This window comes from Facklamia sp. P13064 (assembly GCF_050409425.1).
GTDB lineage: Bacteria > Bacillota > Bacilli > Lactobacillales > Aerococcaceae > Facklamia.
In genome coordinates this window covers 1-115343 of record NZ_JBNUPM010000001.1, presented here as the reverse complement: position 1 = coordinate 115343, position 115343 = coordinate 1, and the positions used below count along the sequence as shown (strand labels likewise).

Here is a 115343-nt window from a genome sequence, read left to right as displayed (position 1 = left end):
GGTGGCTTTGTGGTCTATCAAGCGCAAACCAAGGTAGATTTGTTATCGGTTGATCCTATGATAATTGAAGAATATTCAGTCTATAGTGAGCAATGCGCTTGTGCTATGGCCGAACAATGCTTAAAATTAAGTGGCAGTGACCTCGCTCTGGCTTTAAGCGGAGTAGCAGGTCCGGGCTCTGATCAAGGACATCCAGCTGGAGAAGTCTATCTGGCTTGTGCAAGTAAAAATCGTCCGACCGAATGGCAGAAACTCATGCTTCCCAATCGAGGGCGCGACTATGTACGGGACTTGGCCACTAATTATGGTTATGAATTAATTAAGAGAGTAGTCGAACAAAAGTTCGCAAAAAACTTGAGTTTGGACTAAGAAATTGTTAAGATAAGATTACCTTGATGAACGGAGGAAATAATATGGTAGATGCCAACAGACAAAAAGCCTTAGATCAAGCGCTAAAAAATATAGAAAAAAGTTATGGAAAAGGTGCAATCATGCGTTTGGGTGATCGAACAAGCGTTGAAATTGATACAGTTCCTTCAGGCTCCCTCGCCCTAGATGTGGCCCTTGGAATTGGCGGTTATCCACGAGGACGGGTCATTGAATGTTATGGACCGGAATCTTCTGGTAAGACTACTGTTGCCCTACATGCCATTGCATCTGTCCAAAAGAAGGGGGGCTTGGCTGCCTTTATCGATGCTGAGCATGCTTTAGATCCTGTTTACGCTGAGAAATTAGGAGTTGATATTAACGAATTATTGCTCTCTCAACCAGATACAGGAGAACAAGCTTTAGAAATAGCAGATGCCTTGGTCTCATCAGGAGCAGTCGATATTGTAGTGGTTGACTCTGTAGCAGCCTTAGTACCACGAGCTGAGATTGAAGGAGAGATGGGAGATTCGCACATTGGTTTGCAAGCGCGTTTGATGTCGCAAGCCATGCGTAAATTGTCCGGCTCAATTAATAAAACCAATACGATTGCTTTCTTTATTAACCAGATTCGTGAAAAGGTAGGTGTAATGTTTGGTAACCCAGAAGTAACCCCTGGTGGTCGTGCCTTGAAGTTTTATTCTTCTATTCGTCTTGAAGTCAGAAGAACTGAAAGCCTTAAGCAAGGCGGTGATGTGTATGGTAACCGGACACGAATTAAAGTCGTTAAAAATAAACTGGCACCACCGTTTAAAGAAGCCATGGTCGACATTGTTTATGGTTACGGTATTTCGCAAATTGGAGAGCTTGTAGACATGGCATCTGATTTGGATATTATTAACAAGGCAGGTTCTTGGTATTCATATAAAGAAGAAAGAATTGGTCAAGGACGCGAAAGTGCTAAACAATTCTTAGAAGATAACCCACACATCTTTGAAGAGATTGATCAACAAGTTAGACAGCATTATCAAATTGGTGGACATTCGGCAGTAACTTCTGAAGAAGCCGATGAAGAAGCACTAGAAAAAATTAAAGAAATTAAAAAATAATTTTTTGAGATATTTTTTTAAAACTAGCAAAACGCAAATTATAAAGCTTAAAAAGGCCCCTCAATCCAATGAGGGTCTTCTTTTTTATAAAAAAGCGTCAGAAAATATGAGGCTAAATAGTCATAATGATCCTTTGAATTATTTGACTATGGCTGCGATTAAAAGTATTATAAAAGTTGTGGAAAGCCACGATTAATTTTTACACCATATTAATTAATGAAAAAACTAAATAGATACGGAGGTGACTCTTATGGAAATTTTGATTCCACTCGCCTTCGCTATCGTTGCTTTAATTGCTGGTTTTGTTATTGGTTATATCGTTAAACAAAAATCAGATGAAAAAAATATTGCGGGTGCAAAAGCAAATGCCGAAGCAATTATTGATGATGCGATAAATCAAGCCCAAACTTTAAAACGCGAAGCGCTTTTTGAAGCGAAGGAAGAAAATATCAAATACCGTAATGAGATTGAAAACGAGCTGAAAGATCGTCGCCAAGAAGCGACAAAATTTGAAAATCGTTTAATTCAAAAAGAAGAAAACCTGGATAAGAAAAGCAATACTTTAGATAATCGAGAATCTCTATTAGAAAATAAAGAAGCAGATTATTTAAAACGTAAAGATGAATTGGTTGAAAAGGAAAGTGAAATTGAACAACTTATCTTAAAAGGCCAAGAAGAATTAGAAAGAATTGCTATGATGTCAAGAGATGATGCAAAAGAAATCATTCTTAAAGAGACAGAAGAGACACTTTCTAACGAAATGGCTGTCATGATACGTGATGCTGATCAAAAAGCTAAAGAAGAAGCGGACCGTAATGCGAAAGAAATCATTCTTCAAGCTATTCAACGTTCGGCAACAGACCTAGTCACAGATAATTCTGTATCGGTTGTGCACTTGCCAAATGATGATATGAAGGGTCGGATTATTGGTCGAGAAGGACGGAATATTCGCACCTTAGAAAGTCTAACAGGTATCGATTTAATTGTAGATGATACACCTGAAACAGTCGTTTTAAGTGGCTTTGATCCAATTCGTCGAGAAATTGCTAAGCTCGCTCTTGAACATTTAATTCAAGATGGCCGAATTCATCCTGCTAGGATTGAAGAAATGGTTGAGCGGGCACGTAAGGAAATGGATGAGCGCATCCGCGAAGTCGGTGAAGAAGCTGTCTTTGATGTTGGTATTCACGCTATTCATCCTGATCTAATTAAAATTATCGGTCGTTTAGCTTACCGGACTTCCTATGGTCAAAATGTCTTAAAACACTCTGTTGAAGTTGCAAAGTTAGCAGGGGTAATGGCCGGTGAATTGAATGAAGATGTAGTCTTAGCCAAAAGAGCGGGCTTACTTCATGATATTGGTAAAGCATTAGACCAAGAAATTGAAGGTTCTCACGTTGAAATTGGTGCAGAAATTGCTAATCGTTATAAAGAAAATGAGGTAGTTATTAATGCAATTGCTTCTCACCATGGCGATACTAAAGCAACTTCTGTTATTTCAGAACTAGTCGCAGCGGCTGATGCCTTATCTGCTGCAAGACCAGGTGCACGAAGTGAATCCTTAGAAAACTACATTCGTCGCTTGAAACAATTGGAAGAAATCGCCAATGAAAATGAAGGCGTTACTCAATCCTATGCTATCCAAGCAGGTCGAGAAGTACGTGTGATTGTCGCTCCAGACAAGATCAATGATGCTAAAGCGGCTGCTTTAGCAAGAAGTGTGAAACAACGCATTGAAAATGAAATGAAATATCCAGGAAATATTAAAGTAACGGTGATACGCGAAATACGAGCCGTAGAGTATGCGAAATAAAGACAAGGCACAACCCCTTTTGGAGTTGTGCTTTTTATATCATGATAATGATGAGAGCTTTTGCTAAAATAGAACTAGTCAAAACCTTTACTTCTAAGAGAACCTTTGCTTAAATCTCAAATTGTTATTAATTAATTATTAACAAGCAAGTAGAAAGAAAGCTTATTTGGCTTATGTCATTATTATGATATCAATTCAAAACCAATCAACGATTAAATGAACTAGAGGATGAGTAGCCATGTCAAGTAAAGAAACCCCTATGATGCAACAATATCTATCCATTAAAGCCAAGCATCAAGATTCCATCTTGTTTTTTCGTTTAGGCGATTTTTATGAAATGTTTTATGAAGATGCTATTACTGCTGCAAGAGTATTAGAAATCACGCTGACTTCCCGTAATAAAAAAGCCCAAGATCCAGTGCCCATGTGTGGGGTTCCTTATCATTCAGCCACCGAATATATCCGTCGTTTAATCCAAGAAGGCTATAAAGTGGCTATTTGTGAACAATTAGAAGATCCACGACTTACCAAAGGGATGGTCAAAAGAGATGTTGTTCAAATCATTACACCAGGAACCATTTTGGTCGACCAAGCACTCAAACACAAAGAAAATAATTACCTAGCCGCTTTTTTAAAAGCAAAAAACACTTACCATTTGGTTTATGTTGATATTTCAACGGGTCAAAGTCGGATGACTCAAACAGAAGATTGGAATCAATTTGTCAGTGAAATTCAAACGGTTAAACCCAGTGAGTGGATTATCGATGAGGAAGGAAGATCAGGTTTTAGCCAAGAAGAACTGAGCCTACTGCAAGAAAGGATTACGGCGTTTAAATCAACCTTTACACCTGCCGCTTTAACAGAAAATTTCTTTAAGCTAAAAGAGGCAAGCCCTGTTCAAACAGAACTTTTAAAATACTTATCAGCTTATCTCCAATCGATACAACCCCATGCTTTTGATTATTTAAAAGAGGTAGAAGAATACACCCTATCTGCCTATTTACAGATGAATCAATACACTAAGGTGCAATTAGAATTAACCGAATCTTTAAGAACTCAAAAGCGAAAAGGGTCTTTATTGTGGCTGATAGACCGCACGCAAACGGCCATGGGAGGAAGACTATTACATCAGTGGTTGGATAAACCCTTATTACAAAAACAAGCTTTAATTAGCCGCCATCAAAAGGTAGCCGGTTTAATTAATCATTACTTTCTTCGCCTTGAATTAATCAATATTTTAAAAAATATCTATGACCTTGAACGCTTGGTAACAAAACTATCTTTACAGACTGCCAATGCTAGAGAAGTTGATCAATTGCGCCAGTCTTTAAAACAAATACCTCTTCTTAATCAGTATCTCCAACAATTGAACGAAAGCATGGATTCAGTGGATCAATTTCAAGCCTTGCCTGAATTTAATGAGCTTTTGGCTATTATTAATGAAGCTTTGGTCGACAATCCACCGATTTCATTAACAGAAGGTAGAATCATTAAAGACCGTTATCATAAGCAGTTGGATGGTTATCGTGATGCTTTAGATAATGGTGAAAGTTGGCTAATTGATTATCAAGAGCGTGAACGTCAAAGAACCGGCCTAAAAACCCTGAAAGTAGGCTATAATAAAGTCTTTGGCTATTACTTAGAGATGAGCCGTCTGCAAGCACAAGACTTTGACGATCCGACTTATGTCCGCAAGCAAACGTTAGCTAACAATGAACGCTATATTACAGACGAACTTAAACAAATAGAAAGTACCATTCTGGGGGCCCAGGAAAAGGCTGAAAAGTTAGAGTACCATCTCTTTATTGAATTACGCAATCGTTTAAATACCTATTCTAGCCAACTGCAAGAATTGGCACAAGCGGTAGCCACTCTAGATGTTTTATGTTCTTTTGCTGAATTAAGTGAGGAAGAAAACTTCACCCAAGCTCATCTGTCTGATCAAAGAAAAGATTTTGAAATAAAAGAAAGTCGTCATCCCGTTTTGGAGAAGTTAATCGGACGCGCTAAGTTTATCGCCAATGACTTTGACTTAGACCAAGCTCAATTTGTTCTACTATTAACCGGACCTAATATGTCGGGCAAGTCGACTTATATGCGTCAAATCGCCTACAGTGTGATTCTTAATCAAATCGGTTGTTTTGTCCCTGCTAAAGAGGCGAGACTGCCCTTAGTCGATCAAATCTTTACTCGGATTGGATCTTCTGATGATTTAACCAGTGGGCAATCCACCTTTATGGTAGAAATGATAGAGACCAATTATGCCTTACAAAACGCCACAGACCGCAGTCTTATCCTCTTTGATGAGATTGGTAGAGGAACCGCCACCTTCGACGGTATTGCCCTAGCGGAAGCGATTCTTTACCATATTGCTCAAAAAGTGGGGGCTGCTACCATCTTCTCTACCCATTATCATGAATTAACGGACCTTGACCAAACACTTTCTCAAATAAAAAACATTCATGTTGGAGCAGTGGAAGAAGCCGGTCATTTAGTCTTTCTCTATAAGATCTTAGCTGGACCAGCGGATAAGTCCTACGGCATTCATGTAGGACGCTTAGCAGGCCTGCCGGAATCAGTCTTGCGACAAAGTCAAGTGGTGTTGGATGAGTTAGAAGCTAATGCCAAGCATTTACGCAACCATCAAGTTGATCCAATAGATCTCTTGCCAATCCCTGAAGAAGAGCAAACTAAAGAAAGCTCTTCGAAGATTGAAACGGCTCTTGAAGCAGTAGATGTTAATCAAATGACCCCCCTAGATGCTTTAAATTTCTTAGCCCAATTAAAACAAGAATTGAAATAAAGAAAGGAGGCCACAATGGGAATTATTAAACAAATGGATATCGCTCTAGCCAATCAGATTGCAGCCGGAGAAGTGGTTGAAAGACCGGCCTCAGTCGTTAAAGAATTGTGTGAAAACGCCATTGATGCCAAAGCAGATCAGATTCAAGTGGAAGTAAAAGAAGCGGGTATTCAACAAATTATAGTGATTGATAATGGTCAAGGAATGGTGGAAGAAGATCTTCACCGATCCGTTTTAGCTCATGCGACCAGTAAAATATATTCCTTACCAGACCTTTTTCAGATTACTTCTTTAGGATTTAGAGGAGAGGCCCTAGCTTCTATAGCTTCAGTAGCCAAAATCAGGATTGAGTCGACTTGGAATGAAGCAAACCAAGCCAGTCAAAGTGGTCATTTTATTGAAGTTGAAAATTCAAAAATAATCAATCAAGGTTCTTGCCCGCCCCGTAATGGGACTACCGTGCAAGTGGATTCAATTTTTTATAATACACCAGCCCGACTCAAGCATTTAGCCAGTCTGCAAACTGAAATGCGTCATATTCTTAAGGTAATCCAGAATTTAGCTATAGCCTATCCAAGTATTTCTTTTACTTTAATTTCAGATGGAGATCGTTTGCTACAAACGGTCGGTAAGGGGGATTTGAAGCAAACCATTGCTCAACTGTACTCACCCCAGCAAGCAAGAGAAATGCTAGCCTTCAAGCAATCGGACATAGAGTTTGACCTAGAAGGATTGATTTCACCACCCACCTTGACTCGAACTAGTCGCAATTATATTCACTGGATGGTCAATGGTCGAACAGTCAAGAGTCCTTTTCTTAATAATGTGTTGATCAAGGCTTATGGCAAGCAGTTAATGATCGGTCGTTTTCCTTTGAGTTTTATTCAAATAACAACGGATCCTCGCTTGGTAGATGTCAATGTGCATCCTACCAAACAGACTATTCGCTTAAGTAAGGAAGCGGAACTGGCTAAACTATTAACTCAAGCCGTTCAAGCAAGCTTATTACAAAACCGCGCCATTCCTGAAGCAGGAGACAGCCTATTTAGACCTACTCGTTTCTACCAACAAAATAAGGGGCAATTAGACTGGATCAGCCAAACATCCCATCTAGCAGAAGATAAGCAAGCTATAGAGCTGTCTCGTCCTGATTCTAACCAGATAAAAATGGATGAGTACACAAAAGTCAGTGACTTCCCAACTGAAAAGACTCAAGGGATGATGGAAGCATTAAGCTCTCAAGCAGTAGAAAAAGAGGCATTGAATCAACAAGAAAAACCAAAGATGATTGATTTTAGTCAGCTACGCTATGTAGGTCAGATTCATGGCACCTATTTAATTGCTGAAGGTCCTTCTTCTTTCTACTTAATTGATCAACACGCTGCCCAAGAGAGAGTCCGTTATGAAAAATTAATGGCTGACCAAGTGGATGTTGACCAGCAGCAGGATTTTTTGATGCCCAAGCTATTTAGTTTTGATTTAAAAACGGCGCAAATGGCAGAAGAATATAGCGACCGTTTGGCCGAAATAGGGATTCACTTACAAGCTTTTGGTCCTAAATCCTATCAAATGCAAAGTCACCCCACCTGGTTAGAAGCCGATGAATTGGACCAGATAGTGCCAGACTTATTAGACCGTTTGAGCCGGCAAGAAGATCTTTCAGTTAATCAATTGAAAGAAGCGAGCATTATCATGCAGTCTTGTCGTGGTGCTATTAAGGCCAACCATCGCCTAGCAGACAGTGAGGCCATTCATCTACTTGCTGAAATGAACGATTTGCAAGATCCATTGCATTGTCCCCATGGTCGTCCAGTATTTATCGAATTCGATCCGACCACTATTGAAAAACTGTTTAAACGTATTCAAGATCATCATTTAGGAGGAAGAGAAAATGACTAAAAAAGATTATCAAGATAAAATTAAAAATTTAGACCCCATTCAATACCATGTGACACAAGAAGCAGGTACTGAAAGGCCTTTTAGCGGTAAATATGACCAGTTTGACCAAAAAGGCATTTACGTTGATATTGTGTCAGGAGAGCCCTTATTTTCGAGTAAGGATAAGTTTGATGCTGGCTGTGGCTGGCCATCCTTTACTCAACCAGTTAAGGGAACTGAATTGCAAGAATTAGAAGACCATAAATTATCCAGACCTCGAACAGAAGTTCGCTCCAAGCAAGCGGATTCTCATTTGGGCCATGTCTTTAATGATGGGCCAAAGGATAAAGGAGGCTTGAGATACTGTATTAACTCAGCCGCTTTACGCTTTATTCCTTATGAGGAGATGGACCAAGCAGGTTATAGCGATTATAAGAAATGGGTGGAATAGTTAATGTATCAATACATTCAAGGACAAGTTAAGCAGATTCAACCCACTTACTTAGTTCTAGAAGCTAATGGTATAGGTTACCAAATCTGGTGTGCTAATCCTTTCCGTTGGCAAGAAAAGATGCAAGAAAGCATCACACTCTTTATCGAATTAGTAGTCAGAGAAGATGCAATGCTCCTATATGGTTTTATGGACGAGGCTGAAAAGAACCTCTTTTTACAATTGAATAAGGTTTCCGGTATTGGCCCCAAGTCGGCTCTATCCATTCTAGCGTTAGATGATCAAGTGGGCTTGGTGCAAGCTATTGAATCGGCTGATGCCAAGTATTTAATGAAGTTCCCAGGGGTGGGTAAAAAAACAGCCCAGCAAATGATTTTAGACTTACAAGGTAAGCTTGATTTGAGTCAAATGAAAGAAAGTGAAGACTTACCAACAGCTAAAAATAGTTATTTAGAAGAAGTAAAACAAGCCTTAGATGGTTTAGGCTATTCTAAGCGTGAGATTGAGCGCATCATGCCAAAAATAGAAAAAGAAGCCATCCAATCAACCCAAGAAGGTTTGAGTTTAGCCTTTAAGCTCTTAATAAAATAAGCAAGAGAAAGGAATCAATATGGATCAAGAAAGATTTGTATCAAGTGAAAGCTTGAGTGAAGATGATCAACAGCTTACCACTTTGAGACCCCAATTATTAAAAGATTATATCGGTCAATCGAAGGTTAAAAACGAATTGAATGTCTATATTCAAGCAGCCTTGAAGCGATCAGAAGCGCTCGATCATGTCTTACTCTATGGGCCTCCTGGCTTAGGTAAAACCACTCTTGCCATGGTGATTGCCAATGAGTTAGACGTTAAAATTCAAACAACTTCAGGCCCAGCTATTGAGCGACCGGGTGATTTATTAGCCATTCTTAATGAACTGGATGCTGGCGATATTCTTTTTATTGATGAAATTCACCGCTTACCTCGCATTGTTGAAGAAGTACTTTACTCAGCCATGGAAGATTATTATGTCGATATTGTTATTGGACAAGGAGCTAGTTCCCAGCCCATTCATTTTGAATTGCCACCCTTTACTTTAATAGGAGCAACCACACGGGCGGGGATGCTTACTCAACCCCTGCGTGATCGCTTTGGCATTATGGCCCACATGCAGTACTATGAGGTCAAAGATTTAGAAAAAATCGTTAAACGGTCTGCCAGAGTCTTTCAAATCGACATCGATGATCAAGCCAGTAAAGAATTGGCCGTAAGAAGTCGTGGCACGCCAAGAATAGTTAACCGTATGTTAAGACGGGTGCGTGATTTTGCACAAGTTCATGGCGATGGCAATATTCATATCAAGGATACCAAAGAAGCTTTAAAAGTCTTACAAATTGATGCTTTAGGCTTAGACCCGCTTGATCGTAAACTTTTAAAGACGATGATTGAATTTTATGGTGGAGGACCGGTTGGAATTGCCACCCTTGCTGCCAATATTGGAGAAGATATCGTGACCCTGGAAGATATGTATGAACCTTATCTTGTCCAACAAGGCTTTATTAAGCGTACGCCTCGAGGACGGATGGTTACCGAATTAACATATCGCCATTTAAATTATCCCCTGAAAGAAAAATAGAAAGAAGAAAACGATGACTTATACAACTAAAGATTTTGATTATCATTTACCAGAAGAATTGATTGCTCAAACTCCCTTAAAGGACCGCTCATCATCGCGTATGTTGGTCTTAGACCGTCAAAGTCAGCAAACAATCGATACAGACTTTAAACATATGCTTGATTATTTAAAGCCTGGGGATGGCTTAGTAATTAATGAAACCAGAGTTATTCCCGCGCGTTTATTTGGTGTTAAACCGGATACCGGGGGACATATTGAGGTCCTTTTATTAAAAAACACCCAAGGTGACCAATGGGAATGTCTAGTTAAACCAGGTAAAAGAGCTCGTTTAGGGACCGTCTTACATTTTGGCGACCAAGCCCAATTAGTGGGAACAATTATCGAACATAAGGAAGACGGAGGAAGAGTTATTGAGTTTTCTTATCAAGGTGTTTTCCTAGAAGTGTTAGAATCCCTAGGTCAAATGCCTTTACCTCCTTATATAAAGGAAAAATTGGATGATCCAGATCGCTATCAAACGGTCTATGCCAAGCAAAATGGTTCGGCCGCTGCTCCAACAGCTGGCTTGCACTTTACTCAAGAACTAATGCAAGAGGCAATAAATAAAGGCATTGAGATTATTCCGATTGTGCTGCATGTTGGCTTGGGAACCTTCCGACCTGTTTTTGTAGAAAAGATTGACCAACACCAAATGCACGCTGAATATTATCAAATCAGCCCAGAATCGGCTGAAAAAATTCAAAACATTCGTAAAAGAGGTGGCAAGATCACAGCAGTCGGTACAACCTCTGTGCGCACCTTGGAAACAATTGCACGTGACCATCAAGGGCAAATTGTGCCAGCTTCTGGTTGGACGGATATTTTTATCACGCCAGGTTTTAAATTTCAAGCAGTTGACCATTTAATTACTAATTTCCACTTACCACAATCAACCTTAGTTATGTTGGTTTCAGCCTTTTATGATCGCGATAAAATTTTACAAGCCTATCAACACGCAGTGGATCATAAATATCGTTTCTTTAGTTTTGGAGATGCGATGTTCATTCTCTAAATAAACACAGTGGAAGGTGAGAAAAGCAAATGCTATTCAATGTTCGTAGCTCTTATTCTTTATTGCAATCCACCCTTGATTTAAATCAATATGTAGCTAAAGCTAAGTCCCTAGGCTACACGCATCTTGGCTTAGCCGATCAAGGAGTCTTACATGCTAGTCTTAAGTTTTACCTAGCCTGCCAAAAAGCAGACCTTCATGCCATGATAGGGCTTAGCTTGAACTTGCCGGGACGCCTGGACCAAAGTCAAAGCTATCCTATAATTCTTTATGCCCTGAATTACCAGGGCTATTTAGCTTTGATTCAACTTTCTAAATTAATCAACCAAAGCCATCCAGATTATCAGCAAATCGATCATCTGATGAAAGAAGCTAGCCAATCATTGGTTATCATTACTGCCGGCAAGAAGGGAGAATTAGAACAAGCCCTTCTACATGAGAATTTTGAAGCAGGACAAGCGATTCTTCAGTCTTGGCTTCATATTTTTCCGCAAGACAATTTTTATCTAGGACTTTCGATTTATCCCTTCAATGAATTAGAAGTTTCATGGCTATCTCAATTTGCTCGTAACCACCAATTAAAGATGGTTTGTAACCAAGCAGTCGAAAGTCTCACCAGTGAAGAAGGTTTTGCTATAAGGATTTTACAAGCGATTGATCGCGGTGAAAGCTTGGATCCTTCAATTATGACCTATCGGACGTCTCATTATTTATACGGCCGTAATGAATTAGAAGACTTGTATTTACAAAAGGGACTGGAGCAGGTAGTTACCAATAGTCATGCTTTGGAAGAACGTATGCAAGTGCAGCTGCCCATTAATCAGTCGCTCCTACCTAAATTTAAAACACCAAATAATATAGCTGCTAAAGACTATTTAAAACACCTATGTCAAAACAAGCTAGCAGAGTTAAAAGTTGATCAAGTGCCCATTTATCAAGAACGCTTAGACCATGAATTAACTACCATCGATCAAATGGGTTTCAATGATTATTTCTTAATTGTTTGGGAAATTATGGCCTTTTGTTATGAATATAATATCCGAACGGGTCCAGGGCGAGGGTCTGCTGCTGGCTCTTTAGTAGCCTATCTATTAGGAATTACTAAGATAGACCCGATAGAATATGATTTACTCTTTGAACGCTTCTTAAATCCTGAACGCTACAATATGCCCGATATTGATATCGATATTCCAGATGATAAAAGAGACCAAGTGCTTCGTTATGTCGCCCAAAAATATGGCAGCCAGCAGGTAGCTCAATTGGTGACTTTCGGTAGTTTTGGGGCCAAGCAATCACTACGCGACACCCTCAGAGTCTTGTCCTATCCTAAAATGGTGCAAGATCGCTGGTCCAAGACCATACCAACTGAAGTGTCCATCCGCTTGCAGGATGCTTATCAAAAGTCTAGCGCTTTAAGACAGTTAATTGCTGAAGATTCTTTAAATGAACAAATTTTTAAAACTGCTCTCACCATTGAGGGCTTGCCACGACATACTTCTACCCATGCTTCAGGAGTTGTGATTGCCGATCAAGATTTGAGTCGCTGGGTGCCCGTTACAACAAGAGAAGGCCAAATACAGCTTACGCAATTTGATATGGAAGATGTCGAACGAGTAGGTTTGTTAAAAATGGACTTTCTGGGCTTGAAAAACTTACAAATCCTAGATACTATTTTGAATTTAATTAAGCAAAATCAAGGCTTAGCCATTGACATCGATGCCATTGATCGTGAGGATTCAGCCACTTTAAGACTTTTCCAAGAAGCTAACACCCAAGGAGTCTTCCAGTTTGAATCTGAAGGAATTCGCCAAGTTTTAAGAAGATTAAAACCGGAAAGTTTTGAAGATATTATCGCAGTCAATGCTTTATACCGACCGGGGCCTATGCAACAAATTTCTCATTTTATCAACCGCAAGCATGGTAAGGAAAAAATTGATTATATCCATCCACTTTTAGAAGGAATTTTACAAAAAACCTACGGAATTATCGTTTATCAAGAGCAAGTTATGCAAATCTGCCAAAAGTTGGCTGGTTTTAGTTTAGGGCAAGCCGACCTCTTGAGAAGAGCCATGGGTAAAAAAGAGATGGACCTAATGAAAGACCAACAAGTTGCTTTTCTAAAGGGTTGTCAAGAGCGTGGACTGGATAGTCAAACCAGTCAGCAAGTTTTCCATTATATTTATCAATTTGCCAATTATGGTTTTAATCGGGCGCACGCTGCTGTTTATTCGACTTTGGCCTACCAACTAGCTTATTTAAAGGTTCACTATCCATTAGAGTTCTTTACAGCCCTCTTAAACCATGGGCGATCAATTCATCAAAGTTTGGATGAATACCTATTAGATGCCAAACGTACGGTAGGACCCTTTTTAATGGTGGATATCAATCGCTCACATACTAATTTTAAAATTGAAAAAGGGGCTATTCGAATTGGTTTAATGGCTATCAATGGACTCAGACATGATTTTTGTCAAGTCATTTTAGATGAGCGCAATTTAGCTGGGCCTTTTACCGATTTCCAAAACTTTCTATCACGGATGCCCCTTAAATTTCTAAAGACCAATTTAATTCAAGCGCTAATAGATGCCGGTGCACTCGACACCTTTGGCTACACACGAGCGACCTTGACCGAGAACTTAGAACATTTTATTCAATTTCGCAAGATTTCAGGCAATCATATTAACTTATTAAAAGAGATTGAACCTAAAATTAATTTGGTCAGAGAGTGGCCTAAAGCCCATTTACTCAAGCGTCAACGTGAAGTACTAGGCTTGCAATTAGCTGGCCATCCTATTGATGAGTTTTTAAAACTGATTGAAGGAGATCAAAGCTTTCTATCTATTGGAGCTTTAAAATCCTTAAAAATGCCTAAAGGTAAAAAAGTAAAAGTTCTAGCCTATATCGAGCACATGAAAGTCATTGAAACTAAGAAAAAAGACCAGATGGCTTTTTACCGTCTCAATGATGGCAGTCAAAATATTTCTCTGGTTAGTTTCCCTGAAAGTTATCAACGATTTGGCCACCAGCTCAAAGAGGGTCAAGTGGTGGCTTTGCAAGGCCAACTAAGCCTAGATCGACAAGGTCAGCCACAAATTGTTTTGGATAAATTACTGCCCTTACCAGAAGATGAAAAGCAATCCCATTCATCACCAATTCGTCAAGTATTTATTAAATTACTAGCCGGGGCTTCTAGTCAGCAATTAGTGGAAAAATTAAAAGCTTTAGCGGTAGAAAACCCAGGTCCTTTAGAAATAATCATGGTCGATGCCAACCGCAATGCTTGGAAATTAGAGTCTCTATATAATATTTCTATGGCAGATCGGGTGGTGGATGAGTTAAAAGCTCTTTTTGGAGAAAATAATGTCTATTTTAAATAATGAATCTGACTGATAATCATATCAACGGACAGGCTTTTTAATTCATGTTAAAATATTATTAAGAGAGTTAATGAATAAGAAGAGGTGACTTATGAGACGTTTAGCAGTGCTAACAAGTGGAGGTGACGCTCCCGGAATGAACGCCGCTATTCGAGCTGTTGTTGAACAGGGCCTCCATCATCAAATTGAGGTAGTAGGTGTTCAACACGGTTTTAAAGGTTTAGTGGAAGGTGAATATAGGAAAATAGGGATCAACGACCTCACTCATGCCATTCGTAGAGGAGGAACCATCCTTTATTCAGCCAGGTACCCTGAATTTAAACAGTTAGAAGTACAAAAAAAAGCCATTCAACAAATGGAATCCCTAGGAATTGAAGGCTTAATTGTTATTGGAGGAGATGGCTCCTTCCAAGGAGCTCTAGCTCTTACTAAATTAGGTTTTCCAGCTATTGGTATTCCAGGAACCATTGATAATGATATTCCAGGGACCGAATATACGATAGGGTTTGACTCTGCCATGTCGGCAGCGATTGAAGCCATCGATAAAATTTCTGACACAGCGGCCTCACATAACCGTACCTTTGTAGTCGAAGTGATGGGACGTAACGCGGGGGATATTGCTATATGGGCCGGAGTGGCTGTGGGAGCCGATGCCATTGTTATTCCTGAAGAAGATTTCTTTATCGGTGACATTGCTCGCAGAGTCAATACGGCTCTTAGTCATGGGAAAGACCATGCTTTAATCGTATTAGCCGAAGGTGTCATGGGCGTGGAAGAATTTATCAAAGAATACAAAAAAGAAGCCCCTGATCAAAGTGTTCGTGGGGTTAACCTCTCCCACATTCAAAGAGGGGGTAATCCAACAGGTCGTGATCGTGTTTTTGCTACATTAATGGGTGCTAAGGCAGTGGATTTAATTCTTCACGGACAATCGGGTATTTTCGTCGGCATTACCAATGAAGAATTATCCGTTTGTGACATCGTTGAAACCTTAACCAAATCCAAGCACAAAGTAAGAGATGATTTGTACGAAATTAATCGTAGCTTAACGGATCGCTATTGAGCATGAAAAGGAGTTAATATGAAGAAAACAAAGATCGTTGGCACAATGGGGCCGGCAACTCAATCAAAGAAAGTAATGGTCGATCTGCTTCACGCAGGAATGAATGTAGCCCGTTTTAATTTTTCTCACGGTGATCAAGCATCGCAATTAAACCATATCAACTTATTTAAAGAGGCCCGTCAAGAAGCCGGTGTTATAGCTGGTATCTTATTAGATACCAAGGGACCTGAAATAAGAACGCATAAGATGGAACATAATGGCATTCTATTAGAAAAAGGTCATAAAATCCGGATAGCGATGACTGAGGTTTTAGGTAGTGCTGATAAGTTTTCTATCACCTATGAAGGCTTAATTGATGATGTGACTATCGGTTCGCTTATTCTAATTGATGACGGTTTAATTGAATTGGAAGTTGAAGCCATTGATGATCAAGCCAAGGAAATTGCTTGTGTGGTAGTCAATTCAGGTGTCTTAAAATCACAAAAGGGTATTAATGTACCAGGTATTTCTTTAAATATTGCGGGTATCACTGAAAAAGACAAGCAAGATATTCGTTTTGGCGCGCGTCAAGATGTTGACTTTATAGCGGCCTCCTTTGTGCGCCGTCAAAATGATGTGATGGAAATACGTGCTATTCTAGAAGAAGAAAACAAGACCAATATTAAGATTATCTCTAAAATTGAAAACCGGCAGGGTGTCGATAATATTGATGAAATTATAGAAGTATCGGATGGGATTATGGTTGCCCGCGGAGATTTAGGGGTCGAAGTGCCAACAGAAGACGTGCCCCTTATTCAAAAAATGATTATTAAGAAATGTAATCGAGCAGGTATTCCAGTCGTGACAGCTACACAAATGTTAGATTCTATGCAAAGAAACCCTAGACCTACACGAGCCGAAGCAGGAGACGTGGCCAATGCTATTTTTGACGGAACGGATGCTGTCATGCTTTCTGGGGAAACAGCGGCAGGGGATTATCCTTTAGAAGCTGTGAAAATGATGGCTAAGATATGTGAACGGACTGAATCACAATTATTAGGTCAGGATGCCTTTACCTTGAAGAAATTCAATCAGTCAGACTTGACTGAAGCTATTGGTCAAGCGGTGGGACATACTGCTCGTAATCTGGGGATTCAAACCATCGTGGCAGCAACCTCTTCTGGCTATACGGCACGCATGATTGCTAAATACCGGCCGTCTTCTAATATCTTAGCAGCTACCTTTGAGGAAGAAGCACAACGTTCACTCACACTGGTGTGGGGGGTTCAACCTTTCGTTATTGGTAAGCCTGATTCAACCGATGAGATGTTAGATTCTGCTTCAGCCATGGCAGTAAGGCAAGGTTTTGCTAAAGAAGGCGACTTGATTATCATTACTGCGGGCGTTCCAGTTGGTGAAAAAGGCACGACCAACATTATGAAGATTCAATTAATTGGAACCAAGTTAGCTGAAGGACAAGGTGTTGGCAGTGGTAACTTCATTGGTAAGGCAGTGATTGCTCATACCGCTGAAGAGGCTAATGCTTATGTCAAAGAAGATACTGTATTAGTCACTAGCCAGACCGACCGTGATTACACTCCAGCCTTAGAAAGGGTGGGCGCTATTATCTGTGAAAGCGGAGGTATTACTTCCCATGCCGCTATTCTTGGCTTAGAAAGAGGCATACCGGTAGTAGTAGCAGTAGAAGGTGCTATGGAAGCTATTAAACAAAATGAACTGATTACTGTGGATGCTCGTCGTGGAATTATCTATCGCGGAGCAACGGTATCCATCTAGTATAGCAGAGTTCTATCTAAGACACTTATTTTAAGACATTTCTTGGCTTATTTATTGATGGGCTGAAGAAATGTCTTTTTGCGTGCCATCTTTTCTCTTTGTTTACCGAATGTGTTAAAATTGTTAATAGAAGACTAAGCGACTAGAATTAATTGTCTTTTGCTTAGGATAGAGTCGGTCTTTACTTTAGGATAGCTCAATCAGCTTGAAGAGAGTTTGATCAGATAGGAGAATGAAAGATGAAATTAGGAAGAATTACCGAATGTAAGATAAGTGACGAGAATGAAAACAGTTATTTTGCGCAAGTGGAAGGGACAACCTTTCGCTTAGACAAGGATCAAATCCAAGGTCAAAGTTATCACTTAGGCGACCAAATTAAAGGGCTTATTTATGAGGATATGAATCGTGAGGCCCGTATTCAATTAGACATCCCTAAGGCAGCTAGTGGTCACTATGATTGGGGCACAGTAACTCAAGTGCGTAAAGACTTGGGTGTGTTTGTGGATATTGGTCTTTATCAAAAGGACCTAGTAGTTTCTTTGGATAATTTACCAGATGATAAAAGTCAATGGCCTCAAAAAGGGGACCAGCTCTACTTGACAATGACTGTGGATAATAAGAACCGTTTTTGGGGCGAATTAGCAAGTTTTGACCAGATGGAAGAATTGTTTATCAAGGCAGCTGACCGTTTGATGAATCAAGATTTAGAAGTAACCATTTTTCAATTGAAATTAGTAGGAGCTTTGGCAATTTCTAAAGAGAACTTCCGCAGCTTTATACATGAGAGCGAATGGATGTTACCCCCGCGTTTGGGTCAAAAAATCAAGGGACGGGTAGTCAAGGTACAAAGTGATGGGTCTTTAAACTTGTCCTTAAAACCAAGAGCCCATGAAGCCATTAGCGATGATGCGACTATGTTAATACGTCTATTAGAAAAGACGCCCAATCATTTCTTACCTTATCACGACAAGTCTGATCCTGAAGCTATTAAGCGAGAATTTGGTATTTCTAAGGGACAATTTAAGCGCGCGGTCGGTTCCTTAATGAAGAATAAGCAAATTCGTCAAGAGGCTAATCAGGGGATTTACTTGGTGACGTCAGAAAATGAATAAGGCGGTCAATCAACAGTTACAAAATTATTTAGCGGATTTTAAGCGCTATTTACAAATTGATCAAGTCAAATCAAAAAATACAATCCAAGCCTATGTAAGAGATTTAAAAAAATTTATAAACTACCATCAAGACCATGCTACACAAAGCTTAGACCAAATCGATTATAGCTACATGCAAGGGTTTTTAGCCCATTTACACCAGCAAAATTATGCCACATCTTCTACTTCACGGCTTTTATCAGCTATGAAACAGTTTTTTCATTATTTGTTAAAAGAAGGGGTTATCCAGCAAAACCCCTTGCAATTAGTTCAAGGACCCAAGCAAGCCAAAAGCCTACCTAAAGTTCTATCAATGGAAGAAGTGGAAGCCATTATTCAAGCACCGAATATAGCCACTTTAACCGGTTTAAGAGACCGAGCCATCTTAGAAGTCCTTTATGCTTGTGGCCTACGTGTGAGTGAATTAACTCAGCTTCAGTTAGCTGACTTACACTTAGACTTGGGTTTTGTTCAAACTTTAGGTAAGGGCAATAAGGAAAGAATCATTCCCTTAGGGGATGAAGCCATCTATTGGGTTGATCAATACTTACAAGATGCCCGAGGTGTTTTTGCTAGTAAAAAGACTGCTCAAGCAGGCCAGATTCTCTTCTTAACAGAAAGAGGAAAGGCCTTCACCCGCCAAGGCATCTGGAAAAATCTTAATAAGTATGTTCAACAAGCAGGAGTCAATCAAAGAGTTTCACCACACATGTTGAGGCACTCTTTTGCCACTCATTTGTTAGAAAATGGTGCCGATTTACGCATGGTTCAAGAACTGTTGGGTCATGCAGACATATCGACCACTCAAATTTATACACATATTTCACATCACCGCTTACAGGAAGTTTACCGTAAGAACTTTCCACGCGCTTGATGCGATTAAAGGAGGAAATAAAATGTTTAAAAGAATACACTTAATCGTTATGGACTCTGTCGGAATTGGACAAGCACCCGATGCAGAAGAATTTGGAGACTCTAACGTTCACACCTTAGGCCACATTGCCGAAAACTTTGATTTAAACTTAAAAAATATGGCTCAAATGGGTCTGGGTAAAATTGACACCATCAAAGGGGTAGAAGCCGTCGATCAAACTTCCGCCTACTGGACTAAATTACAAGAACGTTCAGCTGGTAAAGACACCATGACTGGCCACTGGGAAATGATGGGTCTTTATATCGACCAGCCCTTTAGAGTCTTTCCAGCTGGTTTCCCACAAGAGTTGATTGAAAAATTAGAAAAATTTGCTAAGCGTAAGGTAATTGGGAATAAGGTGGCTTCTGGAACCGAAATTATTAAAGAATTAGGACCCGAGCAATTAGAAACGGGGGCATTAATTGTATATACATCAGCCGATTCTGTTTTACAGATTGCTGCCCACGAAGAAGTCATTCCTTTAGAAGAACTTTACAAGGTCTGTGAATATGCCCGTGAGATTACTTTGGAAGATCCTTACATGATTGGTCGGATTATTGCCCGACCTTATGTCGGTCAAATAGGTAATTTCGAAAGAACCAGCAATCGTCATGACTATGCCTTGGATCCCTTTGGCAAAACGACCCTTGATTTCTTAAAAGATGACGGCAAATCGGTCATTGCAGTGGGCAAAATTAATGACATCTTTAATGGAGCGGGTATTACTCAAGCGATTCGCACTAAGTCCAATATGGACGGTGTCGATCAATTACTCAAGGTCATGGGGGAAGATTTTGAAGGCCTATCTTTCACTAACTTAGTGGACTTCGATGCCAAATATGGTCACCGTCGTGACCCTCAAGGCTATGGTCAAGCCTTAGAAGACTTCGACGCCCGCATTCCTGAACTAATTCAAGCCATGAATGAAGAGGACTTGTTATTAATCACAGCCGACCATGGTAATGATCCGACTTATAAGGGAACCGATCATACCCGTGAATATGTGCCTTTATTGGCCTATTCTAAAAAGTTTAAAGCGGCAAGTGAACTACAAGCGCAGCACTTTGCTGATATCGCGGCCACTATTTCTGATAACTTTGGTGTTAAACAGACAGATCAAGGACAGTCGTTTTTAGCACAATTAAAATAGGAGAAGATTATGTATCAAAAAACCTTAGAATATTTAAAAGACCACGGTATGGTAGCCCCTCGAATTGGTTTAATTCTAGGCTCTGGTTTAGGAGATTTGGCAGATGAAATTAAAAATCCGGTTAAAATCCCTTATGAAGCTATCCCAAGTTTTCCAGTATCAACTGTTGAGGGTCATGCTGGTCAATTGGTCTATGGCAGCCTAGCTGGACAAAAAGTAATAGCATTACAAGGACGTTTTCACTATTACGAAGGTTATGACCTTGAAACAATCACCTTTCCGATTCGGATTTTTAAAGAATTAGGGGTCGAAAGTTTGATTCTTACAAATGCAGCCGGTGGGGTTAATAATAGTTTTAAACCTGGAGATCTAATGGTCATCAAGGATCAACTTAATTTTACAGGCGAAAATCCTTTGATTGGTAAAAACAATCCACAAGGTCCGCGCTTTGTTGATATGAGTCAAACTTATAGTAAAAGAGGCATTCAATTGCTACATCAAACAGCTAAAAGTTTAGGTTTTAGTTTACAAGAGGGAGTTTATGCATGGATGACCGGTCCTTCTTATGAGACCCCAGCTGAAATTAGAGCCATTCGTTTGATGGGGGGCGATGCAGTGGGAATGTCTACTGTTCCCGAAGCTATTGTAGCAAGACATGCTGGGCTGGAAGTCTTGGGAGTGTCTTGTATTACCAACTATGCAGCCGGTATGCAGGAGACACTTAACCACCAAGAAGTGATGGCTGTTTCTAGAGAAGTGAAACCACGATTTAAGCAATTAATTTATCAAGTGATTGAACAAATATAGGACTTTGTAAAGCTTTAAGTTGAAATTTCAGTCTTTGCATGGTAATATCTCAAGGAAATCTAATTAGAGATAGGAGGTCGCAAAAAATGCTAGTTCATTCAACGCATAAGAATGAAAAAGTTGTCTTAGGACTCTTAAGTTTAACTTGCGAAGGTGAAGATCAAATGGCTCAAGCAGGCGAAATTTTAACTAAATATCGCGACCAAGAAGGTTTCGACCTTTACTTATATAAAGATCCTGAAACAAGCAACTTCGTTGGTTTAATCGGTATTGAGCAACGTAAAGTTGAAACGGATCCCCAAGAAAATCTTTCGACAATAATCGTTCACCTTATATCGGTTATTCCTTCCTTTGAAGGAGAGTCCGTGGATTATCAATTGTTCAAAGAACTTAAAGATATGTTTCCACAAATTCAAATCTCAGGTTCCATTCAATCAGAAACCCAAGATATGATTGCCCAGTTTGCTGAGAAATATCGTCAGCAGATAAAAGCAAATAGTGAAGGGGAAGCCAATTAATGCAAGAGGATCGAACCAATCAAGACTTAACCCTTAAATTAACGGCCTTTCAAGGGCCGTTTGATTTGCTTTTACACCTAATTAAAGAGTTAGAAGTCGATATTAACGATATACCCATGACGGAAATTACTGACCAATATTTGGCTTATATTGACCAGATGCAGGAATTAGACCTCGATAAGGTCGGAGAATATTTAGTGATGGCGGCCACTCTATTAGAGATCAAGAGTCGTCTCTTAATTCCCATTGAACCGGATGAATTGGATGGTGATTTAGAAGACCAAGATCCGCGGAGTGGTCTGGTTCAGCAACTGCTCATTTATCAACAATTTCAGCTAGTAGCGGACACCTTAGAAGATATGCAAGTGGATCGTAGTAAGCACTATTCAAGACCAGCGGCAGATCTTTCAAACTTTATAGCTTTTATTCCCTTAGAAGAAGGTGAGCTTTCGCTAGAGCAATTACAAACCAGTTTGAAGAGCGTCTTGCAAGCGCAAGAACAAAGACAACCTAAAGAAAAAGAAATTCATCATGATCAAGTTTCAGTGACGGACAAAATGCAATTCATTCGGCAACAATTTCAATCCATTAAGCCTAATCAATCCATTGCTTTTTCGTCTCTTTTATCGAATGGCTCTCGACCAGAAATTATTGCCACATTTATTGCTGTTTTAGAAATGGTCCGTAAGCAAGTTCTGGTTTTTCAACAAGAAAGCTATCTAGATAGCATTGAACTGCGTTTGAGGGAGGAAGGCTATGCTTAGAAAAATAGCAGGCATTATTTTTGTTGCCGGGGAAGAAGGCGTGACCTTGAATGAGTTAGCCGCTCTTTTAAATCTCTCACCAACAGAAATTAAGCCTATGATTGAAGAAGTCCAGCAAACTTTAAAAGACCATCCACTATCGCCAATTGATTTGGTCCAATTTGGCGAACGCTTCTTGTATGTAACCCAAGCAGACTTAGACCCCTTGATTGAAAATTTTGCTCAATCGCCACTGCAACAAAAGTTAAGTCGACCGGCTATTGAGACCTTGGCTATCGTAGCTTACCGTCAACCGATTACACGCATGACCATTGATGAAATTCGGGGCGTTTCTTCCCAAGCCATGTTACAAAAATTAGTCAGCCGAGACCTCATTAAGGAGGTAGGTAAGTTAGAAGCGCCTGGTAGACCCATACTTTATGGAGTCACCGATTACTTTCTCAATTACTTTGCGCTATCTTCCTTAGAGGATCTACCACCTATTGAAGATTTAGCCCTCAACAGTCAAACCGCTTCAGAAGAACTTTTTTCATTAAAAAGATGGGAAATTAATTTATTTGATCAAGAAGAATAAGGAGGAACTATGGAAAGACTACAAAAAGTTATGGCTCACGCAGGGGTTGCCAGTCGACGCAAATGTGAAGACATGATTAAAGAAGGTCGCGTCAAAGTAAATGGACAAGTGGTTCGTGAATTAGGAACCAAAGTCACCAGCAATGACCGTATTGAAGTAGACGAGGTGCCTATTTATAAGGAAGAACCGCGCTATATCTTACTTTACAAGCCAAAAAACTATATTTCAGCTGTGGCTGATGACAAGGGCCGTCCGGTGGTTACCGATTTAATCCATGGTATTGAAGAACGTATCTATCCGATTGGCAGATTAGACTTTGATACGACAGGCTTACTCTTATTAACCAATGATGGTGACTTTGCCAATCAGATGATGCATCCTAAGCATCAGATTGATAAGACATATATTGCGAAATTGGGTGGCATTCCTACAGCTAAGGAATTAAGACAATTAGAAAAGGGCGTAATGATTGATGGTCAAAAGACCTCCAAAGCTAGAGCTCGTCTCATTTCTAGCAATCAAGATAATCGTACAGCCGTTGTCCAATTAACCATCCATGAAGGCTGGAACCATCAAGTTAAGAAAATGTTTGAAGCCATTGGATATCCCGTCTTCAAATTGAAGCGCGAATCTTTTGCTTTTCTTGGCTTAGATAATTTGAAACCGGGTATGTGGCGAGAGCTAACTGCCTTTGAAGTGGATAAATTAAGTAAGATGGCTTTAGATAGTGAATAAGAGCTTGCTTAAATCCGAGATAAATGCTATAATTCATTTAAATTAAATAACGTCTTCGGGGCAGGGTGAAATTCCCGACCGGCGGTAGAGTCCGCGAACTTAGCTGTGGCTAGGTTGAACTGGTGTAATTCCAGTACCGACAGTAAAGTCTGGATGGTAGAAGATAAGATATTGATAAGTTTATGCTTATTTAGGCTACCATCCTCTCAGTTTGAGTGGATGGTTTTTTTTATCAATGGACCCTCCTAAAGACGTAAAAAAAAAGGAGAATCGTTATGAAGAATCGAAAAGTTCAGAAAGTCACACTTTTAGCCATTTTAGGAGCTTGGGCAGTCGTTCTACGTTTTTTTGACTTCCCAATCTTGCCATTTGCACCTTTTCTTAAGGTTGATTTTTCGGATCTTATGGCCTTAATTGGTATGTTAATTTACGGACCACAAGGCCTAGTTGCCGTGGCCTTCATTCGTGATTTGGTTAATTATATCCTTAAGGGAGGGGAAGCTGGTATTCCGATTGGGATGTTAATGAGTATGACAGCGACCTTAGCCATGTTTTTACCAAGCCACTTCATTTTGAAGTATTTAAAAGAAAAAGGGCAAGCTATTAAATTTTCTTTAATCTCTCTTAGTCTTGTCTTTAGTTTAACTCTCTCCATGGCTTGCTTTAATTACTATCTGGCTTTACCTATTTATGTCAAAGTCATGAACTTTCCCATTGATGATTATATGACTTATATCCTATCTGTCATTGTGCCATTCAATTTAATCAAGGGCTTAATCATGGTTGTCGGTCAAATTTTTGTCATTAAATCAATGAAGACCATATTGGGTCGCCGCATTAACTTCTATGATGGTTACATAGGAAAAGGTTACCGTTCTGCTACTAGAATATTACAACAGCAATAAGTAATTTACTTTTTTAGGTCAATTGTGTTTGCATCAAGTTTAGAGTTTGCTATAATATAAGAAATTGGACTCATATGCTAACCTAGCCTTTTTAGGTTTGTTGCTATGAATAGATATCTTAATATCGATTAGTGTAGGAGGAAGCTTGATGGCAAAGGATAACGAACGCTTTGATCAACCTGAAGATAAGGATCAAGGTTTAAATGAAAAAGCAAAAACCAAAAAATTTACTGCCCCATGGAACAATAAGTTTGGTGAGGATGAAAATTTCAAGAATCGTCAATTTTCACGCTCGGCTAGAAATCAACCGAAGCAGGAAGCAACCGTTTTATCAAACGCTTTGCTATTCTTCTTAATTTTCACTTTGATTTTCCCGTTTGCATTGTATGCTTATATCGACTCACAAAAGAGTGATAAGCCTTTAGAAAGTAAAACGGCTGAACAGGTTGTTCTAAGTAAGAGCACAACTGAAGAAGCAACGACAACCAAAGAAGAGAAGACAACAACTACTGAAGCTGTTACGCGTGAAATCGAAGCAACAACTACGACTCAAGCGCCTGTACCGACTCAACCAGCAGTTGAGACTTCTGCTCAACCACAAGCAGCATCAACTTACCATACCGTAAGTGCGGGTGAATCATGGTGGTCAATCTCTCAAGCTTATGGTGTTGATGTTTATGACTTAGCTGCTGCCAACGGAACTACAATTGACGGTACTTTGATGCCAGGCTCACAAATCGTCATTCCATAAAAGAATAAGAAGGTTAAGGCTGAGTTAATTCTCAGCCTTTTTATGAGAAAGGAATTAACCAATGTTTTCAATTGCAATCGATGGCCCAGCGGCTTCTGGTAAGTCAACCGTCGCTAAACTTATCGCAAAAAAATACCAACTGACATATATCGATACTGGCGCTATGTATCGCGCAATCACTCTAGCTTGTTTGCTAAATAAAATAAATATTAATGATCCCCATCGTTTAGGAGAAATTTTACAAGCAGTCAAAATTTCTTTTGAAATGGATGGTGACCAACAAAAAGTTTTAATCAATGGGCATGATGTCAGTCAAGAAATTCGTTCGATGGAAGTGACACAAAATGTTTCTAAGGTTTCTGCTAATCTAAGTGTCAGACAAGCCTTAGTCAAGCAGCAACAAGCTATAGCTAGTGAAGAAGCAGTGGTGATGGACGGACGAGATATTGGCACGGTAGTTCTACCAGATGCCAGTCTTAAGTTTTATCTTGTAGCTTCCAGTCTAGTAAGAGCTCAAAGACGCTATGAAGAAAATCTAACTAAGGGCATGGAGACCCAATCCCTAGAAGAGATTGAAGCTGAGATTATTAAACGCGACCACTACGATAGCAATCGTCAACACAGTCCTTTGCAAAAAGCAGAAGATGCTATTGAAATGGATACTTCAGACTTATCCATTGATCAAGTGGTTGAAAAATTAAGTGACTATATCGATTCTATAAAATAATTTTAAAAAGGAGGCTGATGAGCCTTTTTTTATTTTGATGAAACTAGATAATCAGATCTCGTTTAAATGAATAAAAGTCAGTAATAATAAATTTATTGATAATATCGGCCTTATTCGCAATATTCGCTAGACGATATCCCTTTCTTTTGTTATAATGTTTCTTAGAGTGCTTGCATAGTGTCTATTAGTAGACTCTATGTAAGTAACAATTTTTATAGGTAACGCTTAGGAGGAACGGGTAGAATGTCAGAGTTTGTTGAGAATAATGAAGTAAATGAAGAAGTAGAAGCAACGGAAGAGGTTGAGACTACTCAAGTAGAAGAAAGCAATGGTTCAGAAACTATTGAAACAATGGAAGATGCTTTAGATAGTGTCTTAGATATTAAAAGTGGCGATACCGTTTACGGTGATGTTTTAGCTTTTGATGAAAATAATCAAGTACGTGTAGCAATTAAAAACAGTGGTGGATTAGAAGGGGTTATCCCAGCTAACGAACTAGCTGCAACACGCGTTGAAGATCCTACTGAAGTTGTAGCAATTGGTGATGAAATCGAATTAGTAGTTATCAAGCCAATCCAAGATAAAGAAAATGGTAACTTCTTATTATCTAAAAAACGTGTCGATGCTAAAAAAGTGTGGGCAGAATTAAAAGAAAAATCAGAAAATGGCGAAACAATTGAAGCACCTGTTAAAGATGTTGTTAAGGGTGGTTTAGTAGTTGACGCTGGCGTTAGAGGATTTGTACCAGCTTCAATGGTAGAAGATTTCTTTGTGGATGACTTCTCACCTTATAAGGGTCAAACATTAGAGTTCAAGATTATTGAAATTGATGAAAACGACAACCGTTTAATCTTATCTCATAAAGAAATTGCACGTGAAAAACGTGAAGCTGAACGTGCTCAACGCATGGAAGAATTAGAAGAAAATACAATTGTAGAAGGTAAAGTAGCTCGTCTAACTAACTTCGGTGCTTTCATCGATTTAGGTGGCGTTGATGGATTGGTTCACATCAGCCGTATCGCTCACGAACACGTTAAACATCCAAGTGATAAATTAACTGTTGGTGAAACAATTGAAGTTAAAATCTTGTCAATCGACAAGGAAGAAGGACGTATTTCACTTTCAATCAAGGATACCTTAGAAGGACCTTGGGAAAATATTGAAGAAAAAGCACCAGAAGGTTCTGTACATACAGGAACTGTTAAACGTTTAACTAACTTTGGTGCCTTTGTGGAAGTATTCCCTGGTGTTGAAGGTTTAGTACATATTTCTCAAATTGCTCATGAGCATATTGAAACTCCTCAAGATCGTTTAACTGAAGGCCAAGAAGTTGAAGTGAAAGTTCTTTCAACAGATGCAGAAGCTCAAAGATTATCCCTTTCCATTAAAGCTTTATTAGACAAGCCTGAAGGTTACGAAGAGCCAGTTCGTCGCGAACGTCAAGAATCAAATGATTCAGATCGTCCACGTCGTCCAAGAAGAAACCGTAATACAAATAATCAAACAGCTAACCGTTCTAACCAAGCCCGTCAAAACACTAACTCAATTAATGATGCAGCCAATGAAGGAAGCTTCACATTGGGTGACATGTTAGGCGATGCATTCAAGTCTTTACAAGACGATGCTGAGTAATCGATTCTAATAACATTACTTACTCCAATTGTTTCTTCCATTTTGCTGATTAGCTTAATGGAAGAAACAATTGGTTTTTAATTTATGGAGGTGAAAGTATGGAAATACCAGTAGTGGCTATTGTGGGCCGACCGAATGTCGGTAAGTCCACCTTATTTAATCGCTTAATTGGCGATCGTCTTTCGATTGTAGCCGATTATGAAGGGGTGACGCGTGATCGAATTTATGCAACAGGATCATGGTTAGGTCGTGAATTTCGACTGATTGATACCGGGGGTATTGATATGAGTGATGAACCCCTCATGCATAAAATTAAATATCAAGCTGAAATTGCAATGGAAGAAGCTGACGTTATTATTTTTATGACCTCAAGTCGTGAAGGCGTCACCGATGCGGATGAAGCCATAGCCCATTATTTACACCGCACCAATAAACCGGTGGTTTTAGCAGTCAATAAGGCGGACAATCCAGAACAAAGGCAGCAAGTCTATGAATTTTATGCTTTAGGTCATGGCGATCCCTATCCCATATCGTCTTCGCACGGAACCGGAACAGGGGATTTATTAGATCAATTAGTATCTCACTTTCCAGCCGATAGTCCGGATGCAGATGATCGCGAACGCATTCGTTTTTCTTTTATTGGACGGCCAAATGTCGGCAAGTCTAGCCTGGTTAATGCCTTATTACAAGAAGAACGTGTGATTGTATCCAATATTGAGGGAACAACCCGTGAAGCAGTCGATACCGATTTTGTTAGTCAATCTGGACGCCATTTTACAGCAATCGACACAGCAGGTATTCGTAAGCGAGGCAAGGTTTATGAAAATACCGAAAAATATTCTGTCATGCGAGCCTTATCAGCCATTGACCGTTCAGACATTGTCTGTCTAGTAATCGATGCAGAGACTGGCATTCGTGAACAGGATAAGAGGGTAGCAGGATACGCTTTTGAAGCCAATAAGGGCATGGTTATTTTAGTCAATAAATGGGATGCAGTCGATAAGACCGACAAATTATTTGAGAAATTTACCGATGATATCCGGAATGAATTCCAATACTTATCTTTTGCGCCCATTCTTTTCGTTTCTGCCAAGACGGGCCAACGCTTAGAGAAACTACCGGCTATTTTGGAAGAAATCTATGAAAACCGCTATCGTCGCATTCAATCTTCGGTCTTGAATGACGTTTTGATGGATGCGATTGCCATGAACCCTACACCCACTGATAAGGGACGTCGGCTTAAGATTTATTATATGACTCAAGTGGCTGTCAATCCACCAACCTTTGTCGTCTTTGTTAATGATACAGAATTAATGCACTTCTCTTATGTAAGATTCTTAGAGAACAGGATGCGTGATTCCTTTTATTTTGACGGTACACCGCTCAATCTAATTATTCGTAATCGAAATTAAGAGATAGGAAGATTTTGTTGTAAAATCAAGGTCAATTCGTTGTCTTAACCTTGATGTTATGTTATTCTATACAAGAAATAATCAACAGATGATTATTTTCCAATCTATAGAAATAAAGGAGGAGATTTATTAATGGCAAATAAAGCAGAATTAGTAGAACGTGTAGCTGGAAAAACTAACTTAACAAAGAAAGATGTAACAGCCACTGTTGAAGCATTATTCGAATCAGTTCAAGAATTTTTATCTGAAGGTGAAAAAGTTCAGATTATTGGTTTCGGAACTTTCGAAGTTCGCGATCGTGCAGCTCGTAAAGGACGCAACCCACAAACTGGTGAAGAAATTGAGATTGCAGCCACTAAAGTTCCTGGCTTCAAAGCTGGTAAAGCTTTAAAAGAGGCAGTTAAATAATTAAGCATTAGATTGGTGATGAAAGTTTCTGGCTTTCATCACTTTTTTATTTAGCAGTCTTTATCCTCTAATAGTAATATGAAAATAGATTCAAAGGGATGATCTATTTGGTTGTCTTTGTCTAGCATGGTATAATAGGCTAGACATGGAGGGAACCAAAATGGATAATTTTCTCAGCTTAATGGAGTCTACTAATCAGATTGAGGAGCAATATAAGCTCTTTAAACGCCATTTAAAAAGAATGGATGGAATGGATGAAGCTTTTTTAGCGCAAATATTAGACCGAATGGCTTTTTGGGGTCAATCAGGCTACCGACATCTGCAGATTCAAGCTTATGAAGCTCTTTATCAAAAATTTCCGTCCTCAGTGTTAGCTTTTCTTTTAGGGTATAGTTATTCCGCAGTTAGTCAATATGACAGGGCTTATCAATGGTTGGATAAAGTCGATAAGCAAGACTTGGACCTAGAAGGTCGCTTATTGCTAGCGGATGTCAATCTTAAGCTAGGACACTTAAATGAAGCGCGCAAAGAATTACAAGCTATCATTAACGACCATCCAAGAGATTATCGAGCTTATCATCAAATGAGTGAATTCTATCGCATGCAGGCTATTAATGAAAAAGCAATCTACTATCTTGAGACCTTAATGGAATATTTTATCTCAGAGGCTGATTCTTTAAGGCGCCAATGGCGAACAGATCTCTTAGCCCTTTATTTAAGTAGTGAGAGAATCGACACTGAAAAAATCAGTGCATTATTTGATCAAGATAATGAAGATTTGACGATTGAAACAGCTGATGAATGTTATTTATTGGCGCATTTTTATGCCCAAATTAATGATTTCAATCGATCAAATCATTTCTGCGAGTTAGGCCTTCAAATCGATCCCGACCATTTTGAATTAAGACTCTTACAATTAGAAAATTTAACCTATCTACAAGAAACTAGCCGATTTGCCAATCAGTTAGATCAACTATTAAAAAGCCTACCTCCATATGATGGAGTGGTTATGGATTGCCTGCGTTTGGCTGATCGAATGGGAGTCTTTACAGCCAAGCTCATTCAATTATTGGAGGATTACTACCCTTTATTGGATAATGCTGAGGATCAATTCTTAGTTCTCTCGGCCTATGTGGCTTATTATCTTGATCAAAAAGACTATCAACAGGCAAACTTGTTTATGGAAAAATTTGATTTACAAGCCATTGACGAGTCACTCTTGGCCTATTTAAAAGGCAAAATCTTATTTCATCAAGGACAAAAAGAGCAAGCTAAGGCTTATTTAGATCTAGCATGGGATCAACAAGTTCTTGCTAAAGATTTACCTGACATGATCCAGCAATTGTCCAATCTCTAGTCAATCTTAAAAACTCATGAGGGAGGTAAGACCATGGAAAATATTCAAGATAAACACTTATTTTTAAATTGGATGATTCTCAACCATCCTCATCCCAATCGCGAGATAATGATTTTTTTAGCCTATTTACAAATGAGGCCTAGTGAGCTGCAATGGGTTGAGTTTTCGCATGATGTCATCTATGCTCCAAGAGGAATAAAGATATCCTATCCCCCCTTGCAAGAGCCCCCCTTGGTCTATTATAAAGAAGATTATATCTACCATCAGATTGATCAAGCCTTTCACGATTTCCGGTTGAACTCACTTAAAAAGGGTCAAAGCTTTTACATAGAGTTTGATTTAGCCGATTATCAACTAGAGGCGATGCAAAGAGGCCTTTTAAAAGAAAATCCATTTGTCCCCATCCAAATGAAGGCTTTAGATCAAGTCAATCAAAGCTTACATCAAATTAGTCGCCAAGCTTATAAACAAATGATCATGGAAAAGATTGACGGTGCGTTAGAAACAAATAATTACGATCAAATTGAGCAATGGCTTGATCAATTTCAATCCGGTTTGGAGTGATAGCATGCAAATATCTTTAGAGGATTCGCTTTTTCAAGCGTCTATTCCTGTATTAAAAAAAATTGAGTCTCATGGCTATGAGGCTTATTTTGTTGGAGGGGCCATTCGCGATGTGCTATTAGAAAAATCAATAGGGGATATTGACATTGCGACTTCCGCCTTTCCTCAAGAAATTCAAACCATCTTTCCCAAACACTTTGATGTAGGCATCCAACATGGCACCATTGTGGTTTTATATCAAGGAAACTCTTATGAAATAACTACTTTCCGTACCGAATCGACTTATTCGGATTATCGAAGGCCCGACCATGTAGAATTTGTCAGAAATCTTGAGTTAGATACTTTGAGACGAGATTTCACGATCAACGCCATGGCAGTAGACGCCAAGGGCAATTTATATGATTTTCATGGGGGCTATCAAGATTTGAAAGATAAGTTGCTGAGGGCTGTCGGCGAGCCATTGGAACGTTTTCAAGAAGATGCCTTAAGAATCATGCGTGGCATTCGTTTTGCCTCTCAGTTAGGCTTTCAATTAGAAGAAAAAACTTTCCAAGCCATGTGCCAATTAGCTAGCAATCTGTCTAAAATTTCCATTGAACGCATCCGCATTGAATTAGAAAAGATGATGGCAGGGTCTTATTTAACACAAACCATTTCATCCTTTAAAAAGGCTAAGCTAGACCAAGCTTTCCCTCAAGCCAATCAATTTGATTATGTAGAAGGTTTGACTTACTTGGTAAATCAAACAACAGGACAAGCAGGCCTTAGTCCACTTATCACTTGGTCCTTGCTATTAAAGGGAATGGAAATTAATGATGAAAAGACTCAAAGACACTTGATGAAGCAGTGGACCTTATCTAATCGTTTAATGGATCAAGTAGTCGCTTTTTTAAAGCTTGACCATGAAATTAGCCAGCAGACCTTCACCATCGAAACCGTCTATGGCTATGCTCAAGAAGTGATTGATCAAATGAATACTTATTTAGAAATCACTGATCAAATGGTTACCAAAAAAGAAATAGAAGCTTTAATAAGTAATTTACCTATTAGAAAGCGGCAAGAACTAGCCATTAATGGTATGCAAATTATGCAAGCACTTAAAATGGCAAAAGGTGGGCCGGTGATTGGACAATTGCTCGATCAAATCGAAGCAAAGGTTATTAGAGGAGAATTAACTAACCAAACCGCTGCCATTATTGACTGGCTCAAAGACCAATAAATATATTAAAAGAGAGGAGGGACTTCATGAAATATGCCATCGTCGACCTCGAATCAACCGGACCACGTCTAGACAGTGGAGACCGAATTATTCAAATTGGGGCGGTTCTTATTGATCAAGGTCAAATCATTGGTCAATATGAAATGCTGATTAATCCTGAACGTGAGGTCCCACAAAACATCCAACAATTAACCGGTATCTCACAAGAAGAGGTTGATCAAGCACCTCTTTTTGAATCAGTTGCAAACTTATGGTTCAAGCGTTTAGAAGGTTGTCTTTTTGTAGCGCATAATCTCAACCATGACTTGACCTTTATGCAACACCATTTCCAAGCGTGTGGCTATGATTTTAACCCTTTGGCCATCGATTCCGTCAAGTTAGCTAAAATTATCTTCCCTCAGGCCACAGGATTCAATTTAACAGATTTAAGCTTCTATTTAGACATTCCCTTTAACCAGGCACATCAAGCTTTAGCAGATGCCAAAATAACCGCAAAAATATTAAATGCGATGGCTAGCAAGTGGATGCAACTGCCTAGTAAAACACAAACCCTCTTATTGGATTTAGCTCAGGCTTTAGATAAGCAGGAAATTATTTTCTTTCAACAACCGCAGCAATTCATACTCAATCAAGCAGCAGACACTCAATTAGATAAAAAACCACCATTTGATCAAGAAAATCTTCTAAGTACGAAAGCAAAAGCTCAAATTAATTGGTTGTTAGAAAAAATGCAGACTACAAATCGATTAGTAGTAGAAGGACAATGGCGGCCAATTGATCCACTAGTGGTAAAATATTGGTTGCTTGAAGTTTTAGCTAAAAATAAGTCTTCGCTGGTATTAGCTGTTTCTAGTCAATCGGCTCTCGAAGAATGGGCTACTTTCTTCAAGCAAGAAGAAATCCCTTTTTCTTACTTATTGAGACCGAGTCAATATTTACATTTAGATCATTTTAAACGCTACCTTGATCAAGTGGTGATTTCTCAATTAAATCAGCAAGAAATTTTAGTGATTGCTTCAACCTTAGTCTGGCTAGAAGAGACCCAAACAGGCTTACTGATGGAAATGAACCAAGAATTGAAGATTAGCGATCAAATTAATCGCTTTAATCATGGGCTTTATCCCAATTATCGAGCCTCCTATTTTTACCAAAAAGCTTTATCCAATCATGATAAACAAGCAGTCGTACTGACTCAAACCAGCTATTTGATGGAAGAAGCGAGTCAAGAGGGCAGTTTTAGTAAACAGCAGCTCCTAGTGTGTGATAATCTCAGTCTATTAAGCAGACAATTGTCCTTTTTCCACCAAATTCAGTTGGCTTATAGTCAACTCTTAATTTTGTGCCAACAAGTCTTGGATATCTTATATCATCAGGATCGAACGCATGCTGCTATTCAAGCTTCAATCTTAAGAATGGATCATTTAATTAATCTAATCCGGCAAGTATTGAATCTTTTAGAAAGTGAAATTCAAAATCACCACTTCCGAGCGGTTGAGCGGGAGTCCAGCAGAGAAGTCAAGGTGTCCTTGTCAACTACTCGAGCTATCTTAAGCATTCAACAGCAAATGCATAAGGCTTTAAAAACACTGCTTCAAGAACAAGCATTAAAAGATCTTTTAGCAAGCAAGCCACATCATCTTAAGATAAAAATGCTGCACCTACAGGCCTTTTTAAATAATTTAGACAACTTTCAAGCTAAAATTAGTCAATCCGAAGGTTATTTAACTATTCGTGTCAGCCAAATAGAAGATCGTTATTATCAATTCCAACTGACATGGAAACCCATTCGTTTAGTTCAAGAATATCAACATGCCTTTGAAAGCTTTCAACAAGTCTTACTCTTTAGTCCAGGGGATCTGCATTTTCGCTTAAATAGCGGGAGTTATTATCAGTTAGGACTCGATCTATATAACTACTTGCAATTACCACAACCAATGGAAAAGTTAGTCATTGACGTACCATTCGATTGGATTGCTAAAAAAAGTCAAGATTCTCAAAGAAATCAAGAGCAAGGTCGCTTAATCGGTGAAAACTTGCTTGAAAGCATTGAAGCTGATCAGCTGCCACCCTTAAGTCTGATTATTGTAAACAATCGCCAGCAAGCTATTGATGTTTATCGCCAAATAAAAGGCAAGTTAAAAGATCAAGAACAAGTTCGATTGTTGGGTCAACATGTATCTGGATCCTTAAATAAAATCAGACGGTTGGCTATGGATGATTGTGATACCATTTTAGTCATTCAATGGCAGTCGCTCTTAAATGAAAACTGGCTGTTAGATAAGCGACCTTGCCATATATTCTGGCTGCGCTTACCTTTTAGATCGTTAGAAGATGCTTATATTTTAGCATTAGCAGATCACTTGAATCTGCCGTTCGAACTAATCTTTGATCACTTATTAATCGATCGAATGCTAGTCGATTTTGCCATTGCTTTCGACTATTTAGACCGCCACTTTAACTGTCAAAATTTCTGTTTGTTAGACGATCGTGTCTTTACCAAATATTATTCTAAAGAAATCAGACAGAAGCTTGAACATCTGGTAGAATTTAATTTACAATAAGGAATAGAATATTTTAGAGGGGAAGCATAGAAACTTATGAGTAAACGGACAGTTTCAATCTTGACATTCATCACCTTGTCAATCATGATAGCCTTATTAGCTGTTTTTATGAAAAGTCAGACAGCTTATAACTTGGCTCAAGAAGAAGCAATCGCTTTAGTGACATATGATTATGCGGTAGAAAAGGTTAATAATTTTTATTGGACCACCATTGATCAAGCAACCTTTGCTCTTGATTTTTTTGACGAGAATAATCAGCAACACTATGCTATTATTGAACGAGAAGGTGGAGACATTCATTACTATTCAGTGAACGAATTATTTACTGAAGAAGAAGCAAAATCCGTGACAGCTAGCCAAATTGAAGAGCCAAAGATTATGCAAGCTCGCTTAGGTCTTTATCAATCGGAACCTGTCTGGGAAATGACTTTAAAGAATGACAACAACACCATCACTTATTTTCTACTCTCTGCCAAGACCGGCAAGTGGATTCAAACCATATCAAACATATAAGTAGGAGGAAAATAAATGGAAACTATCACAATGAACCAAGCGGCATCACACTTAAACCAAAAAGTACAAATTAACGCTTGGTTAACAAACAAACGCTCTTCCGGTAAAATTGCCTTTTTACAACTACGTGACGGCAAGACTTACTTCCAAGGAATCGTCTTAAAAGCTGAAGTGGGAGATGAAGTATTCGATACTGTTAAGAGCTTGGGGCAGGAATCAAGTCTAAAACTAATCGGAACTGTTCAAGCTGACGACCGTTCTGCTTTGGGCTATGAACTTTTAGTTCATTCAGTGGAAGTGATCGGCGAAAGTCATGACTATCCAATTACACCTAAAGAACACGGGACAGACTTTTTAATGGACCACCGTCATTTATGGTTGCGTTCTAGTCGCCAGCATGCCATTATGCAAATTCGTAACGAAATTATCCGTGCAACTTATGAATTCTATAATGACCGTGGCTTCATTAAGATTGACCCACCCGTTCTAACTGGGTCAGCACCGGAAGGAACCACTGAACTGTTCCACACTAAGTATTTTGAAGAAGATGCTTATCTTTCTCAATCTGGTCAATTATATATGGAAGCAGCCGCTATGTCCTTTGGTAAAGTCTTCTCATTCGGACCAACTTTTAGAGCGGAAAAATCTAAAACTCGCCGTCACCTGATTGAGTTCTGGATGATGGAGCCTGAAATGGCCTTTACCGACCACGAACAAAGCTTAAAAGTCCAAGAAGAATATGTGGCTTACTTGGTACGTAATACGATTGACAACTGCAGCATGGCCTTGGAAACACTAGGGCGTGATATTGATGTGCTTGAAAAGTATACTCAAGTTCCTTATCCACGTATTGAATACACTGAGGCCGTTCAATTATTAAAAGATAATGGTTTTGATGATATTGAGTGGGGCGATGATTTCGGTTCACCACACGAGACTTTTATTGCTAACCAACATGAACAACCAGTCTTCATTGTCAACTGGCCACGCTCTATCAAACCTTTCTATATGAAAGTCAACCCTGACAACCCAGAAACCGTTTTATGTGCCGATATGATAGCGCCAGAAGGTTATGGCGAGATTATTGGTGGTTCACAAAGGATCGACGATTATGAGACTTTAGCAGAGAATATTAAGGCCTTTAATTTAGATCCAGCCGTTTATGCCTGGTATCTCGATCTAAGAAAATATGGTAATGTGCCCTGTTCTGGTTTTGGTTTAGGTCTTGAAAGAGCTGTTGCTTGGATTTCTGGTATTGAACATATCCGTGAAACATCACCATTCCCACGTTTGTTAAACCGTCTCTACCCATAAAATGTAAGGAGTTGGACCAATGGCAAACTCAGTTTATGATTGGATGAAAACGGGTTACACCATGGTACCGAATCTTTTGATTGATCACTTTGGTCAACTAGGCCTTAATTCAAATGAATTTTTATTTATTACTTATCTCTTGAAGCAAATTAATCAGTCCCAATCTGCAGATACTATTATAAACTTATCCAATCAATTTGCTTGGGAGAGTGACCTTCTCTACGAAACACTCAATTCCTTGTTAGATAAGAACTATCTTAATATTGAATTAGTACCAGATGAAGAGGGTAAACAAACGGACCATTATACCTTGCGTCCCTTGTTTGATAAGTTAGATCAATTAGTGGCTGACCAAAAAACAAGTCAGACAGAAGCTCTGTCCAATAAACAAGTTCAAGCTGACCAGAAAGTTAAGGCCGGACAATTGATTCAAGTCTTTGAAGAAGCATTCGGCCGTTCACTTTCAAGTGTAGAATTAGAAACGCTCTACCAATGGATTCAAAAGGATGGTTATCAGCCAGATCTAGTCTATCAAGCACTTAAAGAAGCGGCTATTCGTCAAGTCTTTAATCTAAAGTATATTGACCGCATACTGCTGAATTGGCAAGAACAAAACATTCATACTGTAGATGAGGCTATAGTGGCAAGCAAGCAATACAACCACCGTAATCAAAGTATTCAATCAGAAAAACCCAATCAAACATCCAAATTTAAAATACCCATTTTAAAATGGCATAACAAGGACTAAAGAACCCGCCTAGCTGATCGGTGAGATTTATCGAACAGCTAGGCTTTATTTTGTACAAATAAAAGCTTCATCTTCCTATATAGGGAGGATGAAGCTTTTGAATAGGAGCCTAAATTTCTAAGGTCCGCCAATACTTTCGACAGTATTCAGTTTGTCTTCTGAATCAGATGGATTAGGATCTGGAGCCAGAGTCGTTTCGCTAATTTCTAAGGTAGTTTCTTCACTAGTAGTCGTTTCTTCGACAGATAAATCAAAGGTAATAATTAATTGATCAGAGGCAGAATGGCCATCGACAATGCGTAAGCCTAATTCATAATAGCCAGGAGCAGGTGCTGGAACTTTAAATTCAGTATCTGTTCCTGAATAGACGATTTCACCATTCAGTCTTAACTCAAAGCTAGCTTGAATGGTTAATGGTTCCCACTTGGCTTCAATTTCTTCAGTCTCTTCATTGTATTCCGCATCGAAACCACTTGGTGAAGCTAATACTTTATAAACAGGTGAAATCTGGGTCGGTTGACTACCTTTTACAAAGAGTTCATTTGACCGCATATTGGCAGGTGTTTGGGGACTTGGTTTTTGCAGTGGCTGGGTATATTTTTCAATTTCAGCTACTTCGACCGAGTCTGGTTTTTGCCAATCAGCTATCGGGACTTCTTGCATCAGATATTGAATCATCTGGCTGTAAATCAGCTGTGGAATAAGTGAATCCTGATAGCTCAATTGATTACCAGCCTTATAAGGATCATCATAGCCCACCCAAGTGGCAATGGCATATTGCGGAGTAAAACCAGCATACCAAGCATCGGGTGCAGCAAAACTTTGTGGATCAATGCCAATTTCCGTTCTTTGTTGGTCGGAATAGTTGGTTGTTCCGGTCTTACCAGCATGGTAGAGACCATTGACGCCCGCTTTTTCAGCAAAGGTTCCAGGAACACCCTTTAAGATATCCACTAACATATAAGCAGTAGAGTCTTTCATAGCTTGACGACTTTCCGCTTGAAATTCTTGAATGGTTCCTGCTTGAGTAACGACTTTGTTAACGGTATAGGGTTTATGATAGTTACCATAATTAGCAATAGTCGCATAGGCAGCCGATAATTGAATGGGCGTCATTTCACCCCCAATGGCATTGGATTCGACTAATTCGCGTTGGTTATTGTTCTTAATATTTATATCCATCTTTTGTAGGAAGGAATAAGACTTGTCTAAGCCCACTTCTTGTAAGAGTTTCAAGGCCGGAATATTACGTGAACCTACTAAGGCTTCTCTAAGTGTTTGTTTTCCCTTGTAGTCTCTATCATAATTATAAATTTCATCCCCCGAGGTATAAGTGTAAGGTTCATCAACGACCGTTTGGCCAGTTGAATAATTGAGGTATTCAATCGCTGGTCCATAATCGGCTAACGGTTTCATAGTGGAACCGATACTGCGGTTAAGGGTGGCTGTGCGGTTAAGTCCCATAGCCACTTCTTGGTTACGTCCACCGGATAGGGCGGTGAGCTGTCCATTATCGACATTGATGATAGAAACAGCTGTTTGCATTTCATCATTAGGGAAGAGATTGCCATTAGCATCTTGAACCGTTTGATAGAGATATTTTTGAGCGTCTATATCGAGATTGGTGTAAATTTCTAGACCATCCGTATAGACATTTAAGTTCATTTTATCTTGAACTTCTTGAGCGACGACATCGATATAGGCATCGACTATTAAGTCCATTTCACTAAGGGTGTCATCATTTAAAGGAGACAGCATGGAAGTCACTGGAATAGCCACAGCTTCATCATATTGAGCCTGACTAATCATTTGACGTTTGAGCATGACCTGTAAGACGGTATCCCGACGCTCTTGGGCGACTTCAGGATAAAGATAGGGATCATACTGCGTAGGGGCTTGCGGTAATCCAGCCAAAAGAGCAGCTTCTGCTAGAGTCAGATCTTTTAAGTCTTTATCAAAGAAAGACCGAGCAGCTGTTTTAGCCCCATAAACATTGTTAGAATAAAACAATTTATTGAGATAGAGAGAGAGGATTTCTTCTTTGGAATATTCTTGCTCCAACTTCAAGGACAACCATGCTTCTTGGGCCTTTCTTTCTAAGGTTTGATCTTCAAATTTAGTGGAAAAAACCGATAATTTGACCAACTGTTGAGTAATGGTAGAACCACCTTGGCGAATGTCACCCGCTCTAAGGTTGGCTATGGCCGCCCCTACAATTCGGATAGGGTCAACTCCTTTGTGTTCCATAAAGCGCGCATCTTCAATGGCTAAGACCGCTTGTTTTAAGACTTCAGGGACTTGATCGGCTGTCATTAGATCGCGGTTCTTACCACCTAGGGTTTTGACCAAATTACCTCTATTATCAAAGACTTTAGAAGAGACTTGACCAGTTAAATCGTCTTGGTCAATCTCAGGGGCTGACATGGCATAATAAGTAAAGAGACCAGCACCAGCTATTAAAGTAAGTAGACCTAAAGACAGGCCTATTATGACAATGCGCTTGAACCAGGTCATGAAATTTGTTTTTGATCTCTTAGGGGGATGTTGTTGATGATATTTTTTTCTTTCTACGCGACTTCCTGTCACCATATTTATTCCTCGTTTCTATTAGAGACTTTTTATTTGACTTCTTCTAAGTAGGCATCCAAGGCACTTAAATAATCGACTGAAATAGGAAATTTGCCTTGGGGACAAGCATAAGCATGGGCTTGAATAAAACTATAAGGGATGCTTTGCTTTTGGTTTTTTTGCAAGAAATTTTCAAGCAGGGGATAGGGAATCAGATAGATTGCATCGTGTACCCTAAAGTAGATCAACAAAAAGACGATGCCTCCTTGCTGGAAGCAAAGCTTCATATGTTCGATTTGATGGTCATGTAAATTGGATAAAGGGAAAGAGGTCTTGTTACGCGTTTCCTTAGTCTCAAAGTCAATATACCTGCCCAGATAGACACCATTATAGTCAGTGGTAGAGGCCTGACGAAAATAGGCTTCAGTAATACGGGCGGCTGATCGTTTGGGGTAATCGACTTTGACAATCTGCACTGGTGTTGGCTTTTTATGAATGACCGCCAGTTGCCGGTTTAAATAATAAGCATTACTCTGATTGATCATTTCTTCAAAGGACATCCCTCGACTACCGTATTGTGTTTTTTGTTTGGATGTTATTTCTTTCCTTTTAAATTTAAAACGCGGACCTTGTCCTGCAGGATAATTAAACATGGACTCACTCCTCAATAAGTCTTATTATAGCGAATTTTTAGTCAGATACCTAGTTTCAATTCAGACTTATTCTAAGACCTAGTCTAACAACAAAAAATGAATTTTATTAGACTTTATTGGTAATATTGATTTGGTGTTTACAAAAGCAGGGAATTTCGTTAAAATGTATGGGTATGTAAATTATATACTAGTCTTGGAGGAAGAATAATTATGACAACTAAATTTGAAAAAAGCTCTATCAATGAAGGAGTTTTAACATTTGAAATTCCAGTAGAAGATATCAACAAAGGCTTAGATAAAGCTTACAATAAAGTACGTAAAAATATCTCTGTACCTGGATTTCGTAAAGGGAAAGTACCACGTCAAATCTTCAACAATGTTTATGGTGAAGCTTCATTATATGAAGAAGTATTAAACCAATTAATCCCAGGCGCCTATCAACAAGCTGTGGAAGAAGCAGAGATTGAAGCGGTTACTCAACCTGAAATTGATATTGAATCAATGGAAAAAGGGAAGCCATGGGTTATTACTGCCAAAGTTACCTTAAAACCAGAAGTTAAATTAGGTGAATACAAGGGCTTAACAGTAGAAAAACAAGACCGCCAGGTAAGCGATGAAGATGTAGAAAAGCGCTTAGAAGAAAAGCGTCAACAATTAGCAGAATTAGTTGTTAAAGAGGATGCAGCGGTTGAAGGCGATACTGTCGTAATCGACTATGAAGGTTTCCGCGACGGGGAACCATTCGAAGGGGGTAAAGGTGAAAACCATTCCTTAGAATTAGGTTCCAATTCATTCATTCCTGGCTTTGAAGATCAACTAGTAGGTGCTAAACCTGGTGATGATGTAGAAGTTAAAGTTACTTTTCCTGAAGAATACCATGCGGAGGAACTGGCTGGTCAAGACGCTATGTTCAAAGTGCGTGTTCACGAGGTAAAAGCAAAAGAATTACCAGAATTCGATGATGAATTTGCTAAAGATGCAGATGACGAAGTAGAAAGCTTGGACGAATTGCGTAATAAAGTACGTGTTCAATTAGAAGAAGAAAAAGAAAAGCAAGCTAAAGAGGTCATTGAAGATTTAGCATTACGTCAAGCGGTTGAAAATGCTGAAATCGTCGAAATGCCTGAAGCAATGGTTCACGAAGAAATCCACCGTCAAATGGATCACTTCTTAAACAACTTGAAGCGTCAAGGAATTAACGAAGATCTATATTACCAAATTTCTGGTAGCACTCGTGAAGATCTCCATGAACAGTTTGCAGAAGAAGCAGACCTAAGAACTAAAACGAACTTAGTCTTAGAAGCAATCGTTGCAAAAGAAAAGATTGATGTCAATGAAGAAGAAGTTAATAAGGAAATTGAATTATTAGCCAGTCAATACGGAATGCCAACTGATCAAGTGAAACAATATGTGACTGAAGATATGTTGAAGTCTGATATTCGCTTGAAGAAAGCCATGAGCTTAATTGTTGACTCTGTTGAAGAAAAATAGGATACTAAAATAGAAGAAATAACAAAAGAGGGATCGCAACAGTCTGATTTTAAAGTGACTTTTGCGTCCCTTTTTAGTCTTATTTAAGTAAGTAAGACCAAAAAGGAGGAAACATGGGAAAGACTACAAATATCAATGATTATTACTGCTCGTTTTGTGGTAAATCACAAGATGAAGTCGATAAGATTATTGCTGGACCAGATGTTTTCATCTGTAACGAATGTGTTGATTTATGCCAATCAATCATTCAAGAAGAGATGCGCTTTGAAAAAGAGCAAGAACCAGTTAAAGTGTTAAAACCGCAAGAGATTGTTGATCAACTAAACCAATATGTGATTGGCCAAGATCAAGCTAAGAAATCTTTAGCCGTGGCAGTTTATAATCATTATAAGCGCATCAACTTTAAAGCCCTTGATGACGATGATGTCGAATTGCAAAAGTCTAATATCTGTATTATCGGTCCGACCGGTTCGGGTAAAACCTACTTAGCCCAGAGCTTGGCTCGCATTATAAATGTTCCTTTTGCCATAGCGGACGCTACCACCCTAACCGAAGCAGGCTATGTGGGGGAAGACGTTGAAAATATCTTACTGAAATTAGTACAAGCTGCTGATTATGATATTGAACGTGCTCAAAAAGGGATTATTTATGTGGATGAAATCGATAAGATTGCACGAAAATCTGAAAACACCTCGATTACCCGTGATGTTTCAGGTGAAGGTGTCCAACAAGCTCTACTTAAAATTTTAGAAGGAACGGTAGCCAATATCCCACCTAAGGGAGGGCGTAAGCACCCTAACCAAGATTATATTCAAATCGACACCTCGCAAATTCTCTTTATTGTAGGTGGAGCCTTTGCTGGCATTGAAACTACGATTAAAGAACGTTTAGGCTCTAAAGTAATTGGTTTTGGTACGGATACTCATCGACAACATAGTGATGAGAATATCATGCAATTAGCCAGTTCAGAAGACTTGCTTAAATTCGGCTTAATTCCCGAATTCATTGGACGATTGCCCATCTTAACGGTCTTGGATCAATTATCACAAGAAGATTTAGTCAGTATCTTAACCCAACCTAAGAACGCTTTGGTTAAACAATACCAACGTCTTTTAGAAATGGAAGATGTCAAACTAGAGTTTGAAGAAGCGGCCTTGGAAGAAATTGCTCACCAGGCTATTATTCGCGACACTGGAGCGCGTGGTTTAAGGTCAATCTTAGAAAACACTATGTTAGATATTATGTTTGAAGTACCACAAAGAGAAGATATTTCACGCATCAAGGTCACAAAAGACACGGTATTGGGCAAAAGTCGCGCCACTTATTATAATAAGAGTAATCGCAAGATAAGCAAATAAAAAATGGGGTAGACGAATGCACATTAAAGAAGCAAAATTTGTAATTTCAGCTGTTCAAGAGTCCCAAGCGCCACAAGATGAAGTGCCTGAGATTGCCCTTGCCGGGCGGTCAAATGTTGGCAAATCCAGTTTTATTAACAAGGTCCTCCAACGTAATAAGTTGGCCCGGACCTCTGGACAGCCTGGTAAGACCCAAACTTTAAACTTTTATTCGGTAAACGACGCTGCTTTTCGTGTCGTGGATGTGCCCGGTTATGGATACGCTCGGGTTTCCAAGCTAAATCGTAAAAATTGGGCCAAGATGAATTTGAATTTTCTACGGCAAAGAAGAAATCTTCGTTTATTAATCCTCTTGATGGATATTCGTCACGAGCCCACTCAATTAGACAAAGCAATGTATCAATTTGCCGAAGAATTAGACATTCCTTTTGCCATTTGTTTGACCAAGGCGGACAAAATCAAAAAAAGCCAATGGAATAAACATTTATCCCTCTATAAGAAAAGTTTAAATTTACCAACAACCGATGCGCTTTTCACTTTTTCATCGGTAACCGGAGAAGGTCGCGAAGATATTTTAGACTTGTTTGAAAGTTTATTAATGGATGAATAGGAGTCAATAAAGTGAAAAAGCTATGTTCTACTTATACCAAGAAGGAATTTTCATGGATTCTACAAGACTGGGCCAATTCTGCCTATTCTTTAATGATCACCACCGCTTTATTCCCTATATTTTATAAGAGTATTGCCACCAATGCGGGGGTCTCTGATGCTAATTCAACAGCTTATCTTGGTTATACCAATGCTATCGGGACGATCGCTGTCGCTATGATGGCTCCTTTTTTAGGGACTTTAGCAGATTTTCCTGGTTACCGTAAAAAATTATTTACCACTGCTACGCTCTTAGGTGTTTTCTCAGTGCTATCGATGATTTTGATTGGTCAAGTTTCTTGGCAGTGGCTATTGGTACTTTATGGCTTTTCAGCTGTCGGTTTTTCGACTGCTAATATTTTTTATGATGCTTCCTTGATGGATGTCACCAGTCGCGACCGTTTGGACTTAGTGTCCTCAGCCGGTTTTGGTTTTGGTTATATCGGAAGTGTGATTCCTTTCTTAATTTTTATGCTTTTACAATTTTCAAGTGGGTTAAAAGAGGGTGTAGTGGTTAATATCGGTTTTCTTTTAACGGCTGTTTGGTGGTTTGTTTTTACCATTCCTTATTGGAAAAATGTCGACCAGGTCTATATGGACCACCCAAAGCAGCCCCATATTATCGCTTCAACTTTAGCTTCTCTCAAAGAAACTCTAACGGAACTAACCAAAGACAAGGTGATTGTTTATTTCTTAATCGGCTATTTCTTCTACATAGACGGGGTAGGAACGATTATCAAAATGGCTACCTCCATCGGAAGTGACCAGGGCTTAACAGCTACTCAGTTAATATTGATGTTGTTAGTGATTCAAATCGTTGCCTTTCCGTGCTCGATTATTTATGGCATCTTAGCCAAACGCTGGGGAAGGCGCACTATGCTTTTTACAGGTATTGGGACCTACATTCTAATTTGTTTAATGGCCCTATCCTTATCCTCTTTTGTGGATTTTATGATCATCGCTATCTTAGTAGGTTCAGCTCAAGGTGGGATTCAATCTCTTAGTCGTTCTTATTTTGGTTCTATTATTCCACTGGAGAAAAACAACCAGCTTTTTGGTATTTATAATATTTTCGGTAAATTTTCATCAGTTTTAGGTACCACCATTCTGGGAATTATTACCCAACTAACGGGCGATTCGCTCAAAGGCTTGTTTGTAATTGTGATTCAATTTATGATGGGTGCCTTCCTACTGTGGAAAGCTAAAAAGCCAATTACTAAAGCTGTTTAAAACAAGCTTGAAATTTTATTAGAGGAGGCAGGCCATGGCCTATATACCGAATGAGGTGATTGATGCTATCAGGCAGTCGGTTAAAATCGAAGACGTTGTCAGTCAATATGTGCAACTGACTAAAAGGGGTCCAGGCTACTCTGCCTCTTGCCCTTTTCATGAAGACAATAACCCATCCTTTTCCATTCATACCGAAAAGCAAATCTTCAAATGCTTCTCTTGTGGTAGAGCGGGCAATGTCTTTGGTTTTATCCAGGAAATTGAATCGCTATCCTTTAAACAAGCGGTTATTAAGGTGGCAGAGTTTGCAGACTACCCTTTGGATTCAAGTTTATTAGCTGAAGATGATTATAGTCCAATTCCTCATCAAGATAAACAATTGTATGCGATCTATGAAAAAGCTAGTCAATTCTATCATTACTTTTTAACTGCTACAGAAAATGGTAATCAAGCTTATGCTTATTTAAGCGATCGTGGCTTAAAGAAGGAAACGATTGATGCCTTTGCTTTAGGGTTAGCGCCTGATAATTCTGAGCTCTTATGGACTTATTTAAAGGATCAGTCTTTCACTGAAGAAGAATTACTGACTTCGGGTATTTTTTACCAAGCTGAAAATAGTCCAGCCATTATCGACCGCTTTCGTGGACGGATTATCTTCCCTTTGAGATCGAATCAAGGAAAGGTTTTAGCCTTTTCTGGACGCCTCTATCAAGCAGGGGACTCTCGCAAGAGTAAGTATGTTAACTCGCCTGAAACCACTATTTTTCATAAGAGTCAGCTGGTTTATAATCTTGATTTGGCACGACCAGCCATTCGCAAGTTAAAACAAATTATAGTTTGTGAAGGTTTTATGGATGTGATTGCACTTTACGAAGCAGGATTCGAACAGGCAGTAGCTACCATGGGGACTAGCTTGACCCATGATCACTTGTCTTATTTGACCAAATTAGCCAATGAAATTCTCTTTGTATTTGATGGCGATGAAGCAGGGCAAAAAGCTACAGCTAAAGCCTTTGAATTGGGAAAAGATTTTCCCAAAGCCCAATTTAAATCAATCCTTTTACCTAGAGGGATGGACCCTGATGAGTGGTTGAAAGCCAGGGGAAAAGAATCCTTCCAAACACTTTTAAACCAAGCACAAACTTCCTTTAATTTTTTCAAAAATTATCACAAGCAATTCTTTCAAATGGATGATAAAGCTGCTGTGGCGGAATATATCGACCGTTTATTAGTTGATTTAAACAAAATCCAATCACCCGTCGAGAAACAATTGTATCTGGTGGAACTTGCTGAAGAATTTCAAATAGCAGAAAGCTTCTTGCAAGAGCGAATGTTGCGCTTGAGTGGAGGTCAAAGAAAGACTGCTAAAAAGCAACCAGCTATCAACCATCATCAACCACCTCCGCAATTACAAAGTGATCAGCAGGCCTTAAAAGTAGATTCTTTTAAAGCCTTTCAAAGTGAAAAATTATGGTTAGGCTTTTTAATGTACTATCAAGAGGCTTGGAATTATTTAGAAAAATTAAATGAGCTGCCATTTCTCTACCATGACTTTTCACAAAAGGCCTTTCTAGCCTTGACGGATTACTATTATCAAGGCAACAAATTGCCTTTAACAGGAATAGTTGGTAATATTGAAGAGGTTCAAGTCAATAGTCTTTTAACGAATGTAATGTGGGATTTTGAACCGATTGGTTATCAAGATCAAGCGATGACCGACTGTTTAAATACCATCCAAATCGCCTTTTTAGAACAAGAAATTGAAGAATTAAAGACCCAATTTAAACAATATCACCAACAGCAAGAAGCCGATAAGGCAACCGAGGTGATTAATCGCTTAATGGTGTTGCAAAGAAAATTAAAGACAAAAGAATAGGGGGCTTACTTTATGGCAAAAGAAAAGAAAGACAATAAAGCAAGTAAAAATGAATTAAAGCTGACTTTAGACCAGGCCACTGAAAAGCTGATAAAAGAAAAGAAAATTCTCGGTCAAGTTCACTATGATGACTTGAGCAATCAATTAGCCATTCCATATAAATTAGATGCCAATGGCATTGATAAGCTCATTCAAAAGGTGGAAGACCAAGGGATTGCGGTAGTAGGTGATGATGGTGGACCAACCAAGCAACAAATGGTTAGAGCAGAAGACGTTAAACCAGAAGAAGTCCTAACAGCCGCCCAAAAAGCAGCCGCTTCAAAAATAAAGGTAGCAGATCCTGTTCGTATGTATTTAAAAGAAATTGGTCGTGTCGATCTATTAAATGCAGATGAAGAGGTCGAATTGGCCAAGCGTATCTTAGAAGGCGATGAATTAGCTAAGCAAGAATTGGCTGAAGCCAACCTTCGTTTAGTAGTATCGATTGCTAAGCGTTATGTGGGTCGTGGTATGTCCTTCTTAGACCTCATTCAAGAAGGGAATATGGGCTTGATGAAGGCGGTTGAAAAGTTTGACCATACTAAAGGGTTCAAATTCTCAACTTACGCTACTTGGTGGATTCGTCAAGCCATCACACGAGCCATTGCCGACCAGGCGCGAACCATTCGCATCCCGGTTCATATGGTGGAAACCATCAACAAATTAGTAAGAGTCCAAAGACAATTGTTACAAGACCTGGGTAGAGAACCGACGCCTGAAGAAATCGGAGCAGAAATGGATTTACCAACTGAAAAAGTACGTGATATCTTAAAAATTGCTCAAGAACCGGTCTCTTTGGAAACCCCCATTGGTGAAGAGGACGATTCGCACTTAGGTGATTTTATTGAAGACGAAGGCGCCTTAAGTCCAGAAGATCATACGGCTTCAGCCCTCTTAAGGGAACAGTTAGAGGATGTGTTGGATACCTTAACTGACCGTGAAGAAAATGTTCTACGCTTACGCTTCGGCTTGGATGATGGCAATATTCGCACCCTTGAACAAGTCGGTAAGGTTTTTGGTGTAACGCGTGAGCGTATTCGTCAAATCGAAGCCAAAGCTTTGAGAAAATTACGCCATCCTAGTCGGTCTAAACAATTAAAAGACTTTATCGAATAGAATAAGACAAGAAAAACTCCTTCATACGCTTAAATGAGCGGAAGGAGTTTTTCGTGTTTAAGCCTTTACTTGCGAAAGCGCTTTAATCGTTTTATACTTAAGGTAGGCAAAAGGGGGAAGATTAATGGAAAGTTATTTATTAAAGAACGGTGTCAAGATTCCTAAAATTGGTTTTGGTACTTGGAAGTTAAAAGAAGGTGAAGAAGCCTATCAAAGTGTCCTTCATGCCTTAAAGGTAGGCTATCGTCACATTGATACTGCTCAAGTCTATGGCAATGAAGCCAGTGTCGGTCGAGCCATTAAAGATTCAGGTATTCCACGTGAAGAGATCTTTCTAACTACTAAAATTTGGAATGACAAGCATTCCTACAGTCTAGCCAAGCAAGCGGTGGAAGAATCCATGCAAAAGTTGCAAGTAGATTATTTAGACCTTTTGTTAATTCACTGGCCTAATCCCGTTCACTTACGCAAGGACAAGGCATGGATGCAAGCTAATCAAGAAGTTTGGCAGTTGATGGAAGAATTATATCAAGATGGAAAACTAAAAGCCATTGGGGTGTCCAATTTCATGGTTCATCACTTAGCTGCTTTACTAGCCTCTGTCAAGATAAAGCCCATGGTTAACCAAGTCTTACTCGCTCCGGGAACTACGCAAGAGAATTTAGTTAATTTTTGCCAACAACATGATATGGTTCTAGAAGCCTATAGTCCGCTAGGAAGTGGTAGTCTTTTTGAGCAAGTGCCAGTCGAAGAAATAGCAAAAAAATATAAGAAAAGTGTTGCGCAAGTTGCCCTAAGATGGTCGCTTGATAAAGGCTTTCTGCCCTTACCCAAATCAAAAACACCGGCTAATATTGAATCGAACCTAGACATTTTTGACTTTGAGCTAGAAGCAGAAGACCGCAAAAAGTTGGATCAATTAGAGGGGGTGAAAACACAAAGCGACCCTGATCAAGTTGACTTTTAAAAAAGGAACTTTAAACAGATGACCCGGAAGCTTTAATAGCTTTCCGGCTTTTTTTATGATTGAGTGCGTCTAGCTGAATAATAAAAATTTATTAAATATTTACTTAAGTAAGCTATATATTATCGACAAATTGGTTTATAATAAGCGCATAATAGTGACTTTAAGAATGAAAGGAAGGATCAATTGACTTATCAATTATTATTATTTGATTTAGATAACACCTTATTTAATTTTAATCAAGCCCAAGACCAAGCCTTACTTGAATTCTTAAGCCAAGAAGGGGTTCCCCAGCAAGCTATTCCTCGTTTTATTGACTACTATGTTTTGCTCAATCATTCTTTATGGGACAAGTTAGAGTTAGGGTTAATTGATCGGCAAACACTAATTTCTAGTCGTTTTGCCTTATTATTTGATCACTTTGGTTATCAGCGGGATGGGGTAGAATTGGCTCAAGCCTATCAAAAGTGTATAGGCAGACAAGCCCAGCTAATTGAAGGTGCAAGAAGCTTCCTCGATGCTTGTCTTAAGGAGGGGAAGCGTCTGTTTGCCATTTCCAACGGTATTTCTGCTATTCAAAGGGCGCGCTTAGAACATGCAAAGTTGAATCCTTATTTTGAAGCAATTTTTATTTCAGAAGAGATTGGCCATGTGAAGCCTTCTAAAGGCTTTTTCGATTATGTCGCTGAAAATATAAGAGAATTCAATTCTAAAAGGACACTCGTTATTGGCGACTCCTTGAGTGCTGATATTCAAGGCGCCTTAAACGCAGGGCTTGATTGTGTTTGGTTTAATCATTTGAATGAAAACAAACAGTCCCACTTACCGGCCAATTATGTGGTCGATAACTATAATGATTTAGCCAAAATCATCTACAGATAAAAAATAGGTAGTCTCAAAAATGCTTTTCTAGTATATAATAGACTTATGAAAGGGAGTATCGGATGAATATCGAAAGACTATCTCAACGACTGGAAAAAGTTGCGCAATATATCGTTCAATATGGTCAAGCGCCGATTCGGTTGGCAGATATCGGTAGTGATCACGCTTATTTACCATGTAATTTACTTAAAAACAAACAGATAGAATTTGCAGTGGCAGGTGAGGTAGTGGAAGGACCTTATTTATCGGCTGTGAAACAAGTCAATGAAAGTCAATTGCAAGATAAAATCATCGTCCGTCTTGGCGATGGCTTTGCGGCAGTTGAAACCAGTGATGCCATTAATACAGCAGCTATCTGTGGTATGGGAGGTGGTTTGATTGTCTCCATCTTAGAAGCAGGTTATCATGCGGGAAAATTACCAAAACTCTTAGTCTTACAAGCTAACACAGCAGTTGCCAAAGTCAGAGCCTGGTTACAAGATCATTATTACCATATTCTTAACGAATGCTTTATTGATGAAAAGGGGCAATTTTATGAAGTAATGGTTGCTCAAAAGCAAGCAGAAAAAGCAATTTACACTGATAAAGAAATCATGTTTGGTCCCATACATTTGACTCAAAGGGGGCCAATCTTTGAAGATTACTGGCATAATGAATTAAACCACCACCATTTTATTCTTAATCAGTTGTTTCATGGAGTAGAATATGAGCAAATGGCCCAAGACCGCAAAAATAAGGTAGACATTATTCAAGCCGAAATAGATAAAATAGAGGAGGTGGTAGACTATGACAAAGCTCTTTTTTAAAGAGTTAATGGCTTATCTCGATCAAAAATATCCTGCGGCTTATGCCGAAGAGTGGGATAAGGTCGGCTTACACTTTGGCCATCCTGAACAAGCGATTAAAAAGGTGATGGTCGCTTTGGATATGCGACCACAAGTGGTTGAAGAGGCTATTGAAGAAGATGTAGATAGCTTGATTTTACACCATCCGCCCCTCTTCAAAGCAATCGAGCGTTTCGACCAGTCTAAGCCCCAGATAAAAATGTATCAAAGAACCATTCAAGCAGGCATCAATGTCTTTGCCATGCACACCAATTATGACGCCGCCCCTGGTGGCATGAATGATATTTTGGCTCAAGCTATGAAGTTAACTGATATTAAACCCTTAATCGATCTAGAAGAAGGACAGGTAGCGATTGGCCGGATAGGCAACTTGCCTCGAGCTCTAACGCGCCATGAACTCTTTGCCTATGTCAAGCAAGTCTTCAAACGACCTGCTTTAACAGTGATTGAAAAAGTCCCGCAAGCCACTTATCAACGAGTTGCTATTGTAGGCGGAGCCGGAGCCAGCTTTATGAACCAGGTCGAAAAGGTCCAAGCCGATGTCTTTATTACCGGAGATATCAGCTTCCATACAGGGCATGATCTATATGAAAAGCCCTTTATGACTATTGATGCCAGTCATTATATTGAGCATTTATTTATTGAGGTCGAAGTGGCCAGAATAAAAGAAGCTATCGAACAAAAGGGTTGGGATCTTGAAGTGATTGCTTCCACAGTTTCCACTGATCCCTTTACTTATGAATAAAAAGGAGAATGATTATGGACTTATTTGAAAAAACTAAAGAACGTTTAATTCGTTACGCTAAGATTAATACTCGCTCGGATGAGAATTCAACCACCATTCCATCGACTGACATTCAATTTGACCTTTTAAATCTTTTGGTCGATGAATTAAAAGCAATCGGTATGGAAGAAGTGGTGTTAAATCCTGAAAATGCCTTTGTCACAGCTACTTTACCGGCTAATACTGATAAAGAAGTAGCCAGCATTGGCTTTATTGCTCACGTAGATACAGCCGACTTTAATTCTGAAAATGTGCAGCCACAAGTCTTTGAAAACTACGACGGTAAAGATCTGCACTTGAGTGAAGATTGGGTAATGAGAGTTAGTGAATTTCCTAACCTACCACCTTATAAAGGTCAAACCCTCATTACCACTGATGGAACTACTCTGTTAGGGGCTGATGATAAGTCCGGTATTGCTGAGATTGTGACCGCTATGGAGTACTTAATCCAACATCCAGAAATCAAACATGGTAAAATCCGTGTAGCCTTTGGTCCGGATGAAGAAATTGGACGTGGAGCAGATCACTTTGATGCAGAAGGTTTTGCGACAGACTTTGCTTATACCATGGATGGCGGACCGGTTGGCGAGTTAGAATATGAATCCTTTAACGCGGCTCAAGCAGTATTGAAAATTCGTGGTAAAAATATACACCCAGGAACTGCTAAAGGCAAAATGATTAATGCCACAACCATTATGAATCTCTTCATGTCTGATCTTCCACAAGCAGAAGTACCAGAGCAAACTTCTGGCCGCGAAGGTTTCTATCATGTCTTAAGTGTAGAAGGGACGGTCGATGAAGCAGAATTAGTGCTAATTATTCGTGACTTCAACCGTGATCTTTTTGAAAAGCGTAAAGCCAAGGTGGAAGAAATCGTTGCTAACATCAACAAAGAATATGCTGAACCACCTATCACATTGGAAATGAAAGACCAATATTACAACATGGCTGAAATCATTGAAAAGGATATGACACCGGTTGACCTAGCCCAAGCAGCCATGGAAGCTTTAGATATTCCTGTTAACATTGTGCCTATCCGTGGTGGAACCGACGGTTCAAAGATTTCCTTCATGGGGATTCCAACCCCAAATATCTTTGCCGGTGGCGAAAACATGCACGGACGCTTTGAATTCGTGGCAGTTGAATCCATGGTTAAGGCGACAGAAGTAATTATCAAAATTGCGGAATTAAATGCCCAATAAGCAAAAGTAAAATAATAATTACAGGCTGGAGCAGGGATCCAGCCTGTTCTTCTACCCAAAGGAGGAGATAGCGTGACGATTCAATTTGTTACCGGCGACTTGAGTCAAAATAAAAAAAGCCTTCTTATTCAAGCCATCATGGACCAATTGAAAGAAACACCTGACTTAAAAGTCTATTATATCGTGCCAGAACACTTGAAATTTGAAATGGAAAAGTTTGTCTTAGAAGAAATCCGTGACCATCAAGTGGACCAAGTCAGCTCTATTTTTAATTTGCAGGTGGCTTCTTTTTCACGCTTAAACTGGTTCTTGATGAAAGATCAAAAGCCCAGTCATGAGATTAGTGACTTAGGTCTGTCGATGATTGTACGGCAAGTCTTAAACCAATACCGGGAAAACTTAGTGGTTTACCAAAAGCAGGCTCACTATCAAGGTTTTATCGAAGACTTAGTCGTTCTTTTTAAAGAATTTATCGAAGGCAATATTCAAGTGGAAGATTTACAAGTTGAGACAGCGCAAGATTTTACTTGGATGGATTTGGAAATAGAAAAGCAAAAAGAATTACAAATGCTTTATCAAGCCTTTCTAAAGGCACTGAGTGATTTTCGGATTGATAATTTTGCCAAGCAGGAAGACTTGATGGACTATATCAACCATCAAAATTTAAATAAGTATCTCTTTGTAATGGACCACTACTATTACTTTAATAGCCAGGAAATGCAATTACTTTTAAGTTTGGCTAAGCATGCTTGTAAAGTTAAGATTGTCTTACCCATCAAGAGCGCTGAATTAAGGGCTAATCAAGCCTTGATGACTACCGCTTTACCTTATGCAACCTACTACCGCATTCGCAGTTTAGCTCAGCAGATGGGACTAGCGATTGAACCCGATTGGGAAATTAAAGACCAGGCTTTTAACTACCAAGATTCGATTTTGAGCTTAGCGCAAGCCTTTAAAGCCCAACAAGACTTACTGCCATCAGCTACCCACCAAAGAGCTGATAGAAACTTTAACTGCCACCGCTTTTTACAATTTGATTCCATCCAGAGTGAATTACGGTATGTCTCCAATCGCATTCATTATCTGGTTACAAAAAAAGGCTACCGTTATAAAGACATTCAAGTCTACACCCGAGATTTAGAAGCCTATCAATCCATGATTGCTCCGATTCTAGCGGCCAATCAAATTCCTTATTTCTTTGACCATGCTAAGGCTATGACCGACCATCCACTTTTTACCCTTATCCAACATCTCATTCGCCTGGACCGCTATAACTGGCGACTGATTGATATTTTAGAAGTTTTAAAATCTCCTTTGGTAAGGCTGGAGCAGTTTCATTCGGCTTTTGCTGAATTAGCTGACCAAGACTTAGAGCGCTTGGTCTATTCCTTTGAGAATTATTTAATAGCCTATCAGTATGAGGGTTATCGCTTTGCTAACCTATCCTATGACTGGCTCTTTATGACGGAAGATGTTTTTTTTCATTCAGCTGAAGGACAGGTCTATGATTTTACACTGGCTGAGGCCTTTAGCTGGATTAGGACCTATCTGGTTGAACACTTTGGATTTAATAAAAAAGCCCTAAAAAGCAGCAAAGGCCAGAATGGATTAGCCGCTAGCTTCTATCAAAAATTAGAAGCAATCGGCATCAGGCAAGCTCTTATGGATTTAAGGGACCGAGCACTTCAAAAGGGTCAGATTGAACAATCGCGCCAAGATGAACAAGTTTGGCAGGTATTGGTCAATAGTCTCGATGAATACCACCAAATCTATGGGCAAGCAGATTTAGACCTAGCCACCTTCTTTGAAATCCTAGAAGCTGGTCTTTCAGCAGCGACCTATCATATCATTCCACCTACTTTGGACCAAGTGATGATTTCAAATATTGTGTCCCCTCAAGTTCAACCTTGTAAAATTGCCTTTGTGATTGGTATGGATCAAAAAGCCTTGCCAGCTAAACAGGCTAGGGATAGTTTGTTGACCCCCAGACATCGCCAAGCTATCAATCAAGAACTTTTAGCCCATCAATATTTATCCGATCAGGAACATCAAGGGTATCAAATGGAATACTTATTAGCTTATCAAGTCTTACTGTTAGCGACGGATCAATTGATTATTTCCTATGCCATTCATCAAGGCGACCAAGTCCGTAACTTTTCACCATGGTTGCAACAAGCGGCAGACATCGCCAATCTTAAACTGATTCACCAAGCTGACTATAGTAGAGATGCAACTTTAGAAACGCCTTTAAGACTAGCCGATTTTGGACGGTATGCCAGTAACAAGGCCCCTATTTTATATCAAATCCATCAAGACTTTGTGCAGGGTAAAAGCCCTCAGCCCGCTTTCTTAGAATTATTAAAGTTGATGGTTGATTATGAAAGGCAAAACAAAGCAAGCCTTAAAGCAAGTGGCATCGTCGACTTAATTATTCAAACCTTTTATTTTAATGACCTACCGGATAAGATTGATAGCAATTTAGCCTTAGCACTCTTCGGTCGCAACTTATCACTATCGGTGTCTCGGATTGAACAGTTTTTTGCTGACCCTTATTCCCACTTTTTACGCTATGGATTACGATTGAAGGAAAGAGAACGTTTTGAACTGGATGCTGCGCTTTCAGGTGATTACTTCCACCAGGCCTTAGACCAGTTCAATCAATTGGTACAAGCCCAAGGGAAATCTTTAGCTGACTTGTCAGAAGAAGAAGTTAAGGACTTATTAGGTGGAGTGATTGACGCTTTAAACCAAGATCCTAATTACCAAGTGCTCAGCAAACATCCGCGGATGCAGGCGATTCATCATCTATTAAATCAACGCCTGCTTTATTTTGTTCAATTAATGCAAGAACAAAACAATTTGACTCATTACCAACCCTTAGCCTCAGAATTAGTCTTTGGCACAGGGGGCAATAGTCAAGTGGCTGGCTTTGAATACCCATTGGCTGCGGGAGGATTACTAAGCATAAGAGGGAAGATCGACCGTTTAGATCGTATTCAAAAAGGTCAGCAGAAACTGTTACAAGTGGTCGATTATAAGTCAGGTAAAAAAGACTTTGACTTAGTGGATGCTTATTATGGCTTAGACTTACAATTATTAACTTATTTAGCAGTAGCTTTGAAAAATTATCCTGATTACCAGCCTCTGGGTGCTTTTTACCAGCATCTTTTACCAAGTTTTTATAAAGCGGACAAACATTATGCCCAAGGAGAAGTTGATCAACAGACTAAGACGCTTTTAAGTCAACGAACATTGAGAGGGTTTGTAACCATTGAGGCGGATGACTTACAAATAGTTGAATCCTTTGATCACCAAGCTAGTAAAAGTCGCATTTATCCGGTGACTTATACCAAGACGGGCTATCATGCTAGAAGTCCTTTCTTTACTAAAGAAGAAGTCGATTTACTCTTAGATTATACGCATTATCAATTCCAACAAGCAGCTCAGGCTATTCAAAGTGGTGATATTGCCTTAGCTCCTTTTTACGAAAATCCTTATACCCTCTCCTTAAATGCTCAATACCGAGTGATTACAGGCTTCGATGGAACACAATCCTTCCACCGTTATCGCCATAAGCAAGTCAATAAAAAAGAAGTTTTGGCTCATATGAAGGAAAAATTACTTAACAAAGCAGCAAGCGAAGGAGGCGATCATCATAGAAACCTTACCGATTAAACCGGATAATAGTAAATTTAACAACGAACAATGGCAGGCTATTCATCAAAGGGGAAATAATATCTTAGTCGCTGCGTCAGCGGGTTCAGGTAAGACCACGGTCTTAATCGAACGGATTATGAATCATCTACTGACACGTTATGCCGAATTGAAAGAAGTCTTAGTCGTGACCTTTACTGAGTCTGCGGCCAATGAGATGAAAGAACGAATGGAGAAACGGTTAAAATCAGCGGTGAACCAATCGCTAGACGGGGAAGAAAAGCGATACATGCTTAGTCAAATTAATCAGCTGCCTAGTGCCCACATCCAAACACTTCATTCATTTTGTTTATTTGTGATTCAAAACTTCTTCTATCTGGAAGATATTAATCCAGCCTTCAACCTCTTAAGTGATGAAAGTCAAAAACAAGTCATGGTGGAAGAAGTCTGGGACAAGCTTATTGATCAAATTAGTCAAGCCGATTCTCAACTGGCAGTCACACAAGCCGATTATCAAGACCTATTAATTCGTTTAACCAGTGGTCGTGATGATCAAGCCTTGCGTTCAATTGTTTTAGATATTTATGAGTTTGCCCGCGCCAATCCGGAACCCTTAATCTGGTTGGACCAAATGGTGGCTGAGACCGATGGTTTGGAAAGCTTTTGGAAGAGTGAACTCTATCAAGAAAGTCTAAAAATCCAACTTCAAGCACAGTTAAAGCTTGCTGATCGTTCTTATCAAGATGGCTTGAGTCTCTTAGCTTCTTGTTCAAGGCCGACGCTAGATAAGTTTGAACCAGTATTATCTGCAGAAGGGCAGCGCGTGGTCGAACTAACAGAAGCTTTCTTACAAAACGATATGGCCCACTTTAGTCAACTTTTAGATAACCTAAGCTTTAGCCGCTGGCCGAGTTCAAGAGGAAAAGCCCATGAAGAAGACTTAGAAACACTGCAAATAATTAAGCAATACCGTCAAGCTAGTAAGGAAACTTTAGTTAAGATTCAGTCTTACTTTCCTTATCCTTACCAAACTATGCAGGAAGTCGAAGCGGCGATTCAACCCTACTTAAGAAAATTAAGCGATCTAAGTAAATTATTTTACCAAGCCATGCAAGACTATAAATTTCAAGAAGGGTGGATTGATTATTCAGATCTTGAGCACTTAACCTTGCAGATTTTAGCGCCTTATAATGCTCAATTAGGAAAACGTAAGCCATCGGCGGCAGCTGAATATTTTCAAGCCCTCTTTGAAGAAGTCTTAGTGGATGAGTATCAAGACATTAACGAAATCCAAGCAGCCATCTTATCCTACTTATCACGTGAAAGGGTGGAAGCGACCAAAGGCAATCTCTTTATGGTAGGAGATGTTAAACAGTCTATCTATGGCTTTCGGATGGCAGAACCATCCCTATTCCTCCAAAAATACCGTACTTACCAAACCAGTGACCAAGGTCACTTGATTATCTTGGATAAGAATTACCGCTCAAGGGACCAAGTCCTTAACTTTACCAATTATCTGTTTGAACGCTTGATGGATGAATCCTTTGGAGAAATGACCTATGGTAAAAATGAGCGTTTGATGACCGGCAACCAGGACTTCACAATTGCAAAGGAAATAGACCACTATGCCATTGAATTGCTCTTACATAGCAAGGAACGCTCAGACGAAGAAGATCAAATGCAAGCAGATCGTCCTGATTTATTAATAGACAAGGGAATTGATTACCAAGCCCATCTAATTGCTCAAGATATCCAAGCCAAGTTGCGCGCAGGCTATCAAATCTATGATAAAGAATTGGGTAGGGATCGTTTGATGACCTTTAAGGATATTGTGGTGCTAAGTTCTACCAAATCCAGCTTTGCCAATTTGCAGGCAGCCTTCAGCCATTACCAGCTACCTTTTACTTCACAAGCCATTGAGACCTATTTCCAGCGACAAGAGATTCAGTTAATTTTAGCCCTCTTAAAATTAATCGATAATCCCATGCAGGATATTCCTCTGGTCGCTATTCTCAAGTCTTTCTTTGTAGGCTTGAGTGACAATGACTTAGCCTTGATTCGGGTTAATCATCCACAAGCTTCCTTCTATCAAGCGGTAGAAGGCTTATTGAGTCAAGTATTTGAAAAGGATCATCCATTATTAGCCATACAAAAGAAAGTGCAAAACTTTTTTACCCAACTTGCAAAATGGCGTGACTTTGCTGGCCACCAGGCTATTGATGAAGTCATCTGGCAAATCTATCTAGACACTTCCTTCTTAGACTATGTGGTGGGCTTAGATATGGGGCGCCAACGTCAGCTTAATCTTCATGCTTTTTATCAAAAAGCTCAAACCATTAATCAAGGTTTAGGAGGCAGTTTAGCAAGTTTTATCCACTATATTGAGACTCTTTTAGAACAAGACAAAGACTTGGCAGAACCCCTACAATTAGACAAGGATCAAAATATGGTGCGGGCTATGACCATTCATGCTTCTAAGGGGAGTGAGTTCCCGGTTGTCTATTTAATTAACAGTAATCACCGCTTTAATTTAATGGATAGCCAAAAAGCTATTGTGGCGACCAAGCATTATGGAGTGGGTATGAACCACTACCAAACGGATGACTTTGTCTATTATCAATCCATCAGTAAAACCTCGCGACAAATGCTCCTAGATCAAGCAGCAAAAGCCGAAGAATTAAGGGTACTCTATGTAGCTTTGACGCGAACCGAGCAGAAATTAATGATAGTGGGTTCGATTGAGAGTAGGGAAAAATGGCAAGAAAAGGGCGACCATTATCAGATGATGACTGACCCTGACAGCTTGCAAGTGGCCCTAGAACTCAGATCACAAGCTAATAGTTTCTTGGATTGGATTCATCAGGCAACTTCCCTCGCTCAAAGAAACCATCAATCACTCGCCACAATTACTGCTCAAGACTTTATCACACGTATCTATACTGAAGACCAAATTCAAGCCAATGTACCTAGCGTGACGGCTAGCCATCCAATAGCCAGCCCGCCGGCCTGGTTGAAGGCGCTACAAAAGGGCGAAGCTTTCGATCAACCCAAGCACAAGCATGAGAGGATCAACCAGCTTGAAGAATTGCTAACTGCCCAATACCCTTATCAATTAGCCAGTCAGACAGCTGCCTATCAATCTGTTTCGGAATTAAAACGTTTGTTCGAAGAACCACCGCATCCAGCTCTTTCTTTTTATGCAGACCGGCGGAAGGAATCTATGCATGAGCTAGATGCATCCATTGATATAGATCAAGGGAATCAAGGGATTCAAGGGATTCGCTATACGCAAGATACCTTTGAAGCCCCAAGCTTTATGCAGTCCAAAACGCTTGATGCAGCTCGGATAGGAACTTTGAACCACTATCTGATGGAGCAGGTGGACTTTGGTCCCTTTAAATTAGCTGACCCAGCCGATTATAATCAGATCTTACAAGACCAGATCCAATCGATGATTGAGCGAGGTTTGATGGAAGCAGAAGATCGGCCACATCTGTACCTGGAAACAATTCTTAACTTCCTCCGAAGTCCGATCGGCCAACAAATGATAGAAAACAGCGATCAACTTAAACGGGAACAAGCTTTTTCTTACCTGGTACCGGCTAAGGACTTGTTCGCCAATCTGACTGAGAGCAAGCAAAGTATGCAGATGGAGCAAGATTCGATTCTGGTTCACGGGGTAATTGATAGCTATTATGTGATACCTAATCAAGGTTTTGTCTTGATTGACTTCAAGACGGACCGCTACCGTCCGCATCTGAGTCAATCCAAACAAGAACAATTGGAAGGGTTAAAAGACAAGTATCGCTACCAGTTGAAACTTTACAAGGACGCCTTAGCTAGCCACCTTAAACTACCTAATATCGGTACTTATATCGTGGCCTTAGGCTTCGACCAGGTGGTTGCGATGGATGAACAGATGAATCAGCAATCGTTTTATTAAGCATTCGCAAAAGAAGCATGGGTCTTTTGACCTAAGCCTAAAGCGGATGCTTTTTTTCAGATGAATGCTCGCAAGGGATCGCTTGCTTTTAAAGGTTGTTTAGGGTAAACTTTCCCTAAACAAGGCAAGTTTATAAAATTTCCTTGAATGAGGAAAGAAATATCAATTACTTTCCTCAAGGAAAGGGGAACCTAACCAGTTATGATCGTAAGATTCTTCTAACAATGGTAAAAAATGAAGTAAGTAGGCAGTAGGCAGGAAGGAGGAGTTCGATGGCTAGTGATGTGGTTATTATCGGGGATTTTATTAAGTCTAAGCAAATCAAAGAACGTAAGGTATTCCAAAAGCAAGTGCAAGACATATTCAAGCGCCTTAATCAGAAGTATCAAAAGCAGTTGCTTTCTCAATTGACCTTAACAGTTGGCGATGAGTTTCAAGTGATTATGAAGTTGGATTCAAACTGGCTGAACTTTTTAGATGACTTATATGTCACATTGCCCCATCCTTTTCGGCTGGGAATCGGTATCGGTGAGATCACGACGGCCATCGATCCTGAACGAAGTATCGGAGCCGATGGTCCAGCCTTTTGGCGAGCGCGGGAGGCGATTGAAGCTGTCCACCGTAATCATTATGGTAACAAGTGTCATCTGGCGCTCAGGACCCAAGACGACTCGATTAATCAGATGGTCAATAGCCTGTTTCTCTTGAGTGAAACCTTGAAAAGCCAATGGACCGACCTGCAACGGGAGACTTTCAAGTTGATGCTTGAAGAAGGGATCTACCAAGCGGAATTTGATCAGGCCCATTTTGCCCAAACGATTCAAATCAGTCAGAGCAGTCTGAGCAAGCGCTTATCACTGGGTAATATTAAGATCTACTTGAGGGGTCGAGAAACGATTGCAGAATTTTTGGAGGGGAATCATGAGTCCCTTTAATCAATGGACAATCATGATTTTAATCCTGCACTTTTTAGGTGATTTTCAATTATAAAGTCCTCAATTAGCTGTAGACAAGCAGCCTAACAGGCAAGCCTTGGCAACTCATTTAGCGATTCATGGCCTTTTTTTCTTCTATCCCTTAATCCGGAGCTTATACTATCAAGTCTTTTGGCCGGCCTTTTATGCTTATCTGATGCTTTGGATTAGTTACAGTCTGATCGACTGTATAAAGAGTGGCTTTGACAAGCTTCAGCCTTCTTATCGCTTATATACTTTCTTAATTGATCAAATCCTACATATTGTCCTCATCATTCTGTTAGGCCAAGTGTTTTTTACTAACTCCTTAGGGTCTGTTTTCCCTGCGTTTTGAACCGTCAAATGCTGACGGGGTTATTAGCGATCCTTTTGGTCGGCAAGCCGGCTAATGTTTTATTTAAACTAGCCTTCAGTCCTTATCCTCACAGTCAGGCCATTCAGCAAGAAGGTCTACAAGGGACGGGCGCTTTAATCGGTCATTTGGAGCGGATTCTTTCCTTGATCTTTTTAGTCATGGGCCAGGTGAATGCGATTGGTTTAATTTATACGGCCAAATCCATTGCGTGTTTCAAACGTTTAGAAGAAGACAAGGAGGTTGCGGAGTATTATTTGAATGGAAGCTTATACAGTATTCTGTATGCCCTGTGTGTCTATTTCTTAGTCTTAGCTAGTTAGCAGCTATTAAATGAAAAAAGGAGGCCCCAAACATGAAAGTAAAGATTCTATTTATCCTTCTTGTAGCGCTAGTGACCTATCTAGTCTGGTTGGCTAGTCATTTAGACATTGGTCAAGAAGCGGTTGAAGCTGAGGTGGTGATTGTACCAGGTGGGGAAATAGTTCGTCCCTTGAAGGCAGCTGAATTAATCCAAGAAGGCTATGTCACATCACACTCAATGATTGTTTCTCCCTTAAATGAGTTTATCGGCACCAAACCCTTAATTGACTTTATAATTGACACCGGTTTATCGGAAGACCAAGTGATTGGAGAATTAGAAGCAACTTCTACTTGGACCAATGCGACCAATTCTATCGCCATCATGGAAGAAAGGGGATGGCAAACGGCCTTAGTAGTTACGACCGACTATCATAGCCGGCGCACTCGATTGGTTTTTGAGCGTGCGAGTCGGGGAAAGGATATGCACTTTTATTATGTCAGTGCTTATTTAAAGAATGCTCAGGGTGAGGAAGTCCTTTATCAAGACAGTCGCCAGGCCTTAAGGATAATGGCTTCTGAAGTCTATAAATACATCGGCTATTATCTAGAACTCTATTATTGGATTGACCAATAAATAATTGAATTAGAAAAGGTAGACAAAAATGACAAAACGTTTTATTCCATTTGATTTATTACGAGGGCTTGCAACGATAGCGGTCCTCTTGATTCATCTTACAGCCCCTTTATTAGGAGAAAATAAATTATGGATCCTAGCCCTTAATCAAGCGACACGCTTTGCGGTAGCAGTCTTTTTAATGCTTTCAGGTTGGGGTTTGGATCGGACCGATGCTTTGGATTCACAACTTGATTACCCCGCCTTCTTAAAAGACCGCCTCATAAAAATTATCCCGGCCTATTTGTGCTGGTCTTTAATCTATGCTTGGGCTAATTTCTGGTTGGTAGGTGAAGAATTGAGTCTTTTGACCTTCTTGCAGTTTCTCTTGCTAGGGAAGACTTCCTATCACTTGTATTTTGTTCCATTAATTGTGGGACTTTATATCTTTTACCCACTTTTATCTAAAATTGCCGATAACAAGTACTTAGCCATAGCCTTCGTGGGTCTTTTCATCTTCCAAGATGTCAGTGATCACCTACTAGGCTATATTCCTTATGATAAGGTCCAAGACTATTATAGCTATGCTTTTTGCTTCTTCTTTGGCATTTGGTTAAGCCGAGACTTTCAAGCTAAGCTTAAAAGCTTTCAAGTTTATCGTTATGGTATCTTGATTTATACGGTAATAATGCTAGGCTTGTTGATTGAAGAATCTTATCTAAGTGGGGGAGCAGTGATTGCCAATACAAGACCTTTGGTTACTTTCTATTCGATCGGTTTGGTCTTGACTTTTATGTTATATAGGTTGCCTTTTGAGAAGCTTTTCCTATGGTTTAGCCGGTATTCTTTCTTAATTTATCTTTCTCATGTTCTTTTCTTGAAATTACTTGAAGGGACGGTTGAAAAAATGGCTTTATCGATGCCCCCTCTTATCTATGTTAGTGTGGTTGGAAGTGGGTTATTAATATGCCTTTATCTCTTAATAAAAGTTGTCGACCGTGAGCCTTTTAAACGCTGGCTTAGCTAGGTTATGTAATAAATGTAATCTTTGAAAGAAAAACGAAGAATGCCTTCAAAATGAGATTTCTTGTGTTATACTTTTAGCGGTGAATATTATCATAATGAGGAGACTAATCATGAAGAAAATATTACTATCTTCTCCACACATGAGTGAGGAGAGGTATGAACAAGCTTATGTTCAAGAAGCTTTTGATACCAATTGGATTGCACCATTAGGAGCCAATGTCGATGGCTTTGAAAAAGAGCTGAGTCAGATTGTAGGCATCAAATACGCTACGGCTTTAGCTTCTGGAACGGCAGCCATTCATTTAGCCCTTAAAGCTGTTGGAGTGGGGCAAGACGATATTGTATTTTGTCAGTCCTTGACTTTCTCTGCCTCAGCTAATCCTATTCGCTATGAGAAAGCCATTCCTGTCTTTATTGATTCAGAAGAAGATACTTGGAATATGGATCCCAAAGCTTTAGAAAAGGCTTTTCAAAAATATAAACCAAAAGCAGTCATTGTCGTTCACTTATATGGTATCTCGGCTAAAATTGATGAAATCAAAGCGATTTGCGAAAAATATAATACCCCTTTAATCGAAGATGCTGCAGAGAGTTTAGGGACTGTCTATAAGGGACAGTGGACGGGTACTTTTGGTGACTATGGCATATATTCTTTTAATGGTAATAAGATCATCACCACTTCTGGTGGGGGAATGTTGGTTTCGAATAATGAAGCAGGTATACAAAAGGCTAAATTCTGGGCGACCCAGGCTCGTGAAAGCTTCCCATGGTATCAGCATGAAGAAATCGGTTATAATTACCGAATGTCGAATGTGGTAGCTGGTATTGGTCGTGGCCAATTAAAAGTACTGAAAGACCGCGTGGAGAAGAAACGGGCTATTTATCATGCCTATGCAGAAGGCTTTAAGGATATTGAACAAATCAAAATGGGGCCTGATCGAATGGAGCAAGGAGACTTTGCTAATCATTGGCTAACTGCTATTACGATCGAAAGTGACACTATTCAACCGATGGATATCATTCAAGTTCTAGCCGAAGAAAATATTGAAGCGCGTCCTGTCTGGAAACCTATGCACTTACAACCCGTCTTTAAAGATTATGATTACGTAGGTGGAAATGTGGCTGAAAAGCTCTTTAATAAAGGAATTTGTTTGCCGTCTGATTCGAAGATGACAATGGACGATGTCGATCGAGTAATTGAAATTGTTAAGGGAATGATTTAATGCAAGGTTATCAATCTTTTTATGCTAAATATATTAAACGATTCCTAGATATCATACTATCCTTACTGGCTTTAATTGTTCTTTCACCAATAATAATTATTACAGGTATTTTGGTAAGAATTAAGTTGGGTAGTCCAATTCTTTTTAAGCAGAAAAGGCCGGGAATCAATGAAGAAATTTTTGAGATGTTAAAATTTCGTACGATGACGGATAAAAGAGATGAAAATGGGAATCTGTTACCTGATTCTGTTCGATTAACGAGTTTTGGCAAAAAACTAAGAGCTACTAGTCTTGATGAGTTACCAGAATTATTAAATATTCTCAAAGGTGATATGAGTATAGTGGGGCCTAGACCATTGTTAATTAGCTATCTTGAATTGTACAATGAAACTCAGAGTAAGAGACATTTAGTTAGACCGGGTTTAACAGGCTTAGCTCAAATCAAGGGAAGAAATTCTTTGAAATGGTCTGAACGATTTAAATTTGATGTTGAGTATACGCAATCGGTTTCATTTCTCATTGATTTAAAAATAATCCTTTCAACTATTCGAATTGTTATTAATAGAGAAGGAATCTCGTCAGATAGTTCAGTCACAATGGAAGCTTTTAGAGGAAATAACGAATGAAAGTAAATAAATATAAAACGCTTGTAATAATTGGTGCAGGTGGCCATGCTAAAGTATGTTATGAAATTGCTCTTTTAATGAATAAATGGGATACAATCATAATTTTAGATGATAATTTAGAAAATAATTTTTTTGAAATTTCAGGCAAAGTTAATGATTATAAAAAATATCTTAATTCAGCAGATTTTTTTGTAGCTATTGGATCGAACGAGACGAGATCAAAAATCTATGAAGATATTCTGGAACAAAGCGGATCATTGGCTACTTTGATTCATCCGAATGCGATATTAAGTGAGTATCTTAAAATAGGAGAGGGGACTGTGATCATGCCGGGTGTGATTATCAATGCTGATAGTGAGATTGGCAAAGGGGTAATTTTAAATACTTCTTGCACCATTGATCATGATAATAATATAGGTGATTATGTACATATTTCACCAGGAGCACATTTAGCTGGCAATGTTACTGTGGAGGGAAAAACTTGGGTAGGAATAGGTAGTAATATAATTAATAATATTAAAATTTCAAAAAATTGTATTATAGGTGCTGGCTCATTAGTTTTGACAAATATTCAAGTTTCAGACATATATATAGGTAGTCCTGTCAAAAAACAAAAAAATTAAGAAAGGTTAAATTTTCACATTAACTTTAAACAAAACTAGGTGGTTGTTATGAAAATATTTTTTTACTTTAGTGGTTTTATAATATTTTGGGCTATGATTGGTTACCCTACTTCACTAATGATTTTTGATAAATTTATTAATTTTGAAAAAAATTTGACTTCCGAAGACTATACTCCTTCTGTTACTATTATGGTAGTCGCTCATAATGAAGAAAAAGTAATTTTAGAAAAACTCAATAATATATGTAAATTAAATTATCCTTCTGATAAACTAAGAATTTTAGTTGCATCAGATAATAGCTCTGATGCAACTAACGAGATTGTCAGAAAATTTATAAGTGATAATTCTAAAATTAATTTAGAATTATACATTACTAAAAAGAGAGAAGGGAAAACTAATGCACAAAATGAAGCATATTCACTAATTAAATCTGAGTATTTAGTCATGACAGATGCTAACTCTATGTTAGAAGAAAATGCAATTATAAATTTAATGAAATACTTTACTAGCGACAAAATAGCTTATGTTTGTGGAAATTTAGTTTATATTAATGACGAGATAAAATCTGCCAAATCTGAATCTGTTTATTGGAACTTTGATAAGAAGATGAGAGATATCGAAAGTAGAGCCCAGACTATTACAGCAGGAAATGGAGCTCTGTATGCTGTAAGAACTAAAGATTACATTATTACTCCTAATATATATAGTCATGACTTCTTCTTTCCTTTAAAGTTTGGATTAAATCAAAAAAGATCAATTTATGCCCCGGATGCTTTAGTCTTTGAAAAAGCAGGAGAAAAAAATTCTGATGAATTTAAGAGAAAAGTTAGAATGAATAGAAATATTTTGCTAAATATAATTCCAACTTTAAAGATTTTTAATATTTTTAAGTTTAAGTGGTTTTCATATTTTTATTTTGGACATCGAACTACTCGATATTTATTATGGCTTGCTCACATCATATTTTTCTTTAGTAATTGTTTTCTGGTTCAGCATAGTTTCTTTTATATAATTACTTGGCTTCTGCAAATTTTCTGTTATATTACTTGCCTCTTAGTTAATAAAAAAATTATAACAAATCAAGTTGGACAGTATATCTATTATTATTCGATGACTGTTGCTGCTCAATGGGTCGGAGTATGGAATATAATAAGTGGAAAGAACAAGCCATTTTGGGACAAGGCTCAAAGTACAAGATAGAAATAAAAATACAATAATTCTCTTTTCTATAACTATAATAAAAATATCTGATAGAATTTCAGCTTTATTACGATTTTATCGAAAAAGCTTTATAAAGGGTGGCTAAATTTATGATTAAAAATTTATCAATTTTTATATGTACTATAAATAACGAAATCGAAAATCTTTTTATTAAAAGTTATAGTGGATATAATTTAACTATTTTAAATCAAAGACCTAAATTTCTCTCAAAAAAAAGTACTCTGGCAACTAAGAAAAATATTAGATGGTATGATATTGATAACAAAGGGTTAAGTGCAAATAGAAATTTCGCTATATCATTAATTGATACTAACAATGAATTTGTATATTTAACTGATGATGACATAATTATTGATAAAAACTTCAATGAAAAATTTTCAGAAGTTGTAAAAAAAAATAAGGATATTGATATATTTGCTTTTAATGTTAAAAAATCAAATGGAGAATTAAAAGAGAATCTAAACATAATTAAAAATATCGGATTCTTAAGTAGTATGAAATTATCTTCTGTTCAACTAGTATTTCGTTCGAAAGTATTTATTGATGGGAAAATAAGGTATGATGAAAGGTTTGGAACAGGGGCTAAATATAAAATGGGTGAAGAAAACATCTTACTCTTTGATTTATTAAGAAAGAAATATAAAATTAAGTATTTCCCAATACAAATTGGGACCTTAATGGATAATGAATCTTCTTGGTTTAACGGATTCAATGATAAATATTTTTTTGATCGAGGAGCTGTCTTCAGAAGAATGTTTGGACACTTGGCAATCCCATACTCAATAGCTTTCTGTGCAAGAAAATATAAAATTTTTAAATATGAAAACACATTCTTTAATTCGATTTTATACTGTGTAAAGGGGATAAGAGATTTTGACAAAAATGATAAAAAATAAGAAAGTATTAATGGTTAAAAATGGAATTTTTAAAGACGGAGGGGTTGAAACTTTCATAAAAAATTTATACCCTTTTTTATTAAAAGAAGGCTATAAGATAGATTTTTTAGTATTCGATAATTCAGACAACATTTCAAAACAGAATATAGATTATTTTAAAGACTTTGGTAGTTCTTTTTATTATATTCCACTTAAATCTAGTGGAATATTAAATTATTTTATTAGTATGTTTAAATTTTTAAAGAAGAATAATTATGATATAATTCATGATCATTCTGGTATAGGATCTCTAACAAATTTAATTTTATTTAAACTTTTTACAAAATCTAAATATATAGTACATTCACATGGCAGTTCATTGCAAATTAAAAATCTTAATCTAATAAAAAAAAAGCTGTTAAAAAATTATTATTCATTTAGTAAATCAATAATTAGTAATTTCTCTGATAAAAGACTGGCTTGTTCATGGTCTGCAGGAAATTATGCATTTAACGATAACTTCACAGTTCTATATAATGCTACTAATATAGATAAGTTTCAATTTAATGAAAATGATAGAATCACTTTAAGATCTGAATTGAATATTAAAGAAAAGGACTTTGTTTTCTTATTTATTGCCCGTTTCGATAAAAATAAAAATCAAATTTTTTTCGTAGAAGTATTTAACAGACTCAAAAAATCAAATTCCGAATATAATTATAAGTTAATATTTATTGGTGACGGAGAACAAAAAGTGATTATCAAAAATAGACTTAAAGAACTAGGATTAGTTGATGAAGTTATCTTTATAAGCAGTACAAAAATGATTCATAAATTTTATTCTGCAAGTGACTTATTAGTTTTAACTTCTCATAGTGAGGGATTTCCTCTTGTTTTAATTGAATCGCAGGCTAATGGGTTAAATTCATTAGTATCTAAAAATATTACCAATGAGGTGAATATAAATGGAAATGTGCAATTCTTGCCTCTAGATAATATAAATCTATGGGTAAATACGATAAAAATGGATACTAAAATAAATGGTGATTCTCGAAAACAGATTTCTAAAAATATTATTCAATTTGATAGTAGTGAAGTATCTCAAAAATTAAACTATATTTATTCACGGTTGGGGAAGGATGATTAGATTGAAGTTAATAAAAAATATAATTTTTTTAGTCTATAGCTCCTTAATTTTTTATAGAATCTACGTCCTTAATATACCTTCGTTTATTCAAATCTTTATCTATACTTTTTTACCATTTATTTATATCTTAAAAAATTATGGATATTCAATTTCTATTTTAACAAAGCAAAAAAAAGAAATACTCGTAGACTTTATTATTCTCATGATTCCAATATTGGCATCTATAATTGTTCCTATGTTATTTTCGACATTTGATTTTTCATATTTCATGAGATTTATAAGTGCATTCACTTATTTTATTGGATATTTTTCAATTCTAGTTTATATAAAGAAAAATCATAACTCTTCTTCAGACTTTCTTTTCAATTTAATAATTAATATAACTTGTTTGTATATTTTAGGCACAGTAATGTTATATTTAATACCATCACTTAAAGAGTTTTGGTTTTCAAAAATTTTTATAGGAAACATACAAGAAGGGTTATATGAAAATCATATCGCTTACTCGTTTAGAATTGGTTGGTCTGGTTTTTCTGGCTTTGGAATGACTTTTATGTGTTCTCTCTCCATCGTGCTTTCGTTATATTTATTTAATAAAAATCGATTAACCACCTTTTTATTTAAGATCATACTATTATTAATAGGTAATGCATTTTATGGTAGGGTAGGATTACTAATTAGTCTTTTAGTTTTAATAACATATGTTATATGGAATTTATTTATCAAAGGTAGATTTATAGATTTGATTTTACTATCTGTACTTTCTCTAGTAGCATTTCTCTTAATTTTAAACTTAAGAACAAAAAGTTTCGTGATTGATCAATGGTATGAGTGGGCAATGTCACCTTTAAAGAGTCTCTTTTTATATGGAACTGTTAATCAGGATGTTATGTTTAACATGTATTTCTTTCCGGAAATTAGAACCTTTTTATTTGGAGACGGGAGATACACCGGTCTTAATGGTGGATATTATATGAATGTAGATGTAGGATATATGAGGCCAATTCTATTTTATGGGATTTTTAATACTATAATTTTTTATTTTCTAATTATAAAAAAAATCTTTAAGTTGAGTCTTAAAGATTTTAAAGAAATTAGTATACTTCTAATTATGATAGTTTTTCTGTTTGAAATTAAGGGCGAAATTATTTTTATGATCTTACCTTTACTCTTTATATTTAGGATTTATATAAATTCAGAAAGAGGGATTAGAATTTGAAAGAAATTACAGTTTTACTTCCAGCGTATAATGCAGAAGATTATATTAAAGATTGCATAGATAGTGTTTTAAGTCAGACATACCATTCTTTTGATTTTCTAATAATTGATGATGGATCATCAGATAAAACAGTTGAAATAATAGAGAAATACAATGATTCAAGAATGAAGTTAATAAAAAACGAAAGAAACTTAGGTATTGTTGAAACATTAAACAAAGGTTTAAATTTGATAAAAACCCCCTATATAGTTAGAATTGATTCTGATGATATTATGTCAAAGAATAAGCTTGAGAAACAAATAAATTTTATTAAACGAAATAATCATATCGCAGTTCTTGGAACACAAGCAATTCATTTTAATAATGATTCTAAATTCATAGGATTTAGTAGGATGCCATTAAGTACTAAGAAAATAAGAACTTATTTATTATTTGCAAATCCAATATATCACCCTTCAGTTTTGATTAATAATTATATTTTTAAAGAAAATAATTTTAAATACAATAAATTATACCAAGGTTCTGAGGATCAAGACTTATGGATTAGAATAATTGAAAAATATGATATTGTGAATATACCAAATTATTTATTGAAGTATCGAATAAACATGTCAGGAATAACCCAAACTTTAAATAAAAATAGAGACATTGATAAAGAACTAAGTCTTTTAAAAAGCATGTATAAGAAACATAATATTTCAATTCTAGACTCTGATATTTCTCATATTTATAAATTTGTTAACCAAAATGTAGATGTACTGGATGAAATTAGTATGGAAAAAGTAAGTTCTATTTTATTGATGGTTAGGGAACAGTTAGATGATGAAAAATTTGATTTAAAGTACTTTGATTCTTTGGTTTCAAGATATTTTAAAACACTTATAATTAAGCAAAAAGTAAGATATAGAAAAGGCAAAATGATATTCAATAAATATTTTCAATTTGATTTGAAAATGACTGATAAGTTAATTATATTTTTAAGGAGAGTAATTAATGATTAATATTATTAAAAGAGTATATTCTAAACTTTACTATTTTAAGAATAAGTATAGTAATAAATATAGATACAAATTCATTGTTGATCAATTAAAATATTCCAAAAATGAAAAAAGAATTCTTTTAATGGGAACTTCTATATACGGAAATTTAGGTGATCAGGCAATTTCAGAAAGTGAAATTAAATTTATAAAAGAAAATTTTTCGAATGTAAAACTTATAGAAGTCCCAGGGAATTTTTATATTACTAACGAAAAAATAATAAATCAATACATTACTTCTAATGATTTATTAATTTTAACAGGTGGTGGATTTTTAGGATCTTTGTGGCCAGAAGGTCAGGATATTGCAAATAGATTAATTCAAAATTTTAAACAAAATAAAATTGTAATTTTTCCTCAAACAATATATTATTCCCCTGAAAATGAAGTATTAATAGAAGATCATAAAAACATTTATTCTTCACATAAAAATTTATCAATGATAGTTAGAGATAAACGGTCACAAGAATTTTTGTATAAAAATAGTTTTAAATTCAAAAATATTCTATATACTCCAGATATTGTTACATTTTTGGATGAAAATAATCGTAAAGAAAGGCCAGAATATATATCTCTCATACTTAGAGAAGATAAAGAAAGTGTCATTGACCTCAAAAAAATAAAAACAATACAAAACATATTGAAAGAACTAAATGAAGAAAACTTGAGAACTGAGGAATATGATACTGTATTAAACAAAAAGATTGACCTTTTAAATAGAAAAAATGAGCTAAATTTATTATTCAATAAAATTTCTAAGTCTAAGATTGTTGTGACTGATCGTCTTCACGGTATGCTTCTTTCTGTTATTTGTGGTATACCGGTTATTGCCTTGGATAATATTAGTAAAAAAGTATATGGCTCATATCAGTGGTTGGAAAAATTAGGATATGTTTATTATGTTTCTGATGAAATCGATAAAGAAAAAATAAGGTATTTATTTATTAATCGAGATAATTTTAACTACAATAATTTTTTATTCAAAGACTACCATGATGAAATAGTAAATTTAGTTCGTTCTGAATTATCGGAGATTCAATGAGAGATAAATAATGAACAATTACAAAAAACTAATTAATAATTTCTTTATTTTTTCTCTTGGTAATCTTGGAAGCAAATTAATTTCATTCCTATTAGTTCCTCTCTTTACATATTATTTAAGTCAACAGCAATATGGCATGATTGACATCGTTGTTACATCGAGTTCGTTACTAATACCTATTGTCTCTGGGTGCACACATGAAGCTATTGTGAGATTCGTTATCAATAATAAATCTAATAATCAAAAAATTCTTTTCAATTCTATATTCATATCTTTTATAGGTTATATGATTTTAGTGTTTTTTTATCCGATTTTTAGCCGCTATAATTTTTTAGACAGTAGTCTTAAATATATGTACTTGCTTATTTTTGTTCAAATATTAAATCAAATTTTTTCACAATATATAAGAGCAATAGGTAAGGTAAAATTATATGCAATTAATGGAGTCATGATAACATTATTTATTGGAGTGTTAAATGTAATTTTTATAGTTTATTACGGCCTAGGAGTCGAGGGGTACTTCACTTCAACAATTCTAGCCTATATTATGTCAACAGTTTTTTTAGTGTTTAAATCTAATTTAGTATTAAACAAAATCAATATTACGATTGATAAGAACACTATAATAATGATTTTAAGTTTCTCCTTACCACTTATTTTTAATAGTTTAATGTGGTGGGTTAGTAATAGTTCAAGCAAATTTCTAATTAATTTTTATTTAGGACTAACTGCTAACGGATTATTTGCTGTAAGTACAAAAATTCCTACAATAATTGTAATAATTAATAATATATTTACGCAAGCTTGGCAACTTTCTGCTTTTGAAGAATATGAAAATAATAAGTCTAGTAATTATTATGCAAGGGTCTTTGAATATTATAGTTCCTTCTTATTTATAGCATCTTCTTCAATAATACTTATAATTAAACCAATATTTTATTATGTATTTTCAGAAAGTTTCTTTGCAAGTTGGGAACCTGTTCCCTTTCTAATTCTTGGTAGCTTATTTTCATCATTTTCTGCATATGTAGGAGTAAACTATACTGCATCGAAGAATACAATAGGGATTTTCAAAACTTCCGTATTTGGCGGAATGGTTAGCTTAATTTCTAATCTAATATTCATACCTTTATTTGGAATAGTTGGCGCAGGAATTTCATCTTTTCTAAGTTTTTTAATAATGTTTATGGTTAGAATTTATGATACAAAAAAAATAATCAATTTAGAAATTAATTATTTTAGATTTTATTTTCAATTAGTTTTGGTTTTAATTCAAATATTAATCATGTTTATAAATACTGAAAATGATTTCTTTATTAATTTAATAATACTAATTATATTGAATTTAAATTTAAGACATTTATATTTAGAAATATATTCTAAAATTAAGAAAATTATTAGTAATTTAAGGAGGAACTAAATGGAAATCACAGTCGCAGGTACAGGGTATGTTGGTTTATCGATTGCCGTCTTATTGGCTCAGCATCATGAGGTAACAGCGCTAGACATTATTCAAGAGAAGGTTGATTTAATTAATAAGCGTATTGCGCCGATTGAGGACAAGGAAATAGAAGATTTTTTTGCCCATCAAGAGTTGAATTTAACAGCTACGATTGATGTCGAAGAAGCACATAAAGAAGCTGAAATGGTGATTATTGCGACACCAACGAACTATGATGACGAGACCCATACTTTTGATACGACGGCTGTAGAAGCAGTGATTGAAGATGTCTTGCGCATCAATCCACAAGCTACGATTGTTATTAAATCAACGATTCCTGTGGGATATACGGAATCTGTGAAAGAAAAATATAAGGTTGATAATATTATCTTTTCTCCTGAATTTCTAAGAGAAGGGAAGGCCTTATATGATAATTTATATCCTTCACGTATTGTAGTAGGTGATCATAATGAAGCGGCTAAAAAGTTTGCAGATCTTTTAGTAGAAGGCGCCCATAGTGAGGATGTGCCCGTACTCTTTACTAATTCCACTGAAGCCGAAGCCATTAAACTATTTGCCAATACTTACTTAGCTTTGCGTGTGTCTTACTTTAATGAATTAGATACTTACGCTGAAGTGAGAGGGCTGGATGCTGGCCAAATTATTCAAGGAGTTGGCCTAGACCCACGGATTGGAACCCATTATAATAATCCTTCTTTTGGCTATGGGGGTTATTGTTTACCCAAAGATACCAAGCAATTATTAGCCAATTACGGCGACATTCCACAGAATATGATGACAGCCGTTGTCGATTCCAACAAAACCCGTAAACAGCATATCGCCAATAGTGTCTTGAAGAGAAATCCTAAGACCGTTGGTGTCTTCCGTTTAACCATGAAGTCTGGATCGGATAACTTTAGACAATCCGCCATTCAAGATATTATTAAATTATTGGTAGATGAAGGGATCGAGATAATTATCTACGAACCGACTTTATCGCAAGATTCTATTATGAATTGTCCAGTGATCAATGATTTAGCAGAATTTAAGCAACAATCCGATATCATCTTAGCCAATCGTACAGAAGATGAATTAAAAGATGCTTTAGATAAAGTATTTACCCGCGATATCTTTAACGAAAACTAATACAACTAAGCATAGTGTGTTTGCTATGCTTTTTAGTGTGTACGGATTCAAATAAGAAAGGAGATGTATCCTGATGAAACAAAAAGTTCGTAAAGCCATTATTCCAGCAGCTGGTTATGGAACGCGTTTTCTACCAGCTACTAAAGCCATGCCGAAAGAAATGTTACCGATTATTGATAAGCCGACCATTCAGTATATCGTAGAGGAAGCAGTGGCAGCAGGTATTGAGGATATTATTATCATTACAGGTAAATCGAAACGAGCCATTGAAGACCATTTTGACAAGAATACCGAGTTAGAATTAGACCTGATGAACAAGGGGAAGATTGCTATGTTAGAGTCGGTTCAAAAGGCTTCCAACCTAGCGAACGTCTACTTTATCCGCCAAAAAGAAATGAAAGGTTTGGGCGATGCCATTTATACCGCCAGAAGCTTTATTGGTGACGAGCCCTTTGCCGTTCTTCTGGGTGATGATATTGTGGTATCAGAAGAGGGAGATCAACCAGCCATTCAACAATTAATGGACGAATACGATTTAACCGGCTCCTCCGTTATCGGTGTCCAGACGGTCCCTCAAGACCAAACCCATCGCTATGGTATTATTGATCCCTTGGAACAAGATGGGCGCTTATACAAGGTTAAAACCTTTGTTGAAAAGCCCAAGCAAGGAACAGCCCCTTCCAACCAAGCCATTATGGGAAGATACGTTTTAACGCCTAAAATCTTTGACTTTCTAGCCAAGAAACAAGTCGGCGCCGGCGGAGAGATCCAACTGACTGATGCCATTCAAATGTTAAACCAAGTCGAACCGGTCTATGCCTATGACTTCAAAGGCATTCGTTATGACGTCGGGGAGAAAATCGGCTTTATTAAGACCACCATTGACTTCGCCCTCCACCGCGAATTCGCTGAGGAAATCCGTCAGTATATGCGAGAGAAGTTGGAAGAATAAGATGAATAGATTAACCCCCTAGAGTTGAAGTTAGCTCTAGGGATTTTTATTTTCGCCCTACTTATTAATTAAATAATTGGATCGTTTCATCGATTTTCTCTTCGACTAGTTTAAGGATGACTGATTTTTCAAGCTTCGCCTTATAAATAATATAATCTAAACATTCCGAATGACTCGGTAAGACGCTTTTTTCAATTAGCTTGTATTTATCCAGAATGGTAGGGTAGGTAGCTGTGGTCCAAGTGTAACTGCCTTTAATGGTGGCGATAAAGTCAAGCAGTGAACCCCGCTCATAAACTTGGATTAATTTCTTTGAGGAATTAATTTTTTTCTGCCATAAATAGGCCTCAGTATAATCATCCCATTCAAAATCACCGTGGATAATTTCTGTAAAGGGTTCTAAGTCTTTAAGCGCTAAATGCTCTTTTTTAGCCAGTGGGTGCTGCTGGGAAATCAGAACGACTCGAGGAAAGGAGGAAAGCTGCTTCCACTCAATATAACGCGCTTTTAATTGATTTTCAAAATGCTCCTTGTTCTCCGTATAAAAACGAATAATACCAATATCTGCATTGCCACTATTAACATCCTCGATGACTTGTAAGTTGGTTGTTTCAGAAAATTTGATCGATAAGTTATGATGTTCCTCTTGCAGGCGGTTGATCATTTTGGCGATTGCAAAAGCAATATAAGAAGACCTCCTGGCAGAAATAGAAAGCGAAGAGAAGTAATTAGTCGGTGTTAGATATTTGGTTTCAATTGACTGATAAAGGGCATCGAGTTTTTCCAAATCATTAAGAACTTGCTGGCCATCATTCGTTAGTTGAACCCCTTTGTGAGTACGATCGAAAATAGTAAAACCAATCGATTCTTCAAACCTTTTTAATATTGAACTCAAATAGGGTTGTGAAACGAAAAGATTTTGAGAAGCTTTGCTGATTGAACCCGTCTTAGCGATTTCCAAAATGTATTGAATATGATGAATGTCCATGGTCTAGGCTCCTAATAGTTTGATTATAAGTAAATGAGGATAGGTGGTATTGTTATCATCTATTTTTAATTGCTAGAGGATGATGGTAAAATTTAATTAAAGATGTAAGCGCTATCTTTAAAAGAGAACGGTTCTCAATAAGTTTATCATAGTTGAAGTCTTTTTTTAAAATTTAATAGGGAGGAATCTGTATGTCAGACCATCTAAAATTTGCCAACCATCCTTTGATGTATCTGGTTAGTGGAATTGGTATTGCTTTAGTGTTGATTCAAGGGACCTACATCCTAAAGAAAGCGATGAAGGCAACCAAAGAATTAAATATGGATCAACAGCGCGTTAAAAAAGGCCTACGAGTCGCAGCCATGGCCAGTATTGGACCGGCTTTAGGGATTGTAGGGAGTATTTTATCCTTGATTGTCTCATTAGGTGCGCCAGTTTCAGCCTTGCGGATGTCAATTATTGGAGGTACCAACTATGAAACCATGGCCGCCACCTTTGGTGCGCAAGCAGCAGGCGGAGAACTCTCTCCAATGATGGATCCAACGGTGTATGCCAATGCCTTATGGACGCCGGCTTTAGGGGTTATCCCTTGGCTAATTGTGACCTTCTTCTTTGGCCATCGCATGAATGTTATTAATGATTTTATGACAGGTGGACGAAAGGCCTTATTACCAGCAGTCAGTGTCGGTGCCATGTTAGGGTCTTTTGCCTACTTTGTCATGAATAATGTCGTAAAAATTAATGTCAATCCATCCTACGCCGTCGCTTCTTTATCGGCTTTAGTGATTATGATTATCTGCCAAAAACTAAGCGACCAATACGAATGGTTAAAGTCTTGGTCACTAACGATTGCCATGTTTGCCGGTGCCTTATGTGGCATGTTCTTTGTATAGATCTATAAGGAGGAAAAAGAATGGGAGCCTATGAAAAATTCACCAAAAGTATAACTAATTTTGGTCGCTTAACCATGGTCTTGGGAGTGATTGCCGTATTACTACCCCCTCTAACCATGACCTTTGTCTTTGGTTATAATCCAGGTTTTGCCGCCATCATCGCCGGAGCTATTTCACAAATGTCTGTTTCTGGAGCTTTCTATCTGAGTGAACCTTTAACTTACTTCCCAATTGTTGGTACATCAGGCTTATATTTAACCATGTTATCAGGTAATGGGGTCAATATGAAGATTCCTGCCGCAGCCATTTCATCGGAAGCCTCAGGCTACAAGCAAGGGACAGATGAAGGGGCTTTGATGGGGACAATCGGTTTAGCTGTATCCATCTATGTGGCTGTTTTCTTTGTGATTTTTGCGACCATTTTAGGACAAACGGTGATTACTACCTTACCTGCCGACTTAGCGAAGTATTTTGAGCTAATCATTCCAGGCATTTATGGGGCAATCTTTGGCCAATTTATGGTCAAGTCATACAAGACCGGTCTTTTTGCACTGTTGATTTCAACCGTTATGATCTACATTGTTCAGTTCATTCCAGGAAATCCATCTTTTGTTATTACTTTAACATCTATCTTTACTACTATTTTATTTGCGCGTAAACAATTAGAAAAAGGTCTATTAAAATAATAGGAGGTATACTATGATTAGCCAACGTAACTTAGAAATTTTTGAAGAAATGTTGATGATTCATTCGCCCTCTAAAGAGGAAAAAGAAATGGCAGATTATGTCATTAAATTTCTTGAAAATCTTGGAGCCGAGATTCATCTTGACGAAAGCCAGCATACCTACGGTGGCAATTCGCCAGTTATCTTTGCGAAAATTAAAGGAGACATAGAAGGCGAGGGCGTGTCACTAAATGCTCATACCGATGTGATTCAGCCCAATAAAAACTTAAAAATCGTTAAAAAGGACAATATTTGGTCCTCAGATGGGACGACGACCTTAGGTGGGGACGATAAGGCCGGTCTGGCCGCTATTTTAACCGCTGTGGAATACATTGTTAAGCATCAGATTAGTCACCAAGATATTTATGTAATCGTCACTCCCGGTGAAGAGCAGGGGATGTTAGGCGCGCGGAATATTAATTGGGAAAGTGTCTACCAGCATATCAATCCTGCTAAAAACTTAATTGTAGCTGACAATGCCGGCAAGGCCAATAAGGTCGCCTACCAAGCACCGACTTGTTACCGCTTTGAGATCACCATTGGAGGACGTAAGGCCCATGCGGGGATCGAACCAGAAAAGGGCATCAATGCCATCCAAGTAGCGAGCAAAGTCATTAGCCAAATGCCGCTCTTAAGGATTGATGACGAAACAACCGCCAATGTGTCGCAAATTACTTCTGATTTCCCTAATAATGTGGTGCCAGATTCTTGTATCTTTACCGGTGAAATCCGCTCGCATCAAGAAGAAAAGGTCGACCAATTATTACAAGCCTACGAAGGCATTATCCAGCAGTATACAAACGACTATACCATCGAAACGCGTCGTGACTACCCAGCCCTTGCCAGTCAAGATGACCTCAAATTCGTCAAAGAAATTGTCGCAGCCTACGAAACAGTCGGTGTCAAAGCAGAGCCTCAAATTATCGGTGGAGGATCGGATGCCAACTTTTTTGCCGAAGAAGGTTTTAACTCAGCCATTGTCGGTGTGGGGATGGAGCTGGTTCATACGACGGAAGAATACCTAGATACGGATGAAATGATCCTAACGACTAAAGCGTTGATCAATTATTTAAGTAAAGATTAAGTAGGTGGTTTAATGCCAAGCAAAGAACTATTTGAAAGAAATGATCAATACGAAAAAAAAATCATTCAATGGAGACGTGATTTACATCAGATTCCTGAGTTAGGCTTAGATTTGCCTAAGACAGTGGATTATGTTCGCAGTCAACTCATAGGAATGGGTCTTTCGGTTGAAGACCATTATGTCAACGGAAATGGCTTGGCTGTCGTCATAGAAGGAAGCAAAGAAGGGAGTCCAAATGATCGAGTAATGGGACTTCGAGCCGATATGGATGGTTTACCCATCCAAGAGGAAACGGGCTTGTCTTTTGCTTCGAGAAACGGTAATATGCATGCTTGTGGCCATGATGGACATACGGCTACGCTTCTAGCCGTCGCTGACTTTTTATCCCATCACCGTCATTTATTTGGAGGTAAGGTTAAACTAATCTTCCAACCCGGTGAAGAATACCCCGGAGGGGCAGAGCCAATGATTCAAGAAGGTGTCCTTAAAAATCCGGATGTAACACGGGTATTAGGTTTTCATATCGGTCATTTAGATAAAGCAATTGCTCCGGGTCATATTTCTTATCGTGTTGGTCCTATGATGGCCTCGATGGATCGTTTTCAGATTATAATCAAAGGCTTTGGCTTTCATGCCGGTTATCCTGAATCTTCCAAAGATCCGATTACAGTGGCTGCTGAATTGATAATGGCCTTTCAAACCATTAAGAGTCGGAATATTAAAGCCAGTGATCCAGTAGTCGTTTCTGTGACCCATATTGAAGGGGGCTTTAATCAAAATATTATCCCTGATCAAGTCTTCATTGAAGGCACCGTAAGGACTTTAAATGATGATTTGAGAGCATTTGTTCATCAGCGAATGAATAAGATTACCAAAGGTTTGGAAGTCGCTTATGATGTAAAAATTGACCTGTCTTATGAGTATAAATACCCCGTCTTAGTAAACGATCAAGCCTCTACTTTAGATACTGTTAAAGCTTTACAAGCAGGACTAGGCGATGATTACATTATTCCATCAGCAGAGGCCTTAATGGGGGCTGAGGACTTTGCCTATTATGGTAAAGAGCTTCCAGCAACTTTCTTATTTTTAGCCAACCCAAGAGAGATTGAAGGCCAGTTCCATGGTCACCATTCTTCTAAATTCGATATCGATGAAAGCAAGCTCATCTTAGCCTTTAAGGCCTTTATTTTAGCAACCCTTGATTATTTACAATAGAATGATTAAAACCGGTGATTTTTCACCGGTTTTTTGTATTAACAATTTTTTATTATTATAATTTTAATATATAAATGATAATTTTTAGCATAAAATAGATAATTTAGTTGATTGAATTTTGAAATAATTTTTCTTAAAATAAACATAATTAGTAAGCGCTTACGAAGAAATAAGGAGGGTTTTATATGTTAAATAAGACGAAAGTATCAGATCCTAAACTTTATGAAATCGTTATTGATGAGTTAAAAAGACAAGAGAAAAATATTGAAATGATCGCGTCAGAAAGCACTGTTCCTATTGAGATAATGGAATTATCGGGTTCTATATTCACCAATAAGACACTTGAAGGTTATCCTGGTAAACGTTATCAACAAGGAGCGCAATGTGCCGATGTACTAGAAATAGAAGCCATTGAACGTGCAAAAGAACTCTTTAAATGTGAACATGTGAATATTCAACCTTATTCTGGAACAACTGCTAACTATTCTGTTTATGCGGCTGTTCTTGAACCAGGAGATACGGTTTTATCAATGAAGCTAGATCAAGGCGGTCACTTATCTCATGGATCAAAAGCTAATTTTATGAATAAATTTTATAATTTTGTTCACTATCCTCTTAATAATGAAAATGAGCAAGTAGATTATTCCGAACTTGAAAGGTTAGCCGTTCGGCATCAGCCAAAGTTAATTATCGCTGGTGGATCGGCTTATCCCCGTTTATTAGATTATGAAAAATTTAGAGCTATTGCTGATAAAGTAAATGCTTATTTGATGGTTGATGCTGCACATATTATTGGTTTAATTGCAGCTAAGGTGATTCCTTCACCTGTACCATATGCTGATTTTATTACCGCTTCAACCACTAAAACCTTTTCAGGACCGCGATCTGGAATCATATTATGCAAAAAAGAACATGCTAAAAAAATTGATCATGGTGTATTTCCTGCTGCTTTGGGATCAATGCATTTAACAACCATGGCAGCAAAATGTTGGTTGTTCAAGCATTGTCAAAGTCAAGAGTATCAAACCCTTATGCAACAAGTTGTGAAGAACTCTAAAACTTTGGCTAAAGCTTTGGAGAATAAAGGTTTCCGTCTTGTTGCAAATGGTTCAGATACGCATCTGCTCTTAGTTGATTTACGACAAAAAAATATTACTGGAAAGCAAATGGATGAAGCTTTAAATAAGATTGGAATTACTGTAAATAAAAATCAAATTCCTTCAGATCCTTTAGGTCCAAATGAAACAAGCGGAATTCGAATAGGAACAATGGCAACAACTCAGCGTGGTATGAAAGAAGATGAGATGTTATTCATAGCTGAACTTATGAATAAAACGGCTGAATGTTTAATAAATGAAAAATCTTTTGAATCATTAAAAAAACAAGTAAGAGAATTAGTCAATCAATTCCCTTTATATTCTAAAGAAGAGATTGAATACATAGTCGGGAAATAATTGAAAGGAGTCGCATATGTTAGAAGCAAAGGTAATTAAAAGCAGAGGACTAGAACTTGTGTCAATCATTCACTTTCCAGAAGTATCGATTGATAATAAAACATTAATCTTTTTTTGTCACGGTTTTGTGGGGCACAAGATTACACCTCACCGGATGTTACCTAAATTAACACAGCAATTAACTCAGTTGGGGTATACTGTTTGTCGAACGGATTGCATTGGATCCGGAGACAGTGAGGGAAATGAAGACTATATGATAATCGAAGATCAAATTAAGGATTATCTCAAAGTATTTGAAATTTTAGAAGAGTCATATAGCTGGGAAAAAATCATTCTCTTAGGTTACAGTATGGGCGGGACAACTGCTACCCTACTCAGTAATGAGATTGATCCAGATGGTCTAGTACTTTGGTCACCAGTATCTGATCCGCTGTGGAATTTTCAACATCTATTAGGTTCAGAACGTTTTCAAGCCGGAATGCAAGGTAATTATATATCTATTGAAGGAGATGAAGTCAGTCCGAAATTCTTTGAAAATATCGATCAGATACATCCTTTAGAAATAGTTAAAAAATTAAATATTCCTATTCGTGTCATCCATGGTTCGCACGATCAAGATGTTTTACCTATTAATGGATGGTTGTATTATCATTTTGCCAAAGATGGAAAAATTCATATCGTAGAAAATGCGGGACATACATACGATGATATCATTCTTCAAGAAGATCTTTTCGCTAAAACAATTGAATACCTCAATGAAATTTAAAAGGAGTTGAGAATAATGTCTGGAATATTAAATGATATTGCTGGTAAGATATGGGGCTTACCAATAATTTTCATGATTTTATTAGCTAGTTTATATTTTTCAATCGTTATGAAGTTTCCACAATTTACTCAATTTAAGGAAATGTTGCGATTACTAAAAGAGCGTGGAGAGTCGGAACAAGGTCTTTCTCCCATTCAATCTTTTATTTTTACTGCTGCTCGTACAGTGGGCGTTGGTAATATTGCTGGAATGGCGGCTGGTATCTACTTTGGTGGTCCCGGAGCTATTTTCTGGTTATGGGTATTAGCAATTTTTGGATCTAGTATTGCTATTATTGAAGGAACATTAGCTCAAACTTATAAAAAAGTCATTAATAATGAGTATAAAAGTGGTCCTGCCAATTATATGGCTGAAGGGTTTTCAAACCGAAAAGTAGGTCGCGTTTTTGCTATTCTCTATTCAATCATAACTACTGTCTCATTAACTGTGTTGATGTCAGGCGTACAATCTTATTATATTGTTCAAGGTTTACATTCGGCCATGAACTTACCAGTTATACTATTATCCACTATTTTTACATTAATTTTAGGCATTGTGATTTTTGGAGGCTTAAAACGTATCGGAAGAACAAGTCAAAAAATTTCTCCAGTAGCTGGTTTGTTATATGTGATCATGTCAATTATTGTCATAATAATGAATATTGATAAATTGGGTGAAACGTTAAGTCTAATCTTTAGTTCAGCATTTGGTCAAGATGCAGTCTTTGGAGCGATGTTAGGTAGTGCTCTTCAATGGGGAATTAGAAGGGGTGTTCATGCGAATGAAATTGGTATCGGTACTTCCGCAATCACTTCTGCGACTTCACAAGTTTCTCATCCCGCTCAACAAGGACTTTTAGGTGGTATGAGTGTATATATTGGAACGCTTTTTGTCTGTACAACAACTACTTTTATGATTCTTATGACAGGAAGTTATAATGTTATTAATGACCAGAAAGAAATAGTTTTTGAAGGGGTCAAAGGGTTAGAATATGGTAATCCTTTTGTAGCTAATGCTATTCAATCAGTTGTTCCTATTCCTAATTTTGGTAATATATTTATAGCTTTAGCTATTTTAGTTTTTGCATTTGTTGCTTTAACGGCTTTCTATCTTTATGCAGAGAGTAGTTTATCTTATATTATAGGTGATAATAAGACAGGTTATACTATCTTAAAAGTTGTTTTTTTAGGAGCAGTTTTTGGCGGAACTTTAGTAGTATCTGATACAATATGGGCATTAGCTGATATTGGAAATGGTTTAATGGCTTGGACCAATATTATTGCTCTAATATTTATCGGTCACAAAGGTGTTAAAATCCTTAATGACTATACAGAACAATTGAATAGAGGTATTCAAAATCCAACATTTGATCCTCGATCAGTTGGTATTCATTCAGGTGCAGAACTCTGGCAAAATGCCAAGAATTAAAAGTTAGTTAATCATAATAGAAGTTGAGGGTAGGTGATTTATTGGAAATTGAAGAATTCTATTGGGGGAAAGTACAATGGCTGGATGGATTACACCATAATATCAATATTGGTATTTCTTCAATCAACCCACATACATATCAAAAACCACATATCCATTATGAAAACGAACAATTTATCTATGTTATAAGTGGAGAAGGCGCTTATCAAGTAAATGACCAAACTTTTCAATTAAAAGCTGGTGATTATCTATTATTTCCATATAATTCAATTCATTCGACAACTAATAATATGGATGAACCTTTAGTTGATTTGGTGGTTTCGATTCCTCGTTTATCGAATAATAACTATATTAATCATACAAAAGAACAATCCACATCTATTTCGAAAGATTTATTAGGTGAGGCTATTGAAAGTATTATTATTGAAATGAAGGATCAAGTTATATTAGATTATTGTATTATCAATGGTGTTAAGGATATCAAATATTGTAGTAATAAACCCATCAAATACGACGATTTAACTTCTATTTTTCAATTAATAGACAGTATAAATTTATCGCCAGGTCAATCAACAACTTTTAAGCAGTATTTTCTTTTTCCGATTTTTTTTCATGATGAAGTGCTGGGGATTATAATTTTTAATTCAGAAAGTTTATTGATAGATGAAATGCCAACCTCAACAAAAAAGAGTATCTTTAATTTTTTTAACAGTTTAATAGATAGTATTGAAAGCTACGCAATCCATCATTCTGTAAAAAAGAAATTAAATGATAGTATACATCAGTTAGAAAATAAGAGAAATATTATTAAAACAATGGCTCAACAATTAAATTTTGAAAAAGAAAAAAGTTCTTCTTTAAAAATTAATAACCATTTTATGTTCAACACCTTAAATTACATGGCTAACTTAGCGATCAAAGAAGACAATGTCCGTTTGTATGATTTGATTGTTCTCTTTGCTGATATGGTACGATACACATCAGATAATTCCGGTATGTTAATTTCAATTCGTCAAGAACTTGAGTATTTAAACGCTTATATTCAGCTTCAAAAATCAAGATATCCTAATTTTGAATTTAATATTGAAGTTGATGATACTGTTTTACAAAATGGAATTCCAATAAACTGCTTACAACCTATTGTAGAGAATGCTTTTTCACATGGTTTTATAAATTATGATGGACGAAAAATTATTAATTTGGTTATACATTTAATAAATAAAGAAAAAATTGAATTAATCGTGCAAAATAATGGAAATACACTAGATATGAACGGCGTAAGAAATATTAATTCTAATTTAGCGATAGGTACTGATAATGGATTATCTTTGGTATATCAGAAATTCTATAATAATTTTCAAAAAAATTTTACTATGTCGTTACAATCCAATCCAGAATTTACTCAAATGACTATTCGCTTTCCGAAAGAAGTGGTAATGTAATGCTTTCTGTAGCAATAATTGATGATGAAGAATCTGTATATCATATTATTAGTAAAATTATCGAGATGGAAAAATTACCTATGAGTGTGGATGCATATATATGCGATGGTAGACATGCATTGAAATTGTTAGAAGATGCAAATTTTGATCTCATTTTCGTTGATATTCGTATGCCCTATCATTCAGGTTTAGAAGTTATGGAGACTTATCCTGAATTCCAATACATTGTAATCACTGCTTATAATGAATTCGAATATGCTCAAGAAGCTTTGCGATTAAATGCTAAAGACATTTTATTAAAACCGATTGATCGGAAAAAATTTGTTGCAGCTGTAAATCGGGTATTTAATATGAATCTTTATGGAAATGAAATTGTCGACGATTTAATACTATATTTGAATAAAAACTATTATCAAGTTGATTTAAATTTAACTGATTTAGCCAATCGTTATTTTATGAAAGCTAGCAATCTCTGTCGCTTATTTAAAAATCATACAAATCAAACTATAATGAACTATCTTACATCTCAACGAATTAATAGGGCAAAGGATCTATTGCAAGAATCTAATATGTCAATTAGCGAAATATCTCATTCGGTTGGTTTTCAGTCAGAAACTGTATTTTATCGTAAGTTTAAAGAACTCAATCACATAACTCCTTCAACATATCGTAAATCACTTTAGATAAGCCTTCTTATAAAATTTTGTTTTATAGGAAGGCTTTCATCTATAGTTTTATTTAAATTTCTGTCTTAAAGTATTTTATCGTAATTCTTCGCTTTTGATATAGAAAATAGCTCTTTTTTTATGTTATAATTATTAACATTAACTATCAATTATAAGGGAGAGCATACAATGAAAAAATGGTTACTAGCAGCCACTGTCGGCTTATTGACTTCAGGCCTTTTCTTTAATACGTGGGTAAGTGCAGAAGTCAATGAGGAAGAGTTAGGCTATGTGGTCTTTGCTGAAAGAGAAGACCAATCAAACTTTGAAGAAGTGGACAAATATAAGGTTCTTTCGGCCAATACCATGAAAGCCAGCTTAAAGAGTGATAAAGATAAGCTTATGACGTTTAACTTACTGCATATCCTCTCACCAGAAGAAGAAAAAGATGAAGCCTATGCCCAAGAAGCTCAAGAGCGCTTAGAAGAATTGATGAAAGATGCTGACAAGGTCGAATTAGAATTATTTGAAGTTGAAAAAGAAGATCTCCAAGATGAATCGGTTAAAAAAGAAGATTATGTGGCGAACTTATGGTTAGATGGCATATTAGTGCAAGAAATTCTCTTAACAGAAGGCTACTCAGTGATCCAACTCGACCAAACAAAAGAAGCAGAAATGGCTAATGGATACTTAGATGTTCTTGTTCAATCCCAAGACTATGCTGCCAAAAATCGTTATTATGTTTGGGAGGATAACTCCAATCAGTTTCTAGCCAATGCCGAATTCCCTGAAGTGATTAAAAATACGCAAACGGGTCAAGTCGTTGTTTCTCAAGCCGATAATACTCAAAAAGCAAATGCTTTATTTGAATTACCGAGCAAAAATAACCCATCCCATCCAACGCAAGAATCTAATAATTCATACATTAATCAAACGGAAGAAGTTTCAGCGCCAGTAGTGTCAAAAGAACCTGTTGACACTAATACAGAACCAGAACCAGCCCCAGAGCAAAATGTTTATTATGCGAACTGTACCATTGCCCGTCAAGCAGGAGCCGCTCCCGTCTATCGTGGACAACCTGGATATGGTCCACACTTAGATCGAGATAATGATGGTATTGGTTGCGAGTAAAGCTGAACGCTAAATCTTGACTCTTGCCCCTCAGAGCTGATAGCGATCCGAGCTATTGGCTCTTTTATTTTCTAGTCAGCAACTTTTTATAATTTTTTAAAATTTTGTCAACTTTCAACCGATTGTCAAAGCTACTATCTTTTCTTCACACTTCTGCTTATATCATCTTAAATATATGTTTTTATTTTAATAAGAGTATGATATCGGCTTAGAGTGAGGAAAAGAGGCCTTTTTTTAAATAAAAATTTCAATTATTAAAAATTTTAAACTTAAGAGTATTGCAAAGGCTTTAAAAATATGTATAATTCAAATTGTTGATCAACATTTAACAATAAATCTGAGGAAGGGGGAGCCTGCTACCTATAGCTATAAGAAAAAGAATCGCTTAGTTGTCTTTTAATTTGCTATTTTGTTTTGTTATAAGCCATTTATCATATAAGTTGTGTTTTGAATAAAGTGATGAGAAACTATGAGTCATCACATGGACTCAATTGAATATAGTAGGAGGATTCGGATGCTCGAAATAAGGAATTCGAGGAACAAGAAAGTCTGTGAGCTCGATTTGAAACAGAAAACGGTTGTTATTGTTAGCAAAGGAATTGAAACCAAGATTCAATTTCTTCCATCCGATAGTGTAACCATTCAAGAAGCGCAGGTAACTCAGAAAAATAAAAATAAAAATAAAAATAAGAATTAAGCAGAACCGCTAGACGGGCTAGATTGTAAGGATATTCCTTAGCTTTCGGCCCGTTTTTTTCATGTCAAAATTCAAGGAGGAAGACTAATGAAAAAATCATCTGAAGAATTAACTAATGTCATTATTATGTTTGACCCCCTCATCCATCACTGGCTCCATCATTACCAATTGTCTACCCACCATAACGATTATCAAGACCATCTTCAAGAGATGCGGTTAGAGTTGATAAGGCTTTATCAAAAGTTTGAAGGCGATCCCTTAAATTGTATCGATCATCGCTATCAATTTATCGCTTATGCGGGTAAGGGTTTAAAATGGTTTCTACTCAATCGTTTGCGCCAATCCACTTATCAAGTGACCCCGACAGATCCTGTTATTTTATCAGATCTTATCGAAGAGCTGAGAGAAGAATGCTCAAAAGAATCAATCTTTTTATTGGAACAAACTGTTAAAGACCATCTAAAAGAACGAGAGCGTAAGATTTTCAATTTAATTTTACAAGGAAAATGGCGCAATCGTGAAATCTGCCAGCTCTGCAACATTTCTGAGCGCACCCTCCGCAATGATAAAAAGCGTATTGCAGCTAAGCTCGGTCCTCTCTTTAAAGAAAAATCTAAAAACTTGTCTTTTTCTTGCCGTTTTTGATGATCTGATTGTGTGTATAAGGTGTAAGATCGTACGGCTTACATAAATACCTAGGAGGAATGAAAAATGGAAAGTAAAGAATACAAATCAGGGCGTTTAGCGCTTAAAGGTATGAATCCGACAACGGAGAAGACTTTTAATGTCTCTATTCAAGGCTTGATTGAGGGGGTTACTCCCAATCAAGTGCAGTTGGTTAAAGATCAAATCGATCAATTAACCATTAATCCAACCGATACCGCTCAAGCTGTTTATGCTTATAATTTTATTTAATGATGGAAAGGGGAAAGCAAGATGAAAGATAGTATGGTATTAGAATTGATTTTCTTAGATGCGGCGGGTAAAACGCGTAAGATTACGATTAATCAACCAGCTGATTCAGTTACTAAAGAAACTGCCGAAGCTGTGATGCAGGCTCTAGTTGACTGTGATTTATTCAAAGATGATCAGGGCTTAGATATGTATGTGACTCCGGTTGCCGCTCGCTATGTTGAGCGTAACGTTACCGATGTTTATGCCTATGAAGAAGCTTAGTTAAGCATGATTTTAGAGGGGCTGAGTGTTTGCTCAGCTCCTTATTACTAAAAGGAGATTGTGCATGCATTTGATTGATTTGGGTTCTTATGCTGGAGCGATTATTGCAGTGATTACCTTGATTTCTAAGTTAATTGGCCTGATTACTGCCTTGCATGATCTAATTGAACGCATTGATTGGATGCAGGCCAAACTAGAAGCGTTTAACCAAGAGCTACAAACGATTAAACAAAAGGTCGATCAAAACGATTATTTTATGTGGCCGGCAGAAAGTCGTCAATGGATATAAAAATAATAGAAAGGGTGATAGAATGTTATCTAATCGTTTTTATGATTTAGGCAAATGGCTCGTATTAATTTTTCTACCAGCCTTGGCTGTTTTTGTACAAGGAATGGCCGACTTGTACCACTTGAATCAAGGAGGTCAATGGGTGGGGCTGATTAATTTGTTAACTATCTTTTTAGGATCTATCTTACAAATATCCTCTTATCACTATCATCATAATGATAACTCGCCTAAGGGTTGGGGGGCCTTAATATGATAAAAGATGCTTGGATGAGTCAAAGAATGGCTAGCTTAGCACCACTTTTTCAGAAATATCAAAGTCCGATATCAGTTGCGACCCGGATGGCACAATTTGTCTTAGAGTCAAATGGCGGGAGATCTCCACTTTATCTAAAGTCTAATAATGGTTTTGGTATTAAAGCATCTGCTCCCTGGCAGGGTAAGGTAGTCGACCATCCTTCACTGGAAGCAAATGGCCAGATGGTGGTTTCACAGTTTCGCGCCTATAAGAGTCTGGAAGAAGGCGTTGAAGACCACGCTGTTTTCTTCACTTCTACTCCTTACCGTCAGCATGTGGCCTATAAAGCGGCAATCGAAGCAAAGGATTCCTTTGAAGAGGCCAGGGCTTTAACAGGCATTTATGCCAGTGACCCCCATTATGGTGATAAGTTAATTGAAATTATCAACTGCTATGATCTTACGAGCTATAATCTAGCAGTGAATAGGGTGGAGGAATTAAATAAGCAATTGGATGAGCCTCTTATTATTGATCGTCGGTCAGAAGCTCTAGGTGGACAAGCAAAAGACAGGACTCTTGATGCTATCACAACCATTGTCTGGCACTATACAGGTGTGAAACGGTCTTTAAATCGTCACATTTCAGACCACGAGGTCTTTTGGCATAAGCAACGTGGATGGGATCGTGGAGGCTATCACTTTTATATCGATAGTCAAGGACGAATTTACCAAAATTATGACCTAGAACGCATGACTTGGGGGGTAGCCAATTGTAATCATTTCTGTGTCCATCTATCCGTAGAAGCTAATGCCAAAGAAGACTATTCGCCTCAACAAATCAAAGCTAGAGACTGGCTCACGCGTAAACTCATGAAAGATTTAAACATACCCGCTTCTGCTGTTAAAGGACATTGGGAAGTTAATAACAATACCCTTTGCCCCGGTTATAATCGAGCAGAAATGGAGCAATTTCGTCAGCAATTAGCGCTGCCGCTTAGTTGTTTAGTCGATCCAAGTAAGAAAGCAATATTCAACTTGGGGGATTATCGTTATCAAATTGTTCAGCTAACGGATTAATGGAATTAGTCTCATTTTTTTCCTCTCTCCACCTTAAGACGGATACTATCTGAATGGATTATGCTATGATAGTAAATAGGCAAACTTTAAAAGAGGTGAATAGATGAAACAAGCGCTTAAAACATTCTTGAATTATTTCTTTCTACTAGTAGGCATCCTTTTTTTTGTAGCTTGGATAGGTTGGTACGGATTCAATCATTTTGTTCACTCCATATCTAATCAAGTAACGGATCAAGAATTAGTATTAATCAAAAATCGTTTAGAAGATTCACAGGAATTAACCACTATGAAATATCACTACACTAATATGGGAAAATTTGAAAAGCATAAAACGATAAAGTCTTGGGAAATTCCCTTTACTGAATCAGAGTTTATGATGACCTATTCCGGTATCATTCATACAGGGGTAGAGTTAGGAAAGATTGACGTCATTTCTAATGAAGAAAACCTAGTGGTTAAAGTCCCACAAGCGAAAATTTTAGCGCATGAAGTAGAAGATGATTCAATCGAAATCATTGATGAAGAAGGTTCGCTATTTAATCCAATTAAGGTGGATGATGTTGTGAGTCTTCAATCAGACCTAAAAAAAGAAATGGAGAAGCAAGCTTTATCTAAGGGATTATTAAAGGAAGCACAGAATTATTCACAAAGCCAAATTGAAAAATTGCTAACAGATATGCTGAAAACAATTGATCCTGAAATTCAATTAACAATTGAAACGGCAAGCTAGAGAACGAGGCCTTTTAATAAGGCCTTTTTTCATTTGTTTTTCTCCTAGTGTAAAGCGAATTCAAATTCGTTATAATGGAAGTTGAGAAAAAGATAATGGAGGTCATTATGAAAGTAGCAATTATTGGAGCAGGGGTTGCTGGAGCGGCTGCCGTTAAAACAATCCTTGAAGAAAATCACCAAGGTCTGATAAATCATGTGGATGTTTTTGAAGACCGTAAACAATTGGGAGTAGGCTCCCCTTATGAGCCTGATTCTAACCAATTATTAATGAACTCCTATGTCGGTGATTTAGGCTTTGAATGGCAAGACGCTGACCACTATCTAAGGTGGTTACAAGATCATTATCCCGAATATGCTCGCAGGGATATTTTTTCACCCAGACCTATTTTTGGTGAGTATATCCAAGATTATTTTAGTCCATACTTTGAAGACGAAATCATTCATGTAGTTCATCAGCGTATTCATCAACTGAAAATTAAATCCCCCAAGTCTTATTATCTATATGACGCGCAAGGTAAGCAATATGGACCTTATGATTCTGTCTTAATGACAGTAGGTCATCCACCTTATGCCGATTATTATAATCTTTTGGGACAAGAAGGCTATATTCACCATCCTTATCCAGTTGAACAGCTTCTAAGTGATTTGGACTATCAAAAAGGAATTGGAATCATTGGATCCGGATTAACTGGGATTGATATTATGCGTTATTTACAAGATCACTATCCAATTACCATTGATCATCCGGTGACTTTTTATATTTTAGACCAGCCCTTTTCGACACCGAAGTTTGAACGCTATGCCGAAGACTTGGTTTTTAACTTAAATGCAGATTGGATTGATAAGCAGTTGGCCCAATCTGATGGTCAAACAATCCCTTTAGAAGCTATATTTCATCAATTTGAAGAGGATATGGAAGCCAATGGGGTAGATTGGAAATCTTTAGTCGAAAGATACAGTCAAGGATCCATTGGGGAAGGTTTAATGGCTATCCACCAACAAAACCGTCGATTAAGTATCTTACAATTATATGGTCGCAAGTTGACTGCCTTTCTACCAGCCTTGAATATGGCCTTATCATCCCAAGATCGCATACGCTTCTTTAAAGATTTTATGGGACTTTTCGAACATTTTAGAAGTCAAACACCGGCTGAAAGTATTGCGTTTATTTTACAAGGTTTGAAAGATGGACGTATTCGGATTGTTTCTGGTATGAAAGCTGTGGAAGTGAATGCCCAAGGATTTACCGTTGTCACTCAAAAAGGCTTACGCTATCAAAGCGGCTATTTAATCAATGCAACCGGCTTTGATCAAAACTTAGAGACAGCCGCTCAACATGATCCTTTAATTAATCAAATGTATCAAGAAGGAATTATCCAAGCAAATCCATTGGGTGGTATTCTTGTTGATTGGCCGCATACTCAAGTTCTTAGTCAAAGATTTGGCCGATTGGAGCATTTATATCTAACAGGTCATTGGATTTTCTCTACTCAATTTGGTAACAATAATACCAAGCTGACCTATAAGCAAGCAGAAGCTTGTGTGAAACACTTGCTTGAATCTTCACGGGATATTTAGTTTTAACTTAGAGTGAACTTTTGTATAATAGAATTAAAATAACGAAAGATAAGGTGGCGTCATGAAAATAACAGTTGCAGGAATGGGTTATGTCGGGCTTTCAAATGCGATTCTTTTGGCTCAATATAATGAAGTGAAAGCGATGGAAATTGTTAAAGAAAGGGTCGATTTAATCAATCAAAAAATTGCACCTATTGTGGACGCTGAAATGGAAGATTACCTAGCCAATCATTCTTTAAATTTAGAAGCCACCGATGATCCTAGCTATGCTTATAGTGGAGCAGAATTAGTGATTATTGCTACGCCAACTAATTATGATGACGCTAATAATCACTTTGACACTTCAGCTGTCGAAGAGGCGCTCGATAAAGTTAAAGAATATGCCCCTCAGGCAGTAGTTGTGATTAAATCAACCATTCCTGTCGGCTATACTGAGGAAATCCGTCAACAATATGGTATGGATATTATCTTCTCACCAGAATTTTTGAGAGAAGGTAAGGCGCTTTACGACAACTTGCATCCTTCTCGTATTATTGTCGGCAATGAATCTGTTCATAGTCAGACAGTAGCTGAATTATTTGCTGAGGCTTGCTTGGATGAAGAAGTGTCTATCTTAACCATGCCTTCAACTGAAGCAGAAGCAGTAAAACTCTTCTCCAATACTTATTTGGCTTTAAGGATTTCATATTTTAATGAATTGGACACCTATGCTGAAGTACGTGGCTTAAACAGTCAGCACATTATCCAAGGAGTAGGGCTTGACCCTAGAATTGGTGATCACTACAATAATCCGTCATTTGGGTATGGTGGCTATTGCCTGCCTAAGGATACCAAGCAATTGCTGGCTAATTATCAAGACGTTCCAAACAACTTAATTCAAGCGATTGTGGATTCGAATGCAACCCGTAAAGAACACATTGCTTCACAAGTTTTAAAACATCAAGCGCAAGTAATCGGTATTTACCGCTTGACCATGAAATCCAATTCGGATAATTTCCGTCAATCTGCTATTCTTGATATTATTAAACAGCTGCGAGCAGAAGGCAAAGAGATAATTATCTATGAACCGACACTTGAAGAAAAGCAATTTGATGGCGAAGAAGTTGTAGCTGATTTTGAAGTCTTTTGTCAAAAGGCTGATATTATTCTTGCTAATCGCCTTGCAGATCAATTAGCAGCTGTAAAAGAAAAAGTCTATAGTCGCGACGTTTTTGGCAATAATTAAGATAAATATAAAACCTTCCGTTAATTTGAAAACGGAAGGTTTCTTTTTATTGATTATGTTGATGTTTAAAAGCATCCAATTGGTTGAGTGCTTTTCGTAATTCAATTTCAGCTGAATGATAAGCGCGAATATCTTGATTGATTTCTGCTTGTTTCAGCTTATCTTCAGCCATGGACAACTCCATTTTAGTCTGGGCGTCATCAATATCTAGGGCTCGAACGGCCATGTTGGCAATAATATTAAGTTCGTTGTCCCGAATTTCCAATAGTCCACCGTTAATAGCGATATAGTCATCCGGTTTGCCTTCGACTAGAGGTGCTACGATAACAGTTGAGATGTCTAAGACGGTCATCATGGCAATATGATTGGGTAGAATGGTGATACCACCATCAATGGTTTGCACATGACATTTGCGGGCACGTTTGGTATAGACTACGCCATTAGGAGAGATAATCTGAACTTGTAGATTTTTAAGCGTTTGCGTCATCCAAATCCACTCCCATTTTCTTAGCTTTTTCAATGGCTTGATCGATATTTCCTACGTTACGGAAAGCTTCTTCAGGCAGATTATCGTAATCACCATTTAGAATACCTTCGAAGCCGTCAATTGTTTCTTGTACGGTTACGTATGAACCTGGAATACCAGTAAAGGCTTCTGCTACGTGGAAGTTTTGTGATAGGAAGAGCTGAATACGTCGGGCTCTTTTAACGGTTAGTTTTTCAACTTCACTCAACTCATCTACACCCAAGATGGCGATGATATCTTTGAGGTCTTGATAGCCTTGCAAAGTTTGTTGAACGCCACGAGCTACCCGATAGTGTCGTTCGCCAACAACATCTTCAGATAAGGCTGAAGAAGAGGAGGCGAGTGGATCAACTGCTGGGTAGATACCCTGCTCAGTTAATTTACGCTCTAAGTTAGTGGTTGCATCTAAGTGAGAGAAGGTAGTCGCTGGCGCTGGATCTGTATAGTCATCGGCTGGTACATATACTGCTTGTATGGATGTAATCGATCCTGCCTTGGTGGAAGTGATTCTCTCTTGCATGGCTCCCATTTCAGAAGCTAAGGTAGGTTGATAACCTACTGCTGAAGGCATCCTTCCAAGTAGAGCCGAAACTTCAGAACCTGCTTGAGTAAAACGGTAGATGTTATCAATAAAGAGCAAGACATCTTGATGCTTTACATCACGAAAATACTCTGCCATGGTTAAACCAGACAAAGCTACCCGCATTCTAGCTCCAGGGGGTTCATTCATTTGGCCAAAAACCATGGCTGTATTTTTAGAAACGCCAGAGTCGCGCATTTCATGGACGAGGTCGTTTCCTTCACGCGTTCTTTCACCAACTCCAGTGAAGACCGAAAGGCCACCGTGTTCTTGGGTAATGTTATGAATTAATTCTTGAATTAATACCGTCTTACCGACACCGGCTCCTCCAAAAAGACCAATTTTTCCACCCTTGAGGTAGGGAGCTAATAAGTCAATGACCTTTATTCCTGTTTCTAAGATTTCGAAGTTTGAAGCCAGTTCGCTATATTCAGGCGCATCGGCATGAATGGAATGTTTGACTACATCTGGGAAGAGTTCAGGTCCATTATCGACTGTATCTCCTAAAACATTGAATACGCGTCCCAATGTAGCTTCACCCACGGGTACTTTAATGGCTTCACCTAAATCGACAACAGCCATGCCCCGTGATAAACCTTCGGTTGCTTCCATGGCAATGGTACGTACGGTGTCATGCCCAATATCAATAGCGACTTCGAGTACCACTTTTCGGTGTTGGAGAATCGTCTTTAAGTCGGATGTTTCATTTACTTCCTCAAGGTCGGTTACAACCAGGGCATGATGGATTTCTGGTGTTCCGTATTCTAAAGGAAAGGAAACATCCACGACCGGTCCGATTACTTGTTTGATATGTCCGATTCGCATACTTATTTCCTTCTTTCTTTATGTTGGGCTTGAGCACCTGCAACAATTTCGATAATTTCATTGGTTACTTTAACTTGTCGGGCGCGATTATAGCGCAACTGCAAGTCTTCAATGATTTCTTTAGCATTTTCAGTGGCCGATTGCATGGCAATCATACGTGAGAAATGTTCAGCTGTTTTGGCCTGTAAGAGGGCACCGTAGACAAAAGATTCGATATATTGAGGAACTAAGCCTTCTAATACTGCTTCCATTGAGGGCTCGATTAAAAAGACTTCCGAAATTAATTCTTTTTTATCAAAAGATGGATCAAGTTCCATACGGCGGTTTAAAGAAACTACCGGTAATAAGTTATCGACTCCAAATTTTGAATTCGTACCGGAACCTACTCCATAGTGATTGTAAGCTAAATAAAGCTCATCACATTCTTTCTCCACATAGGCTGAACGTAGTTGTCTGATGAAGTAGTGAGCTTCTTGAAAGCCCGGCTGGTCAGACAGCGGATAGTAAGAGCGAGCAATTTTGTAGCCCCGTTCGCGGCAATATCTTTCACCTGTCCGTCCTAGGGTATAAAAAACTAATTCTTGTTCTTCATCAAAGTTTTGTTCTTCAATCCACTCATCCAGCCCCTTAATTAAGTTAACATTATAGGAACCTGCTAAGCCCTTATCAGTTGAGATAAGAAAAATACCAATTTTGTTCACTTTCCGGGGAGTGATTAAAGAGCGAATTTCTGGTTTGGAAAAGTTAGGAGGGGTGACTTTTAAGGTATAGTGCAGTTGCACTATGGTTTCTCTTAAATGATCAATATAGACTTGATAAGATTGAGTCATATCCAATAAATGGTTGACTTTATTTCTTGAGACCATCTGCATAGCATTAGTTATTTTTTTTGTTTTTTCAGTAGAAGCGATATGTCGTTTGATTTCGTTTAAAGACGGCATTACTTATCACTTCCTGTTTTAGATCCTTCAGAATGAACAAGGATAAAATTATCAACAACTTTGTCTAAAATACCATTTAATTCGATTTCAGTTGGTAGGGGTTGGTTATCTTCTAATTGTCGTAAAAGCCCGGCATGATAGGTAGTAAATTCATTAGCAATTACTTCTTCTAATTGGTGAATTAAATTAACGGATACCTTATCAAAGTAACCATTACCTAAAGCGTAAAAGACGATGATTTGAACGCCAGAGCGCATAGGTTTGTGAAGGCCTTGCTTTAAAACTTCCACGATGCGCTCGCCACGTCTTAATTGGCGGGCAGTCATTTCATCGATGTCTGATCCAAAGGAAGTAAAGGCTTCTAATTCGCGATAGGAAGCTAGGTCTAAACGTAAGGTTCCTGATACTTGTTTCATGGCTTTTAATTGCGCAGATCCCCCAACCCGTGAAACCGATAGTCCGGCATTAATGGCTGGTCGAACGCCAGAGAAGAAGAGATCACTTTGTAAGAAGATCTGTCCGTCTGTAATGGAAATAACGTTGGTTGGGATATAAGCTGAGATATCACCTGCTTGCGTTTCAACAATCGGTAAAGAAGTGATCGAACCACCGCCTAATTCATCCGATAATTTAGCTGAACGTTCTAAAAGACGTGAGTGTAGATAAAAAATATCCCCAGGATAGGCTTCACGCCCAGGTGGTCGTTTGAGCAAGAGGGACATTTCACGATAAGCTGCTGCTTGTTTGGATAAATCGTCATATATAATTAAGACGTGCTTTCCTTCGTACATAAACTCCTCAGCCATAGCAGTTGCCGCATAGGGAGCGATGTATAAAAGAGGAGCAGGCTTGGAAGCAGAAGCAGTCATTACTATAGTGTAATCCATTGCACCACGGTTGGTCAGAGTATTGACAATGTTTTTTACCGTTGATTCCTTTTGTCCAATCGCTACATAGATACAAATAACATCTTTGCCTTTTTGATTTAAGACGGCATCGATGGCGAGTGAAGTTTTACCAGTTTTACGGTCTCCAATAATTAATTCCCTTTGACCTCTTCCGATGGGAACTAGGGAGTCAATGGCCTTAATACCTGTTTCTAAAGGCTTTTTAACCGACTGTCTTTCCATGATGCCTGGAGCTTCTTGTTCGACGGGTCGTGTTTTGTTGGTTAAAATAGGTCCTTTATCATCTATGGGACGTCCCAAGGCGTCTACCACTCGTCCAAGCAGGGCCTTACCAACGGGAACTTCCATGGTATGGTTCATTCGACGAATAATATCGCCTTCATGGATTTGATGGTAGGAGCCAAAAATAATTACTCCGACTTGGTCGTTTTCAAGGTTTTGTACCATGCCGATGGTTCCATCATTGAACTCAACCATCTCACCATACATGGCGTTGTCTAATCCTTCAGAAAAGGCGATACCGTCGCCGACATAAGAAACGGTTCCGATTTCTTCTAACTTCTTATCAATTTCAAAGTCGTGGATTTGTTTTAAAACATCTTTTGTAAACTTTTCGTTTGTGCTCATGAAGAAATCACCTCTTCACTTTCCGGAATATTAATTTCATTTTGCATAGTTTGCAAGATCTGTCCGCCAGAAAGCTCATAATAGAAGCGTTCGCTTTGTAAGCGGACACCAATAATTAAGTCTGGGTTAATAATAGTGGTAAAAGAACGAATAGAAAAGCCAGTAATGCGCATGAATTCACGGGCAATTTTAAGCTTTTCTGCTTTGGTTAAGGGGATCGCTGAAGATAAAAAGAGTCGCTCTCCAGTTAACTCTTTTAAGATTTCTTGACCTTCTTCTTCATCATTAATTTCAATGTCTAGCAGTTCGAAGAGCAGGTCATCTTCATAGGTGACCTGTCGTCCTGATTTTAGGGCGAGCTCTGCTAAGTCTTCTTGTTTGTGAAGTCTACCGTTGTTCATCGAGCTCCTCCAATCGAGTGATAAATTCTTGAATCATTTGACGGTGGTCATCTTCTGAAATTTCACGACGAATGACCTTGCCTGCCATGGCAACTGCCATATGGACTAATGATTCTTGCATGTTTTCGGCAAAGTTTTGTCTTTGTAGTTTTAAGTCTTCTTGCGTCATTTGCAGCATTTTGCTTTGTTCTTGACGTGTTTCTTCAATCATCTTGTCGCGCAGATGATTGGCATCAATTTGTGCTTGACGAATAATTTTTTCAGCTTCTAAGTGAGCTGATTTTAGTTGTGCATCAATTTGTGATAGGGCTTCCTTGTTCTTATTCTTAGCTTCTTCAGCCGCTTGCCAATCGTCAGTAATTTTCTTCTGACGCGTTTCTAGCATTTGGTTGAAGGGTTTCCATGCGAATTTATGGATGACAAAGAGTAAAATCAAAAAGGATGCAAGCGTTAAAAGGGCTTCGCCCAGAATAATAGTAAAGTCCAATATTGACACTCCTTAAATAGTTGATGGTTAGCTAAAGATTAAGATAAAGGAAATAACAACAGCGATAATCGGAACAGCCTCAATCAGACCAACACCTAGGAACATTAAAGCTCTTAATTGTGAGTCTAATTCGGGTTGACGTGAAATGGATTCGATGGTTTTAGAAATAACCATTCCGTTACCAATTGACGCACCTAGGGCAGCGATTCCGACAGCAAGTGCAGCAGCTAATTCAGTCATATTTAAATCTCCTTTGTATTTGGATTAGTGATTAATTTTGTGTGATAAATAAACCATAGTTAAAGTGGTAAAAATATAAGCTTGGATAGCACCAATAAAGACAGAGAAGCCTTGCCAGACAAATTGTAAGGGAATGGCAATTACCCAAGTAAATGGAATGAAGACCATAGCGAATTTAGCAATCAGTCCGACTAAAACTTCCCCGGCAAAAATATTACCAAACAAACGTAAGGCCAAGGTGGTTGTATTGATTGTTTCCTCAACCAATTGTAAAGGTAATTTTAAAATATTTGGGCGAGCGTAAAAGTTTTTAAAGTGACCTCCTAAACCATTCTTTTTAATCCCTAAAATGTGACCTGATAAAATAGCAATAATTGCTAGGGAAATGGTTACGATAGGATCAGCCGTTGGGCTTCGCCAAAATGATTCATGCTCTGTCACAATTAAAAAGGGGAGTCCAATTAAGTTTGACACAAAAACGAACAAGAAAAAGGTCAACCCTAGATTGACATAAACACTTTGGTGCTGGCCGAGGGTTGAGTCACAGATGCCTTCAACAAATTCAATGATGATTTCCATCAAAACTTGGAATTTGGAAGGATGATTGGCTGATAATCTGCGGCTAACTAATAAGCACAACACCGTGATGATGGCTACCACGACCAGGGTGGCTATCAAGGTGTTGAAGTTAAAAGATAGGCCGAGAAAACGAACAATCGGTGTATCTTCCATTCAGATTCCTTCTTTCATAAGTTTTAATGCTGATTTTACACTTATTAAACAGTTAAACTATTTTTCTAAGAAAAAAAGTAAAATTTTAGCACTTATATCCACTATAGCATAATTTTTATGACTTTCAAAAGAAATCGTAGTGCTTTGGCTTTTATAGCTGTTTAACCTTTAAGTTAACTTGTTAAAGTTTTTTAATAATTATGGAGTTATTTATTGATAGCATAGGGGATACAATCGTTTTTTATTCGCTTACATAAAACGGCATAAATTATTATTTAAGTGGTGCAATATTATACAATATAAAAACACGAATATTAGAAAAAAATTTTATTTTTATTTGTGTTTTCTGAAATTTCTTATTTATTATCGACCTCCATAGCCTTTATAATTTCTAAAATAAAAAGCAGAGTCATAAATTGACACTGCTTTTATAACTATTCATTCGCAAACTTTTCAGCTAAATTTTTAAGATAAGGGATAAATTCCTCTTTAACTTCAGGATGATCGATGGCGAATATAATAGAAGCTTTGAGCATCCCTTTAGCATCTCCTACTTCAAACCATTCGCCTTGATATTCGTAAGCTAATAGGGGATGGGTTTTTTGTAATTCAATTAAGGCGTCAGTCAATTCCACTTCACCTGTTGCTCCAACTTCAAGTTGGTCTAGGATGGAAAAGATTGTCGGTTCTAGGATATAACGCCCCGCTGCAGCCATATTTGAAGACGGTTGATCTTGTGGTTTTTCTATCATATCGAGGACTTGAAAGACGTGAGGGGTAGCTGTTTTTTCAATAGCTAAGATACCATAATTTTTGGTCTTATCAGGATCGACACGAACCCCGGCAATTACTGTTTGTCTTTTTTCCGCATAGAGATCAATAATCTGTTTGGAAAGATTTTCTCCCCTTATAATATCATCTCCTAAGAGTAGTAAGAAGGGATCATTGCCGATAAAGGCCTTGGCGTGACGAACTGCATCACCCAGTCCTCTTGGATGGTGTTGTCTGGTATAATGAATATTTAAGTTAGATGTTTCAGTGGCTAGTTTAAGGAGTTTCTCCTTCCCTTTGGCTTTTAAATTTTGTTCGAGGGTAAAGTTGGCATCAAAATGATCTTCTATTTCTTGTTTTCCTTTACCAGTAATAATTAAAATATCTTCAATCCCAGCCGCAATAGCCTCTTCAACAATGAATTGAATGGCCGGCTTATCGATAATAGGTAAGATTTCTTTGGCAATTGCCTTGGTGGCTGGCAAAAAGCGCGTGCCTAGACCAGCGGCTGGAATAACAGCTTTTTTAACTTGAACCTTAGTCATAATAACCTCCTATAAGCGCTCATCAACAGTGGACTTGATAAATTTAATTAAGTCATCGCGTAAATCCGGAAGACTGAGACCATATTCTATTACTGTCTTCATATAACCGAATTTATTTCCTACATCATAACGATGTCCATTAAACTCCAGGGCGAAGACGCGTTGGATTTTATTCAAGCGATCGATGGCATCAGTTAATTGAATTTCGTTACCAGCCCCAGCTGTTTGTGTTTCTAATAGTGAAAAGATTTCTGGTGTTAATAGGTAGCGGCCGATGATAGCTAAATTGGACGGTGCGACTTCGGGTGCTGGCTTTTCGACAAACCGTCTCACATTATAAATACCTTTTTTGTATTGGCGCTCCGGATCAATGACACCGTATTTGGAGGTATCTTGAGGTGGGATTGACATGACTGCTAGAGTAGAGGCATGGGTATCTTTATAATTATCGATTAATTGTTTGGTCAAGGGAACCGTATCGGTCATTAAGTCATCGCCTAACATGACGACAAAAGGTTCATCTCCTACAAAATTCTTGGCTTGTAAAACAGCGTGGCCCAGGCCCTTTGGATAAGATTGACGTTTAAAGAAGAGGTTAATCTTATTAAGATCTTTGACAGTGGTTAGTAATTCTTCTTTACCTTTAGCTTCTAAGACGGCTTCTAACTCCTCATTGGCATCAAAATGGTCTTCAATGGGCCGCTTAGACCGTCCGGTCACAATTAAGATATCCTCGATACCTGATTGAAGGGCTTCTTCCACAATAAACTGAATAGTCGGTTTATTAATGATAGGAAGCATTTCTTTAGGCATGGCCTTTGTTGCAGGAAGAAACCTAGTTCCAAGCCCTGCTGCGGGGATGACGGCTTTTCTAACTTTCATAGACAATCTCCTTTGTTTGTAATCCATTTTATCATACGGCTTTTATCTGATATTCTCAAGCCATGTCAATTCTTAAATAGCCTCAAAGTTTTTAAAGTGATTAGTGATAAGTTAGTATTTTTTGTGAATTTCTAGAAATCGCCTCGTAAATAACTTATAATAACTATGCTATTATAGAAAGGAAGATGGAACAATGTCCAAAAAACTAATTAAATATATTACTGTCTTTGCTTTATTCATGACATCATTATTCACAACTACTGTGACTACCCATGCTATGGATATTAATAAGCCATTCTCAGTCTTACTTTTAGGGATTGATACGGGCGATTTAGGTCGAACAGAAGTTGGGCGTTCAGATGTTATGATGGTTGCTACGATAAATCCTAAGGAAGAAAATATTGTCATTACCTCTATTCCTCGTGACTCCTATGTTGATATTCCTGATAGAGGAATGGATAAAATCAATCACGCTTATGCCTTTGGGGGACCAGAATTGTCAGTTGAAACAGTCGAAAACTGGTTAGATATTGAAATTCCATACTATATTACCGTTGATATGAAAGGCTTAGCTGATGTAGTTGATTCTGTAGGAGGAATTGATGTTGTTCCACCAACTTCTTTTGAAATCAGCGGTTATAGTTTTACTGAAGGTCAAGAACTACATTTAGATGGTGAGATGGCGCTTGCTTACGTTAGAGAACGCTACAATTCTGGTGGCGACTATGCTCGTCAAAAGCGTCAACGTCAAGTGGTAGTTGGTATTGCCCAATCTGCTTTAAATAAAAGCAGAGGTATTAAAGAAGTAATAGATATGACGACGGCTATTAACAAATATGTGGGGATGAATCTCAATATGTTTGATTTGGGTAAGCTAGTAATTTCACACTTAGATATGCGTCCAACGCTAACCTTTAATCAATTTGAAGGTGAAGGCTTTATGTTAGACGGCATCTATTATGATCAAATTACTGAAGAGTCCTTTAATAAGAATCAACAAATTATTAAGGACGAGTTAGACGGTAAGCTTACCAATAATTCAGAAAATGAAGAAAGCTTTAAATTAGAAAAAGAATCGGATAAATAAATGAAAACAGACAGCTAGGCATAGCATCATTGCCCCTAGCTGTCTGTTTTTTTATTGTTTTAAAAGCGTTTTCTCTATATAATAAGAATAATTTTAAAAATAAATTTGATGAGTGGGTGACAATAAAATGAAGAACTTTAAAGGCTTTTTAACAGCTGGCCATTTAAAGTGGTTGGCTTTAATTTTTATGATCATTGACCATACAGCTGTTGTTCTGATCGAAATGGGCATCTTTAGACATCAGAGTGATTACAGCTATGAATTCTTAAGCCAGATGGTAAGCGTTTATGAAATTATGCGAAATATTGGGCGCTTAGCTTTTCCAATCTATCTTTATCTATTATTAGAAGGTTATCATCATACTAAAAATTTGAAGCGTTATTTTATGCGTTTGGGGTTTTTAGCAGTGATATCGGAAATACCTTTTGATTTAGCCTTTGCTGATCAAGTCTTTTATTGGAACCATCAAAATGTTTTCATAGAATTATTGATTGCCTTAATGCTTTTTGTAAGTCTGGATTATTTTAAAGATCGTTGGTTGATGCGTTTAGTGAGTGTCGGCTTATGCTTTGGCTTAGCATATTTAACTATGGCAGATTATGACTTATTTGGTTTATTAGCTGCTTTAATTTTTTATTTTGCTTATGGTAAACGATTAAGAGAGGCGCTAGCCGTTCTGCCAGCCTTTGCTTTTGAGTATTTCATGCCCACTGTCTTTCTAAGCAGTCTATTTATTCTTTTTTATAATGGTAAGCGTGGTAGGGTTCAACAAGCCTTTCACTATTGGGCCTATCCGGGACATATTTTATTGCTTTATCTAATTAAATTAATGCTTTTTAAATCCAATTAAAAATCAGTTTTTGGCTATCGGTTTTTAGCTTAGGAAGGGCAGGAGTATTTGACTAAGAAGAATTCCTAGGGTATACCCAATAGTCAGAGAAATGATGACCATTATTGCATCAATGCCCTTGATTATACCAGCAAGATTGTTCCCTTTAAGAATATCGCGCATGGCATTGGTCGTTGAAGTTACTGGATAATTTGGCATGATCATAGCTCCTAAAATAATGCCTGGATGAATGGTTGAAGGGAAACTAGCATCAATCCATTTTACGGCTAAAGATCCTAGAGCGATGGATAAGATATTAAAGAAAAAGTCAGTGAGAAAAGTTGTTTTGCGCCAATATTCTAAAGCTAGTATGAGACAAGCAATTAGAAAAGCGACCAACATATCGATATTAGTTCCGCCAAAGAGAATGACAAAGAGGACCATCAGGATGAGGTTAATGTATTTAATTAAAAAGCCATACTTATCATCCTTGATATTTTTCATAGCTTCATAGGCTTGATCAACAGATATTGCGCCAGAAACATAGGATCTAGAAATATCATTTACTTTAGCGATGTGTTGGATATTGTTTTGTCGCTGATTTATGCGGACAATACCAGAAAAACTATATTCTGCCAAGTCTGTATCTGTTAGCGATAAAAAAAGACCGGTGGTGTTGGAATAGCTAGAAGGGGAGTCAAGGCCAGTTGTTTGAAGGATTCTCAAAGTCGTGTCTTCAACACGGTGTTCCTCGGCATTGGATTCTAAAAGAATCTTCCCAGCTAAACGTGCTAATTTAAAAACTTTCTTATAGAAAATACGCATTCAACCACCCTCCTTCTTTTTTATATTTTAGAACCTATTGCTTTAAAAGGCAAGGAGAGTCAATCAATTGGTCGAGTACTATGAGTAAAGTATAATAATTGTTAAATAATTAATTACGAAAGGACGAACCTATGGCTTATCAAGCGAAAACCAAACAAACTCAAGCTAGCGTTAAAGCATTTATTCAAAGCATCGAAAAAAGAAAAGTGTCATGATACAATAATCATAAAGGGGTGATTTAATGGATCAATCAAGTTTACTGATCAATGATTCCACAATTGAGCATTTAATTACCATGGAAGATACCGTTGAAATTATTGACAATGTTTTTAAAGAATTTGCGGCTGGTCAAGTGGTTAATCCAGGTAAGGTAACTTTGGATATGGGGGAAACGGGAGGCTGGCCTTTTCATGAAGCCTTTCTTAACGCCATGCCAGCTTATTTAGGTTCTCTAAAAGTAGCAGGTCAAAAATTTGTGGGAGGTTTTGCAGGAGAACGAGCTAAAGCGGGTTTACCCTTTATTAATGCGATGATCATGCTAGTCGATGCTAGAATGGGTAATTTTATTTCAGTATTAGATGGGACACGGATTTCGAATATGCGAACCGGAGCGCAAGCAGCTGTAGCTTTAAAATATATGCTTAATAAGCCTAAGGTTAAAATGGGTATCTTCGGCGCTGGTCAACAAGCTAGACAGGTTACTCATGCCATTTCAACTGTTTTTGAGATAGTAGAATTAAGGGTTTGGAATATCCACCACGATACAGCCGAAGAGTTTAAAGAGGATATGCAAAAATATGTCCAAGGCGCCATTAAAATCTGTGAAGACGGTCAAGAGGCTTGTCAAGTAGACGCGGTCTTTACCCTAACTCCTTCTAAGGTTGCTTTAATAAAAGAAGAGTGGGTACAAAAAGGAACTATCGTTTTCCCAATGGGATCCTACCAAGAAATTGAATACGAATTGATCCACCAAGCAGATGCTATTGTGGTCGACCACGTCAGTCAAGCTCTTAATCGTGGAATCTTGAAACCTCTCTATCAGTCAGGTCAAATTTTAGAAGAAGATATCACAGCTACTTTGGCTGAACTTTCTGAGAGTCCGAGTGAAAAGATTGATCCAAAAAATCAGCGCATCATCTGTATTCCAATTGGAATCGGTGCCACGGATGTAGCTGTCGCTCACGAAGTCTATCAAAGGGCCTTAGCACAAGGATTGGGAACTTCCTTTGATTTTACCGCTTAATTATTTATTGACCAACATCCTAGAGCTTCTTTTAAGAGCGAGCAATACTTATATTTCTCCTATATTAAAAGTAGGTTAAATTGAGTTGTTTAAGATTACAAACGCTTACATTTTGTTTATAATGGTTTTAAGTGACTTTCAGTTAAAAAATAGGTTTAGAAAAGAGGGTTTCGATGAAAATCGTGGATGATTCGAGAAGGTTGGTTGCAGTAGATGAACAAGAAAATACACTGGCACAGATGGTTTATGAATTAACCGAAGGCGATAAAATCTGGGTCACTCATACTTTTACTCACCCTACCAACCAGGGTAGGGGGCTAGCTGGCGAGTTGTTCAATGCAATGGTCGATAAAGCCCGGAGGGAAGGAAGAAAGATTACTTCCACTTGCACCTATGTGACCCACAAGCTAGCTAAGGATCCTGAAAAATATCAGGATGTGACGGCAGACTCTTAAGGATTTAAGCCAATAAATTAAGACCTCCCATTGATTAACGAATCAATGGGAGGTCGTCTTTGTATTAAGCTTATAGATGGAAGGCTGAAGCAATTTCTCCTTCTATCTCCGCGTTCAAAATCGCTGATAATTTAAGTCGTGCTTTTACGCCAGAAAGTCCTTGCGCAAATATGATCCCCATTTGTTTCAATTGTTTACCACCGCCTACATAGTCATAGACATCTTCAGTGACTCCGTTAAAGGCTCGAGAAACCATCACAATAGGAATGTTTTTTTCTAACAGTTGTTGAATGGGTGGAAGTGTCTCGGGTGGAATATTACCAGCGCCTAATCCTTCAATAACTAAGCCATCAAAATTATTATCTAGGACTGTTTGAAAGAGTTCGGGCCCCATGCTGGCGTAAGTTTTAATTAAGACAACTTTTTTACTAATTGAATTAACTTTATAATATTCACGGTGCAGTGATTCTTGGAAATAAATGACCTGGTTTTTAGAAATTAATCCAATCGGTCCAAAGGTAGGTGTCTGGAAGGTTGCAACATTAGTGGTATGGGTTTTGGTCACATAAGTAGCGGTATGGATTTCTTCATTCATCACCACTAATACCCCTTTGCCGCGGGACTTCTCATCACGGGCTACAAAGATGGAAGAGCGGAGATTGGCTAAACCGTCAGATCCAATTTCGTTACTTGAGCGCATGGCTCCCGTTAAAACGACTGGAATGGGGATATCAAGGGTTAGTTCTAAGAAATAGGCTGTCTCTTCCAGAGTATCTGTTCCGTGGGTGACAACAATGCCATCATATTGATCCGATATCGATTGAATATAATTGCTAAGATTGAGCATCAATTCTTCGTTCATATGCGGTGAAGGAATATTCATTAAATCTTCCACAGTGATATCAGCGAATTGGTTAAAGAAAGAAGATTGGGTAATAATTGGGTTTTCAGATGAGGGAGATACCTTACCACTGGTTTGGTCTTCAGACATGGCAATCGTGCCACCGGTATTAATTAATAATAATTTCTTCATGCTTTCACTCCTCATGGTTGTTCTTAGAAAAGTATAACGTTTTCAAATTCAGTAAACAATCCCTACCGCTTTGATTTTAATAAGAGTTTGGTTAAAGTTATGAAAAGGCGTTTCCCCTGTCTAAATCCAGATGAACCAGATGTAATAGGGAAAACTTCTTTGGGCTTTTAAAAAATTTAGGGTGTTAAGGATGATAATATAGGGCGGATTTTATAATGAACTTGGACACTCATTCGTCTAAGTAAAAAACGACACTGAATTCATTTTATATTGAAGTGACCAATCATCAATAAAGGAGAATTCAAATGTCGCATGATTATCGGAATACACCCACGCAAAAAGAAAAGAATAAACGGATTTTCACTTATTGACTATAGGCTACAGGCCGCATAGTTACAATAAATATTGTGGCTCGTGTTTAGGGGTTCACATCAAAAATGAGTGGATTTTATGCTTATTAAGTGATTTTTAGATGTGTCTTATTGTTGACATTTTCATAAATATACCTATACTAAATTAAGTCGAATTAGACTAAACTAAAAAAATTTTGTCAATAGTCTAATATCATTTTAATCACTTTAAAATAAAATTAAAAGAGGCCATCGGAGTTTAAGGATAAAAAATGGAGGGGATATCAGAAAAAGAAAAAGAACTAAATAGATGGAAAAGGTTCGTTAAAACTTTTCAATAATGAGTAATCTTTTAAAAAATAGATATTTTGCTGAAAATCTTTGGGTATCATTTTTATTAAATTAAATAGGAGGAAACATTATGACAAATGCCATCGTCGAAGTTGAGGATTTAACTATGGCCTATCAAGAACAACCTGTTCTTTGGGATATTGACGTTAAAATTATGAAAGGATCAAGAACAGCTATTATTGGACCTAATGGTGCTGGTAAGTCTACTCTAATTAAAGGGATTCTAGAATTAGAAAAGCCCCTTTCAGGAAGAGTATCTATACTGGGAACACATTTTGATGCCATAAAAAATAAAGTCGCCTATATTCCCCAAGCCAGTGAAGTCAACTGGGATTTTCCAACCACTGTAGAAGATGTAGTCTTAATGGGGAGATATGTTCATTTAGGATGGATTAAACGGCCACGTAAAATTGATTATGAAAAGGCTCATCAAGCCTTAAAAGAAATTGGTATTTATGAGTATAAAGACCGCCAAATTTCTCAATTGTCAGGTGGTCAAAGACAGCGTGTGTTTATTGCACGAGCCATTGCTCAAGAAGCAGAGATCTACTTTATGGATGAACCCTTAGCAGGAGTGGACAAGCGGACCGAAAGAATCTTTATCGACTTTGTCAAGCGAATCCAGCAAAAGGGGCACACGTCGATTGTTGTTCATCATGATTTGAACACTATTAAACAATATTTTGACCATGTTATTATTTTAAATAAACGTCTAATTGCGGCGGGACCAACTGAAGAAGTCTTTGTTCATGAACATTTAGTTAAAGCGAATATGACTTGGGGAGGCGAAATTTAAAGTGGATATTTTAACTAGTTATTCCTTTATTTTAATTGCACTTTCTACTTTTCTTTTAGCCTCTGCTTCAGGAGCAGTGGGAGCTGTGAGTGTATTTAAAAGTCAATCTCTGATTGGCGATGCAATTGGGCATGCTACTTATCCTGGGATTGTTTTAGCCTTCATGTTGACGCTCTCCAAAGATACCATGACCATGATGATCGGAGCCGTTATTAGTGGGGGAGTGGCTTACGGTTTAATTCAAATCATTGACCAACATTCCAAACTTAATTTAGATGCAATTCTAGCCATCATTTTATCATCTTTCTTTGGTTTTGGTATGGTATTAAAGAGCAATATTTCTGGCAATCCGCGTTTTAAAGGAGCTTCTCAAGCAGGGTTAAAAAATTACCTTTTCGGTCAAGCTTCTTATATTATGGAAAATGATTTAAAAATCATTTTAATTGTGGCCCTTATCTCTATTTTTATATTAATTCTCTTTAAAAAAGAAATTAAGTTGTTTGTCTTTGATGAAGTTTATGCGAAAACAGTGGGTATTAAACCTGTTATTCTTTACAGTATTATTCTGGTCATGACGATGAGTTTAATTGCTGTAGGCTTAAAACTTGTCGGAACCATTCTAATTGCTTCAATTTTGATTGTACCTTCCATTGCAGCGATGCAATGGACCCATCGTTTTGAGCGCGTTTTAATTCTTTCGGGGATCTTTGGTGGTATATCTGCCGTGATTGGAACTTATATCTCTACCAAATATAACGGTATGAGTACGGGTCCAACTATTATTTTGACCTTATCAATTGTCGCATTACTTTCGATGCTTTTTGGTAAAAAGGGAATTGTTCAAAAAACACTCATGCCAAAAAAAGGAGGAGAATTCAATGATTGAGAATATCTTACTATTATTTGATATTACCTATGAATCACTGATCATTCTGGTATTGACAGCTATCGCTTGTGCAATCATTGGCTGTTTCCTTTTATTGAGAAATCTTTCGATGTTAGGAGATGCCATTTCTCATACCGTATTATTAGGAATCGTATTAGCTTATTTTATCGCTCATGACTTAACATCCCCCTTATTAATAATTGGCGCCGCTTTGATAGGCGTTTTTACTGTCTGGGGCGTCGAGAGTCTATCCAATACCGGCTTAATAAAAAATGATGATGCGGTTGGTGTTGTCTATCCGCTCTTTTTCGCCTTATCCGTTATTTTAATTACTAAATATGGGAGGAACGTCCATCTTGATACGGATGCTGTGTTAATGGGGGATGTGGGAATGGCTTCCTTAACTCGTTTGGATGTCTTTGGTATTTCGATTGCTAAATCAGCTGTTCAAATGAGTGTTATGTTACTCATAAATATTTTGTTTATTGTACTCTTCTATAAGGAATTGAAAATCACAACCTTTGATGCCCAATTTGCCCAAGTGGCTGGGTTTACCCAGATTATGCTCTTTTATGGTTTGATGTTGTTAACTTCAATCACAACGGTTGTCGCTTTTGATGCGGTGGGGGCCATTCTTGTTATTTCCTTCTTAATCGCACCAGCTGCTTCAGCCTATCTCATTGTAAAAAAATTAAATCATATGCTTTTGATAGCCAGTCTTTATGCAATTTTTAACTCCGTTTTGGGTTATTTTATCGGCTTAGGCTTAAATGTTTCACTCTCTGGTATGACAGCCACCATTGCAGGAATCACGTTTGGATTGACTTTCTTGTTTAATAAAAATGGATTCATTACTCAAATGGTCCGTAAGATTCAACAAAAAAGGACCTTAAAAGAAGAATTATTTATTATGCATCTGGCAAATCATAGGAATACAGTCAATGAATTGAGTGAAGTTGGCTTCCAATCAATAAAAGAGCATTTACAATGGCCCCAAGAGCAAATTGAAAAAGTAGCAAACCGTTTAATAAAAAATGACGAAGTTTTTCATGATAATTTGAATGCTACTTATCAACTAACTTCAAAAGGTCAAGTAAGAGTAAAATCTCTTAAAGAAAGGTATAATCTTTAATTCAGTCCTCTAACGCTAATCTGTTTACGCATAAGAATCCATGTCCATTACTAGGACGTGGGTTCTTTTAATATTGAAGATATAAATGAATAAAATAAGGAATCTTTGGTAAAAGTTTACAAAGTTAATTATCCTTTATCAAAAAATAAGGAAAAATCTTTAATTAGTTTAGATTCGTCTAAAATTCTGTTGACATGTAATGATTACTATTATATACTTACCTTACAAAAATAATTAGGGTAACCTAAAAAGGAGATATAGTATGAAAAAGTTTATTAAGTTTCTGTTCGCAATGGCATTGTTTATGGGGTCATCCGTTAGTTTAGCATCGAGTGTTGCAGCTGAAGAAAAACCAATGGTTACTGTAACCACCTCATTTTTAGGAGATATGGTAAAGAACTTAGCCGGAGATCTGGTAACCATTGAAATGATTATTCCAGCAGGGGAGGATCCGCATTTGTATGAGCCAAGACCTCAAGATTTGCAAAAATTAAAAGAAGCTGATCTTGTTTTATACCATGGTTTGCATTTTGAAGGAAAAATGATTGAACAATTAGAACCAATTGGTGTGGCAGTTTCAGAAAATTTTGATTCGAATGAGGTCGGAGTAATGGACGATGATGGGGGAATGGCTGTCGATCCTCATTTCTGGTTTGATTTGAATCTCTATCAACAAGCTACTCAAAGAGCTTCTGAAGCCCTAATCGAGTTAATACCAGACAATGAAGCTGAAATTATGGAGCATACCGATAAGTATATTACGCAATTGAAAGAATTAGATAAAGAATTAGAGGAAAAAATTGCTTCAATTCCAGAAGAAAGTCGCTTCTTAATTACCCCACATGATGCTTTCAATTATTTCTCAAGAGCTTATAATATTCCAGTACGTGCTCCTCAAGGGGTAACAACCGATTCTGAGGTTTCTAATAAAGATATTGATGATACTGTTGATTTTATTGTTGAAAATAAAATTAAAGCAATCTTTGCTGAATCAACAACCGATCCAGCACGGATGGAAAAATTAAAAGAAGCTTGTGCCTCTAAAGGTTTTGAAGTGAAAGTTGTTAGTGGAGAAGGTCAAGAACTTTTCTCTGATTCATTAGCACCTGAAGGTCAAGAGGGAGATACATTTATTGATATGTGTCGTCATAATGTTGATTTAATTGTAAACAATTTAAAATAATAACTTAAATACGATTCGACCTAAAATATACCGAGAATTCCTCGGTATATTTTTTTGTATGGTTAACTCAAAATCTTATTTCAGTAAAGCCTTGAGAGATAAACTTATGGGCTTTATGAACATATAAATAGATTTATAGATCAAGCTTAATACATAGCGTAAAATTTTTTGTGTAAGCTCCGAGACTCCCTAGAAAAAGAGACCTCACTTATGTAAGATTGTAATAACCACAAAACAATCATACACAGGAGGTCCCTTATGGAAGACTTTAACACAAAATAATTCACAGCACTAGCCCAAGGTGAATCTGTTCATGAACTGTTTCGTCAGGCTTTAGAAGAAGCGATTAATCTACTGCTTGAAAGTGAAAGAATCATCTTTCTTGATGATGAGAAATGAGAAGTCAAAGGCTACCATGCAGGCAATTCTAGAAATGGCTATTATTCGAGAACTTTAATAACAGAATATGGCAGGTTGAATCTTAAAGTACCCCGTGATCGTTTAGGTGAATGAGACGTTAAAACACTCCAATGTCTTCAAGAAGTGCTCTCTCATCTAGAGGAGATGATTGTTTGGATGGTTCAAAAGGCTGTGACGACACGTGACAATTCAAAGCTCATCGAAAAGATGTAGGGTCCTCATTATTCTCCAACGACCATTTCCAATCTATCAAAAACTATTGAAGAGGAAATGGGTGCTTATCGACAACGCCCCATCAAACAAGACGATGTATGTTTATACTGTGAGGCTACTTTTGTCCCTGTAAGGCGTG

The 115343-nt window shown here is 37.6% G+C and carries 105 protein-coding genes, 2 pseudogenes and 1 riboswitch (1 of these 108 running past the window's edge); of the genes and pseudogenes, 92 read left to right on the top strand and 15 right to left on the bottom strand.

All coding sequences use genetic code 11. The annotated features are described in order from the left end of the window. The 33 genes from ACQV2S_RS00535 to ACQV2S_RS00375 form a co-directional block, all read left to right on the top strand. Positions 1 to 369, top strand: the 3' end of a protein-coding gene (locus ACQV2S_RS00535; RefSeq protein ID WP_428874805.1) for a competence/damage-inducible protein A. Its footprint begins 909 nt before the window's first position; only the last 369 of its 1278 coding nucleotides appear in the window; its start codon lies beyond the left edge, outside the window; the stop codon is at positions 367 to 369. A 44-nt stretch (positions 370 to 413) separates the two neighbouring features. Continuing rightward, positions 414 to 1475, top strand: a complete 1062-nt coding sequence (recA, locus tag ACQV2S_RS00530) for a recombinase RecA (protein WP_428874803.1) — start codon at positions 414 to 416, stop codon at positions 1473 to 1475. A 250-nt stretch (positions 1476 to 1725) separates the two neighbouring features. Then, positions 1726 to 3288 carry a ribonuclease Y gene (gene rny, locus ACQV2S_RS00525; RefSeq protein ID WP_428873734.1) on the top strand — a complete coding sequence of 521 codons (1563 nt, stop codon included), beginning with the start codon at positions 1726 to 1728 and terminating at the stop codon, positions 3286 to 3288. Between the two features lie 238 nt (positions 3289 to 3526). Beyond that, positions 3527 to 6091 carry a DNA mismatch repair protein MutS gene (mutS, locus tag ACQV2S_RS00520; protein ID WP_428884816.1) on the top strand — a complete coding sequence of 855 codons (2565 nt, stop codon included), beginning with the start codon at positions 3527 to 3529 and terminating at the stop codon, positions 6089 to 6091. Positions 6092 to 6106: 15 nt separating this feature from the next. Continuing rightward, a complete protein-coding gene (gene mutL / locus ACQV2S_RS00515; RefSeq protein WP_428884815.1) occupies positions 6107 to 7990 on the top strand; it encodes a DNA mismatch repair endonuclease MutL in 1884 nt (627 codons plus the stop codon). After that, on the top strand, positions 7983 to 8420 hold the full coding sequence (msrB, locus tag ACQV2S_RS00510) for a peptide-methionine (R)-S-oxide reductase MsrB (protein ID WP_428873731.1): 438 nt from the start codon (positions 7983 to 7985) through the stop codon (positions 8418 to 8420). Before mutL ends, msrB begins: the two co-directional genes overlap by 8 nt. Before the next feature lie 3 nt (positions 8421 to 8423). Beyond that, complete coding sequence (gene ruvA, locus ACQV2S_RS00505; RefSeq protein ID WP_428873730.1) at positions 8424 to 9011, top strand: Holliday junction branch migration protein RuvA; 588 nt, start codon at positions 8424 to 8426, stop codon at positions 9009 to 9011. Between the two features lie 19 nt (positions 9012 to 9030). Beyond that, the gene (gene ruvB / locus ACQV2S_RS00500) at positions 9031 to 10035 is read left to right on the top strand and encodes a Holliday junction branch migration DNA helicase RuvB (RefSeq protein WP_428873729.1); all 1005 of its coding nucleotides are present in this window, start codon (positions 9031 to 9033) and stop codon (positions 10033 to 10035) included. 13 nt (positions 10036 to 10048) lie between these two features. Next, positions 10049 to 11086 (top strand): tRNA preQ1(34) S-adenosylmethionine ribosyltransferase-isomerase QueA, encoded by a 1038-nt coding sequence (gene queA / locus ACQV2S_RS00495; protein WP_428873728.1) that lies wholly within the window; start codon positions 10049 to 10051, stop codon positions 11084 to 11086. Between the two features lie 29 nt (positions 11087 to 11115). Continuing rightward, positions 11116 to 14463 (top strand): DNA polymerase III subunit alpha, encoded by a 3348-nt coding sequence (gene dnaE / locus ACQV2S_RS00490; RefSeq protein WP_428884814.1) that lies wholly within the window; start codon positions 11116 to 11118, stop codon positions 14461 to 14463. Between the two features lie 91 nt (positions 14464 to 14554). Further along, a complete protein-coding gene (locus ACQV2S_RS00485; protein WP_428873726.1) occupies positions 14555 to 15526 on the top strand; it encodes an ATP-dependent 6-phosphofructokinase in 972 nt (323 codons plus the stop codon). Positions 15527 to 15544: 18 nt separating this feature from the next. After that, positions 15545 to 17302, top strand: a complete 1758-nt coding sequence (gene pyk / locus ACQV2S_RS00480) for a pyruvate kinase (RefSeq protein WP_428881875.1) — start codon at positions 15545 to 15547, stop codon at positions 17300 to 17302. A 239-nt stretch (positions 17303 to 17541) separates the two neighbouring features. Next, a complete protein-coding gene (locus ACQV2S_RS00475; protein WP_428873724.1) occupies positions 17542 to 18414 on the top strand; it encodes a CvfB family protein in 873 nt (290 codons plus the stop codon). After that, on the top strand, positions 18407 to 19327 hold the full coding sequence (xerD, locus tag ACQV2S_RS00470; RefSeq protein WP_428873723.1) for a site-specific tyrosine recombinase XerD: 921 nt from the start codon (positions 18407 to 18409) through the stop codon (positions 19325 to 19327). Before ACQV2S_RS00475 ends, xerD begins: the two co-directional genes overlap by 8 nt. Before the next feature lie 22 nt (positions 19328 to 19349). Then, complete coding sequence (deoB, locus tag ACQV2S_RS00465) at positions 19350 to 20516, top strand: phosphopentomutase (RefSeq protein ID WP_428873721.1); 1167 nt, start codon at positions 19350 to 19352, stop codon at positions 20514 to 20516. 9 nt (positions 20517 to 20525) lie between these two features. Then, positions 20526 to 21323 (top strand): purine-nucleoside phosphorylase, encoded by a 798-nt coding sequence (locus tag ACQV2S_RS00460; protein ID WP_428874794.1) that lies wholly within the window; start codon positions 20526 to 20528, stop codon positions 21321 to 21323. An 86-nt stretch (positions 21324 to 21409) separates the two neighbouring features. Next, entirely contained in the window at positions 21410 to 21841 is a 432-nt protein-coding gene (locus ACQV2S_RS00455) for a hypothetical protein (RefSeq protein WP_428873719.1), read from the top strand. Beyond that, positions 21841 to 22605 (top strand): segregation and condensation protein A, encoded by a 765-nt coding sequence (locus ACQV2S_RS00450; RefSeq protein WP_428873718.1) that lies wholly within the window; start codon positions 21841 to 21843, stop codon positions 22603 to 22605. Before ACQV2S_RS00455 ends, ACQV2S_RS00450 begins: the two co-directional genes overlap by 1 nt. Then, positions 22598 to 23179 carry an SMC-Scp complex subunit ScpB gene (scpB, locus tag ACQV2S_RS00445; RefSeq protein WP_428873717.1) on the top strand — a complete coding sequence of 194 codons (582 nt, stop codon included), beginning with the start codon at positions 22598 to 22600 and terminating at the stop codon, positions 23177 to 23179. Before ACQV2S_RS00450 ends, scpB begins: the two co-directional genes overlap by 8 nt. 9 nt (positions 23180 to 23188) lie before the next feature. Next, positions 23189 to 23914: a pseudouridine synthase gene (locus ACQV2S_RS00440; protein ID WP_428873716.1), complete on the top strand. Its 726-nt coding sequence runs from the start codon at positions 23189 to 23191 to the stop codon at positions 23912 to 23914. Positions 23915 to 23961: 47 nt separating this feature from the next. Next, a riboswitch (FMN riboswitch) is annotated at positions 23962 to 24083 on the top strand. 106 nt (positions 24084 to 24189) lie between these two features. Next, positions 24190 to 24819, top strand: coding sequence for an ECF transporter S component (locus ACQV2S_RS00435; protein ID WP_428876360.1), 630 nt, complete (start codon positions 24190 to 24192; stop codon positions 24817 to 24819). Between the two features lie 148 nt (positions 24820 to 24967). Beyond that, complete coding sequence (locus tag ACQV2S_RS00430; protein WP_428873713.1) at positions 24968 to 25570, top strand: LysM peptidoglycan-binding domain-containing protein; 603 nt, start codon at positions 24968 to 24970, stop codon at positions 25568 to 25570. Between the two features lie 61 nt (positions 25571 to 25631). Beyond that, positions 25632 to 26297: a (d)CMP kinase gene (gene cmk, locus ACQV2S_RS00425; protein WP_428884813.1), complete on the top strand. Its 666-nt coding sequence runs from the start codon at positions 25632 to 25634 to the stop codon at positions 26295 to 26297. Between the two features lie 351 nt (positions 26298 to 26648). Beyond that, on the top strand, positions 26649 to 27929 hold the full coding sequence (gene rpsA / locus ACQV2S_RS00420; protein WP_428874828.1) for a 30S ribosomal protein S1: 1281 nt from the start codon (positions 26649 to 26651) through the stop codon (positions 27927 to 27929). Positions 27930 to 28027: 98 nt separating this feature from the next. Beyond that, positions 28028 to 29341, top strand: a complete 1314-nt coding sequence (gene der, locus ACQV2S_RS00415; protein ID WP_428873711.1) for a ribosome biogenesis GTPase Der — start codon at positions 28028 to 28030, stop codon at positions 29339 to 29341. 132 nt (positions 29342 to 29473) lie between these two features. Then, the gene (locus ACQV2S_RS00410) at positions 29474 to 29749 is read left to right on the top strand and encodes an HU family DNA-binding protein (RefSeq protein ID WP_428873710.1); all 276 of its coding nucleotides are present in this window, start codon (positions 29474 to 29476) and stop codon (positions 29747 to 29749) included. Positions 29750 to 29909: 160 nt separating this feature from the next. Further along, entirely contained in the window at positions 29910 to 31106 is a 1197-nt protein-coding gene (locus ACQV2S_RS00405; RefSeq protein WP_428884812.1) for a tetratricopeptide repeat protein, read from the top strand. Between the two features lie 33 nt (positions 31107 to 31139). Then, positions 31140 to 31670 carry a YpiB family protein gene (locus ACQV2S_RS00400; RefSeq protein ID WP_428873708.1) on the top strand — a complete coding sequence of 177 codons (531 nt, stop codon included), beginning with the start codon at positions 31140 to 31142 and terminating at the stop codon, positions 31668 to 31670. 4 nt (positions 31671 to 31674) lie between these two features. Next, positions 31675 to 32889, top strand: coding sequence for a CCA tRNA nucleotidyltransferase (locus ACQV2S_RS00395; RefSeq protein WP_428884811.1), 1215 nt, complete (start codon positions 31675 to 31677; stop codon positions 32887 to 32889). 26 nt (positions 32890 to 32915) lie between these two features. Continuing rightward, the gene (locus ACQV2S_RS00390; protein WP_428884810.1) at positions 32916 to 35450 is read left to right on the top strand and encodes a 3'-5' exonuclease; all 2535 of its coding nucleotides are present in this window, start codon (positions 32916 to 32918) and stop codon (positions 35448 to 35450) included. Positions 35451 to 35486: 36 nt separating this feature from the next. Beyond that, positions 35487 to 35963, top strand: coding sequence for a hypothetical protein (locus ACQV2S_RS00385; protein ID WP_428873705.1), 477 nt, complete (start codon positions 35487 to 35489; stop codon positions 35961 to 35963). Between the two features lie 15 nt (positions 35964 to 35978). Next, the gene (asnS, locus tag ACQV2S_RS00380; RefSeq protein WP_428874784.1) at positions 35979 to 37277 is read left to right on the top strand and encodes an asparagine--tRNA ligase; all 1299 of its coding nucleotides are present in this window, start codon (positions 35979 to 35981) and stop codon (positions 37275 to 37277) included. A gap of 19 nt (positions 37278 to 37296) precedes the next feature. Then, positions 37297 to 38025: a DnaD domain-containing protein gene (locus tag ACQV2S_RS00375; protein WP_428875889.1), complete on the top strand. Its 729-nt coding sequence runs from the start codon at positions 37297 to 37299 to the stop codon at positions 38023 to 38025. 117 nt (positions 38026 to 38142) lie between these two features. Here ACQV2S_RS00375 and ACQV2S_RS00370 read toward each other — a convergent pair whose 3' ends face one another. Both ACQV2S_RS00370 and recU read right to left on the bottom strand, forming a co-directional pair. Next, a complete protein-coding gene (locus ACQV2S_RS00370; protein WP_428884809.1) occupies positions 38143 to 40614 on the bottom strand; it encodes a transglycosylase domain-containing protein in 2472 nt (823 codons plus the stop codon). Positions 40615 to 40643: 29 nt separating this feature from the next. Further along, positions 40644 to 41246, bottom strand: coding sequence for a Holliday junction resolvase RecU (gene recU / locus ACQV2S_RS00365; RefSeq protein WP_428873701.1), 603 nt, complete (start codon positions 41244 to 41246; stop codon positions 40644 to 40646). 210 nt (positions 41247 to 41456) lie between these two features. Between recU and tig the strand changes: the two genes are divergently transcribed. The 30 genes and pseudogenes from tig (at position 41457) to galU (ACQV2S_RS00215) (ending at position 77098) form a co-directional block, all read left to right on the top strand. Beyond that, entirely contained in the window at positions 41457 to 42737 is a 1281-nt protein-coding gene (gene tig / locus ACQV2S_RS00360; protein WP_428884808.1) for a trigger factor, read from the top strand. Positions 42738 to 42850: 113 nt separating this feature from the next. Then, positions 42851 to 44095, top strand: coding sequence for an ATP-dependent Clp protease ATP-binding subunit ClpX (clpX, locus tag ACQV2S_RS00355; protein WP_428875885.1), 1245 nt, complete (start codon positions 42851 to 42853; stop codon positions 44093 to 44095). A 16-nt stretch (positions 44096 to 44111) separates the two neighbouring features. Further along, positions 44112 to 44705, top strand: a complete 594-nt coding sequence (yihA, locus tag ACQV2S_RS00350) for a ribosome biogenesis GTP-binding protein YihA/YsxC (RefSeq protein WP_428873631.1) — start codon at positions 44112 to 44114, stop codon at positions 44703 to 44705. Between the two features lie 11 nt (positions 44706 to 44716). Next, positions 44717 to 45973, top strand: coding sequence for an MFS transporter (locus ACQV2S_RS00345; protein WP_428884807.1), 1257 nt, complete (start codon positions 44717 to 44719; stop codon positions 45971 to 45973). A 34-nt stretch (positions 45974 to 46007) separates the two neighbouring features. Continuing rightward, entirely contained in the window at positions 46008 to 47849 is a 1842-nt protein-coding gene (dnaG, locus tag ACQV2S_RS00340; protein ID WP_428884806.1) for a DNA primase, read from the top strand. Positions 47850 to 47861: 12 nt separating this feature from the next. Next, positions 47862 to 49004 carry an RNA polymerase sigma factor RpoD gene (gene rpoD, locus ACQV2S_RS00335; protein WP_428873634.1) on the top strand — a complete coding sequence of 381 codons (1143 nt, stop codon included), beginning with the start codon at positions 47862 to 47864 and terminating at the stop codon, positions 49002 to 49004. A 124-nt stretch (positions 49005 to 49128) separates the two neighbouring features. After that, positions 49129 to 49971 (top strand): aldo/keto reductase, encoded by an 843-nt coding sequence (locus tag ACQV2S_RS00330; protein WP_428873635.1) that lies wholly within the window; start codon positions 49129 to 49131, stop codon positions 49969 to 49971. A gap of 183 nt (positions 49972 to 50154) precedes the next feature. Continuing rightward, a complete protein-coding gene (locus ACQV2S_RS00325; protein WP_428884805.1) occupies positions 50155 to 50850 on the top strand; it encodes a YjjG family noncanonical pyrimidine nucleotidase in 696 nt (231 codons plus the stop codon). A gap of 62 nt (positions 50851 to 50912) precedes the next feature. After that, positions 50913 to 51656, top strand: coding sequence for a tRNA (adenine(22)-N(1))-methyltransferase (locus tag ACQV2S_RS00320; protein ID WP_428884804.1), 744 nt, complete (start codon positions 50913 to 50915; stop codon positions 51654 to 51656). Then, entirely contained in the window at positions 51637 to 52440 is an 804-nt protein-coding gene (locus tag ACQV2S_RS00315) for a Nif3-like dinuclear metal center hexameric protein (RefSeq protein WP_428884803.1), read from the top strand. The genes ACQV2S_RS00320 and ACQV2S_RS00315 overlap by 20 nt, the downstream gene beginning before the upstream one ends. 14 nt (positions 52441 to 52454) lie before the next feature. Beyond that, positions 52455 to 53681, top strand: a complete 1227-nt coding sequence (gene pepT, locus ACQV2S_RS00310; protein WP_428873639.1) for a peptidase T — start codon at positions 52455 to 52457, stop codon at positions 53679 to 53681. Positions 53682 to 53753: 72 nt separating this feature from the next. Continuing rightward, positions 53754 to 57356 (top strand): PD-(D/E)XK nuclease family protein, encoded by a 3603-nt coding sequence (locus tag ACQV2S_RS00305; RefSeq protein WP_428884802.1) that lies wholly within the window; start codon positions 53754 to 53756, stop codon positions 57354 to 57356. After that, positions 57331 to 61278, top strand: coding sequence for a helicase-exonuclease AddAB subunit AddA (gene addA / locus ACQV2S_RS00300; protein WP_428884906.1), 3948 nt, complete (start codon positions 57331 to 57333; stop codon positions 61276 to 61278). Before ACQV2S_RS00305 ends, addA begins: the two co-directional genes overlap by 26 nt. Positions 61279 to 61562: 284 nt before the next feature. After that, positions 61563 to 62213, top strand: coding sequence for a SatD family protein (locus ACQV2S_RS00295; protein WP_428874773.1), 651 nt, complete (start codon positions 61563 to 61565; stop codon positions 62211 to 62213). 73 nt (positions 62214 to 62286) lie between these two features. After that, positions 62287 to 62586, top strand: a pseudogene (locus ACQV2S_RS00290) (DUF3307 domain-containing protein); the annotation flags it as partial. Positions 62587 to 62594: 8 nt separating this feature from the next. Next, positions 62595 to 62927, top strand: coding sequence for a hypothetical protein (locus tag ACQV2S_RS00285; protein WP_428884801.1), 333 nt, complete (start codon positions 62595 to 62597; stop codon positions 62925 to 62927). A 32-nt stretch (positions 62928 to 62959) separates the two neighbouring features. Then, a complete protein-coding gene (locus ACQV2S_RS00280; RefSeq protein WP_428884800.1) occupies positions 62960 to 63541 on the top strand; it encodes a YdcF family protein in 582 nt (193 codons plus the stop codon). A gap of 28 nt (positions 63542 to 63569) precedes the next feature. Continuing rightward, on the top strand, positions 63570 to 64547 hold the full coding sequence (locus ACQV2S_RS00275) for an acyltransferase (protein WP_428875876.1): 978 nt from the start codon (positions 63570 to 63572) through the stop codon (positions 64545 to 64547). Between the two features lie 109 nt (positions 64548 to 64656). Continuing rightward, complete coding sequence (locus ACQV2S_RS00270) at positions 64657 to 65769, top strand: DegT/DnrJ/EryC1/StrS family aminotransferase (RefSeq protein ID WP_428884799.1); 1113 nt, start codon at positions 64657 to 64659, stop codon at positions 65767 to 65769. Beyond that, complete coding sequence (locus tag ACQV2S_RS00265) at positions 65769 to 66395, top strand: sugar transferase (protein ID WP_428884798.1); 627 nt, start codon at positions 65769 to 65771, stop codon at positions 66393 to 66395. The genes ACQV2S_RS00270 and ACQV2S_RS00265 overlap by 1 nt, the downstream gene beginning before the upstream one ends. Continuing rightward, positions 66392 to 67018: an acetyltransferase gene (locus ACQV2S_RS00260; protein WP_428884797.1), complete on the top strand. Its 627-nt coding sequence runs from the start codon at positions 66392 to 66394 to the stop codon at positions 67016 to 67018. Before ACQV2S_RS00265 ends, ACQV2S_RS00260 begins: the two co-directional genes overlap by 4 nt. 48 nt (positions 67019 to 67066) lie before the next feature. After that, complete coding sequence (locus ACQV2S_RS00255) at positions 67067 to 68218, top strand: glycosyltransferase (protein ID WP_428884796.1); 1152 nt, start codon at positions 67067 to 67069, stop codon at positions 68216 to 68218. Between the two features lie 110 nt (positions 68219 to 68328). Further along, complete coding sequence (locus ACQV2S_RS00250) at positions 68329 to 69135, top strand: hypothetical protein (RefSeq protein ID WP_428884795.1); 807 nt, start codon at positions 68329 to 68331, stop codon at positions 69133 to 69135. After that, positions 69122 to 70261, top strand: coding sequence for a glycosyltransferase (locus ACQV2S_RS00245; RefSeq protein ID WP_428884905.1), 1140 nt, complete (start codon positions 69122 to 69124; stop codon positions 70259 to 70261). The genes ACQV2S_RS00250 and ACQV2S_RS00245 overlap by 14 nt, the downstream gene beginning before the upstream one ends. Before the next feature lies 1 nt (position 70262). Continuing rightward, on the top strand, positions 70263 to 71480 hold the full coding sequence (locus ACQV2S_RS00240; protein ID WP_428884794.1) for a hypothetical protein: 1218 nt from the start codon (positions 70263 to 70265) through the stop codon (positions 71478 to 71480). Next, positions 71477 to 72481 carry a glycosyltransferase family 2 protein gene (locus ACQV2S_RS00235; RefSeq protein ID WP_428884793.1) on the top strand — a complete coding sequence of 335 codons (1005 nt, stop codon included), beginning with the start codon at positions 71477 to 71479 and terminating at the stop codon, positions 72479 to 72481. Before ACQV2S_RS00240 ends, ACQV2S_RS00235 begins: the two co-directional genes overlap by 4 nt. Further along, positions 72474 to 73559: a polysaccharide pyruvyl transferase family protein gene (locus ACQV2S_RS00230; protein ID WP_428884792.1), complete on the top strand. Its 1086-nt coding sequence runs from the start codon at positions 72474 to 72476 to the stop codon at positions 73557 to 73559. The genes ACQV2S_RS00235 and ACQV2S_RS00230 overlap by 8 nt, the downstream gene beginning before the upstream one ends. Before the next feature lie 10 nt (positions 73560 to 73569). Next, complete coding sequence (locus ACQV2S_RS00225) at positions 73570 to 74979, top strand: lipopolysaccharide biosynthesis protein (protein ID WP_428884791.1); 1410 nt, start codon at positions 73570 to 73572, stop codon at positions 74977 to 74979. Continuing rightward, positions 74980 to 76146, top strand: coding sequence for a nucleotide sugar dehydrogenase (locus ACQV2S_RS00220; RefSeq protein ID WP_428884790.1), 1167 nt, complete (start codon positions 74980 to 74982; stop codon positions 76144 to 76146). A 73-nt stretch (positions 76147 to 76219) separates the two neighbouring features. Beyond that, entirely contained in the window at positions 76220 to 77098 is an 879-nt protein-coding gene (gene galU, locus ACQV2S_RS00215) for a UTP--glucose-1-phosphate uridylyltransferase GalU (RefSeq protein ID WP_428884789.1), read from the top strand. 64 nt (positions 77099 to 77162) lie between these two features. Here galU (ACQV2S_RS00215) and ACQV2S_RS00210 read toward each other — a convergent pair whose 3' ends face one another. Beyond that, entirely contained in the window at positions 77163 to 78086 is a 924-nt protein-coding gene (locus ACQV2S_RS00210) for a LysR family transcriptional regulator (RefSeq protein WP_428884788.1), read from the bottom strand. Positions 78087 to 78277: 191 nt separating this feature from the next. Between ACQV2S_RS00210 and ACQV2S_RS00205 the strand changes: the two genes are divergently transcribed. From ACQV2S_RS00205 to ACQV2S_RS00110, 20 genes are all read left to right on the top strand, one after another. Then, complete coding sequence (locus tag ACQV2S_RS00205) at positions 78278 to 78979, top strand: DUF5058 family protein (protein WP_428874755.1); 702 nt, start codon at positions 78278 to 78280, stop codon at positions 78977 to 78979. Positions 78980 to 78999: 20 nt separating this feature from the next. Beyond that, on the top strand, positions 79000 to 79665 hold the full coding sequence (locus ACQV2S_RS00200; RefSeq protein WP_428881829.1) for a hypothetical protein: 666 nt from the start codon (positions 79000 to 79002) through the stop codon (positions 79663 to 79665). A gap of 13 nt (positions 79666 to 79678) precedes the next feature. Continuing rightward, positions 79679 to 80788, top strand: a complete 1110-nt coding sequence (locus tag ACQV2S_RS00195; RefSeq protein ID WP_428881828.1) for a M20/M25/M40 family metallo-hydrolase — start codon at positions 79679 to 79681, stop codon at positions 80786 to 80788. A gap of 12 nt (positions 80789 to 80800) precedes the next feature. Further along, positions 80801 to 82003 (top strand): M20 metallopeptidase family protein, encoded by a 1203-nt coding sequence (locus tag ACQV2S_RS00190; RefSeq protein ID WP_428873662.1) that lies wholly within the window; start codon positions 80801 to 80803, stop codon positions 82001 to 82003. Between the two features lie 185 nt (positions 82004 to 82188). After that, entirely contained in the window at positions 82189 to 83457 is a 1269-nt protein-coding gene (gene glyA / locus ACQV2S_RS00185) for a serine hydroxymethyltransferase (protein ID WP_428873663.1), read from the top strand. Between the two features lie 16 nt (positions 83458 to 83473). Then, entirely contained in the window at positions 83474 to 84223 is a 750-nt protein-coding gene (locus ACQV2S_RS00180) for an alpha/beta hydrolase (protein WP_428873664.1), read from the top strand. Positions 84224 to 84238: 15 nt separating this feature from the next. Further along, positions 84239 to 85690, top strand: coding sequence for an alanine/glycine:cation symporter family protein (locus ACQV2S_RS00175; protein WP_428873665.1), 1452 nt, complete (start codon positions 84239 to 84241; stop codon positions 85688 to 85690). A gap of 41 nt (positions 85691 to 85731) precedes the next feature. Further along, positions 85732 to 87132 (top strand): sensor histidine kinase, encoded by a 1401-nt coding sequence (locus ACQV2S_RS00170; RefSeq protein WP_428874752.1) that lies wholly within the window; start codon positions 85732 to 85734, stop codon positions 87130 to 87132. Further along, positions 87132 to 87815, top strand: coding sequence for a response regulator transcription factor (locus tag ACQV2S_RS00165; RefSeq protein WP_428875856.1), 684 nt, complete (start codon positions 87132 to 87134; stop codon positions 87813 to 87815). The genes ACQV2S_RS00170 and ACQV2S_RS00165 overlap by 1 nt, the downstream gene beginning before the upstream one ends. A 171-nt stretch (positions 87816 to 87986) precedes the next feature. Continuing rightward, positions 87987 to 88928 carry an excalibur calcium-binding domain-containing protein gene (locus ACQV2S_RS00160; protein WP_428884787.1) on the top strand — a complete coding sequence of 314 codons (942 nt, stop codon included), beginning with the start codon at positions 87987 to 87989 and terminating at the stop codon, positions 88926 to 88928. 514 nt (positions 88929 to 89442) lie between these two features. Further along, on the top strand, positions 89443 to 89625 hold the full coding sequence (locus ACQV2S_RS00155) for a hypothetical protein (RefSeq protein WP_428875854.1): 183 nt from the start codon (positions 89443 to 89445) through the stop codon (positions 89623 to 89625). Between the two features lie 87 nt (positions 89626 to 89712). Continuing rightward, positions 89713 to 90270: a sigma-70 family RNA polymerase sigma factor gene (locus ACQV2S_RS00150; protein WP_428873670.1), complete on the top strand. Its 558-nt coding sequence runs from the start codon at positions 89713 to 89715 to the stop codon at positions 90268 to 90270. A 66-nt stretch (positions 90271 to 90336) separates the two neighbouring features. After that, positions 90337 to 90540, top strand: coding sequence for a hypothetical protein (locus ACQV2S_RS00145; RefSeq protein WP_428873671.1), 204 nt, complete (start codon positions 90337 to 90339; stop codon positions 90538 to 90540). 21 nt (positions 90541 to 90561) lie between these two features. Then, complete coding sequence (locus tag ACQV2S_RS00140) at positions 90562 to 90801, top strand: DUF2922 domain-containing protein (protein WP_428873672.1); 240 nt, start codon at positions 90562 to 90564, stop codon at positions 90799 to 90801. Positions 90802 to 90865: 64 nt separating this feature from the next. After that, positions 90866 to 91090 carry a hypothetical protein gene (locus tag ACQV2S_RS00135; protein WP_428873673.1) on the top strand — a complete coding sequence of 75 codons (225 nt, stop codon included), beginning with the start codon at positions 90866 to 90868 and terminating at the stop codon, positions 91088 to 91090. A 22-nt stretch (positions 91091 to 91112) separates the two neighbouring features. Then, a complete protein-coding gene (locus ACQV2S_RS00130; RefSeq protein WP_428873674.1) occupies positions 91113 to 91343 on the top strand; it encodes a phage holin in 231 nt (76 codons plus the stop codon). Continuing rightward, the gene (locus ACQV2S_RS00125) at positions 91340 to 92401 is read left to right on the top strand and encodes a glucosaminidase domain-containing protein (protein WP_428884786.1); all 1062 of its coding nucleotides are present in this window, start codon (positions 91340 to 91342) and stop codon (positions 92399 to 92401) included. The genes ACQV2S_RS00130 and ACQV2S_RS00125 overlap by 4 nt, the downstream gene beginning before the upstream one ends. A 103-nt stretch (positions 92402 to 92504) precedes the next feature. After that, on the top strand, positions 92505 to 93131 hold the full coding sequence (locus ACQV2S_RS00120; RefSeq protein ID WP_428884785.1) for a DUF4230 domain-containing protein: 627 nt from the start codon (positions 92505 to 92507) through the stop codon (positions 93129 to 93131). A 107-nt stretch (positions 93132 to 93238) separates the two neighbouring features. Next, entirely contained in the window at positions 93239 to 94711 is a 1473-nt protein-coding gene (locus tag ACQV2S_RS00115) for an FAD/NAD(P)-binding protein (RefSeq protein WP_428884784.1), read from the top strand. A 61-nt stretch (positions 94712 to 94772) separates the two neighbouring features. Then, on the top strand, positions 94773 to 95936 hold the full coding sequence (locus tag ACQV2S_RS00110; RefSeq protein WP_428884783.1) for a nucleotide sugar dehydrogenase: 1164 nt from the start codon (positions 94773 to 94775) through the stop codon (positions 95934 to 95936). Positions 95937 to 95982: 46 nt separating this feature from the next. Here the strand turns inward: ACQV2S_RS00110 and atpC are convergent, their stop codons facing one another. The 10 genes from atpC to galU (ACQV2S_RS00060) all read right to left on the bottom strand — a co-directional run bounded on the left by atpC (position 95983) and on the right by galU (ACQV2S_RS00060) (position 104401). After that, positions 95983 to 96423, bottom strand: coding sequence for an ATP synthase F1 subunit epsilon (gene atpC / locus ACQV2S_RS00105; protein ID WP_428873679.1), 441 nt, complete (start codon positions 96421 to 96423; stop codon positions 95983 to 95985). Further along, positions 96407 to 97867, bottom strand: a complete 1461-nt coding sequence (gene atpD, locus ACQV2S_RS00100; RefSeq protein WP_428873680.1) for a F0F1 ATP synthase subunit beta — start codon at positions 97865 to 97867, stop codon at positions 96407 to 96409. The genes atpC and atpD overlap by 17 nt, the downstream gene beginning before the upstream one ends. A 2-nt stretch (positions 97868 to 97869) precedes the next feature. Further along, complete coding sequence (gene atpG, locus ACQV2S_RS00095; RefSeq protein WP_428873681.1) at positions 97870 to 98808, bottom strand: ATP synthase F1 subunit gamma; 939 nt, start codon at positions 98806 to 98808, stop codon at positions 97870 to 97872. Then, positions 98808 to 100343: a F0F1 ATP synthase subunit alpha gene (gene atpA / locus ACQV2S_RS00090; RefSeq protein WP_428873682.1), complete on the bottom strand. Its 1536-nt coding sequence runs from the start codon at positions 100341 to 100343 to the stop codon at positions 98808 to 98810. Before atpA ends, atpG begins: the two co-directional genes overlap by 1 nt. Continuing rightward, a complete protein-coding gene (locus ACQV2S_RS00085; RefSeq protein WP_258435920.1) occupies positions 100340 to 100744 on the bottom strand; it encodes a hypothetical protein in 405 nt (134 codons plus the stop codon). Before ACQV2S_RS00085 ends, atpA begins: the two co-directional genes overlap by 4 nt. Then, entirely contained in the window at positions 100731 to 101231 is a 501-nt protein-coding gene (atpF, locus tag ACQV2S_RS00080; RefSeq protein ID WP_428874747.1) for a F0F1 ATP synthase subunit B, read from the bottom strand. Before atpF ends, ACQV2S_RS00085 begins: the two co-directional genes overlap by 14 nt. 27 nt (positions 101232 to 101258) lie before the next feature. Further along, positions 101259 to 101471 (bottom strand): F0F1 ATP synthase subunit C, encoded by a 213-nt coding sequence (gene atpE / locus ACQV2S_RS00075; RefSeq protein ID WP_258435918.1) that lies wholly within the window; start codon positions 101469 to 101471, stop codon positions 101259 to 101261. Positions 101472 to 101495: 24 nt separating this feature from the next. After that, positions 101496 to 102203 (bottom strand): F0F1 ATP synthase subunit A, encoded by a 708-nt coding sequence (gene atpB, locus ACQV2S_RS00070; RefSeq protein WP_428873684.1) that lies wholly within the window; start codon positions 102201 to 102203, stop codon positions 101496 to 101498. 434 nt (positions 102204 to 102637) lie between these two features. Further along, the gene (locus tag ACQV2S_RS00065) at positions 102638 to 103519 is read right to left on the bottom strand and encodes a UTP--glucose-1-phosphate uridylyltransferase (protein ID WP_428873685.1); all 882 of its coding nucleotides are present in this window, start codon (positions 103517 to 103519) and stop codon (positions 102638 to 102640) included. A 9-nt stretch (positions 103520 to 103528) separates the two neighbouring features. Beyond that, a complete protein-coding gene (gene galU, locus ACQV2S_RS00060) occupies positions 103529 to 104401 on the bottom strand; it encodes a UTP--glucose-1-phosphate uridylyltransferase GalU (RefSeq protein ID WP_428873686.1) in 873 nt (290 codons plus the stop codon). A gap of 193 nt (positions 104402 to 104594) precedes the next feature. On the opposite strand from galU (ACQV2S_RS00060), the gene ACQV2S_RS00055 reads away from it, so the two are divergent. Together ACQV2S_RS00055 and ACQV2S_RS00050 are read left to right on the top strand one after the other, a co-directional pair. Next, positions 104595 to 105488, top strand: coding sequence for an LCP family protein (locus ACQV2S_RS00055; RefSeq protein ID WP_428873687.1), 894 nt, complete (start codon positions 104595 to 104597; stop codon positions 105486 to 105488). 127 nt (positions 105489 to 105615) lie between these two features. Next, positions 105616 to 106338, top strand: coding sequence for a TraX family protein (locus ACQV2S_RS00050; protein ID WP_428873688.1), 723 nt, complete (start codon positions 105616 to 105618; stop codon positions 106336 to 106338). A 24-nt stretch (positions 106339 to 106362) separates the two neighbouring features. Here the strand turns inward: ACQV2S_RS00050 and ACQV2S_RS00045 are convergent, their stop codons facing one another. Next, entirely contained in the window at positions 106363 to 107142 is a 780-nt protein-coding gene (locus ACQV2S_RS00045; protein ID WP_428873689.1) for a threonine/serine ThrE exporter family protein, read from the bottom strand. 241 nt (positions 107143 to 107383) lie between these two features. On the opposite strand from ACQV2S_RS00045, the gene ACQV2S_RS00040 reads away from it, so the two are divergent. Together ACQV2S_RS00040 and ACQV2S_RS00035 are read left to right on the top strand one after the other, a co-directional pair. Next, positions 107384 to 108385 carry an ornithine cyclodeaminase family protein gene (locus tag ACQV2S_RS00040; RefSeq protein WP_428881812.1) on the top strand — a complete coding sequence of 334 codons (1002 nt, stop codon included), beginning with the start codon at positions 107384 to 107386 and terminating at the stop codon, positions 108383 to 108385. Positions 108386 to 108558: 173 nt separating this feature from the next. Then, positions 108559 to 108840: a GNAT family N-acetyltransferase gene (locus tag ACQV2S_RS00035; RefSeq protein ID WP_428873691.1), complete on the top strand. Its 282-nt coding sequence runs from the start codon at positions 108559 to 108561 to the stop codon at positions 108838 to 108840. Between the two features lie 70 nt (positions 108841 to 108910). Here the strand turns inward: ACQV2S_RS00035 and ACQV2S_RS00030 are convergent, their stop codons facing one another. Next, positions 108911 to 109873, bottom strand: a complete 963-nt coding sequence (locus ACQV2S_RS00030; RefSeq protein WP_428873692.1) for an asparaginase — start codon at positions 109871 to 109873, stop codon at positions 108911 to 108913. A 771-nt stretch (positions 109874 to 110644) separates the two neighbouring features. On the opposite strand from ACQV2S_RS00030, the gene ACQV2S_RS00025 reads away from it, so the two are divergent. The 5 genes and pseudogenes from ACQV2S_RS00025 to ACQV2S_RS00005 form a co-directional block, all read left to right on the top strand. Then, complete coding sequence (locus ACQV2S_RS00025; RefSeq protein WP_428873693.1) at positions 110645 to 111370, top strand: metal ABC transporter ATP-binding protein; 726 nt, start codon at positions 110645 to 110647, stop codon at positions 111368 to 111370. Between the two features lies 1 nt (position 111371). Beyond that, positions 111372 to 112256, top strand: coding sequence for a metal ABC transporter permease (locus tag ACQV2S_RS00020; RefSeq protein WP_428873695.1), 885 nt, complete (start codon positions 111372 to 111374; stop codon positions 112254 to 112256). Then, the gene (locus ACQV2S_RS00015; RefSeq protein WP_428873696.1) at positions 112249 to 113388 is read left to right on the top strand and encodes a metal ABC transporter permease; all 1140 of its coding nucleotides are present in this window, start codon (positions 112249 to 112251) and stop codon (positions 113386 to 113388) included. The genes ACQV2S_RS00020 and ACQV2S_RS00015 overlap by 8 nt, the downstream gene beginning before the upstream one ends. A gap of 262 nt (positions 113389 to 113650) precedes the next feature. Further along, positions 113651 to 114571 (top strand): metal ABC transporter solute-binding protein, Zn/Mn family, encoded by a 921-nt coding sequence (locus ACQV2S_RS00010; RefSeq protein WP_428874741.1) that lies wholly within the window; start codon positions 113651 to 113653, stop codon positions 114569 to 114571. A 429-nt stretch (positions 114572 to 115000) separates the two neighbouring features. Next, positions 115001 to 115343, top strand: a pseudogene (locus ACQV2S_RS00005) (transposase); the annotation flags it as partial.

What these genes read in the sequence shown, in the direction of transcription:
- recA (WP_428874803.1), top strand. Translation starts at nt 414, where the DNA reads ATGGTAGATGCCAACAGACAAAAAGCCTTAGATCAAGCGCTAAAAAAT.
- rny (WP_428873734.1), top strand. Translation starts at nt 1,726, where the DNA reads ATGGAAATTTTGATTCCACTCGCCTTCGCTATCGTTGCTTTAATTGCT.
- mutS (WP_428884816.1), top strand. Translation starts at nt 3,527, where the DNA reads ATGTCAAGTAAAGAAACCCCTATGATGCAACAATATCTATCCATTAAA.
- mutL (WP_428884815.1), top strand. Translation starts at nt 6,107, where the DNA reads ATGGGAATTATTAAACAAATGGATATCGCTCTAGCCAATCAGATTGCA.
- msrB (WP_428873731.1), top strand. Translation starts at nt 7,983, where the DNA reads ATGACTAAAAAAGATTATCAAGATAAAATTAAAAATTTAGACCCCATT.
- ruvA (WP_428873730.1), top strand. Translation starts at nt 8,424, where the DNA reads ATGTATCAATACATTCAAGGACAAGTTAAGCAGATTCAACCCACTTAC.
- ruvB (WP_428873729.1), top strand. Translation starts at nt 9,031, where the DNA reads ATGGATCAAGAAAGATTTGTATCAAGTGAAAGCTTGAGTGAAGATGAT.
- queA (WP_428873728.1), top strand. Translation starts at nt 10,049, where the DNA reads ATGACTTATACAACTAAAGATTTTGATTATCATTTACCAGAAGAATTG.
- dnaE (WP_428884814.1), top strand. Translation starts at nt 11,116, where the DNA reads ATGCTATTCAATGTTCGTAGCTCTTATTCTTTATTGCAATCCACCCTT.
- ACQV2S_RS00485 (WP_428873726.1), top strand. Translation starts at nt 14,555, where the DNA reads ATGAGACGTTTAGCAGTGCTAACAAGTGGAGGTGACGCTCCCGGAATG.
- pyk (WP_428881875.1), top strand. Translation starts at nt 15,545, where the DNA reads ATGAAGAAAACAAAGATCGTTGGCACAATGGGGCCGGCAACTCAATCA.
- ACQV2S_RS00475 (WP_428873724.1), top strand. Translation starts at nt 17,542, where the DNA reads ATGAAATTAGGAAGAATTACCGAATGTAAGATAAGTGACGAGAATGAA.
- xerD (WP_428873723.1), top strand. Translation starts at nt 18,407, where the DNA reads ATGAATAAGGCGGTCAATCAACAGTTACAAAATTATTTAGCGGATTTT.
- deoB (WP_428873721.1), top strand. Translation starts at nt 19,350, where the DNA reads ATGTTTAAAAGAATACACTTAATCGTTATGGACTCTGTCGGAATTGGA.
- ACQV2S_RS00460 (WP_428874794.1), top strand. Translation starts at nt 20,526, where the DNA reads ATGTATCAAAAAACCTTAGAATATTTAAAAGACCACGGTATGGTAGCC.
- ACQV2S_RS00455 (WP_428873719.1), top strand. Translation starts at nt 21,410, where the DNA reads ATGCTAGTTCATTCAACGCATAAGAATGAAAAAGTTGTCTTAGGACTC.
- ACQV2S_RS00450 (WP_428873718.1), top strand. Translation starts at nt 21,841, where the DNA reads ATGCAAGAGGATCGAACCAATCAAGACTTAACCCTTAAATTAACGGCC.
- scpB (WP_428873717.1), top strand. Translation starts at nt 22,598, where the DNA reads ATGCTTAGAAAAATAGCAGGCATTATTTTTGTTGCCGGGGAAGAAGGC.
- ACQV2S_RS00440 (WP_428873716.1), top strand. Translation starts at nt 23,189, where the DNA reads ATGGAAAGACTACAAAAAGTTATGGCTCACGCAGGGGTTGCCAGTCGA.
- ACQV2S_RS00435 (WP_428876360.1), top strand. Translation starts at nt 24,190, where the DNA reads ATGAAGAATCGAAAAGTTCAGAAAGTCACACTTTTAGCCATTTTAGGA.
- ACQV2S_RS00430 (WP_428873713.1), top strand. Translation starts at nt 24,968, where the DNA reads ATGGCAAAGGATAACGAACGCTTTGATCAACCTGAAGATAAGGATCAA.
- cmk (WP_428884813.1), top strand. Translation starts at nt 25,632, where the DNA reads ATGTTTTCAATTGCAATCGATGGCCCAGCGGCTTCTGGTAAGTCAACC.
- rpsA (WP_428874828.1), top strand. Translation starts at nt 26,649, where the DNA reads ATGGAAGATGCTTTAGATAGTGTCTTAGATATTAAAAGTGGCGATACC.
- der (WP_428873711.1), top strand. Translation starts at nt 28,028, where the DNA reads ATGGAAATACCAGTAGTGGCTATTGTGGGCCGACCGAATGTCGGTAAG.
- ACQV2S_RS00410 (WP_428873710.1), top strand. Translation starts at nt 29,474, where the DNA reads ATGGCAAATAAAGCAGAATTAGTAGAACGTGTAGCTGGAAAAACTAAC.
- ACQV2S_RS00405 (WP_428884812.1), top strand. Translation starts at nt 29,910, where the DNA reads ATGGATAATTTTCTCAGCTTAATGGAGTCTACTAATCAGATTGAGGAG.
- ACQV2S_RS00400 (WP_428873708.1), top strand. Translation starts at nt 31,140, where the DNA reads ATGGAAAATATTCAAGATAAACACTTATTTTTAAATTGGATGATTCTC.
- ACQV2S_RS00395 (WP_428884811.1), top strand. Translation starts at nt 31,675, where the DNA reads ATGCAAATATCTTTAGAGGATTCGCTTTTTCAAGCGTCTATTCCTGTA.
- ACQV2S_RS00390 (WP_428884810.1), top strand. Translation starts at nt 32,916, where the DNA reads ATGAAATATGCCATCGTCGACCTCGAATCAACCGGACCACGTCTAGAC.
- ACQV2S_RS00385 (WP_428873705.1), top strand. Translation starts at nt 35,487, where the DNA reads ATGAGTAAACGGACAGTTTCAATCTTGACATTCATCACCTTGTCAATC.
- asnS (WP_428874784.1), top strand. Translation starts at nt 35,979, where the DNA reads ATGGAAACTATCACAATGAACCAAGCGGCATCACACTTAAACCAAAAA.
- ACQV2S_RS00375 (WP_428875889.1), top strand. Translation starts at nt 37,297, where the DNA reads ATGGCAAACTCAGTTTATGATTGGATGAAAACGGGTTACACCATGGTA.
- ACQV2S_RS00370 (WP_428884809.1), bottom strand. Translation starts at nt 40,614, where the DNA reads ATGGTGACAGGAAGTCGCGTAGAAAGAAAAAAATATCATCAACAACAT.
- recU (WP_428873701.1), bottom strand. Translation starts at nt 41,246, where the DNA reads ATGTTTAATTATCCTGCAGGACAAGGTCCGCGTTTTAAATTTAAAAGG.
- tig (WP_428884808.1), top strand. Translation starts at nt 41,457, where the DNA reads ATGACAACTAAATTTGAAAAAAGCTCTATCAATGAAGGAGTTTTAACA.
- clpX (WP_428875885.1), top strand. Translation starts at nt 42,851, where the DNA reads ATGGGAAAGACTACAAATATCAATGATTATTACTGCTCGTTTTGTGGT.
- yihA (WP_428873631.1), top strand. Translation starts at nt 44,112, where the DNA reads ATGCACATTAAAGAAGCAAAATTTGTAATTTCAGCTGTTCAAGAGTCC.
- dnaG (WP_428884806.1), top strand. Translation starts at nt 46,008, where the DNA reads ATGGCCTATATACCGAATGAGGTGATTGATGCTATCAGGCAGTCGGTT.
- rpoD (WP_428873634.1), top strand. Translation starts at nt 47,862, where the DNA reads ATGGCAAAAGAAAAGAAAGACAATAAAGCAAGTAAAAATGAATTAAAG.
- ACQV2S_RS00330 (WP_428873635.1), top strand. Translation starts at nt 49,129, where the DNA reads ATGGAAAGTTATTTATTAAAGAACGGTGTCAAGATTCCTAAAATTGGT.
- ACQV2S_RS00320 (WP_428884804.1), top strand. Translation starts at nt 50,913, where the DNA reads ATGAATATCGAAAGACTATCTCAACGACTGGAAAAAGTTGCGCAATAT.
- ACQV2S_RS00315 (WP_428884803.1), top strand. Translation starts at nt 51,637, where the DNA reads ATGACAAAGCTCTTTTTTAAAGAGTTAATGGCTTATCTCGATCAAAAA.
- pepT (WP_428873639.1), top strand. Translation starts at nt 52,455, where the DNA reads ATGGACTTATTTGAAAAAACTAAAGAACGTTTAATTCGTTACGCTAAG.
- ACQV2S_RS00285 (WP_428884801.1), top strand. Translation starts at nt 62,595, where the DNA reads ATGCTGACGGGGTTATTAGCGATCCTTTTGGTCGGCAAGCCGGCTAAT.
- ACQV2S_RS00280 (WP_428884800.1), top strand. Translation starts at nt 62,960, where the DNA reads ATGAAAGTAAAGATTCTATTTATCCTTCTTGTAGCGCTAGTGACCTAT.
- ACQV2S_RS00275 (WP_428875876.1), top strand. Translation starts at nt 63,570, where the DNA reads ATGACAAAACGTTTTATTCCATTTGATTTATTACGAGGGCTTGCAACG.
- ACQV2S_RS00270 (WP_428884799.1), top strand. Translation starts at nt 64,657, where the DNA reads ATGAAGAAAATATTACTATCTTCTCCACACATGAGTGAGGAGAGGTAT.
- ACQV2S_RS00265 (WP_428884798.1), top strand. Translation starts at nt 65,769, where the DNA reads ATGCAAGGTTATCAATCTTTTTATGCTAAATATATTAAACGATTCCTA.
- ACQV2S_RS00260 (WP_428884797.1), top strand. Translation starts at nt 66,392, where the DNA reads ATGAAAGTAAATAAATATAAAACGCTTGTAATAATTGGTGCAGGTGGC.
- ACQV2S_RS00255 (WP_428884796.1), top strand. Translation starts at nt 67,067, where the DNA reads ATGAAAATATTTTTTTACTTTAGTGGTTTTATAATATTTTGGGCTATG.
- ACQV2S_RS00250 (WP_428884795.1), top strand. Translation starts at nt 68,329, where the DNA reads ATGATTAAAAATTTATCAATTTTTATATGTACTATAAATAACGAAATC.
- ACQV2S_RS00245 (WP_428884905.1), top strand. Translation starts at nt 69,122, where the DNA reads ATGATAAAAAATAAGAAAGTATTAATGGTTAAAAATGGAATTTTTAAA.
- ACQV2S_RS00230 (WP_428884792.1), top strand. Translation starts at nt 72,474, where the DNA reads ATGATTAATATTATTAAAAGAGTATATTCTAAACTTTACTATTTTAAG.
- ACQV2S_RS00225 (WP_428884791.1), top strand. Translation starts at nt 73,570, where the DNA reads ATGAACAATTACAAAAAACTAATTAATAATTTCTTTATTTTTTCTCTT.
- ACQV2S_RS00220 (WP_428884790.1), top strand. Translation starts at nt 74,980, where the DNA reads ATGGAAATCACAGTCGCAGGTACAGGGTATGTTGGTTTATCGATTGCC.
- galU (WP_428884789.1), top strand. Translation starts at nt 76,220, where the DNA reads ATGAAACAAAAAGTTCGTAAAGCCATTATTCCAGCAGCTGGTTATGGA.
- ACQV2S_RS00210 (WP_428884788.1), bottom strand. Translation starts at nt 78,086, where the DNA reads ATGGACATTCATCATATTCAATACATTTTGGAAATCGCTAAGACGGGT.
- ACQV2S_RS00205 (WP_428874755.1), top strand. Translation starts at nt 78,278, where the DNA reads ATGTCAGACCATCTAAAATTTGCCAACCATCCTTTGATGTATCTGGTT.
- ACQV2S_RS00200 (WP_428881829.1), top strand. Translation starts at nt 79,000, where the DNA reads ATGGGAGCCTATGAAAAATTCACCAAAAGTATAACTAATTTTGGTCGC.
- ACQV2S_RS00195 (WP_428881828.1), top strand. Translation starts at nt 79,679, where the DNA reads ATGATTAGCCAACGTAACTTAGAAATTTTTGAAGAAATGTTGATGATT.
- ACQV2S_RS00190 (WP_428873662.1), top strand. Translation starts at nt 80,801, where the DNA reads ATGCCAAGCAAAGAACTATTTGAAAGAAATGATCAATACGAAAAAAAA.
- glyA (WP_428873663.1), top strand. Translation starts at nt 82,189, where the DNA reads ATGTTAAATAAGACGAAAGTATCAGATCCTAAACTTTATGAAATCGTT.
- ACQV2S_RS00180 (WP_428873664.1), top strand. Translation starts at nt 83,474, where the DNA reads ATGTTAGAAGCAAAGGTAATTAAAAGCAGAGGACTAGAACTTGTGTCA.
- ACQV2S_RS00175 (WP_428873665.1), top strand. Translation starts at nt 84,239, where the DNA reads ATGTCTGGAATATTAAATGATATTGCTGGTAAGATATGGGGCTTACCA.
- ACQV2S_RS00165 (WP_428875856.1), top strand. Translation starts at nt 87,132, where the DNA reads ATGCTTTCTGTAGCAATAATTGATGATGAAGAATCTGTATATCATATT.
- ACQV2S_RS00160 (WP_428884787.1), top strand. Translation starts at nt 87,987, where the DNA reads ATGAAAAAATGGTTACTAGCAGCCACTGTCGGCTTATTGACTTCAGGC.
- ACQV2S_RS00155 (WP_428875854.1), top strand. Translation starts at nt 89,443, where the DNA reads ATGCTCGAAATAAGGAATTCGAGGAACAAGAAAGTCTGTGAGCTCGAT.
- ACQV2S_RS00150 (WP_428873670.1), top strand. Translation starts at nt 89,713, where the DNA reads ATGAAAAAATCATCTGAAGAATTAACTAATGTCATTATTATGTTTGAC.
- ACQV2S_RS00145 (WP_428873671.1), top strand. Translation starts at nt 90,337, where the DNA reads ATGGAAAGTAAAGAATACAAATCAGGGCGTTTAGCGCTTAAAGGTATG.
- ACQV2S_RS00140 (WP_428873672.1), top strand. Translation starts at nt 90,562, where the DNA reads ATGAAAGATAGTATGGTATTAGAATTGATTTTCTTAGATGCGGCGGGT.
- ACQV2S_RS00135 (WP_428873673.1), top strand. Translation starts at nt 90,866, where the DNA reads ATGCATTTGATTGATTTGGGTTCTTATGCTGGAGCGATTATTGCAGTG.
- ACQV2S_RS00130 (WP_428873674.1), top strand. Translation starts at nt 91,113, where the DNA reads ATGTTATCTAATCGTTTTTATGATTTAGGCAAATGGCTCGTATTAATT.
- ACQV2S_RS00125 (WP_428884786.1), top strand. Translation starts at nt 91,340, where the DNA reads ATGATAAAAGATGCTTGGATGAGTCAAAGAATGGCTAGCTTAGCACCA.
- ACQV2S_RS00120 (WP_428884785.1), top strand. Translation starts at nt 92,505, where the DNA reads ATGAAACAAGCGCTTAAAACATTCTTGAATTATTTCTTTCTACTAGTA.
- ACQV2S_RS00115 (WP_428884784.1), top strand. Translation starts at nt 93,239, where the DNA reads ATGAAAGTAGCAATTATTGGAGCAGGGGTTGCTGGAGCGGCTGCCGTT.
- ACQV2S_RS00110 (WP_428884783.1), top strand. Translation starts at nt 94,773, where the DNA reads ATGAAAATAACAGTTGCAGGAATGGGTTATGTCGGGCTTTCAAATGCG.
- atpC (WP_428873679.1), bottom strand. Translation starts at nt 96,423, where the DNA reads ATGACGCAAACGCTTAAAAATCTACAAGTTCAGATTATCTCTCCTAAT.
- atpD (WP_428873680.1), bottom strand. Translation starts at nt 97,867, where the DNA reads ATGCGAATCGGACATATCAAACAAGTAATCGGACCGGTCGTGGATGTT.
- atpG (WP_428873681.1), bottom strand. Translation starts at nt 98,808, where the DNA reads ATGCCGTCTTTAAACGAAATCAAACGACATATCGCTTCTACTGAAAAA.
- atpA (WP_428873682.1), bottom strand. Translation starts at nt 100,343, where the DNA reads ATGAGCACAAACGAAAAGTTTACAAAAGATGTTTTAAAACAAATCCAC.
- ACQV2S_RS00085 (WP_258435920.1), bottom strand. Translation starts at nt 100,744, where the DNA reads ATGAACAACGGTAGACTTCACAAACAAGAAGACTTAGCAGAGCTCGCC.
- atpE (WP_258435918.1), bottom strand. Translation starts at nt 101,471, where the DNA reads ATGACTGAATTAGCTGCTGCACTTGCTGTCGGAATCGCTGCCCTAGGT.
- atpB (WP_428873684.1), bottom strand. Translation starts at nt 102,203, where the DNA reads ATGGAAGATACACCGATTGTTCGTTTTCTCGGCCTATCTTTTAACTTC.
- ACQV2S_RS00065 (WP_428873685.1), bottom strand. Translation starts at nt 103,519, where the DNA reads ATGACTAAGGTTCAAGTTAAAAAAGCTGTTATTCCAGCCGCTGGTCTA.
- galU (WP_428873686.1), bottom strand. Translation starts at nt 104,401, where the DNA reads ATGAAAGTTAGAAAAGCCGTCATCCCCGCAGCAGGGCTTGGAACTAGG.
- ACQV2S_RS00055 (WP_428873687.1), top strand. Translation starts at nt 104,595, where the DNA reads ATGTCCAAAAAACTAATTAAATATATTACTGTCTTTGCTTTATTCATG.
- ACQV2S_RS00050 (WP_428873688.1), top strand. Translation starts at nt 105,616, where the DNA reads ATGAAGAACTTTAAAGGCTTTTTAACAGCTGGCCATTTAAAGTGGTTG.
- ACQV2S_RS00045 (WP_428873689.1), bottom strand. Translation starts at nt 107,142, where the DNA reads ATGCGTATTTTCTATAAGAAAGTTTTTAAATTAGCACGTTTAGCTGGG.
- ACQV2S_RS00040 (WP_428881812.1), top strand. Translation starts at nt 107,384, where the DNA reads ATGGATCAATCAAGTTTACTGATCAATGATTCCACAATTGAGCATTTA.
- ACQV2S_RS00035 (WP_428873691.1), top strand. Translation starts at nt 108,559, where the DNA reads ATGAAAATCGTGGATGATTCGAGAAGGTTGGTTGCAGTAGATGAACAA.
- ACQV2S_RS00030 (WP_428873692.1), bottom strand. Translation starts at nt 109,873, where the DNA reads ATGAAGAAATTATTATTAATTAATACCGGTGGCACGATTGCCATGTCT.
- ACQV2S_RS00025 (WP_428873693.1), top strand. Translation starts at nt 110,645, where the DNA reads ATGACAAATGCCATCGTCGAAGTTGAGGATTTAACTATGGCCTATCAA.
- ACQV2S_RS00015 (WP_428873696.1), top strand. Translation starts at nt 112,249, where the DNA reads ATGATTGAGAATATCTTACTATTATTTGATATTACCTATGAATCACTG.
- ACQV2S_RS00010 (WP_428874741.1), top strand. Translation starts at nt 113,651, where the DNA reads ATGAAAAAGTTTATTAAGTTTCTGTTCGCAATGGCATTGTTTATGGGG.